This is a genomic window from uncultured Umboniibacter sp., assembly GCF_947497555.1.
Classification (GTDB): Bacteria; Pseudomonadota; Gammaproteobacteria; order Pseudomonadales; family DSM-25080; genus Umboniibacter.
In genome coordinates, this window is sequence record NZ_CANMGY010000002.1 from 173,015 (window position 1) to 288,357 (window position 115,343).

Genomic DNA, 115,343 nt, shown 5'->3' on the forward strand with positions numbered 1-115,343 from the left:
ATTGATACTCGCCTGATGTTAGGATTGCTAGAGGCGGTTCCTGCACATTGCCAACTCCTACTGCTCGGCGATGCTCATCAGCTAGCTTCCGTTGAGGCGGGTTCTGTGCTTTCTGATCTTGAGTTAGCCGCCCAGGAAACTAGCTCATCATTACACCCGGGCTATGCCAAACTCACTCATAGCTACCGATTCCACCAAGATAGCGGAATTGGCGCGCTAGCCGGCGCTGTTAAGCAAGGCGACACCGCGGCGATAAATCCTATTTTCGCCAACTTTAACAATGAATTAAGCTGGTCCGAAGTCCTGGCTGTGGCTGAACTTAGCCAACCCTACCACCACTATCTCAATGCCCTGAAGCAAGGTTCGCCGCCTGAAGAGGTCTACGCCCGTTACAATGATTGGCGCGTGTTATGTGCAACCCGTGAGGGTGAGTTCGGTCTTTCAGGGCTTAATGAGGCTATAGAACAGCACTTAGCGGCAGCCTTCGACCTCAATGTTGACAGTCGTTTCTATAGCGGCCTACCCATCATGATTACTCAAAACGATTACTTACAGGGGTTATTCAACGGTGATATCGGCTTGATCTTAGCAGTTGATGGCGAGCTTCGAGCCTTCTTTGAATCCGAGGATGGCGCTATGAAAAGCTTATTAGCAGCGCGCTTGCCACACGTCGAAAAAGCCTTCGCAATGACCGTACACAAGAGCCAGGGGTCCGAGTTCAGCGATTGCGCGTTGGTACTACCAGAAGCTGGGCGAAGTGAACTGATTACCAGAGAGCTAATCTATACCGCAATTACCCGCGCCAAGAAAACCTTCAAACTGATGGGCAGTGAAGCCACGTTGCAGAGAGGCATTAGCGCCTCAACTCAGCGTTTCTCTGGCTTAGCTTCGAGATTGATTCAGAGGGCAAGCAGTTAGCGGACGCCTCGGTCATTGGCCGACTCGCGTCTACTTACTGTAATAGCGTCTTTAGAGCGAAGAAGAAACGGTAACGATAGCTTTAGTTATCGTTACCGTGTCATCAATTAGCGCGACAGCGCCTGATAGGCTTTCTCAAGCTTTTTCAGCGCCTTCTTTCCAGGCGCACCCAGCACATTAACGGCGTGGCGAACGCGAGCACGGGTCAAATCAGCGCCCAATACCGCCATGGCATCAAACAACGGCGGCGTCGTAGCCTGTCCGCTTAGGGCAATGAATAACGGTTGCATCAAATCACGCAGCTTCAGCTCCATCTGCTCAGCCAAGGTATTCAATTCGTTATACAGCGCGTCCTTGTTCCATTCACGAACCGCATCTAAGCGCCAAGCAACAAACTGCAGGATTTGCTTCACCTGCTCTTCACTTAATTTCTTGAATTCGAACTGTTGCGGCTCAATGGTAGGAAGCCCCATAAAGAACATCTGCGTCAACGGACCAATGTCACTCAACTTCTCAAGACGCGACCCCACCAACGGTAGGATCGCTTTAAGATAATCTTCATTAAGTGCCCAGGTGGCAATGCGTCCCGCCAATTGATCCTCGGACAGATCTTCGCGAATCCAGCGGCCGTTAAGCCAATCAAGTTTCTCGACGTCAAATACCGGACCACCCAGAGACACCTTATTGATATCGAAGTTTTCCTGCATCTGCGCGAGTGAAAACTTCTCTTCTTCATTTGGCATTGACCAACCCATGCGCGCCAAATAGTTCAGCACCGCTTCCGGAAGATAGCCCATGCGCTGATAGAAGTTGATCGAAGTTGGATTCTTACGCTTAGACAGCTTTGATTTATCCGGATTGCGCAGCAACGGCAAATGGCACAGCACCGGCACATCCCAACCAAAGTATTGATAAAGCAGAATGTGCTTAGGCGCGGAGTTAATCCACTCCTCGCCACGCATCACGTGAGTAATCTGCATGAGGTGGTCATCTACGACATTGGCAAGGTGGTAGGTAGGCATACCATCGGCCTTTAACAGAACCTGCATATCCACCTGAGCGTAATCAATGCTGATTTCGCCACGTAGCAGGTCATTAAACACACAGGCGCCTTCAGCTGGAATCTTCATGCGAACGACATAGGGCTCACCCGCAGCGAGCTTCGCCTGCACCTCGTCTTCACTTAGAAGTAAGCCGCGGCCATCATAGCGAGGCGTCTGGCCGTTAGCCATCTGCTCCTTACGCATTTCGTCAAGCTCTTCCGAACTGGCGAAACAGTAGAAGGCGTGGCCTTTATCAATGAGTTCCTGACAGTAACCAGCATAGATATCCATTCGCTCCGATTGACGATACGGGCCATGTGGGCCACCCACGTCGGGACCCTCGTCCCAATCAAGTCCCAACCAACGGAGGGAGTCCAGAATGGCCTGCTCTGATTCCGCAGTTGAACGTGTTTGGTCTGTATCTTCAATGCGCAGCAGAAACTGCCCACCGTGCTGTTTAGCGAATACCATATTAAAAAGTGCGATATAGGCGGTACCAACGTGCGGATCACCCGTTGGGGATGGCGCGATACGAGTGCGAACTGTCATGTAATCTATTCCAATTTTGAGGTGCGATGGCGATAACAATTATCGACCATTGAATTTGCCTGAAGTATACACGACAAACCCACTTTGCTACCAACAATTAGCCCGATAAACACCGCCCCAATGGGCTATCAACCGTTATTCGGAGATTGAGGGTTTAAGTACATTTTCTAACTCTGATTTTTAACTCAACAAGTTATACTAGCTACTAATTAACTGACAAAGCGGCTTCCCAATGCCCCCAAACTACACGCTTTCGACCGCACCGATGATGGAATGGTCAGACCGACACTGCCGTGCTTTTTGGCGAGTGATGACGAAACACAGTTTGATGTATACCGAAATGGTCACCGCTAACGCGGTGATACACGGTAACCGCGACTACCTGATTGGCTACAATGATGTGGAGCACCCTATTGCCCTGCAGCTAGGTGGAAGTGACCCCGAGCAACTCCGTGAAGCCACAAAAATCGCCGCGGATTACGGTTATGACGAAGTGAATCTCAACTGTGGTTGCCCGTCAGACCGAGTGAAGTCAGGTTTCTTTGGCGCCTGTTTAATGGCCGAACCGGAAACTGTTGCGCGTGGTATGGAAGCCATCATTGAGACCGCCCCCATCAAAGCTACGGTTAAGAACCGCATTGGTATTGACGATCAAGAGGACTACCCTAGCCTACTTAACTTCATTGATACCGTATCCGCTAGCGGCGTAAAACACTTTATCGTCCATGCCCGAAAAGCCTGGCTAAATGGACTTTCGCCGAAGGAAAACCGTGAAATCCCGCCGCTGCGCTATGACTTAGTCCACCAGCTAAAATTGGAACGTCCGGAGCTAGAAATATCAATCAATGGCGGTATCAATACTCTAGATGAAGCCGATCATCAGCTTAGCCACGTTGATGGGGTCATGTTGGGCCGAGCCGCCTACCAGAATCCGTGGATTCTCGCGTCGGTGGATCGCCGTTTCTTCGGCGCCGAGACGGATCCTGTAACAACACGGCACGAGGCGCTTCGTGCCTACTTCCCCTATATTGAATCGCAGTTGGCTGCGGGGGCAAAATTACATTATATGACACGCCACTTGATGGGGCTGTTTAATGCTCAACCTGGCGGCAAACAATTCCGCCGCTATGTCTCCGAAAACGCCTATAAAGAGGGTGCTGGATTAGCAGTTCTTGAGCAGGCAATGGCGTTAGTACCAGAGTGAACTAGACTATAACAAATGGTTGTTTACGATCATTTTTATTGTCATGGTACCATCATGACAAAGTGATAAACTCGATGGTACATTCAATAACCGAAATTCCTAAGGAAGCAAAACAATGGCTTCGAAGCTCGATCAACTCAAAGCGCAAACAGTGGTTGTCGCGGACACCGGTGACATTGATGCGATAGCGAAATTCACCCCCGTGGATGCCACGACTAATCCATCTCTGCTACTTAAGGCAGCTCAACTCGAGCGTTACCGTCATTTTTTAGATGAAGCCATCCAGACCACTCGCACTGGTGATGTTGCGTCCGCTGTTGATCAACTTGCCGTTAACATTGGTAAAGAAATCCTGGCCATTATCCCCGGCCGAATCTCCACCGAAGTTGACGCTCGCTTAAGCTACGATCAAGAAGCGTCATATCAAAAGGCACATAGTTTAATTCAGCGTTATGAGTCGGCTGGTGTTGGTCGAGACCGCGTGTTGATTAAACTCGCCTCTACCTGGGAAGGCATCCGCGCCGCAGAGCGCCTGGAGCAGGATGGCATCAATACCAATCTGACCCTACTCTTCAGTTTTGAGCAAGCCGTCGCCTGTGCCGAGGCGGGTGTTTTTCTTATCTCTCCGTTCGTTGGCCGTATCTTAGATTGGTACAAGAAGGCGGAAGGCGTTGAGAACTACCCTGCTGAGAAGGATCCGGGTGTCGTCTCCGTCAAACGAATCTACGACTACTACAAAACTCACGCCTACCCAACTATCGTCATGGGCGCCTCGTTCCGCAATACCGGTGAAATTGAAGAGCTCGCAGGTTGTGATCGACTAACCATCGGTCCGTCACTGTTGGAAGAACTCGATAATGATTTTGGCGAGTTGCCGCAAAAATTATTCGATCAAGGTGGCTCCGCCGATCAGCGCCCAGATCGACTAACGGAGGCGCAATTCCGCTTCGGCTGTGGTCAAGATGCAATGGCTACTGAGAAACTCGCTGAGGGTATCCGTAACTTCGTTGCGGATCAAATCAAGCTGGAAGCACTCCTGCTAAAGGAAGCGAATGTTTAAAGCATTAAAAGCCCTTTTTGAGGCTACAGAAGTCCAACCTACTCCCACGTCTAACGACGTGGAGAGTGCGACTGCGGCGCTAATGATCATGCTAGCGATTGCTGACAGTCACTTCGATGATCGCGAGCGCGCTACGGTTGTTCGATTAGTCAAAGAACGCAGTGGTCTCAACGACGCGGAATTAGATACGCTAATCAGCGAGGCTGAGCAGGCTGCAAAGTCAGCCACGTCCATCTATGAATTCAGCCAGCAACTTAACAAGGCGCTTCGCTACGAGGATAGAGTTAACGTCGTTCGCGGGATGTGGGAAGTTGCCTATGCAGATGGGGTGATAGACAAATACGAAGAGCACCTCATTCGTCGGGTTTGCGATCTAATGTACATTAGTCATCAAGACTTTATCCAAACTCGCAATTTAGTTCGAGACCAATAGTTTCGTCGGTATTAATTCTTCGTCGAGAAAACTTCATATTGAGCGCTCAAACACCGGACTTGTTACCGACACAATGAACCACTAAACAACCGTTATAACTCTGCTTCGAGCTGCTTCACCAAATCAGAGAATTGCGCTTCATTACCCTCACATAGTGTCATCAAGGTTCGATGTGCCTCAAGCACATGATTTTTTGCGGTCTCATCATCACAGCACTCGCTGACACACTCAATCGGCAAAAGGTTCGCGGAATCAGTCGGTTGAGAGGAACTCAGAATCGATATGTTATTAAAACCCATCGAATTAAGTAATCGAGTCATATCGGCATGGGGCGTGTAGATAACAGGCATAACGCCACAGAGCGATTTGGCGCGGATACACAGCTTCGCCATCAGACCTAACGTTGTTGAATCGGCGTTCTCGGCGTCACTAAAGTCAACAGTGAGATGTTTGAAAGGATTAGCGCAAATCGTCTCGACACATTCATCGATCGTTTTACACAACGGGACTCGGACATCGCCGACCAACTTAACCACATACGTGTCATTGGTACTGGCAGAGAGTAACTTGCCTTCATTCATTCTTTATTAGCCTAATTGAAACAACAGAATAGCGATGTCATCCGGTACATCATTTTTCTCATTTAAGCCTAAATTTTCCACAATTTCATCAACTGAATGAGATTTTTCAACAACTTTAAGTAACTGTGATTCATTCTCAATCAATTCACCATTTTTCATCAGCTCGAAAACTCCGTCAGAACACACCACAATCTGATCGTTAGGCTGAAGCATAATACTTGAATTAGGCCACTCATTATCCTCTAGTAGCCCTAAAGGCATGCCACTTCCACGCAAATAAACAGCCCTGCCATCACGATGGAGAATTGGGAGAGGCAGATGCCCCGCTACCGAATAATGAAGTATGCGTTTCCGTCTATCGACAATGCCAAAAAACATGGTGGCATGGCGGTCAAGATTCGCTGAGATTAACTGCCGGTTAATCTCCTCAAGAATGTCGCTAGGAGTATTGAAACGTCGTCGCTGACCTTTATGTGTTCTGTGTGCTTTTAACAGCGTGGTAGACAAGTGCTTCAGAAAAACAGTCACAAACGCCGCGGGTGCCCCGTGACCTGAAACATCAGTTAGGTAGAAAACCGTAAAACGATTTTCAACATCGAAGCAGTCAAGGAAATCACCACTCACATACAAAGACGGACGCCAAAAGTGGCTAATCATACCATCGGCTATTTGCAGCGCTTGCTGCGGGAGCATTGCCCGCTGAATCTGTAGGGCAGCCTTGTGATCCTGTCGGAGCGTTCGTAAACTCTGATTTAGCTCCTCATTTGCACCCTCAAGTTCAGTTCTATAGCGCTGATTTTGTTCTTTGAGATAGCGTTGTTCAATAGCTCGCTCAATGGAGAGCTCGAGAATTTCCATATCAACAATCGGCTTAACAAAGTAATCATGGGCACCAAGTCGGAGAGCTCGGACTGACTCATGCATTTTTCCGGCACCGGAAACGACGATAAACGGAACGTTACGTCCTTGCTCTGCAATAGCTTCAAGAACGGATAATCCGTCGACATAGGGCATCTTTAAATCGCTGATTACAACATCCGGTGATTGTTTCGCGAATAGTCCTAGGCCCATCTCACCATCTTCAGCCGCTACGATATTGTAACCACAATCGGAAAAGTAGAGCGACAAACTATCACGAACGATATCGTCATCTTCAATAATCAATAGCGTGTATCGGTTTGGCTGACTATCCACGTTGGTCATTGCTTTTCCTTCTGACTATGGGCCGGCAGCTGCTTGACTCGGTTTAGTAACTTTGATTGGCCTCGTTGCGTTAAGGCAAGTTAGCATCGCTATTTTCACTATCATCAGTTTCAAGTGCTTTTTCCTCGATACCGTTGCTAGCTTCTGGGGTGGTATCGTTAGTATTCATGCCATTAATATCTTCGCCATAGCTCTCACCATCGTAGCTCTCACCATCGTAGCTCTCACCATCGTAGCTCTCACCACCATAGCTCTCACCGCCAAAGCCATCGGTGGATGAACCAAAGCCACCAAATTCATCAAATTCTTCGTCATCCGGCATCTTGCCGTCGAGCACTAGATACCGCCTACGCTGCAAATAAGCATCGCGAATAAAGGTATAACGATCGCCAGTGATAAATGCTTCAGCCTGAATTAGCTGGCTGCGCACGTTGATGGCCTCAACGCCTATTAAGGTATTACGAGTTGGAACATGATCAACATAACTGGTGTAATCGACAAAGCTATCGACATAACGCGCAGGGGCGTCCCGGAGTGTGCTGGGGCCATAGAAAGGGAGCATCAAATAAGGCCCTTCGGGAACACCGTAGTAACCCAAGGTCTGACCAAAGTCCTCACCCTCTAAACGGCGCATACCTAGCTCACTTGCAACGTCCCAGATGCCCAGCACGCCGATAGTGGTGTTGGTCAAAAACCTACCCGTGTAGACGCCGGCATCTACAATTTTTAACTGCAAAATAGAGTTTGCGGCACTGCCAATATCGTCTAAGTTAGCGAAGACATTATCAACACTACGTTCAATTGGATCAGGAGTGATGTATTTATAACCCGTCACAATAGGTAGGAGAATATAGCGATCGGCGACGTCATTGAATGACAACATCGCTCTATTGAGATCCTCGAAAGGGTCACCATCATAGGGTGCCACTTGAGTTTGCGCGAAACCGATGTCGCTGCCGTAACTCTCATAGGTGACGGAGTTGTTTTCAGTTTCTACCGCCGCAGAATTCTGGGTTTCAGCCGCAATAGCTACCGCTGTTTCACCATCTGAAGGCGACTCTGCTTCTGAGTCTTGTGCGCTAGAAGCAGCGCTGAGGAAGAGTGACGCTAAAGCACTCACGAAAACTAAACGCTTTTCCAAAGATCTTTCCATAATCCGAGATTTTGTTTAGGTTAGCATAAACTCTTATCTGGGCATTAGTATTTGCTAGGTGTATTTACCGAAAAACCCAGCGCGCGGGCTGGGTTTTTCAAACTTATCATAGATTTTAGGCAAAACGTTGGCCCAAAAATCTAGCGCTGATACTTAGAACTTGATTTCAAATCCTAAACCTAGCGTGCTTTCTTCAGCCATCATTCCAGCTAAATCAGTCGCTTCAAGGTCAGAGTAGTAGGCGTAAAGCTTGGCAGCGCTGCTTAGTTTATAGTCTGCGCCAACCACTAACATAGACAATGAGTCAACGGCAGTATCGCCATTAGCGTCAAACCAACCATCAGCTAAGCCCACTGGCTGAGAGCCTTCACCGTATTGTCCCCAAGCCTTAACCTTACCGAATTTGTAGCTAGCTGACACGTTGAACACATCACCTAAATCGGCACCTTCTGCGGATTCAGCAGTCTGCCAAATACCACCGAATTGAAGATCACCCATCGTGTACTGACCGGTACCACGAAGGATATTTGCAAAGCCTGCATCGGACTTGGTTTCCATGTCATAGGCAACTGCTGCCACCAAACCGCTGTCCTTAAAGCTCAACGAAATAGAATTGTGTGCGGTAGCGTTGTCATCATCTTCGCCTTGATCCAAGAACGCTTGAGCGTGAACTTCAAAACCAGCGAATTTAGGAGAGATATAACCGACTACGTCGTCGAAGCGCTCTTCACCCAACATAATCTGTTTGATATCGGCGCCAGCCAAATCGTTCGAGTAGTCAACTTTGCCTGCAGAAGATTTAAGTGCCGAATCACGACGACCCGCATAAGCTGTACCGAAGCCGCCACGGAAACCAGCGAAGGTATTACGCTGCTTGAATACGTCATCGTCGTCATCTACTGATACTTCATATTCTAACTGGTAGATAGCTTCTAGACCCTCACCGAGATCAATGGAGCCTCGGATACCAATTCGAGAAGCATTAGAAACAAGATCCCACGTCGCATCGGAACCTTCATCAACATTAACAACAGCGACATTTGCCTTACCGTACCAGGTAGGACCGGTGGTCTCAGCCATGGCCATCGGTGCGAAAGTAGCTGCTGATATTGCCGCTGCGAGAAGCTTTTTGTTCATAGTTTTACCCTTTAATTAAAGTTTTATTAAGTTTCGATGACGTTATTATTACGTTCATTTATTACAACTATGTTACAAATAATAACTTCAGTGAAAATAATAATACTAAAAAGATTGATATGAACGTTAAGCACTGACGACCCTGAATTGCGTCGAAATTATTGCGGAGGTCGGCGTTTGGCATATTCGGCAGAACAAGGTTCGAAGGTACCGGAAGCGCTGACAAAAGGATTAGACTTGGAAGCGGATAGGTTGTAACGCGGTGGCACCATCAAATGCTTTAACCATCAACAGTCTGTTACCCCAGTCACTAAAGGCCTCGACTGTTTAGGTTTCTACAGCTTTGGGAAGGGATACGACTGCTCCTTCACGCTGTAACTCCGCCAGCAAATCCCGCGCCGGCGCTTCAATGTGATGGCCGTCTACCCTCATTGAGGTAGCAATAGTCAACAGCGCTTCGCCTAGACTCTGCTCCTGTAGCAGCAGAGCCAGCAAGCTGAAACTCGCAGCGTTTAACAGTTTGTAGCGTAATTTATTGTGCGGGTTTCGATAGAGTAAGATATAGGTTGGCTGCTTAGGCGGCTCAATGCCTTCATTCGCCTCGTAAATTGCATAGTCGAAGGATAACAACGCGATAGCGGGTGAGAAGTGAACACCATCCGGACGATTTGTTATTGTCTCCGCTGACGGCCAATTCATGCTCTCTATATCAATAGCAATCCCCGCGCGCTCATATTCAGCAAGCTCATGCTGCCATTTAGGAGCATCCTGCTGAACGAACCAATTGAGGAACTCCCCTGATATTTCCGCAAAGTAAGGGGTGCGAGATATCCCGGACTCTAGAAATGCTCGAACCAGCTTGCGAAACTGTTCATCGCCTACTGCTCGGCGAAGTTTTTTGTAACCACCGCTTAGCAAGCCGAATAAATTGTTAAATACTAGGCGCTGATAGATTGCTAAACGACGCGCTTCAACGTTAAGACTTTCATCATGATGCTTAAACCTCACGCTAGCAGCTAAGGCACTCTGTAATTCACGAAAGTTCGACAAGAGCTCTCTCCTGAACGCGCTTCACGTCACTGACTTCCTGTTTTAACTCAGCGAGTGGCGGAAAGTTGAAATCACGTTCGAGCACCGTAGGAATAGCCCCAAAGCGACGATAACAAGTCTGTGCTAAATCCAGAACTGGCTTAATTAGCGGCGCTCCATGCGTATCGACTTTGAGATCTTCAGCTTCATCAGCATGTCCAGCGATATGCGCATAGGCTATCCGTTCATTGGGTAATTGCGCAATAAAATCGATGGGGTCATAGCAATGATTTACGCTATTCACGTAAACATTATTGATATCTAGCATGAGTCGGCAGTTAGCCTCACGTAATACCGCATTAACAAACTCAATCTCGCTTAGCTCTTGGCTGGGCGCTAGATAATAGGAAATATTCTCAACCGCGATCGGCTGTTCGAGATAATCCTGCACAACACGGATGCGATCTGCAACATGAGTCACAGCCTCTTCGGTAAACGGTATGGGAAGCAAGTCATAGAGTAAACCTCCGTGACCGCAGAAACTAAGGTGTTCAGAATAGCACTTCACATTATGCAAGCGAAGAAACGCTTTCACGTCCGCTAGCAGTTTGAAGTCCAGCGGATCCTGTCCGCCTAGATTTAGTGACAAGCCATGACAAACCATAGGAAAGCGATCACTAAACCACTTCAACCTATCGGCATAACGTCCGCCTAAATTGATCCAGTTTTCTGGAGCAAGTTCGAAAAAATCAATCCCGTCACAACCACCTGGTGCCTGTAACTGACTTATAAGTGAACGGCGCAGGCCTAAACCTACGCCGTTAACCTCAGCAAAGTGTGTCAATGCTTATGCACCACCGCACTTACCTTCGCCACAGCTACCTTCTGAATCATCAGCACCTTCACCGCCGCACTTACCTTCGCCACAGCTACCTTCTGAATCGTCAGCACCTTCGCCGCCACAATTGCCTTCACCACAGCTGCCTTCTGAGTCGTCAGCACCTTCGCCGCCGCACTTACCTTCACCACAGCTGCCCTCGGAATCATCCGCTTCACCACAGTTGCCTTCGCCGCATGAGCCTTCACTATCGTCAGCGCCTTCGCCGCCGCACTTGCCTTCTCCACAGCTTCCTTCTGCGAAGTTAACGAAATAACCATTATCAAGGTTTTCAGCTGAAAACGGCTTGGCTTCAAGGTCCGCGGCTGAAACCGCAGCCAAAGCGGCACTGAGTGCAGCGACTGCGGGTAGAATTTTATTAGACATTTGATGTACTCCCAAAGAAATTTAATGAAGTGACAGGCCTAAGCAAGCAGCTGTTCACAGCGTCTCATTGTTGGCTAGCCTCAATCCATGCCTGCTTAATCCGTTTTTCTGAAACCGACACAATCGTTTTCATTGGTTGAGCAAACAGTTGGACTCGCCACTCTTCAATCATAAAGCGAAAATCTACCAATGCAGCTTCGGATTCCCACATAAGACCCTCTTCCGCTTTCAATTTGTTAATTACGTCCGGTAAATAGGCATCGATCATGCCAATTGCTAACCGATCCTTCTGAACCTTTCCCTGAACCTGTTCAAGCCGCTTGAAACTAGCCTGCAAATAACGTGGATATTGGTCTAACCACTTTCTAGGGGTACGCCAAAGGAAGCCCGGGCCGAAAAGTTCCGCCCACTGATTCTTGACGTCTCCTACGGCGAAGGTAAGTGCCAGGCTATTGGTTTTCCGTAACACCCCTCTTAATTCGGCGTAGTCGGTTAATAGTTTGGTTAAGAAATTGGCCAGTTCGCGACAGTAGAGTAAAAACTCACCTCGATGAGCGTTAACTCGCTGGTTAAAAGCCGCTTGATCGGCAGGCCATTCTTGAAGCTTAAAAACCTCTCGTGCTGCCACCATCAACAGATCTTCGATCAGCTGGTCTCTAGGGCAAATTGCCGCCAATGCGAGTTTAATCCTGTTGTCTCGGAATACTTCCTTACGAATATCTCTTGCCTGAGTCGGAAGCTGCAAGAGGACTAATCGAGCTAAGCCACGGACTCCTCTAAGTTGGGCTTCCTCACGGCGATCGAATAACTGTAGCGAAGTCGATTCGCCGTCGTCTACTAGCGCTGGGTAAGCCGTAATTTTAACGCCTGACTTGGCAATCATCCGCTCGCGCGGCAGATCCCCGAAGTTCCATTCAACGATAGACTCTACCGTATCGATCTCATCATTCTGAGCCGCCGCCAGCGCGGCTTGAATCTTCGCTTTCAGCTGCTGTCGTAGCTGATTGAGGTTTCGCCCCATCGCCAAGCGCTTCTTTCGTTCGTCCACCACCACAATATTCAAACGATAGAAGTCATCTAACGCGCCCTCCTGCCAGTCGCTAGGCTCAAAGCGAACATTACTGACATAGGATAATTCGTCAGACAAAGCCTGAGTCAGTGAACGAGTTCCGTTGCGAAGCCTCGGCATCACCCTATCAACAAAATCGGGGACGGGTACAAATGATTTACGCTTTGCCTTCGGCAGCGCTTTCACTAACGCAATACACTTATCGCGAAGTAAGCCCGGTACCAACCACTCAAGCTCTGCCGCTTGAACCAGTTCAAGGAACTGTAGCGGAATGACCACGCTGACACCGTCGGCTGCGTGTCCGGGTTCAAAACGATAGCGCAATTTAAACTCGGCACCAGCCAAATGAATATGGGTGGGAAACTGAGCTCCGTCAACGGCCACATCGCGCTGCGCGAGATGACTTTGACTCATAAACAGCAGTTTAGGTTGTGCTGCTTCCGAGTCCTTTCGCCACGTTTCGAAGCTAACTAGATCGCAAATTTCCGCGGGTATCCGGTCATTATAAAATTGGAAAATCGCCTCTTCATCAACCAGTAAATCTCTACGACGCGTCTTTTCCTCGGCGGACTCAATCTGTTTACGAAGCGCGCTATTGTGTTGATAGAACTTCGCTTTCGCTCGATACTCGCCATCAACAAGGCAGCCGCGGATAAATAGTTCCCGCGCTACCACAGGGTCTTTATCGCCGTAGCCTACCCGTTTCTGCTCCACTAAGTTCAAGCCATAGAGTGTCACTCGCTCGAACGCCATGACTCTGCCCTGTTTCGCAGAATAATAGGGTTCTGAATAGTGGTACTTAACCAAGTGTCTAGCCACCGCGAGTAACCATTCCGGCTCAATCATTGCCACCTGGTGGGCGAACACCTGCGATGTTTCTAGGAGCTGACCACTGAGAATCCAGTTCGGTTTCTTTTTCCGCATTGACGAGCCTGGGAAAATAACAAAGCGGCGTTGACGGGCGCCTAAATACTCATCCTTACCATCACGCATTGCAACCTGACCGAGCAAACCGGAGGCCAGCGCCACATGAATAGCGTCATAGTTAGCGGCATCATGGTTCTTCTTCCACCCCATTTCCGCGCATACTCGCCAAATTTGGGTATAGAGATCGCGCCATTCGCGCATGCGGATATAGGATAAATACTCCTGTTTACAGCGTTTACGTAGCTGACTTTGACTGAGATCCTCCGCCCACTCTTGATAGCTATCCCAAAGGTTCACATAGGCCATAAAATCCGAATTCTCGTGATTCCACTGAGCGTGTTTTTGATCAGCTTGGGCCTTTTTATCAGCTGGTCGCTCACGGGGATCTTGGGCGGCTATCGCACTCACGATAATTAGCACTTCACGCAGCGCATTCTTTTGCTGGGCGGTGAATAGCATTCGCGCTAAATGTGGATCAATAGGGAGCTTCGAGAGCTTTCTTCCTAAGTCAGTCATTTCTCCTGTCGAAGAGACCGCGGCAATTTCTTCTAGGCGTTTAAAGCCGTCATTAATAAAACGATTATCTGGCGCGTTCACAAAGGGAAACTGCTTAATATCGCCCAGCTTCAGGTTTAACATTTGTAGGATGACGGCCGAGAGATTACTGCGCATAATCTCAGGTTCCGTGAACGCCACCCTACCGGCAAAGTCCTCTTCACTGTAGAGGCGAATGCACAATCCATGGGAAAGTCGTCCGCATCGACCTGCGCGTTGATTAGCGCTAGCCTGAGATACCGCTTCTATGGGAAGGCGCTGAACCTTGGACCGATAACTATAGCGACTCAGGCGTGCAAGCCCCGGATCAATCACATAGCCAATACCCGGAACCGTTAAGGAGGTTTCGGCGACGTTGGTAGCCAGTACGATTCGCCTGCCACGATGCGGCGCGAAAACTTTGTTTTGTTCGGCGCTGGAAAGACGTGCATAGAGTGGCAGCACTTCGGTATGGGCGAACTGCCGAGCCTTAAGTTGCTTGTGGGTTTCACGAATTTCGCGTTCACCCGGCAAGAAAACGAGCACATCACCCTTCGCCGGTGACTCGCCCCGCTTTTCTAGATCAATAATATGTTCTACCGCTTCGCAGATACCATCGTAGAGGCTGAGATCGGCATCGCTCTCATCGCCAATTAGCGGCCGGTATTCGATATCAACTGGAAAGCTTCGACCTGATACCTCAATAACTGGAGCACCATTAAAATGCTCACTGAATCGTTCTACATCAATGGTCGCTGAGGTAATGACCACCTTCAAGTCTGGGCGCTTGGGTAGCAGCTGCTTAAGGTATCCAAGCAAAAAATCGATATTAAGACTCCGCTCGTGAGCCTCATCAATAATGATGACATCATAGCGCGATAACCATCTGTCTCTGGCCATCTCGGCGAGCAATATCCCATCAGTCATCAGCTTAATCGCCGTATTGGCGCCACTCTGATCATTGAAGCGAACTTGATAACCAACGCTCTCGCCCAGCGTTTGGCCTAGCTCCTCAGCAATTCGAGTTGCCACCGAGCTTGCGGCGAGACGACGCGGCTGGGTATGTCCAATAAGTCCACGCGCCCCTAGGCCTAGCGATAAGCAAATTTTAGGTAACTGAGTAGTTTTACCTGAACCCGTTTCACCTGCCACAACCACGACTTGGTTATCGCGAATAAGCTCTGCTATCTGTGCGCGCTTTTCACTAATTGGCAGCGCGTCATCAAAGTGTGGTTTCGGTATTACCGCTAACTTTTGCTCAAGTCGCGCTGGTGCGGAAGCGACTAATTCACTGCGCTCAGCGGATAGACGTTCAGCGGGCTTCTTTTTGCGCTGAAGATTCTTAATTTTATTCGTCAAGGAACGATACTTGACGACGTCTTCGCGTAGCCACTGGGAAAAGTCTTGCATGTAAATACTCTCATTAGATGGCGGTATCATAGCAAAATAATCAGCGTAGGGGGCTTTGGTATCACCGAGTATTGCTTCAAGCCAAAGCGTCATCCATAAAAAAAGGCGCCACTGTGAAGTGACGCCTTTCTCATGGATTAAGTGCTTAGCTAATCCAAATTCTTACTGTATGTGATAGGTCTATTTCTCGCCTACCGCTTCGTCGCGAAGTTCACGACGCAGTACTTTACCTACGTTAGTTTTCGGCAGTTCATCGCGGAATTCAACAAACTTAGGAACTTTGTACGCAGTTAGGTTCTTACGCATGAATTGACGAACATCATCGGATGTCAGCGACGCATCACTCGAGACCACGAAGATCTTAATCACTTCACCGCTAGTTTCGTCGGGAAGACCCACCGCGGCACACTCTACCACTTTGTCATGAGCCATCAATACATCTTCCAACTCATTCGGGAAAACGTTGAAGCCGGAAACAATGATCATGTCCTTCTTACGGTCGACCAGCTTTACGAAGCCATCTTCCTGAATAACAGCCATATCACCGGTACGTAGCCAACCTTCAGCATCCAGCACTTCGGCCGTCGCGTCTTCGCGCTGCCAGTAGCCCTTCATAACCTGAGGACCTTTAATGCATAACTCACCGACTTCACCGATGGGAAGGTTGTTACCCTCTTCATCAATGGTCTTCACTTCAGTATTTGGAACCGGTAAGCCTACCGTCCCAAGCTGTTCAGCTTTTGGCGGGTTAGCACAGGCCACAGGAGAAGTTTCGGTCATGCCGTAACCTTCAGAAACCGTACAACCGGTCATTTTTTCCCAAGCTTCAGCAACCGAACGAGAAAGCGCCATACCACCTGACATCGTCAGTTTGAGCGGCGAGAAATCTAATTTCGCGAAGTCTGGGTTGTTCATTAGGCCAATGAACAGGGTGTTTAAACCAATGAAGGTAGAGAATTTGTGGGATTTAAGCTCTTTCACAAACCCTGGAATGTCACGAGGATTGGCGATAAGGACCGTGTGGCAGCCGCGCTGAAACCCAACCATGCAATGAATGGTAAAGGCGTAAATATGATACAGCGGCAGCGGTGCGATGAGAATCTCTTTACCGGGCACCATCCCAGTGGCTTCCATCTGAGGTGCAGTTTGCATCATGTTAGCCACAATATTGCCATGCGTTAACATCGCACCCTTCGCTACACCGGTGGTCCCACCAGTGTATTGCAGTACGGCAATATCATCGGCCTTGGGTGATTGTTCCTGCATGGGTTTCTGAGCACCTTTCGCCAAAATATCGCGGAATTTAAGCGCGTTCGGCAGCTGGTAAGCAGGAACCATTTTCTTAACATGTTTTACCACGGTATTAACGAGGACACGTTTCACCGGAGACAGCATATCGCCAATTTCAGTCACAATTACCTGTTCGATATTGGTATCAGCAATGACTTCGTCTAACAACGATGCCATGTTGGCTAAAATAACAATCGCCTTGGCATTCGAGTCAGTAAACTGGTGCTTCATCTCTCGGGCCGTATAGAGCGGGTTAGTATTTACTACAACTAAGCCGGCACGAATTGCACCAAACATGGCAATAGGATACTGAAGAATATTAGGCAGCTGAAGCGCGATTCGATCGCCTGGCTGAAGATTGGTGTGGTTTTGAATCCACGAAGCAAATGCCCCGGATAACTGATCCAATTCCCCGAAAGAAACCTCACGCCCCATTGAAGAAAAGGCCGTGTTGCTATTATATTCTGACACAGCCTCTCGATAGACCGAATTGATATTATCGAAAGCTGCTACATCAACCTCGGCCGGTAAGCCGTGATTTAATCGTCCCTGGCGTCCTACATCTGTCATGAAAATTACCTATTTTTAGTTTATTTGTTGCTAAAGCAACGTTTTATCACAGTAACGTCAACAAAGTGTACAGAGTTTAGCACTAACTTCATAGTTCATAACACTGCACGAAATACCTAACTTAAGCACTCACTTTACAAGGTTTTGCATGGCCCTCGCTAAACCGTCAATAGTCAGCGGATACATATCATCTTCCACTAACTCTTTCACCATGGAAATCGACTGCGTGTGCACCCAATATTTCTCCGGTGTGGGATTCAGCCAGACTAATTTAGAGAATGTCGCCTTAACTCGCCGCATCCATGCCTCACCAGATTCCTGATTCCAGTACTCTACGCTCCCACCGGGCGATACAATCTCATACGGCGCCATCGCAGCATCGCCCACGAAAATAACCTTGTAGTCCGAGCCATACTTATTAAGCACCTCAGAAAGCGGCTGACTCTGTTCGGCTCGGCGAAGGTTATTTTTCCAGACATGATCATAGATAAAGTTGTGAAAGTAAAAGTACTCCAAGTGCTTAAACTCAGTTTTGGCCGCGGAGAATAGCTCCTCTACGGTGCGCACATAGGAGTCCATGGAGCCGCCTACGTCTAAAAACAATAGCACTTTCACGGCATTATGCTTTTCGGGCACCATGGTAATGTCTAAGTACCCAGCATTATTAGCCGTTTTGCGAATCGTATCATCGATATCCAGTTGGTCGGCAGCACCGGTGCGGGCGAATTTGCGCAGGCGTTTAAGCGCGACTTTAATATTTCGGGTGCCCAATTGGACATCGTCATCGTAATTCCGATACTGCCGCTGGTCCCACACCTTTACGGCCTTGCGTTGCCCACCTTGGCCGCCAACACGAATCCCCTCAGGGTGGAAGCCACCGTGCCCAAACGGTGAAGTGCCGCCCGTTCCGACCCATTTGTTGCCACCTTCGTGACGTTCCTTCTGTTCTTCGAGCCGCTTCTTGAAGGCTTCGATGAGTTCCTCGAGACCGCCAAGGCTTTCAATGGCGGCCTTCTCTTCTTCGCTAAGACTCTTCATAAATTCTTGGCGAAGCCACTCATCCGGGATTAACGCTTCGATAAAGTCATCAAGTGACTCAAGCTCCTCGAAGTGAACACCAAAAGCACGATCGAACTTGTCGTAGTACTTCTCATCTTTCACCAGACAAAGGCGAGCCAATTGGTAAAACTCTTCGACATTGGCAAAGACGAGGTTTTTGGACATGGCCTCTAACAACACAAGGTGTTCCTTTGGCGTAACCGGAACCCCTACCTTACGGAGTGTGTAGAAAAACTTAAGTAGCATTTACAGGCGCTCACGACGCGCCATAAACGCCAGACGCTCCAATAACTGAACGTCTTGCTCATTTTTCACCAACGCCCCATGCAAGGGAGGAATTGCTGAACTGCCTTGTTTATTAACGAGCGCATCAGCGGAGACGTCGTCGGCCAACAACAATTTCAACCAGTCAATCAATTCGGAGGTTGACGGTTTCTTCTTCAACCCGGGTACGTTGCGAAGATCAAAGAAGGCTTCGAGAGCTTCGTTGACTAGATCCTTCTTGAGTTCAGGAAAGTGGACATCTACGATTTGCTGCATCGTTTCTTGACTTGGAAAGTTAATAAAGTGAAAGAAGCAGCGACGAAGGAATGCATCAGGCAGCTCTTTCTCATTATTAGATGTGATGATTACAATAGGACGTTTCTTAGCTTTAATGGTCTCGCCAGTTTCATAGACAAAGAATTCCATCTTATCAATCTCTACCAAAAGATCATTAGGGAACTCGATATCGGCTTTATCAACCTCGTCAATTAATAACACTACCGTTTCTTCGCTCTCAAAGGCTTCCCAAAGTTTGCCCTTTTTAATGTAGTTCTTGATATCGTGAACTCGGTCATCGCCAAGCTGAGAGTCTCTAAGTCGCGAAACCGCGTCGTACTCATACAGTCCCTGCTGAGCCTTTGTCGTTGACTTAATATGCCACTGAATAAGTCGGAGCCCCAACGATTCAGCCACTTCTTCGGCCAGCATAGTTTTACCGGTACCCGGCTCGCCTTTAATTAACAGCGGACGTTGGAGTGTGACAGCGGCATTAACCGCTAAACTCAGTTCACTCGTTGAAACATATCGATCGGTACCCGTAAATTTCACAAACTTTCTCCTAAACACATCAGGTTTATAAATAACGCATTCGTTAGTTTACGCGCTACGGTTCACTATGCCGTGTCCGCAGGCGACAGCTTTTAGTCCTTTGACGTGATTCGTACCATCGCTATGACATTACGTTGCTGACTCAAGCGCTGATATTGCTGCTGAAACCAGTCTGGACCTTGATGGTTAGCCAGCATAAAACCCCCAGCCCGATAGAACGCTTCTAAGTGGCTAAAGGGAAAACAATAGATCTCGTCGTTACGGTACTGCTCCACGACCGCAGTTAGAAATTTGGTCCCAATACCTGATCCGCGAAAATCAGGATGAACCACCATGGCCCGAAGAAAATGAACACCATCCTTGGGTTCAATACGAACACACGCGATGAGCTGCGCACGCTCATACCAACCCCACACCGTCTCTAGACGCCCAGGCGATCCGCCGTAACGAGTGACTTTATAAAACTGCTTTACCAGCGGAAAACTAACAGGATCTATCTGCTTTAACATGGGGCATGTCCGTTCATACTCGCTACTGCGTGAGCCAAGTATTCATCATAATAACTCTCTCGGTGCTGACTATAGCTATCATCAACACTGGCCAATAGGGCTTCAGCAGTGCTCAATCCACCCATTCGCTGATTTTTTCGAAACGGATATCGGCTTGAGCGACAGGCTATGCTAAGACGCGGTAGTCTCGCCAAGAGCGGCTGATTTGCTAACATTTTAGTCGTCTCCTGCCAGGTCCCATCCAAAAGCCAAAGGCGCCGGATATTGGTGTCTTTAGAGGGGTTCGTATCCGTATCGACCGGCAAAGGGTCGTTGGTCTTTGGGTAAAGCAAAACGTCACCGATCTCGGGAGTGAGTAATTGAGTACGCTGGTAGGTATGAAGCTTTACCTGACTGTCTAACTGAAGAAACAAGACACTGGATGAAGGGCGTTTAAGTTCTAGTGGATGCGCTAGCAGATGGACTTCGAACGGCAGGTGTAGTGATCGTATTGAACGGCAGAAACACGCCACCTCACGGAGATTGCAGCGTCGACACCTTGGCAATCCAGCCCGATCAACTAATACCCCAGCCATATTAACCAAAGTTTAATCATTGAAGCATTGGTCAAATCCAGAAGCCCTGCCCCGATTAAAGGAATCACAATAAAAGCTTGTGGGGCCGGTCCGTAACGTTCGGTCACAGAATGCATATTCGCAACGCCGACAGGGGTAGCACCTAGGCCAATGCCTGCGAAACCAGCACCGCAGACGGCTGCATTATAATTTCTTCCCGCTAGCGGGAAGACAACAAACACGGCAATGCCCACAACGATGAGGATTTGCCCGGTCATCACCATGACGATCTGTCCAATTTGAGCCCAAATTGCTACGAGATCCATGGTCATTAGGCTCATCGCCAAAAATAAATTGAGGCAGACATCTCCAATCACCGCGACAATACCAAAGCATACTTGATAATCTCGACTACGGGCATAGTTACCAACAAAAACACCCACTAACATAGCGGTTACAAAACCAGGAAGTAATAGTCCTCGGGAAGACATTAGCTCGTTCAATACACCACCAAATCCGGTACAGATTGCGAACAAGAGCACCGCATTGATAACACCTGTGGTGGTCATTTCAATCGCTAGTGGGCCTCGTTTTGGTAACTTCTCAATCTTTTCCTTGTTCATCGAACGTTTTCGCGCAAAGCGGATTAGGACCTGCCCTAGTGGGCCGCCTACCAAGCCTCCCGCGATAAGCCCCATGGTTGCGTAGGCAAGCCCTAGATCTGAAGCGCCGGCAAAACCCTGTTGAGTAAAATACTCCCCCCAAGATATAGCAGTCCCATGGCCTCCCGCAAGAGAAATACTGCCCGCCATTAAACCGTAAATTGGCTCGAGATCGAACTGCAGCGTTAACAACACCGCGAATAGATTTTGAAGAAAGAGGAGCAATACCGTGGCTAAGGCTAATTTAAGAAGCAGCGATCCACCCAGGACAATGTCACTAAATTTAGCGCATAGTCCAACACTCGCGAAAAAGACCAACAGTAACGTTGCTCGGAGAGTGAGATCGAACTGAAATTCAACACCCGCAGTCACTGATATGAGAGATAAAACAGCGCTACACAGTAATCCACCAAGTACCGCCGGTGGAATTTGCCAACGAGCCAACGCCTCAATTCGACTAATCGCCTGCTGTCCTACCCACAGCACAGCAATCGACAAAACAATAACTCCACTCGTTGTAAAGTTAATGAGCATTGTTATCAGCTCCCTACATTATCAAGGCGCTTTCTTGTACGGAAGATTGACAGCAGCACACCAATGATCGCCCCTGCTATTGCAGCGCTCACTATGAACCGACCTGCCCTCATGAAGCCACCATCAACACCATTGAGAAGATCAAAAACTGCGGAGAAAATGGCTGGAGCCAACAAATTAGAACCCGCTGACTCGGCTACGGGTACAAATAGTGCCCCTAAGGTTGCCCACCAAATAGTGTAAAAAAGCCACTCAGGAAGACGATTTAGCATGCGAGCCCAAACCACCAAACAAACCGCACCACCAAGGATCCAAGCGCCCCAGGCGAATAAATAACTATCAATCATCTCAATTTACCCATTGAATAATATGTGCCTCGATCTCATCTTCATTAACATCCAGCTCCGAAACACTTCGATTAGCCACCGTCATTCCAGCCGTAAGAATAGAAGTCCGATCTCCAGTTAGCAAATGATGCCACTCGGGGAGTGGCAGTCCCATTGCAACTAATCGATAACTGCAGGTAACTGGAAGCCAATCAAACTGATCTATATCGGCTACGGTAAGTTGGGTGCAATCGGGAACGCGCTGTTTACGTTGATCGTAATCAGAGCACTGACAACTGGATGGGTCAAGTAACTGGCAAGCAATATTGGTATAAACCAATTCATCTGTCTCGTCATCGATAAACTTCTGTAGGCAACACTTACCACAGCCATCGCATAATGACTCCCACTGCTCTTTAGTCATCTCGGAAAGCGGCGTTGTCTCCCAAAAGGCACGATTAAGAGCGCTCATCGCTGCAGCTTTGAGTTCTTAAGTGCGATTTCCGCCATTTCGTCATCGCGCGGCGGTGGTAACTGCAAGAAGAATCCATTGTCACGAATGGCATCGAGTACTTGCTTTGCATCGAAGCGAGCCAGTTTTTTGGTTTCCGTTAATAGAAACGCCATGCTTTCTTTGGCTGGGCCAAACCGATTTAGCAGTGGTTCAGGAACCTTTTTAAGACCCTGAGCCTTCTCCACGATAAGGTACATACCGTCCTCGCTAGCGGACCGATATACCGACACAATACAAGGTTGTTTCATATTTCTGACTCTGCTCTCTTTTCGTGAAAACGCTGTTGGGCACGTTCTAAATAGGGGGTTCTCCACTTCGGGAGGGCTGGTGACTGCTGGAAGCTGTTGGTACGAACGAAGGCTTGGCCTACCTTCTTCGAGGCCAGCATCTCACGAGGTATTTCCAGTTCATTAGCCTCTTTGTCGACCATCTTCATAAACAGTTTATACTGTTTGGTTTGCGACTTCGTGAGCAGGCGCGGCATCAACGCTTCAGTGGGCTCGGAAGCGACGACCTCATTGATGAGCCCAATCCATGTTTCGGCATAGCGCTTTATCTGTCCCGGTGAAAGGTCGACAATATCAGCCATTGCCGCCGCATGCTGCGGCTGTTGAATCGCTAACTGCACCAACGAGGCCTCCGCAAGCACTCGATTACGGGGCATATCTCGGTCCCGCGCTTGCTGCTCACGCCAGTCACTTAGCGCTTTAGCAACATGCTGAGTGAGCGGATCGCGGTCAGCCACTTTCGTGAGACGATCAAAATAGTAACCAAGGTGGTCATTGGCATTCGAGCTCGCAATGGTAAAGTCACCCTCTTCCCAAACCCAATCTACGCGCTCTTCTAGGCGCAGCATCAGCGCTGGAAATGCCTTGGCAAGCCAGACCACATCGTCTTCAGCATAGCGCAGCTGCGAATCTCGCAGCGGCCTCTGTAGCCAATTGCTTCGTGTTTCGCCCTTATCAAGTTTGACATTAAACAGATGCTCAGCCAGTTCGGCAAAACCAATACCCGAGCGCAAACCACATAAAGCCGCCGCCACCTGGGTATCAAAAATACGCTTTGGTATCGCACCACATAGATGCCGCAGGACCTCTAAGTCCTCACTACAGGAATGCATCACAATGGCGGTGGTTTCCATCAACTCGACCAATGGTTTCCAGTCGCTGATTGCTAACGCGTCGATTAGCCAAACATCGTCCACGGTGCCAATTTGAATTAGGCCTGCCTTAGGAAAAAACGTCGTTCGTCGCTCGAACTCGGTATCCAACACTAGCCAATCTTGAGCTCCGAGGCGCTCGCAAAGAACCGCCAGTGTGTCATTCGTTTCGATCCAATTTGATGCCGCCATTAATTCATTACCTTGCGCCCACTAAAGGCGTGTGTGAGTGTGCCACCATCCACAAACTCGAGTTCACCACCAAGCGGGACTCCATGTGCAATGCGACTTGTTACCACCTGGTACTGCTTAGCTTTTTCGGCCACGAAGTGTGCGGTCGCCTCACCTTCTACCGTTGGGTTGGTAGCCAGAATAAGTTCTTTTACCTCACCCTCTGATAGGAGTACTTCTAACTCGTCAATACCAATATCCTGAGGGCCAATGCCATCAATGGGCGAGAGATGGCCCATTAGGACGAAGTATCGCCCAGAATAGCCACCTGACATCTCGATAGCCATCACATCGGTGGGTGACTCTACTACGCACAGAATACTTGGATCTCTGCGCGGGCTTCGGCAAATTCCACACAATGGTTCCTCAGTTAGGTTACGGCAACGTGGACAGCGCCCTACTTTTTCGACCGCAAGTTCAACCGAATTCGCCAACTGCTTGGCGCCCTCTGGGTTGCGTTCTAAAAGGTGTAAAGCCATCCGCTGGGCCGTTTTCGGCCCAACTCCTGGAAGCACTTTGAGACTGTCGATTAACTGAGTAATTAACGGGCTAAAATTCATCGGCGCAAGTTACCTTAAAAGGGCATTTTAAAACCGTCAGGAAGTGGCATACCACCCGTCAACGATTTCATCGCTTCTTGGTTAGCCGCTTCAACTCGTCTCACCGCATCGTTAACTGCCGCGGCGAGTAGATCTTCCAACAGCTCTTTATCTTCGCTGAGTAACGACGGATCAATTTCTACGTCGCTAACATCGTGACGGCCTGTCATCGTTACCTTAACCATCCCTGCGCCGGCCTCGCCTGTGACCTTAGCCTTAGCAGCTTGCTCTTGCATGTCTGCCATTTTCTTTTGCATTTCTTTGGCCTGTTTCATCAGGCCGCTCATATCACCGAAACTCATTTAATACTCCTCTGGCGCAAGTGACACAACAGTGTGTGGCAAAACCTTCGCACCGATCTCTTGATTCAAAAACTGTATGACTGGATCACTATTCAGCTGGGCAATAGCCCGTTCTCTGCGCCGAGTATCAATTTCTAACCGACGCAACGACGCAGTGAGTACTCCTGGGTCACCTTCTGCAATATTAAGTATTACCGCTTCACCGAGAGCCACTGAAAATGCCTCGGTAAGTTGTTCCTGTTGTCGCGCTTTAAGAAGCATCGACTGCGCGCTATCCATAACTAAGTTTAGCTGATTACCCTCAATACTCTGGAGCGACATCTGATGAAGCGCGCTTCCTGCTGGCCCTGTCATTCTTAATCGTAATGCAAACTCGGGAAAACGCTCCTGAGTCAGCGAACTCAAACTATGCAACGGCGAAGACTCATTAGTAGTTAAGACCGATTCGCTTTGGTCATCGACCTGACTAACGGGATGAGTTGACGATGCGGAAGCAACCGGAGCGGTAGACGACACCGAATCATCTTTTCCAGCGTTCATCGACGCTAAATTATCAACTTCGGCTCCGCTATTAAAGGTTGCAACAGTAGGTTCTGGCGGCGTCTCGATATCACCTTCTTCGTTGACGTCAGCCGGTGTTGAATTCGTCAACGCTCTAGACTCGCTAGTGCTTCCTGTTAGCGGTGTTGAAGCTTCGCGAATCCCCTGGGCGGAGTGCATGGCTCGCGAAGGAGAAGAATCGGTATCCCACGGTGGCGGTTCCATCACTGTTGATGGATCGGGCTCGGTCACCGCAGACGGCATCAATTCGCTTGAAGTCACTAATTCTTGAGCCGAGCGTGTCGACTCGCTTTGCGCTGCTTCGGATGAGTCAGTAGCGCCTGTCGTGTTTTCGACCTCAGCTTTCGCCCCAGTCGATGCTACGTCATCCGACTGGGGTAGCGTCTTTTTTGGCGGCGGCGCCGTCTCTGCGTCGGGAGCATGCTCAATATCGATCACCCCCTGCGGTCGGAAGGCCAGCATTCTAAGTAGTACCATTTCGAAGCCGACCATCTCATCCGGAGAGCGCTTCAATTCAGCTAATGATTGCACCCCAATCTGATAAAAAAGCTGGACATTTTCCGCAGTAACTCGCTTCGCGAGCTCGCCCAGTGCCTTAGCGTCCATGGCGACCGGAATTGGATAATCTGGCACTACTTGAAGCATTGCTAGTTTATGAAGCGCAAGGCTTAAATCACTGAGTAGCCGAGAAAAATCAGGAGCCTGCTCTGCTAGCTGCGCAACAAAAGTCATTAGTGCTTTGCGCTCACCATCAATCAGCAATTCCAACAACTGCTGGACCACACCGCGATCGATCGTACCAAGCATCGTATTGACGTCGGCACTTTGCACGCTACCATCACCGAAAGCAATCGCTTGATCAGTGAGTGAGAGTGCATCGCGCATGCTCCCATCTGCCGCTTGAGCAATGGACCAAAGTGCCTCGTCTTCAAAACCTAACGCTTCACTAGCTAGCACCGTTTGCAAATGACTCACGATACGCTCGGGAGTCATATTCTTCAGTGATAACTGCAGACAGCGTGATAACACGGTAATCGGTAACTTTTGGGGATCCGTAGTCGCCAGTAGAAATTTCACATGCGGCGGTGGTTCTTCAAGCGTTTTCAACAGTGCGTTGAAACTGTGATTCGACAGCATGTGTACCTCATCAATTAGGTACACCTTAAAACGGCCTGCTGTGGGCGCATATTGGATATTGTCGAGGAGTTCACGCGTGTCCTCTACCTTTGTTCGACTCGCCGCATCGACTTCAATTAAATCAATGAAACGACCCGCCGCAATATCTAGGCAGGCATTACATTCACCACAGGGTTTAGAACTCACGCCTTGCTCACAGTTAAGGCACTTGGCCAGAATACGAGCAATCGTTGTCTTACCAACACCACGCGTTCCAGTAAACAAATAGGCATGGTGAAGTCGATTGTTGTCGAGCGCATTAATTAACGCCCGCAATACATGCTCCTGCCCCACGGTTTCATGGAAATTAGCTGGGCGGTATTTTCGCGCGAGAACTTGGTATGACATGGGCCTTCCTGAACGAACTGACGAATCAATCCATTATAACCACCAAAAGGGTAGTCTGAATACCGATGAATCCGATTGAGGGAGTTATTTTTTGCCGACAGGCGAAAGAAAATTGGGTGGCCCTATCAGCCGCATCCCGGCACATGAGGTCACTGCTACCGTTGCTCCCTTCCGGGCCTGGCGGGGTTTACAGTTGCTCATTGCGAGAGGACCGATAGGACCATAACAAGGGCGCCATTATACGAGAAATTCCCATTGCTTCAATAGCTTAGAACAATTAATTTAGATTCATGAGTCAGGAGAGCTACTAATGATCAAAAGTCGTCCATTTATAACTCGTTCAGAGGTCCCAACTAACACTCGCTTCATTGATTGCCGCTTTGAGCTGCAGTCAAAGGACGATGCCGCCGGCCACAGTGCCTTTCTAGCTGGCCATATCCCGGGCGCCGTATACGCCCACCTCAACGATGACTTATCGGGCCCAATTATGACCAATCAAGAGGGCCGTCATCCCATGGGACGACATCCGCTACCACCTGTTAGTACTTGGTGGGCAACACTCAGCCACTGGGGCATTAACACGAATGATGTGATTGTGTGCTACGACGACCATAACGCCGCGTTTGCAGCAAGGGCCTGCTGGATGCTTCGACAGTCGGGTTACGAGGCTTACGTATTAAACGGTGGGTTTTCAGCATGGCAAGCGGCGGGCGGGGCAATCGCTACCGAAGCGTTAGAGTATGACACGTCAGATATTCCCCAGCCACAGCCGTTCAAGACCATCAATTTCAAACAGCTAGATACCGCTGGGATGCTTATCGACGCGCGAGCCAATGAGCGTTACCTTGGGAAAATCGAGCCGCTAGACCCTATCGCCGGTCATATTCCCGGTGCCATGAACCAACCCTTCACCGATAATTTTGACAGCGGGTACCTGAAATCCGAGGAGCAACTCAGGTTGATATGGGAACCTCTCGTTAGCAAGAATAAGCAGCGAACTCACTACTGCGGCTCAGGCGTTACCGCCTGCGTAAATTTGCTGGTATTGGCACAACTCGGTTATGACGACGATTCGCTTTATGCTGGAAGTTGGTCCGATTGGTGTAGTCACCAGCCTCTCCATTACGAAGCCTAATCGCTTTACTCGAGGCGCGTGAAACATGATTGAGTACTGCCTGAATGATGGCTGACTGAGAGTTGATTGACGGTTCAGAGATGATTCAGCATGGCTACTTAAACGACTGACGTTATCCTATCAAATATGGCAACGGCGTCATCTCGACGCCGTCTCGCGCTCCAAAGTATTTGCGAGATCGAGCACATACCGAACCCTCTCTGCGACCGACAGTGGGGGAATCCGATGAATGGTATAGCCGTTCTTAAGGTAAACTGCCTGAAGCAGCTCAACCAGCTTAGCCGCCTCTTCGATTGAATCATTGCGACCTGATTCTTGGCGCAAGTCTAAGTCATCAAGATTCAATGGTTCGATGAAAAAAATGTGATCGTAGTGATGAGCCGCTAGCTGGACCTTAAAGCTGTCTGGGGCATGGGTCTTGAACATTTCAAGGTAAGCCAATCCGTCCAAGGTTCCTCGGTCTAAAAAGCTGCGTCGGCTAGGATCCAGTATGGCTTCAAGCTCCGTCTGATGACGATAGATTCGCTGCTGAAAACCCAGTGGATCGCCACGACGCCACTCATCCTGCTCGCTAAGACCCATTTCTTTGACTAACGCCTGAATCACATCAATAGCGGCTTCAGGAACTGTCTGTTCACCTAAGCCACCAAGTGCTTTAATCAACGTTGTTTTGCCGCTACCCGGTGCACCGGTTAAGACAATCTTCATGGCAACACGTTATCCTTAAGTTGTTTCACTAAAAATAATATCTTCGACTGAACATTTAAGCCCCCTCGCGATCGCTCTGCGATTGGCTTCCGAGGCCAAACGACGACCGGTTTCTATCATTTCATAGTAGCTAGGGCTAATACCCGCCTCTCTGGCAAGCACCGAAACACTTAAACCCTTCGACTCACGAATGGCTCGTAAGGTCTCAGCGCTGATCGCTGGCTTCACTGCCTCGCTCTCTGTCGGGTGCTTTTGCTCACTAATCCCAGCAAGCTGCAGCAGTTGTTGATAATCTTCCCAGTTTAACACCGCAAATGCAGGTTGATCTGCGTTTTTAATAACTTGAACTTGATGCTTCATTACTTCATCCAATGACTGAGTAGTGCAATAACCAGTGACAACATAATTAGCGGATATAGAAATGGCCGTATCTTCGCTACAAATTTTTCGCTTGGTGGTTTCGTGCCCTTAGCGATAGTGACAAACAGTGCCAATGATGCGAACAGAACAACCAAAATAATCAATAAATTCATGGGGTACTCTCCTTGGAGATGAGTATACTTACAGAATCAACTATTGATGGATTGATTATGCCTGCAATTATTATCATCGTTTTCTTAGCCGTTACGGGCTACTTGCTTCGTTCTAGTTTCTCTAAGCAACCTATTGAACAACGGACGCGCTGGTTAACCGTCCGAATTCTTTGGGCGTTAGTGGGCCTTTGCGCTATTGCTGCGGCTACCGGTCGCCTTCACGTAATGGGAGCACTTACCTCACCATTAATCCCAATCGTCTGGCAATTATATACACGCTTCAATCCAATTAATAAGTCGACTGAAAATACTACGCGTGGGAGTCAGACTTCATCTTCTAGTATGACCCGCCCCCAAGCACTAAAAATTTTGGGATTAACTGAAGGGGCAACGTCTGAAGAAATTAAGTCCGCTCACCGAGAGTTGATGGCCAAATATCATCCGGACCGCGGTGGTAATGAGTTTTTAGCCGCACAAATCAATGAAGCACGGGATCAACTTTTAGGCTAAATCCATTAACACTACTGGTCCTCTTCGTTGCTAAGCGTTGGGTCCTCAGATTTAGAATAACTCCACCGACGATTACTCCAAAGCCAGGTCTCAGGCTGAGCCATAATTGCCTCGCCACCGCGCTTAGCATACGCTTTTAAAATCTCGTTTTCGTCATTCTTAAAAGGTGGCTCTGCTAAGATCTCGAGGCGAATTTGATAGTGCCCTCGGGACACCCTTCGCGGCCAGCCATAGACCACAACGGCATCATTCTTCATTGCGAACAACTCGGCGCCTAGCGGAAAAGCGGTATCCTGACCTAGCATTTTCGCCCAGACTTTTTTGCGCTTTTTAAGAGGTGCCTGATCCGCAAGGAGGATTAGAAAAAACTGATCTTTGCGATAATGGAAAATCTGTACGGCCTTCTTGTGCGGCACTAGGGTTGAGCCGAAGCGCGCTCGAGTCTCACGAAAGTAGGTATCAAAAGCTTTATTGTGTAATGGTTTGTAAATAATTTCTAACGGTGGGTCTAGCGTTAGTGCGGCCGAATGTAACATCCATTCCCAATTACATTGATGTAGAGCCACCCCTACAATCGATTTACCCTCCGCCCAAAGATCATTGACAACTTCAGGGTTATCCCACTTCACACGGGCTAAAAAATCTTCGGCGCTAAGGTGAGGTGAACGGAGTATTTCCACAAACATATCACCAAGAAATTGATAATACTCTCGAAGAATTACTTCGCGCTCTTGTGCCGTTTTTTCCGGATAAACACGCGCAAGATTCTCTCGAGATACCTTAACGCGATACTTAAAGACTCGGTACAGCAAAAAGCTGAGTAGCGGCGATAACGAACGATAGGAAACAGCTAAGGGAATATAGCTGAGCAACTTTACGATGAATACGCCCATTCGAGCTCCTTAAATTGGACAAACCACACCAGTACCACCTATCCCACAGTAACCCGCTGGGTTTTTATGAAGATATTGCTGGTGATAATCTTCGGCGAAGTAGAACGGCACCTGAACGGCGATTTCGGTAGCAATAGCTCCGAGGCCTTTCTCATTAAGCGCCTGTTGGTATGTTGCTTTGGTACTATTAGCCAGTACCGCGTCAGCATCATCTTCCACATAGATTGCCGAGCGATATTGGGTGCCGACATCGTTACCCTGTCGCATCGCCTGAGTAGGATCATGCTTCTCCCAGAATAACGCCAGAAGTGACTCAAGAGAGGTCTGCTGGGGGTCAAAAATAACCTTCACCAACTCAGTATGACCAGTATGACTTGTACACACTTCATCATAGGTGGGGTTGGGCGTAAAACCACCACCGTAGCCTACTGCTGTACTGATAACTCCGGGCTGCTGCCAAAAAACGCGCTCAGCACCCCAGAAGCAACCCATACCAAGATAAACAACCTTTGCGCCATCGGGGGCTTCCAACATTGAGCTACCCAATACGGCATTGGTTGGATTGATGCTAATCGCTTCGCTTCGACCGCTAAGTGCTTCATCTGCACTAATCATTACTGTAGAACGCATTTTTTGCCTCTAATCAATATCTAGAATATAACCGCGTGATGCCGACTGGCTAACATGCCAAGGATATACCGCAGCATCATACTCAGTTTGGCACCACCTCGCCAGTTCGTAAAATGGCGGACGACCCGGATCCGCAAAAATGACTCGGCTCACCTCGGCCTCTTCACAGCGCAGGAGTATCTCGGATAGCACTTCGGGCATGTGATCCCAAAAGCAAACATCCGCGGCAATCACGAGATCAAAATTCGCCAGCTGCTCTACCGTCAACGCACTAAAATCCATGGTCACCGTATCGAACTGAGTCTCGTTTAAGCTTGCAACAAGCTCACTATAACCCACCACATCCGGATCAAGATCTAGGGCCACTACTTGTGCGCGAAAGGTCTTTGCTAAATAGGCCGACAACACACCCCACCCTGCACCAAGTTCCAGAATACGCAAATCGCTGTGGATTGGATTCGCCTGAAGAAAATCAATGAGGACTTGAGTGGACGTCCACACCTTATTGCCGTGGGCTGAGCGCGCCTTAGTCTTTCGCTTCAGACGTCGAACAGCAGGGTGTGTCGATCGAGGCGCTTTGATATTTGGCGCAGAAGGTATGTTGAAGAAGTGATCTTTCATGGGAAGAGTGTAGCGAAGATATGCAGGGAAAAATAGCGTTGCCACGACGCTAGCGACGTAATCACTTCAATTTTTGGCCGGCGAAAAAAAACGGCGCCCTTTAAAAGGAACGCCGTTAGCTTAATTTGACATCAACGGAAGCATTACAAGCCGCCTGGCCCACAGTCCTCAGCGAAGTAACTCAACATACGCGTGTAGAACCTCTTCTGATGATCAAACGTCAGCGTATCAGAAAAGTGATCGGCGCCGTCTAGCTCCATGTATTCATAGGGAATCGCATGCTCATCCAATGCGGCTAAGTAACGCGTAGCGTGCTCTAAAGGCACTCGCTGATCCACACTGCCATGGACAATAAACAGGGGGATATTAACCTTAGCGGCCACCTCAACAGGTGAGATACTGTCGCGATAAAAACGCTCCTGCTCGATGCGGTCGGAACCCGATATCCTGCTCACATAGTAATTGAGCTGCAGATCGTTATCCGCTACGGCCGCACCAGCAATGGCACACTGATAGATCTGATCTTCGCGAGAAGCTGCGACCAACGCCGCATAGCCACCGTATGACCAGCCAAACATTGCCATGCGATCCGGATCAACCAAGCCCTGTTCCACTAGATACAGCGCGCCGTCATCCTTATCATCCTGCATTTCATAGCCGCCTTGACCACCATTGATGAAAGCAGATTGATAATGCTCCGCACCGTAGTTCATCGAACCGCGGTACTGAGGCTGCAGCACCATGTAGCCGCTATTAGCAAGCAGCTGCGCCCAGCGATCGAATATCACCGTTTCGGCAACAAACGGACCGCCGTGAGGCATCACGACTAATGGGAATGGACCCTCACCGTTGGGTACCGTAATAAAGGCGGGAATAGTCCTACCGTCGCGCGCTTCATATTGGATATAACGAACATCAGCCAAGTTTTCCGCCCTAAGAAGCGGCTGCTCCTCGCCCACAATACTTAACCGACCGTTGCGAATCAGGTAATAGGTACCCGGATCACGCGGCGACTGATTACGCACAACGATGGTTGCACCATCGCGACTGCGAGACTCGATACGAACATAACCTGAGTTAGGGATGACGCTCTTGAGTTGGTTATAGAGCGCTTCCTCTTCACCGTCGAAAAAGGCAAAACCAAACTCATCTTTGTAGTAAGCGATCGCGGAAATCGAGTCTGGATTACTCCAATTATTCGAGTGCCCCCGAACGCCCCAGATATCAATATCATTGCGCGCGTAAATAAGCTCACCAAATTGCTTGGTTTGGGTATTGAACTCCCACAACCCCATTTTATCGCGGCCGTTTTCGGCTAGCACAAACCATAGGTGTGGTGCTGCTTCGTCGAAACCTGTGACGCGGAATGATTCAAAATTATCAATACTTAGGCGATAAACCTCTTCCCAGTCGTCATTAACTCGTGTAAGGAAAATTCTCTCCTCATTCAACCCATCGTAACTTTCTGCACTCCAGGGTTCCCCGTCTCCGGTAAAGCGAAATCTACCCAAACTGTTGTTACCACGAAGTACAAGACGCTTAGTGCCGCGACGCAGGTTATATTCGTAGATAGATTGCGCCCGGAAGGCACCACCGGATCTACTAGCACTATCTTCGGGAAAAAATCCGAATAAAATAGAATCCTCTTTCTGGGGAAGCGAGTTAACAATTTGAGCGCCAGGCTCATCGATCTTCTCTAAACGCTCGGTCTCAATATCAAGCCTGGCGACCGATCTTTCAAACACGCCACGGTTAAAACCGTTAATATCATCGCGAACTTTCTGCCTCAAACCAATGACCATATTGGTGTTAGTAATCCAGAAAAAGTTTTCAATCTCCATTGGGTCTGAATTTACTCGAAACGGCTCGGCATCGAGGTTACTTGTCTCGAACACTTCAATAATGGGATTACCGTCACGAGATGGGGTTCTTAGCAACGCCAAATGCTGTCCGTCTGGGGATAGACTCACGTTACTAACGTTAGAACGAAGTGACCAGTATTCGGGAGGATATACCTCATTAGCAAATACTGAGAGTGAAGCAGCCAGCATTAACCCAGCGGCTGTTATTTTTAGTATCTTCATATAATAGACCTCAAAAAAAAAGCCTCCCTCACGAAATGAGAGAGGCTTTCAATTTAGCTCAGTGATTAGAACTGCGCATCAAGCGAGAGGTAGAAGGTTCGACCCTGTAGATCGTAACCCGCACCAATCGGAGTGTTATTGACAGCAAGTACTTCGTTGCTATCAACTCTTGGAGGCGCGGTATTGAACGCATTGCGCAAACCTAAGGTCACACCAAATGCTTCAGGAGCATACGAGACAGAGAAACTGTGAATCATATACTCGTCAGCAAAGCCGACGTCACGACAATCCGTTCCGCCATTCGCTACACCAAGACAAGAGTCAGAGAAGAACCCAGTGCCGTTGGTATCATAAATATCAGAATATGGATCAATCCCTCTTGCATCCTGCTCAACAGAGCCAATGAATCGAACACCCCAATTGAAGTAGATGTCCTCATAGTTAGCTGAGAACGTCGCGTTAGCTGTCCATTCCGCGTAACCGAATTCACCTTGGTAGGATTCTGAATCAACGTTACCGCTGTCATCTTCAAACTCTAACGTTGATTCTAGTAGGCGGTTCGCATTTAGACGCACACCTAAACGAATAGGTAGGTCCGCTAAACTAACGTCTTGACCGTAAGCAAAATCAAAATCCATTCCTCGAGTTAATTCGAGGTCACGATTAATGAAGCCGGCAGTGACTAGCTCAATAGTATTGTCATCGCCACGCGCAATACTTCCACAGAATGTGCTCGGCTGACCAATATCAGCAAAGTAACAGTCGTTAATGAGATACTGTGCAGATGGTTCAACAATTGAGTTTGTTACTTCGATCTCGTAGTAACTCGCTGAGAAGCTCATATCAAAGTCGTTCCACCATGGCTGGTCAAACGAGAAACCATAGCTAAGTGACGTCGATGTTTCTTCCTCTAGATCTAAGCGGCCGCCCGTTGCGATCTCAACACTATATGAATTGAAGCCATTCAAATCTAAAGCCGCTGGATCAGTTGGGTCGACACCATTTGCTACACAGTTACTCAAAAGCTCAGGTGAACGAGTATCCAATGATGGATCATATGACACTGGAGCCGTTGGGTCGTTAGGATCACTCACTAGCGCATCACCCGGGATACCACACGGATCGGATACGGTATTGAAACCGGTCTGATCTCTTAAGAACAATTCACGCAAGTTTGGTGCACGGTAAGATGTACCGTACGTAGCACGAAGCAATAGCGAATCTACCGGACGATAACCAACTTTTGCACCACCTGTCCAAGCACCACCATAGAACTCGTCTTTGGTGTAGCGAGTCGATAGATCAACATTTAGCTCAGTAGCCAATGGAAGGTTCGCCAAAACAGGTATTGACACTTCACCGAAAAATTCAGTTGTTGTCTTATTACCCGAGGCTCCGCCATCAGAGAAGTAACCGAAGAACAAACCGTTAGCTGCTACTTCATCTGGATTAGACTCAATTTCATCATAGCGGTATTCAGCACCCACTGCCGCACTGACGGTGCCAGCTGGCAAATCAATTACGTCACCCGTTACGAAGGCAGTTAAGATATTTTGTTTGTAAGTTGTGTCGAAATCTCGACTATCAAACAAATAGTTGCGCTCTGCGGCCGTTGCAAAATCACCAATTACATTTTCATAAAGGGAAGGTGCAAACATATTGATTGGCACACAACCGTCAGTGCCGTCCGGAATACCGTCTCCGTTGTTATCCACGCCACAAATAAAGTTGCCTGGATTCGATGGATCTTCAATAGTGGTCGCTAGAGATAGCTCTAAACGATCTCCTCGGATACCATAGCGATGCGACTCACCTTCCGAGACAGACGCCGAAGCAGCAATATCGAATGACCAATCATTGAATGAGCCAAAGTTTATAAATGGCAGGTCACCTTTCACGCCGAATACAGCACGAGTTTGCGCTACCGAAACATCGCTAGTTGTACGATCTCCCTGAACGGAAACGATAGGAATCGTTGACGCAGGTCCCAAATAGCCGAATGCACCTGGAGGCGCACCATAAAGCGGTGTTAATGCATCAAGACAATCTACACCATTAACGCCATTTGGATTACATAAGTTGTAAGGATTATTGGCAGGAACAGTTGGGAACAACTGGAACGCACCAGAATCGGTGTAGGTCTCACGCTTCGAATAAAGCACTTCAAAGAACGGCGTAATATTCATCTCGCCATCGAAGGTGTATTCACCCGATGCCATGAATGAGACTCGCTCAACCTCCGGATAAAGGTGAGCGAAGCCCTCTTTACCGTTAATGGTGTAATCCTTGAAGTTGACGTCGGTTTTACCGTCGCCGTCGCCATCTACACCCGCACCTCGGAATGTTGATTCAGAGAAGTCAGGCCATAGGCCGTTGCTGTATCCTGGGGTGTAGTAGATTGATCCTTGGTAAGGCACACTCACACGACCTGCCAGTGATGCAGTCTTACAGTTATCAACCTCCATACCATAGACTTCACTATAAAATAGGTCATCGGAGTAATAATTACCGTCCAAGCCAATTTCGTAGTTCTTATCACAGGTAGCAGTCCAAGTACGATCGTCTCGCGTAACAGGCTCTGACTGTTGATATTCTACACCCGCGTTGACAAAGCCACGATCGGTTGCGTGACCCCACGCCAAGTTCAACGTATTAGTTTCACCGCCACCTTGGGTTGGTAATTCGGTGTCAAACTGCACTTCAAACCCATCAAAGTCCTTACGCGTAATGATGTTTGCTACACCAGCAACCGCGTCTGAACCGTATACCGACGATGCACCATCAAGCAACAATTCATATCGTTCAACCATTCCAGAAGGAATGAGCCCTAAATCGAAAGAGTTAGGTGCGCCTTCTACACCTGCTGGCGCAAGGCGACGGCCGTTCATTACTGCCAGACTACGAGCGCTACCAAGACCACGTAGATTAAGTGTTGAAGCGCCAGGGCCATTATCTAGTACGAAGCCGCTAAACGTCAGATCGATCTGCGTACCTTGTGATGCAGTACTTGTCTGAAGGATATCCGCTGCAGAGAAGTTACCAAGGCTACGCTCAACATCTGCGTCAATCACTTGGATCGGAGAGATTGAGCTAAACGCGTCGCGACGGAGGCGTGAGCCTGTCACAACAACTTCTTCGGTCTGCTGTTCTTCAACAACTTCTTCGACCTGCTGTTCTTCAACAATTTCAGCCGACTCAACGGTTTCTGAATTTACATCTTCCTGGGCATAAGCAACGTTGGCAAACGTTGCAACAGACGCCATAGACACTGCAACTGCCAGTGGACGCGCCTTAAATAACGAAGAGATTGTCATGTTTCCCCCTAATCCCTAATATAACGATAGCTCGACACCAATCCCTAACAACTATGTTGTTGCATAGAAACCGGTGCGCAAGCAGCTAAGTTTTCGAAACGTTTATTGCTCTAATTATCGCTTCATATGTGAGATATCACTTACGTACATTAACTAACTTTTCAGGTAGTAACAAGTGATACTATTGCAATAATAATAATTGAATTAGGTTATTTATACCTAGGCTTCTTAGCTAGAATGGCCATCCTAAAAACCATCGATTCGGAGACGAAATTGGCGCAAGGACGATTAGAGTTAATCTATCTCGATGACGATCTAGTAGCGTTCAATAAACCATCAGGACTATTGGTTCATCGCTCTCCCATTGACCGTCACGAAACGGAGTTTGCCCTGCAAAAGGCTCGCGACTTAATTGGCCAGTATGTCTTCCCTGTTCATCGTTTAGATAAGCCTACGAGTGGCCTCTTAATCTTTGCACTTTCGCAGACAGCTGCCAAACATTTAGCCGAGCAATTCGCAGCGAACGCCATCGCGAAATCTTACGTTGCTGTGGTTCGCGGTTGGCCGAAGAGTCAATTTATCGATCACCCGCTCAAACTGACCTTAGATGACCGAAAGGGAAAGACTGACCGCGCCATTGATGCCCAGAGTGCGCAAACAGCGGTTCAAGTTACGGCTACAGCAGAACTACCCATAGTGTTTGATCGATACTCGGCTATTCGCCTTGCGCGAGTTGCGCTAAAACCCGAAACCGGCCGACGACATCAGCTAAGACGACATCTCAAGCACATCTCGCACCCTATCATTGGCGATCCTAAGTACGGTAAAGGAGCGCTCAATCGTCTGCTGGCGGATGAGCTTAATATCAACCGACTCATGCTACATTGTGCTAGCATGAGTTTTGGTCATCCAACCACCAATCAGCAGATTACCCTTCGCGCCCAAGAACCGAGTGTTTTTGAACAGCTGGCAACTCAACTTCCTTGGAAAGCAGTGGACTTATGAATCGCACCAACGTCAGCACCTCAGGACACGCCAGGCTACTCGACCTTGCACTTCTACTCTTCATTAGCGTCGCGCTGACAATGACACTATCCATGGTTGATTCCGGCCTCCCCTCCAATCAAGTTGCTACGCCAGTGACTTGCGAAGCCTTCGCGACGGACAACGCGCTATCTCGGAAAATCCAGTTGGTTAACTGGAATATCGCCAAGGCATCGTTAGCCGAGGCGCACAATTCGCTTGAGGAGATAGAATTCAATTTGCTGGCTCTTCAGGAAACCCCTGCTGACGATTCACTGCTCTTTAGCCCTGGTCACACGGGGCTAAATACTACTGGCGTTGCGCTGGGCAGCGAAGTAAGTCCATCAAAGATCTGTCGTTGGCAAAGCCTGGAGCCTATTATGCTGACTCCTAAAGCGGCCATTGCAGTTACCTTTCCGATTACTGGGACCAGTAAAGAGTTACTGGTAATTAACCTTCATGGCGTCAATTTCAGTTGGCTGCTAGGAACCTGGAAAGCACAACTACGCACGGCAGCTTCTTTGGCAAAGAGCCACAACGGCCCAATCGTCTTTGTTGGTGATCTAAATACCTGGCGCTATGAGCGCGCTCGCTTTAGCCAAGAGATCGCTACCGAACTCGGCTTGCAAATCCCTAATTATCACAGTGATCACCGTACGGCTCCCTTTGGCTACCCTCTGGATTGGTTGCTGTCTCGGGGTATTAAGTGGGAGCATGTGGAGGCTCCGCGGAGGGAATTAAGTGACCACAACCCCATCATCGCGACGGGCTACCTACTGATTACTGAGAACGCTGAGAACGCTGAGAACGCTGAGAACGCTGAGTAAGCTACTTTTCAGTTAACATCTCGGCAACGGGACAAATAATACCTGTCGAGCGCTAGCTCATTATACCAATGAGTACTTCCTTAAACACAAAACCGGCCACTCCGAAGCCAAGCACCAAAAAGATGATGGCCCCACCAAACTTACCAGCCTTAGATTCTTTGGTTAGCTTGTACATGATATAACCCATATATAATATCAGCCCAGTGACCAGTATTTTCGTTGCCCAGTCTGCAAATTCGGCTTCGCTCATCGCGCTCTCCGTTAAGTTATGAGCTGCATTATAGGTGACCAGCGACTGGCCGACTACCTCAATCACAAACCTCGATACCCAAGGTGAATAGTTACGTAGTAATTGCTTCTTCAACTAGGCTAGGGAATATTTACAGTTGTTATAACACGCGTAGAGAACTGCTAATATTGCGCAAATTTTCAATATAGACGCCCTCTGAGGCCTAGGTACTAAACATGCTCGAGAAGCTATTTAAGATTACTGAACATCAGTCATCCGTAAAGACAGAGGTCATTGCTGGCTTAACCACCTTCCTAACAATGGCCTATGTGCTGTTCGCCACCCCAGGCATGATGGCCGCAGCAGGCATGCCTGCTGACGCGGTTTTCATTGCTACCGCTCTTGCCGCAGCTTTAGGTTGTTTACTAATGGGTCTTTGGGCTAACTTCCCTGCTGCCTTGGCACCAGGAATGGGTCTCAACGCCTTTTTCGCGTTTGCTGTGGTGGGCGGTATGGGCTACACCTGGCAGGAAGCACTGGGTGCGGTGTTTGTATCCGGTATCATCTTCTTCCTACTTTCGGCCTTTAAGATTCGTGAGTGGATCATTACTTCTATCCCGAAGAACCTTCGCCACGGTATCACCGTTGGTATTGGTTTATTCCTAACCATCATTGCGTTCAAGCAAGCAGAAGTTGTGGTTGCAAGCCCAGCAACGCTGGTTGCACTGGGTGACTTTACTAAGGCTGGTCCAATTCTTGCCTCGGTTGGTTTTCTAGCAATCATTGCTATGGAGTCCCGCAAAGTTACCGGTAGCGTACTTTGGGGTATTCTAGGTGTTGCGATTGTTGCCTACGCACTTGGCCTCACCGGTGGCGCGCCAGTTGACGCTGCAGCTGAGTCACTCACGATGACTGAGTCACTCATGCAAATCGCCGGCGCGATGACCTTCGAGAATATCCTGACGTCGGGCATGCTAGCGGTTATCTTTGCCTTCGTCTTCGTTGACCTCTTCGACACCTCGGGCACACTCATGGCGACCGCCTCGCAAGCTGGTCTTGCCGATGAAAAAGGTAACTTCCCTGGAATGGGCAAAGCGATGATGGCTGACTCAACAGCTACTACCGTTGGCGCAGTGATCGGCGTACCTTCAGTGACCACTTATGTAGAGTCTGCCTCAGGTATTGCCGCTGGTGGTCGTACCGGCCTAACGGCAGTAGTTGCCGGCATCCTGTTCCTATTGGCCTTGCCGCTAGTGGGAATTATCGACTTTGTTCCAGCCTACGCCACGGCACCAGCACTGCTATTTGTTGGTGTATTGATGACTTCGGACATGAAGAACATTGACTGGCATGATCTGACTGAAGCGACACCAGCTTGGATTGCCGCGATCGGCATGCCGCTTTTCTTCTCGATCTCTCACGGAATTGGCATGGGCTTCCTAAGCTACACGCTAATCAAGCTCTTTAGTGGTCGTTACAAAGACCTTAACCCGGCTTTGGTTGTGGTATCAGTGGTTTATGTCTACGTTCTTGCTACTGGCGCTTTCTAAGCGCTCGTAGCTAAGTCCGCACAGCAAACCTAAAGAAGGGGATTACTAGTGATAGTAATCCCCTTCTTTTTACTCCGCTAACGGTGCTTTGAGCGACATCTCTCTACGCGAACTGAGTGACCTTAGATTTTCCCAGAGCAGACTGCTAGTTGACAACTCCGGCGCTACGCAGCTTGGCGATATGGTCATCGGATAAGCCCATTTCCTTGAGCAGGCTCTCACTATCTTCACCCGCGGCAGGCGGCGCTTTGTTGTAGCGGAGCGGCGTGCGCGAAAACTTTACCGGATTGGCCACCGACTTGATTGATACTCCATCCCCTCGCTCCTGTTTCAACACCATCTCGCGATGCTGTAATTGCTCATCCTCAAAGACCTGATCAAGGGTATTAATTGGGCCAACGGGTACCCCAACCGATGACAGCTCGCTCAACCAATTTTCCATCGGACGCGCACTGGTGATTTCAGTAATGAGCGGGACCAGTACCAGGCGATTTTTCACCCTGCTTGGATTAGTTGAAAATCGCTCATCCGTTGCCCACTCCGCCTTACCGAATTGCTGGCATAATTGCTTAAATTGTTTGTCGTTGCCGACGGCCAACATGAAGTAGCCATCGCTGGCGGGAAAGGCTTGATAGGGACAGATATTTGGATGTGCCGTTCCTTCGCGCTGAGGTACAACACCGCCAACAAGGTAGTTTGCCGATTGATTCGCTAACCAGGCAACCTGGGTATCTAACAGCGCCAAATCGATATACTGCCCTTCCCCGGATTTTTCCCGCTCTAACAAGGCCGCCTGAATAGCAGCCACTGCGTACATACCCGTCATCAAGTCGGCCACTGCGACCCCTACCTTTTGCGGCCCCGCATCACTTTCATCATCCCGAGGGCCAGTGATACTCATCAAACCGCCCGAGGCCTGTATCATGGCATCGTAGCCAGCCTGATGTGCCTTGGGGCCCGTTTGACCGAAACCGGTAATGGAGCAGTAGACCAATTTAGCGTTCAAAGGTTTCACGCTTGGATAGTCTAAATTGTATTTCGCTAACCCACCTACTTTGTAGTTTTCAATCACTACATCGGCATCGGTAATGAGCTGCTGAATGAGCTTTTGGCCATCTTCGGTGCGGAAATCTACGCAAATTGAGCGCTTTCCTCTATTCGCGCAGCTGAAATAGGCGGCATCCGTAGAGCCCTCAATCCAAGGTGGCCCCCACTTACGCGTGTCATCGCCTTGAAGGCTCTCAATTTTGATAACGTCTGCGCCGAAATCAGCCAGGACTTGGCCCGCCCAGGGCCCGGCCAAAATTCGACTCAAATCTACAACTTTTAATCCGGTAAGTGGTCCGCTCATGATCAACTATCCATTGGTAGGTCCATTATTATTCCAGGAGTGTATCGCGTTAGCGCAATGGTTTCACTAGTTCCCAATTTAAGCGTAAACTAACGCAAAACTTTAGAAGGTAAGGGCAATGTCAAAAGGTCGTGAAAAACATCAAGCGCGGTTAAATGAGCTCTCTCTATTTGGCAAAGACTTAGCACGTCGCTCCGGGCGAAAGTGTGAGTTATGTGAAGCCTCTGGTGTTGCACTCAAGGCGGTGGAAGTTGAACCAGCCCCTAAGGAACCGGATTTCGATTACTGTGTTTTTATCTGCGACACCTGTGACGATCAATTGCGCAGTCCCAAGCGAAGAGATCATAATCACTGGCGTTGTCTAACTCAGTCCGTCTGGTCAGAGACTCCGGCTATTCAGGCGCTCTCTATTTGGTTGGTAAGGCAAATCCCCGAAGACTGGGCAACTGATACCGTAGAAATGATTTTCGCCGATGATGACGTTATGCAATGGGCGGACACAATTAGTTTCGAAGGCAAATAACGCAAGGTAGCCATTATGATTGAGCATCAATTAGACCTCACCACTCCGGCACTGCTGTTTCCCGCCATTTCGTTACTTTTACTGGCCTATACCAATCGTTTTTTAACCTTGGCTCAACTGCTAAGACAGGTTCGTCGCCAGAGTATCGACTTTTCGCATTTTAGCGGCGCCCAGCAAGTAAAAAATCTGCGTTTTCGGGTACTTCTAATTCGCTGGATGCAATTCCTTGGCGTGGCGGCATTTCTATTATGCACCGCTACCATGCTGGCGCTCTATCTTTCGGCCGCAACGGTCGCAAGCCTACTTTTTCTTGGCAGCCTCATTACCCTGTGTGGATCGCTGATCTTCTCTATGTGGGAAATTCATATCTCTATGGTGGCTATTAATTTGGAGCTAGAGGGATTAGAGCGCGAAAGTACTGAAGGCAGCGAAGGCCAAGGGTAACCAGAGCGCGGTTAATATGGCATTCAAACCCATACCTAGGGCGCTAAACCCCGCTTCAACGGGGTTATGCTCCAGCAGCTTAGCTGTAGCGAAGGCATGGGCAGTGAGACCCTGAGAAAGCCCCCGCACTGCGGTATTCTCAACCCCAAGTCTGGCCAAAACATACGGACCCATAAACGCGCCCATCGCCCCTGTCAGTGAGACCGATAATGCCGAAATTGGTGCCAAGGCCCCCATCATTTCTGCCAAGGTGTAGGCTACGGGGGTGGTCACGGACTTAGGCGCTAAACTCAGCCAAACCGCTTCATCCACGCCTACCCAAGGTAGCGGTCCAATCGCCAGTATTCCCAACAGCACTGAACACACGGCCAGTCCGGCCGCTAATCTTGCAAAACCCGAGGCCAATTCACGGACACTTCGATAGATAGGCAGCGCCAACGCTACAATTGCCAACTCTAAGCAGCGAAGTAGATATTCGCCACCCACCATAAATTGGCCATAGTTTAACGGCGTCAAAATGAGTACGGCAAAGACCATGGCACTCAAAGAAAACACGGGATGGAGAAGCGGCATTGCGCCACTGCGCCGATAGGCCCACAGACTAAAGCGGTAACAGACCAATAGCGTTAGCATTGTTGCCCCAGCTAAGAACCAACTTGCCATCAGTCCGTCTTCCTCATGGCACGTTGCAAGATCAACGCGACCACGATCAAACTTAGCAACCAACTGACAAACAAATAGGTGACCAGAAGCAGCCAGCCCCAAGCATCAAGGATATCAATCTGCGTAACGCCAACAATGGCAGGAACGAAGAATAAACTGAGGTGAGGTAGCACCCGGTCAACGGGTTCACCGAGCCAATCGGGAATCCGGCCAATGGCAGTGAGTGCCACCACCAGCAATATCATGCCAATAATAGCTCCTGGGAAGGGAAGCGAAAAGGATGCTTGAAGTAGTTTGCCTACCGCTAAGAAAGCGCTGAGACAAACTACCATAGCTAGTGCTTTAGCAAGCCACTTTAGTGATTGCATGAATCCTCGAGTGATTTAACTTTCCGACGATATGCGTGAAGCAGCGGTTCAGTATAACCACTTGGCTGCTCAGCCCCGAGGAAAATTAAATCACGAGCGGCGGCGAAAGCCAAACTCTCTGAAGGATTCGTTGCCATAGGCTGGTACGCTGGATCCTGTGCATTCTGCTGATCAACAATCGCCGCCATCTTGAGCATCGACGCATTAACTTGCTCTGCGGTGATTAACTCCTGAGTCAACCAGTTGCAAATGTGTTGACTGGAGATACGCAGTGTTGCCCTATCTTCCATTAGTCCAACGTTGTTAATATCGGGTACTTTCGAACAGCCGACACCCATATCTACCCAACGCACAACGTAACCAAGGATCCCCTGAACGTTATTATCGAGTTCATGTAATCGGGTCTTTTCATCCAATACCGAGGGATTAGCCTGAAGTGGAATCTGAAGAATATCATCTACCGATGCAGGCGTCCGAGTTTGTAGTTCGTCTTGGATTGAGGAAACACTAACTTGGTGATAATGCAAAGCATGTAAAGTCGCTGCAGTAGGCGATGGTACCCACGCGGTATTCGCGCCCGCCTTCGGATGACCAATCTTCTGCTTAAGCATTTCTGCCATTTGATCAGGGATTGGCCACATTCCTTTACCTATCTGAGCACGACCTTGAAGGCCACACTGCAGACCGATATCGACATTAGAGTTCTCATAGGCACCCAGCCAAACCGCCTGCTTGATTTCGGCCTTAGGAAGGAAAGCACCCGCTAACATTGAGGTGTGAATTTCATCGCCCGTACGATCAAGGAAGCCAGTATTAATAAAGGCTACTCGACTCGATGCTGCAGCAATACAATTCTTCAAATTGATAGAAGTACGGCGCTCCTCATCCATGATGCCCATCTTAATCGTACCAGAAGGCAGTTGGTATAGGCGCTCGATAGCCGCGAACAGTGCGTCAGCAAAAGCGACTTCAGCAGAGCCATGCATTTTAGGCTTAACAATGTAGATACTCCCGCAACGACTATTACCCTCCTCACCGCGACGCAGATCATAAAGCGAGATGAGGCTGGTCACCACGCCATCGATAATACCCTCGGGCACTTCGCGACCTTGAGCATCGAGTATTGCATCATTAGTCATGAGATGACCTACGTTACGGACGAACAGTAAGCTGCGGCCTTTAATGACGATGGTCTCACCACCTCTGCCAATATAGCGACGGTCTTCGTTCAGCTTGCGTTGAATGGTCTTACCATTTTTCTCAATGTTTTCAACCAAGTTACCCTGCATTAACCCCAACCAGTTTCGATAGCAAAGCACTTTGTCCTCGGCATCGACTGCCGCCACGGAATCTTCGCAATCCATAATGGTAGATAATGCCGACTCCAACAGAATATCGCTCATGTTAGCCGAATCGGCCTGGCCCACATTCGTACTGGCATCAAACTGCAACTCAACACTTAGGCGGTTATGCTCCAGCAAAATACGCTCTGGCTGCTGAGGCTCGCCACTAAAACCCTTCCACGCACTGCTATCGCGCAACCTCACTGAATCACCACTGGCAAGTACGACAACTAACTCACCCGATTCCACTCGGTAGCTCACGGCATCCTGGTGAGAGCCACTTTGTAACTGAAAATTATCGTCTAACCACTTCTTCGCCCAGCTAATCACTTGTTCGCCTCGGACAGTGTCGTAACCCTTACCTGCGGGCTCACTGATTATCGCGTCGGTACCGTAGAGGGCATCGTAGAGGCTACCCCAGCGTGCGTTGGCCGCATTAAGCGCGTAGCGAGCATTCATAATAGGGACGACCAACTGAGGACCAGCTTGCTGAGCAAGTTCGGCATCAACCTTATCTGTGGTAATCTGAAAGTCATCCACCACAGGCTCAAGATAACCTATTTCCTGTAGGAAGGACTTGTAACGGTTAAACTCTGGATTGTTGTGGTGACGGTGATATTCGCTGATTCGCGCCTGAAGATCATCACGCTTAATTAATAGCTCGCGATTTTGTGGGACGAATCCTTCGATAATCTGTTCAAAGCCCGCCCAGAACGCTGCGGGCTCAATCGCTAAACCAGGCAGCACATCTCGATTGATAAAATCGGCAAGAACGTCTGCTACTTGAAGGGTCCCGATGGATTGATACTGTGTCATAAAAGCTACCTCGTTTATTGCGCCACCCTTAATGAATCAAACTCATAGTGGCAAGTCGATGGATTCATCATAACGGGACTCACGCAAACGGCTAGTTACAATCGGGTATTACTCAGATAACTTCTATGAATAGTGTTTAGCTCAGCGCAATACCATAGATGTAATCATCCATTACAAAGCCGTTACCGATATCATTGCATACCGACTCTAGCTGGGAAAACCCGTTGCGCTCATAGGCTTTTATAGCTTTAACATTGGCCTTATTGACCGCCAACTTCAGCTGCGAGGCGCCGGCCTCCGTAGCCTCTCGTTTGATCCAGCTCAACATCTGCGAGCCTATCCCTGCGCCAATCTCGTTAGGCAGCAAATAGAGCTTATGGAGGTAGGCCGTTTGTGAATCAATGAGTTCCCAGCCAGCAAATCCCACTAATTCCTCATCCTTATAAGCCCCCGCAAACTGAACTCCACGCTCCATATCACTGCGGAGCTGATCATGGCTATACATCCAGCCAAGCATGAAGTCGATCTGCTCGTGCGAAATAATCCCTGGGTAATGTGCTCGCCACGCGAGCTCAGCAATTCTTTGTACCGTAGAAATATCCTCGGCCTTAAGTTGACGAATGAGTTGATGTTGGGGGGCGGACTTGGTTTGAGTGTTAGGCATAGGGGATGGGAACCGATAGGGTTTCTTTGACTTCTTCCATTACAACATAGGAGGTGGACTCTTGCACATCCGGTAGGGTTAGCAAAGTTTCCCCAAGAAAGTGTCGATACGCGGGCATATCGGCGACTCGAGCTTTGATCAAATAATCAAAATTACCCGAGACGAGGTAACACTCCTGGACTTCTTCTAATTTGATGGCCGCTTCACGAAATTCCGAAAAAATACCCTGCGCCTTTCGCGCCAAACGAATTTGCACAAAGACCACCAAACCGGCAGATAAATAGGACGGGTCTATGACCGCGGTATAACCCTTAATAACACCCTGTTTCTCTAGGCGCTTCACTCGTTCCATACAGGGAGTTGTGGAAAGCCCAACCTGACGAGACAGTTCGGCGTAACTCATCCGTCCATTTTTCTGCAACAGGCGTAAAATATTTTTATCAATTTTACTTAGATTTTTCATGTCACCTTTCATACAAAAACCCAACTTTAAGTTGATTTCACTAATTTAAAACCAATTTATCAATACAATCACCTTAAATTAAACGTTAATCAGGAAAAAAATCAAGTAGTGAGCTCTATAATGAATCAAGTTTCTAATATCTAGTCCTAAACACGATTTAGCTTTTTAAGAGGATTTTTGCCATGTTGATCGGTGTACCTAAAGAAATCAAAAACCACGAATATCGTATTGGTTTAACACCTGCTGGTGTTAAAGAACTTATCGCCAATGGCCATCAAGTTATGGTTGAATTCAATGGTGGTGACGCAATCGGCTTCAGCAACGACCAGTATGTGGCTGCCGGTGCAGAGATTGTTGAAAAGGCTAGCGATATTTTCGCTCGTGCCGACATGATCATCAAAGTAAAAGAACCTCAGCCAGTTGAGTGCGAAATGCTTCGCCCTGGTCAGTTACTTTTCACCTACCTCCACCTTGCTCCAGATCCAAAGCAAACTGAGCTGTTGATCAAGTCTGGCTGTACAGCAATTGCCTACGAGACTGTCACCGATAACGCCGGTACGCTTCCACTCCTAGCCCCAATGTCTGAAGTTGCTGGCCGTATGTCTATCCAAGCCGGCGCGCATCATCTTGAAAAAGCTCAAGGCGGTTGTGGTGTACTTCTTGGCGGCGTTCCTGGTGTTGCACCAGCTAAAGTATTGATTATCGGTGGCGGTGTAGTAGGCACGCAGGCCGCTCGCATGGCTGTTGGCATGGGTGCTGACGTAACGATTCTTGATCGCTCGCTAACTCGCCTAAAGCAGTTAGACACAGAGTTTGATGGGCGTCTTCGTACTATCTATTCTACTGCTGATGCGATTGAAGAGTACTCGTCAGAGGCGGATCTCGTCATTGGCGCGGTATTGATCCCGGGTGCAGCGGCACCGAAGCTCATTACCAAAGCGCATCTAAAAGCGATGAAGAAAGGCGCTGTAGTAGTTGATGTTGCGATTGACCAAGGTGGTTGTTTCGAAACTTCACGTGCAACGACTCACCAAGAGCCAACTTACGTGGTTGAAGATGTTGTTCACTACTGTGTTGCTAACATGCCAGGCGGTGTTGCGCGTACGTCTACCATGGCGCTAACTAACGCAACGCTTCCGTTCGCAGTAGCGTTGGCAAACAAAGGCGCCGCGAAAGCCATTGCAGACGACAAGCACCTTGCAAATGGCCTTAACGTCCACGCTGGCAAGGTAACTTGTGAAGCCGTTTCGGTTGCGCTGGGTTACGACTACGTTGCGCCAAGCATCGCACTTGCTTAATCTAGTTTAAGATTCCGCAAACCAAAAAAAGCCGAGCTAAACAGCTCGGCTTTTTTTTGGTTGAGGTGAATTACTCCGGAATCGGGAAACCTCGATCGCGCATCAACGGCTCAATACCCGCATCACTACCACGGAATAGGCGATATGCCTCAGCTGGATCCATCGAATTACGCGGCGCAAACAAATAGTCCACTAAACGTTTTGCGACGTCTTCATCGTAGAAGCCACCAGGCGCTTCAGCAAAGGCTTCTGAAGCATCAGAGGTGAGCACATCGGCCCACATATAACCATAGTAACCCGCCGAATAGCCCTCACCTGAAAAGATGTGGCCAAAGTGCGGAGTACGATGACGCATAACTAACTCACTCGGCATATTCAGGTCCGCAAGCGTCTCACGCTCAAATGCATCAGGATCAATCCCCGTTGGATCAACGGTATGAAACTTCAGATCTACCAGCGCACTTGCTAAATATTCGGTCGTGGAGAAACCCTGATTAAACGTCGAAGCAGCTTGAATCTTCTCAAACAACTCCGCTGGCATAGGTTCGCCAGTTTCCGCATGAACCAGATAGTTGTTAATGACTTCTGGGGTACTTAACCAACGCTCTAACAACTGACTCTGGAACTCGGTGTAATCTCGAACACCGCCGTTAAGAGATGGGTATTCAACGTTTGAAGATAGCGAGTGCAAGGCATGTCCAAATTCATGGAAGAAAGTAGTCGCATCATCCCACGAGACTAATACCGGCTCGCCAGGCGAGGCCTTTACGAAGTTTGAGTTGTTAGAACTCAAAACGTTGGTCGGCCCTTGGAAGGTGGTGTGTGAGCGATAAGACGTTGCCCAGGCCCCCGAGCGCTTACCTTGACGCGCAAACGGATCTAAGTACCAAAGGCCAATATTCTCTCCCGTCGTCTTGTCAGTGACTTCCCAGACATTCACATCGGGATGAAAAACAGGAACACTGCCTTCGGCAACTGGCGTGAATTCAAAGTTAAACAACTCTCCCGCCACATAGAACATAGCTTGAGTCAGCTTATCCAATTGTAGGTATTGCTTAACCTCGTCCGAATCGAGGTCATATTTGGCCTTACGTACCTTCTCGGCGTAGTAACGATAATCCCAGGGAGCGATAGTGATATCAGCGCCTTCCGCATCGGCAATAGCTTGCATATCAGCAACCTCTTCTGCCACACGACCAATCGCGGCTGGCCAAACTGCTTCCATCAACGCCATTGCGTTTTCCGGATTCTTAGCCATGCGATCTTCAAGGCGCCACGAGGCATAGTTTGGGTAGCCTAATAAGTTGACGCGTTCATGACGCAACTGCAGGATTTCCGCAATAATCGCGTTATTATCGAACTCACCACCGTTGTCACCACGGCTGTAGTAGTTATTCCACACCTGTTCGCGCAACTCACGATTATCTGAATAAGTAAGGAACGGCGACATCGACGATCGCGTGTTAGTAATCGCATACTTTCCTGCCTGACCTCGAGCTTCAGCTGCCGACGCCGAGGCACTCACGAATGAACCTGGCAAACCACCTAACTGATCTTCATCCAAATAGACAACATAGCCCTCTTCATCGGCAAGCACGTTATTACCGAACTTTGTGTGTAGCTCCGCCAAGCGCTGCTGAATCTCTGCATAGCGTTGCTTCGCCTCACCATCTAAGGTTGCGCCGTTACGCGCAAAGCCGTTATAGGTTAGCGTGACTAAACGCTGCTGATCTGGGCGAAGCGAATTCATCTCCTCACCTTCATAAACCGCTTTTACACGGGCGAAAAGCGCTTCATTCTGGTTAATTTGTGAAAAGAAGGCACTCATTTTAGGTGCCATTTCCTGCTGAACCGCACGGAATTCCGGCGAAGACATATTTGAAGACCAAATACCATAGTAGGTAAAGACTCGGCCGAGATCATCACCCGTGGCCTCAAGCGCAACGATCGTATTTTCAAAGGTTGGCGCCGCTTCTTGATTAGCGATACGTTCCACCTCGATGAGATTTACACGCATACCCTCTTCCAAGGCTGGCTTTAAATACTCCAATGACATTTCATCAAATGCTGGAACGCCGCCGTAGGGACCTTCCCACTGAGCAATTAGCGGGTTGTTCATTTCCGCAACGGCTGCAGTCGGCTCATCCATAGAAGAATCATTGGATGGGGAACAAGCGATCAATGAACCCATTGCAACGGCAAGGGCTAAGGGTTTTAAAGTATGTTTAATCATAATACTCGCATCTTTTTAACAAAGCGGGTGATACCCACGGTGTTTACAGGTTAGCAGAAATCTTGTTCCCTAGAAGCTCGTGTAGCGATTTTTCACTGTTATAGGCAACACGGTCGGAAACAAGAAAGTGACAGATGTAATCTTCTGTTATCGCTAAAACGTGGTAATTTGGCAATCGTGGAATCTACGAAGTGATAAATGGCGCACCTAGTTGCGACCAACAAACAGACAATTGGCTCGTCGCGCCGCTGATACGCCCAGGCCTTAGTGGTATAAACGAGTCCACGCGCTGTTAGGACTAGCTAGTTTTTTCTAGCCAACATTGACGGCATTGATAATTTCTAGCCCAGACTGCCTATCAATCACTAAGTTAGAGAAATCAAAGAGATCGGTATCCGCCAATTGGGTGGGCTTAACATTTCGAATAGCACCAAAGATATTCTGAATTCGTCCAGGGTGCTTCACATTCCACTCGGCAAGCATTGCTTTGATGTTTTGACGCTGCAAGTTTTCCTGGGATCCACAGAGGTTGCACGGAATGATTGGAAATTCCTTCGCCTCAGCTAACGCAATCAAATCTTCCTCTGGGCAGTAGGCGAGTGGTCGAATCACCACATTACGCTTGTCATCGGACAACAATTTCGGTGGCATCGCTTTGAGCGTTCCGCCGTAAAACATATTGAGGAATAAGGTCTCAATAATATCGTCTCGGTGATGTCCCAGCGCTATTTTGTTCGCACCAATTTCTTCGGCAAAGCCATACAGTGAACCTCTGCGAAGGCGTGAACATAACCCGCAAGTAGTCTTGCCCTCGGGCACCACTGACTTAACGATTGAATAAGTATCTTTTTCGAGTATATGGTACTCAACACCCACGGTATCAAGATAAGCTGGAAGTATATGTTCGGGGAAACCTGGTTGTTTCTGATCCAGATTCACTGCTACCAGCTCAAACTTCACCGGCGCGGTCTTTTGAAGACCCAGGAGAACATCTAGCATTGCATAGGAGTCTTTGCCACCAGAAAGACAGACCATTATTTTATCGCCCTCTTCAATCATGTTGAAGTCAGCGATAGCCTGCCCCACATTGCGACGAATGCGTTTCTGCAGTTTGTCTAGCTCATGTTTAGTGCGTCGTGGATCGGCGATAGTCATTGAAAGTCCCAGCAAATTAATCAAAAAAACGGGCGCATTATACTGCGAAAACTACCGCTTCCCTAGCGGTAGTTTTTCTTACCAATACTGGCAACTATAACTACTAACAACGCTCCGCCATTGACAGAGATCAGCCTAACAAACCCTAATTAACTTCGCGCAATATGTCGTTAGGCGCAACTTGAACTACCTGCTTTGAGGTTAATAGCCCAAACAACGCCACGACTATTGCTGAGCCTATGGGAAGAATAATCCACATTGGCCAATGCCAGGCCATTGGCAAGTCAAACTGTTGAGTTTGAATCACTGCCGCTGCACCTTCGGCCATTCCGGCGCCTAGAATACCCGCGGCGAAACCTAGAAAGCCAAACTCAATGAGAAGTGCGCCTAGCAGGCGTTTCTTAGAGGCACCCAAAGCGCGAAGCACCGCACTCTCACGAAGACGCCAATCTTGGCTTGAGCGGACGGTAGCAAGCAGTACCAAGATAGCTGATACTGCTACCAAACTTAATACCAGCTCCACCGCCCTACTCACTTGATTGATCACCTGACGGACCTGCTCAATGATATAACCCACGTCAATAACCGTTACCGTAGCAAACTCACGAAGAAATGCGGGAATGAAATCGGTCCTGTCCTCTGGAACATAGGCACTAGTCATCCAACTCGCCCCGAAATCCTCTAATGCCGGTGGTGATAACAACATGAAGAAAGCGGGTCGTAAATCATCCCAATCTAACGTTCGAATGTTGGCCACCATGACTTTTACTTGAGTACCGCCAATATCAAAGGTAATGGTGTCCGCTAGCTTCAGGTTCATCCGTGTGGCGACAGACTCTTCAACCGAGACAAGTAACTGATCTGTATCAGGTTCCCACCAGGAACCAACTACCAACTCATTATCTCTTGGAAGCTCGGACGCATAGCTCAAATTGAGTTCGCGCGAAATATGTCGATAGCCATTCTGCTCGGCACGAACTTTCGCATCTTCACCATTAATCAGTGCGATGCGCCCGCGAACCATGGCATAAAGCCCTGAATCATCAATATTTTCGTAGTCAAATGTGTGATTCATATTATCGACTTGATACGGCGCGACATTCGTAAAGAAATGATTGGGCGCATCCTCTGGAATGGATGCCTGCCAGTCGCCAATGAGTGAGCTTCTTACTAATACCGCTGAGGCTAATAGCGAAAGCGTTAGCGCGAAAGCAACAATTTGCCCTACCGTCAGCCAACGATGTCGAGCGAGTGAACTCATTGCCAATCGCCAAGGCGACGACGCTTGAACCAACCTGCGTCTACCACTAAATAGAAGGATGGCTAACAGCCAGGCAACGCCACCTCCCAGTAGTAGAGCTCCTAACAATCCTACGATGACCCAAGGGGTTTCTGTATACAATACTAACAACAAGCTAAACGCAGCGATGCCAATTACCGAGGCACTTAAGAGTGATCCTGTGCCACCCAGTTCCCGGCGAATAACCCGTAAGGGAGGTACCGCTCGCAGCTGATAAATTGGCGGTCCCAAAAACGCAACCATACTAATGAGCGAAGTCAAAACACCAAGCCAAGCGCCAAGCAAGGTTGGCGCAGGTAACTCTGTCTCTAGCCAGGTACTGATTAACGCACTGATACCAGCTTGTACTATTAATGCTATAAGTAGTCCAACCGCCGTTGAAAGAAACCACAGTGCAGCAAGCTTTTCCACCAGTAAGCGAGTGATACGCTTCGGTGTCGCTCCCAGCGTTTTCTTGACCGCCACAGCATCGAGTAGGTAACGGCTATAACGCCTGCCCGCTAACGCCAAGGCAACGCCCGCCATCGCCACACCTAAAGCACCGCAGAGTAGCAAGAATTGTTTCGCACGCGCTAAAGTTCGAGCTAATTGCGGCTGACCTTGCTCAAGCGTGCGAATAGACACATCATCCTCGTTAACTTCTGACTCAAGCCAGGTTGCGAAGTCTGAGATGGCGTCTTCATCACCCGCGTACTGCTGCGCGTAGCTCAATCGGCTGCCTGGCCTTAACGCCATGGTTGAATACACGTCAACCATTGAGATCATCACCCGTGGCCCAAGTGAAAACAAACTGAAGCCACCGTCCGGCTCACGTTCAATAATTCCGACAACCTTCACCACTAGCTCGCCAACGTAAATTGAATCACCCACAGTAAGCTGAGCGCGGTCCAAATAGGTCTGATCCACTAAAGCAGTGCCGGAAGCAAGTAAGCCGTAGTTGGTTGATGGCGGTTCAAAACCAGCTTTATACACCAACTCGCCTCGCAGCGGGTAGTCACTTGATACCGCTTTGATCGACACCAAAATACCATTCGTGTCATCGCTAACTGGGTAAGCCATGGTGGGAAATTGAACAGTTTGCGAGGTTTTCAATCCACTACTTTGCGCGACAGTAATCAAATTATCGGGAAGTGACTTACGCGAGTTCACGGCAAGGTCACCGGCTAAATACGTGGCTGCCTGAGCATCAAGCGCTCGCTCGAGGCGTTCGGCAAACAAACCAATACCTGCCACAATAGCCACTGACATCGCTAATGCGACAGCCAAAATACTCAAATCTCCCGAACGACCACCGCGCCACTCGCGGCGCAACCATTGCCAACCGTTCACGCAGCTGCCTCCGCGACAATTTGACCTGCCTCAATTCGAATTTGACGTCCACAGCGATCTGCCAGTTCGTGATCATGAGTCACTAAGACTAATGTTGTTCCTACTTCTCGGTTCAAATCAAAGAGCAAATCGGCAACTTGCTCGCCGGTAGCCGCATCAAGCGAGCCCGTGGGCTCGTCAGCAAACAATACGGCTGGCTGAGCAGCGAAAGCTCGAGCTACGGCAACGCGCTGCTGCTCGCCACCTGAGAGCTTACTTGGGTAATGGTCTATGCGGTGCCCCAGACCCACTTTTTCCAGCCACTGCTTAGCCTGACGTTCAGCATCCGCGCCCCCAGCCAGTTCGAGTGGCAGCATAACATTTTCCAACGCCGTCAAACTTTGAAGTAGTTGAAAGCTCTGAAAGACAAACCCCACATGCTTGGCTCGCAACAGGGCAAGCGCCTCTTCATCAAGGCTTTCTAATCGCTGCCCCGCAAAATTGATGGAACCTGATGATGCATGGTCAAGGCCAGCCATTAGACCCAATAAGGTAGACTTGCCGGAGCCCGAACGACCGACAATGGCAATGGTCTCACCCTTTTCAATAGCGAAGGAAAGATCGTCAAGTAACACCAGTTCGCCGTCCGCCGCAGGGACCACCTTGGAAACATTTTCAAGTTGTAGAATCATGGATTCACCTTGTTATGCGGCGATATTAACTCACCGAAATTAAGCCGTAGTATAAATTTAACATTCATTCTACGGTGCTTTACGGGGAATGCGTCTTAGGATAAACCACATGGTAAGCCGGCTCGGCTTTGATTAGCATAATGATATTCTTATGAGGAGCGTAAAATGCGCCAATTCTTCAGCTTAATCGTCCTGTTATCCGCGCTACTAGCACCGACTAGTCACGCGGATCGCTGGATAGTGCTAGGTGATAGCATCAGTGCCGGCTATGGTTTCGATCTTGACCAGGGTTGGGTCAACTTATTTAGGGAGCGATTATCCGACAATGGTGATCATGAAGTAATCAACGCCAGTATCAGCGGCGAAACCACTGGCGGAGCGCTAGCACGATTACCAAACTTACTTGCACAGAAACCAGCTGACTGGATGATTGTGGAGCTTGGTGGCAACGACGGCCTCCGTGGCTACCCCATCAATAGCATTCGGGAAAATCTGGATCAAATTGTTACGCTCGCTCAAGCGAATGGCACCCAAGTTATTCTTGTCAGTATGCAAATTCCACCCAACTACGGTCCTCGCTACACCCGCCAGTTTCGCGCAGTCTATGATGAGTTAACCGAGAAATATGAACTCATTCAGGTAGAAATCTTTTTGGAAACGGTCGCTACCGACCCAGAACTGATGCAGAACGATGGGATCCATCCTAAGGCCGAAGCACAGGGTGAATTACTTAATAACGTTTGGCCTGCCATCGAAACTGCGATGTTGTTATCCGAAGAAAACATAAAAGACTAAAGATTAACGATCGGTAGCTTGGTCACTAAATCCTACAAAACTCGCACGTTAGAGGCCTGGGCCCTAATCTCCCTGACTCCCTGACTCCCTGACTCCCTGACTCCCTGACTCCCTGACTCCCTGACTCCCTGACTCCCTGGCTCCCTGACTCCCTGACTCCCTAGCTCCCTGGCTCCCCGAGGAAATTAGTTATTATGAGGCGCCGAGTTTGCTGAATGAGTCCTTCACTAAGCGCTCATTCAGCGGTTCTTGAGCTTGCCAAACGCCGAACGAAGCGCCGTGGCATTACGATCTCGGATATATCGGCGACCGTTAACCATCAGCGGAATCTCAGTGGCCCAAACTACTAACAGCAGTGCCATTGGCCAAATCACCTGATCAAGATATGCGAAAGGTAAATACAGGAATAGAGCAAGTAAGAGCGAGCCTCGTATTAAATTATTTGCATAGAAATGGTGCCATCCCAAGAAGAACAAAAGCTGCCGCTTACTAAATTCCTGCGGATCTCGCACTACCTCTGAAGCAGCAGTCTCAACGAAACTGCGCTGTGCCTCGGTCAGCTCAGCCAACTTTCGTTCAAGTTTTTGTTCTTCATCAAACAAAAGTTCTTCGCTCAACACGGCCCCATCTCCTTAAAGCTGAATCACATATTCTTTGGCTGTAGTTTCTACCACTTCCCAGGTACCTGTAAAGCCTGGACGAATAACAAAACTATCGCCTGCCCGAAGAGTTTGGATGTCACCATCGTCACTTGTCAGGATAGAAACACCTTTGAGAATATGACAAAACTCCCACTCATCGTAGCTGACGGTCCACTTCCCAGGCGTAGACTCCCACACGCCGGCAAAGCGGGTACCATCAACGTCTTCGTAGTTCCAAGTGCGGAATTCAGGATCACCCGCTAACAACTTTTCCGCTGCGGGGCGCTCAATTTCAACCGCTACGGTTGATGGATCAAATCGTAAAAACTTCATCAATATTATCCTATTGTTACTTTGGGTTCTGCAGGCTTTTCAATCTGCATTTTTTCCGTTGGCGGCATTGCCAAAGCCTCGCCTGTTGCGACCCGCTTACCGTGCTGATTAAGTACTTTGCAATTGATGGTGACTTGCTTACGACGATCGTTCTTCTCGGCAACTTCCAACTCAATAGTTAGCGTATCGCCAATAAGCACGGGGGCGCGAAACTTTAAATTTTGCCCCAGGTAAACGGAGCCCGGGCCGGGGAGATTTAGCGCTAATGCTGCGGAGACCAACGCGCCTGTCAGCATACCATGAGCAATACGCTCGCCGAACTGGGTGGTGGCAGCATAATCGGCATCAAGGTGAACCGGGTTGGTGTCTCCCGATACTGCCGCAAACAGGAGAATGTCCTGTTCTGAGACCGTTCGGACATAACTTGCCGACTGGCCAATCTCAAGTTCATCGTAAGTGTAGTTAACTAAAGTCGTCATTAAATTATCCTCGAGTACAGTGTCGAAGATTGTAGCGACTGATCAGTCACCTTTCTAGCTCTGCACTCGAAAACACGTACTTCGTTACTCATATAGCGCCAAACTAGACAAATAAAGCATTAACCGTGGGAATAACTACTGCGCTCCGATGACCTGTCGCGTCTTCGCTTCCAAGCGAGTTAATCCCCATTTTTTGCCCTCTTGGATTGCCTCATCTTCGCTTGCACCGGCTTGAGCTGCGGTAATCGCTACCAGCGCTCCTACCCGATTACCACTAGCGCAATGAACCACAACGCCCTCATGACCATACTCCGCCAACAACTCAGCGAGCTGCGCTGCATTTTCCACACTAACGTCATTGGCACTGGCAACGGGGATTGAGTGATAGTTCATCCCCGCTCCTTCCACCACTGACTGCTCGGCAAAGGGTTGCTCTTCGATTGGGCGAAGGTTAATAACGTGCTTTACACCGTGGCGAGAGAGATACTCAAGTTCACTTGCGGTTGGCTGCCCCCCAGCAAAGATTCCATCCTCAACTTGACTAAGGCTGCCAACCTGCAGAATCGAGCCCAACTCGGGCTCGTCGACCATGGGAGCGGCCTTTGGACTCGTGGCAGATTGATTAGTACAACTCTGCAACACGATGATGATAGTCAGAAGTATTAAGCTAGTTATGCGCACAAATCGTCCTCTACTTGGGGGCTATAGGATCAACGCGCAGCTGTCCCACTTCAAGAACGGGTGACGCATCAATTCGCTCGGCGTCCATCATCGAAGCAATTCGCTGCATGGTAGCGACCATTTGCGACTGCTCCCACTGTTCCATGGACTCAAAACGGTTAATGAAATGTTCCTGCAACAGGGTAGGCGCATCTTCAATCGTAGCGCTTCCCGTTTCCGTTAAGAACAGCCCTACTCGACGTCGATCGTTCTCTGACCGCTGGCGGACAACAAGCGCCCGAACTTCAAGTCGGTCTAAAATACTGGTAACCGTTGCCGAACTTAGGGTGATCCGATTGGCGATATCCTTCACCATCGTACCTTCGTGTTGACGAATATCCTGAAGAACAAGTAACTGAGAACTCGTTAGACCCGTCTCTTTATTCAATTTTTTGGAATACAAATCGATGGCCCGAATTACCTGTCGAATGGACACTAATAGCTCTTCGTATCGCTGCATACTCTCAACTCGCTAGTCATTATCATTAATTGCTGACACGGTAACAAATATCGCCATGATCGCCAACATCCTTTTGGTTTACGACGCAAGTAAAACCCGTCGCGCTCCCTCTACCACCGTCTTTCGCAAACCCTAAGTTATGGGTTGAAGTTTAGAACAATTAATTAGAGCTAAACTAAATATCTTTTAATAATCTAAAAGAATAAGAGTAAGTAAATCGCCGTGAAACCTTATAAACTCGCACATAAATTGACAATTGAACTAAAAGAGACCTATAATTAGTTCGAACACTAATGATTAGTACTCTAATCAAGGCTCAGTCATTGGCCTATCTGACATAGTTAAAGGAGGAACCCAAGTGAATACCACTAACATTTCCAATATGGCAGCCCAAATTGCTGGGAAAACCTACATCGCTATTGCGCTTTTTTCTTACATCATCCCCTGGACCATCCTCTGCTCGTTAAAACTTCTCCAGCGTACTAAGGCCAAATTTTTCAGCCTAGGTCGCAAGCTCAAGCACCAGAACTAATTTCTTCCGCCATTGCGACAGCCTTACGCATCCAAATCGGATCTACTTGCACAAACAAACGTGTCGCTAGTATTCCACTGTGCCAGTCGAACCTACAAATAGTTCAAGCATTTTCACCCGAAGGTGAATATTGATCAGCCAACTATCTAACTCAATTCATCTATACTTTTCACACCTAAAACGATAATCACAAATAAAGGTGTGTCACTGCATGAATATTCAAAGCGGTCTCTTGCTCGCCTCAGCATTCGTAGCATCCTGCTCCTTGGCAAGTCCGCAGGCGGAACCCTCGTTACCAGCCTGGCAAGATCCAACCGTATTTCGGATCAACAAGCTGCCCTCAAGAAGTTTTTTCTACAGCTACCGTAATGCTGAAGAGTTAAACATCACTTCACCCTTTAACAGTAGCAACCACCTACTCTTAAATGGCGAATGGCAGTTTAATTGGGTAGAACAACCTAACGACAGGACCAGCGGGTTCGAACGTAGCGACTTTGACGACTCTGGGTGGGACACCATTCCCGTTCCCGCCAACTGGGAAATCAATGGCTATGGCATCCCCTACTATCACAGCCATAACTGTTTCGCTCCTAACATCACCCCGCCCGAATTGCCGCAGACCTACAATCCCGTGGGGCAATATCGCAAGCAATTTATGCTGCCAGACGATTGGCAGAACGAACGAGTGGTCGCCCATTTCGGCGCGGTTAAGTCGGCGTTCTATGTTTACGTTAATGGTGAACGCGTCGGTTATTCCGAGGATTCAAAGACCCAGGCCGAATTTGATATCAGCGAATATCTGCAAGCTGGCGAGAACACGCTCGCTCTAGAAGTCTATCGCTACTCGGACGGCTCCTACTTCGAGTGTCAGGATATGTGGCGACTCAGTGGCATTGAACGAGACGTCTATCTATTCGCCACGCCAAAAGTCCATATCGCCGACTATCACAGTGAATCAACCCTAAGCGCCGACTATCAGGATGGCGTCCTCGACCTCTCGGCGCGAATCGTCAATAGCAGTAGCGAAACGGAACGTAATCTATCGCTCAAGGTATCACTATCCGATGAGGGCAAAACCCTCGTTGAGGAAACTTTAGAGATCGGATCATTGGCGAGTAACTCCGAGGAGCTAGCTAGCTGGCAAGTAAACTTGCCAAACATAGAAGCTTGGAGTGCAGAGAGCCCTAAGCTCTATCAGCTGGATCTAACGCTGGTCGAAAATGACCAAGCCATTGAATTCATCAGCAACCGAGTAGGCTTTCGCACCAGCGAGCTTCGTGACGGTCAATTTCTCATTAACGGACAGCCGGTTCTCTTCAAGGGCGTAAACCGTCACGAACATGATCCCGTTACCGGTCACGTTGTTTCGCGAGAATCCATGGAGCTAGATGCTCGCCTGATGAAGGAAAACAACATCAATGCAGTGCGCTTAGCACACTACCCGAATGACCCCTATTGGTACCAACTTGCCGATGAAGTTGGCCTCTACCTTGTCGACGAGGCGAATATCGAGTCACATGGCTTAGGTGCGGCGAATCAGGGCTCTGGTTACAACCCCACCAACCACATTGTCAATCAACCAGACTGGCACGATGCCTATATCGATCGCATCGAGAATATGTATCAACGCAGTAAAAATAATCCCTCGGTAGTGATTCGTTCGCTGGGCAATGAAACCGGTGATGGCCCGAATACCGAAGCCAGTTATGACTGGTTAAAGGCTGCGTCTGACGAGCCGGTAATCTCAGAGCAAGCTCAGTTGCGTCGCCATACCGATGCCTACGGCCAAATGTACGCGTCAATTGACCAAATCACTCATTATGCGGAGACGGAGATTGATTCACGCCCCGCCATTCTGATTGAGTATGAACATGCGATGGGCAACTCACTCGGGAATTTCAAAGAATACTGGGACACCTTTAAGCAATATGATTCGCTGCAGGGAGGCTTTATTTGGGATTGGGTTGATCAAACCTTTCTCCGCCATACCTCTCAGGGCGAACCTTTCTGGGCCTATGGCGGTGATTTAGAACCACCAGCGGTGATTCACTCCGATAGCTTTTGCGCGAACGGTTTAGTGTATGCAGATAGAAGTGCCTACCCCTACTTACATGAAGTAAAGCGAGTTCAGCAAGATATTGCCATCCACTTCAATGCGGACACGCAAGCGCTGACGGTTCATAACGAGTTCTTCTTCATTGATCTAAGCGGCTATGAATTAAGCTGGGAACTTATCGCGGATGGCCAAACGGTTGCGCAAAGCAGCCAACGTATTCCGCTCACTGCTCCCGCTCAGAGTGCTCAGATCATTGACCTTAGCAGCCTAAACTTGAGCGAGTTCGAGGGTGAATTATTCCTAAACACGGCTGTTCGCCTTGCTGGCAATCAGGGATTGCTAAATGCCGGTCATATCGCAGCGGAATCTCAGCACGCCCTAGACTCTGTGTTCACGCCTGCTCTGGCTTCTGAGGAAGTACGCTTGCGGCTGAGAGAAAACGACGAGCGTTACCGTTTGAGTAGTAGTGTTGCTGACATCGAATTCAACAAAGCGAGTGGTCTCCTCAGTAAGGTAAGCTATCACGGCGAGGACATTCTTGCCGAAAGCACACGACCTGAGTTCTGGCGTGCCCCGATTGATAATGACTTCGATATTGCCAAATTCCAGTCCAGCCTTTCCACCTGGCAGTGGGTTGGCCGGTCAATGACGCTCGACTCTTTAGTGTTGGAGCGAATTGACTCGAAACGCGTGAAGGTCTCAACCGTTCATAATTTGCCAAGCGTCCAAAGCCAATACCTAAGCGAATACATCGTTCACGGTAATGGTCGAATTGACTTCGACCTATGGTTCTACGCGGCGCCGCATCAAAAGCAGGCTGAACTGCCTCGCTTTGGCACTCTCTTTCAACTCAGCCCTGCGCTGAGCCAAGTTGAATGGTATGGACGCGGACCCCATGAAAATTATAGTGATCGTAACGCCTCTGCCGATGTCGGTCGCTATCAGTCCACCGTTGCGGAGCTCTATACTGCTTACGTGAGACCACAGGAAAATGGTTACCGAACGGATGTGAGAGAGCTTCACTTTATTGACAACGCGCAGCGTGGTGTTAGTTTTGTAGGAGCGCCATTGTTGAGCTTCGGTGCTCAGTACTACTCAACTGACGACTATGATGCGAGCAAGGATCAAGTCGCTCGCCGCAATCTTCACCCACATGATCTCGTGGCGCGAGATAGAATCTTTTTAAATATTGATTTGCGTCAGCGCGGTGTCGGCGGAACGGACTCTTGGGGCTCACCGCCACTGTTTCGCTATACACTGCCTTGGTTGGATTATCGCTATCAATTCTCGATGCAACCATTAACGACTGCAGACTAGTTGAGGCTGACAATTGATGAACGATGACAACGCTATATTCAGCGTAAGCGATCACTCACATCGGCGCAGAAACCCGCTGACCGGAGACTATGTACTGGTGTCTCCGCACCGTGCTAAGCGACCGTGGCAAGGTGCCGAGGATTCGCCCGAAGCAAGCTCTGGGGAGCGGTATCAGCCGGACTGTTTCCTCTGTCCCGGTAACAAGCGCATTAGTGGTGACCAAAATCCTCACTATGAAAGCTGTTTCGTATTCACCAATGATTTTGCCGCTCTGCAGCCAACGGTTCCCGCACAGAGTAATACCGACCCGCTCTTCCAATATGAAAGTGCTACGGGAGTTAGCAGGGTAATATGCTATTCGCCCGATCATAGCCGAACCATAGCCGAACTTAGCCCTGCAGAAATTGAGCAGATCATTGCAACGTGGCAAGCGCAGTCAGCCGAGTTGGGTGAACACTATCCTTGGGTACAGGTTTTTGAGAACAAAGGCGCCATAATGGGCTGCTCTCAACCTCATCCCCACGGTCAGATTTGGGCGAACAGTTTTTGGCCAAATGAAATTCGTAAAAAGGACGTGAACCAACGAAACTATTTAGCGCAGCAGCAGACAAATTTGTTACTTGATTACGCAAGTTCGGAACTGGCGTGTGGAGATAGAGTAGTTGTTGACAGTCAGCATTGGCTAACGGTGGTGCCGTTCTGGGCTGCCTGGCCCTTCGAAACACTTCTCATCCCTAAGTCACAGCACGTTAGCGACTTTAGCGCACTGAGTACTGAACTCCGCGCTGACTTAGCCAAGCACCTCAAAGCGCTCACTACGCGCTATGACAACCTGTTTGAGTGCAGCTTCCCGTATTCCATGGGCTGGCATCACGCGCCCTTCGACTTGGCTGATAAGTCGCACTGGCAGCTCCATGCAAGCTTCTACCCACCGCTATTACGCTCGGCTAGCGTTAAAAAGTTTATGGTCGGCTATGAAATGTTAGCGGAATCCCAGCGTGACCTGACTCCCGAACAAGCCGCAGAGCGACTTCGTGGTGTCAGCCGTCAACATTATAAAGATCGAGGCTAAGCGCATGTCCCAAATTAATCAGCTTAAACTGGCCTTTACTGCCAAGTTCGACGTCGAAGCCACCGATATTTATCAGGCCCCCGGACGCGTCAACTTAATTGGCGAACACACCGATTACAATGACGGGTTTGTCCTTCCCGCTGCAATCAATTATCAGACTGTAGTGGCCTGTCGACACAACGACAGTAATCGAATTGAAGTACTAGCTTGCGACTTTGACAATGAAACCCACGTTATTGACTTGAATAACCCCATCACTCACCAAAGTTCCCCCGAGTGGGCCAATTATGTTCGGGGAGTAATCGTTGAATTTCAGCGCCTTGGGGTACAGCTAGGTGGTCTCTCCATGGCTATTACCGGTAATGTTCCCCAAGGTGCCGGCTTGAGCTCCAGTGCTGCGCTAGAGGTCGCCATCGGCACCGCCCTCAACGATCTATTTGGTGCCAACCTAAGTCCCAGTGAGATCGCCCTGTTATCGCAGCGCGCTGAAAACGACTTTGTGGGCTGTAATTGCGGCATCATGGATCAGTTGATTTCCGCTACGGGTGTTGCAGCCGGCGCCCAACTCATTGACTGCCGCGATCTCTCTACCCAAGCCGTTGAGGTGCCTAGTGAGTTACAGATTGTGGTGATCAACTCCAACGTAAAGCGAGGCTTAGTAGATAGCGAATACAATCTCCGGCGCGAGCAATGTGAAGCGGTCGCAAAACACTTCGACGTTAAAGCGCTCAGAGATGTCACCTCAGCAGAACTAAACGCCCGCCGCACTGAGTTAGATCCAGAGCTCTTTCGCCGCGCACGACATGTGATCACCGAGAATGAACGCACCCTCATTGCTGCTGAAGCCCTGAATAGCGGCGATATGGCTACGGTTAGCCGCCTAATGGCGGCCTCCCATGACTCGATGCGTGATGACTTTAATATCACGGTAGAGCCCATAGATTGGCTTGTGGAAAACATTCACGAACAACTAGGGCTTAAGGGTGGCGTGAGAATGACCGGAGGGGGATTTGGGGGCTGCGTGGTGGCATTTGTACCACAGAGTATAGTACCCGTGGTTATTCAGCTAGTTGAACAACGCTATCAGGCCGCCACGGGACTGGTTGCCGACATTTATCTGTGTAACAGTTCTCAGGGAGCGGGACGTATTGATTGAAGCAACGAGAGATCGAATGGAAGCTACTATCACCCCAACCGGATTAATGATTTGTGATCAGTCTATTGATCGCATCGAGTTAAGCAATCGGCTAGGCAGTAAGCTAACGCTGCTGAGTTATGGCGCTAGTATCGCCCGCTTGCAAATTGCCCTGAACTCAGGAGAGCTGCGCGACACCGTATTGTTCTGTGATTCCGCTCGCGAGCACCTTACTCAAGAGATTTACCTTGGCTCCACCATCGGCCGCTATGCCAACCGGATTGCCGATGGCAAATTCGAGTGTAATTCAACGGCCTATCAAGTAAGTCAAAACGAAGGTTCGAATAGCTTACACGGTGGCACACTCGGCTTTGATAAGCGCGTTTGGCAAATTAAGTCCGTCAACCGCTCCTCGGTGACCTTCCGCCTGCAATCCAATGACGGTGATCAAGGCTTTCCAGGTCGAGTCATCGTCTATGCCCAATTTAGCCTATCCGATGATAACGTCGTTTCCATTGATTATCGCGCTACTGCCAACGCTGATACGCCGTTGAATATCACCGCACACCCCTATTTTAACCTTGCTCGGCAGCACCCAACAATTAGCACTCATCAACTCGAAATTTTTGCCGACCACTATATTCCCGTGAATTCTAGCGGAATACCCCTGGAGCAACCCGCTTCAGTTGACGGTAATAGTTTCGACTTTCGCGAACCTCGATGCATTGGTGACGTGTTGCTTCAGGATTCTCATCAGGAAATCACCGCCGGCTACGATCATTCGTTCATTGTTCAGGAAGATATGACACCAACTCCGATCCCTATGGCACGACTTAGCTCGCCGCGAGGTGACCTCTCACTCACCGTGCATTCAAATATGCCCGCGGTACAGTGCTACGCCGGCGGAGGCTTAGCTGGAACCTTACTCGGTCGTAACCAGAGACTGGAGAACTATGCGGCAGTGGCATTGGAACCTCAGTTTGCACCAAACTCACCGAACCAACCAAACTGGCCAACCTGTATATTTGGTCCTCAGCGCAGCTACCACCACCAAATACGCTACGAGTTCAGCGAAGCCTGATGTCATCGAATGAGGCAGCAGGCTAAGCCCACCGACTGTTCGCCTCGATAACTAGTTGGCTAAGGAGTAATCGAACGCGTAGTTGTGGACGGCTTCCGCAATGTCGATAGTCATTTCTCCGGTAATCCCCACCAATTCTCCAGTGCCTGAATCCGGAACCACACTAATTCGTAGCGTGGATTCACCACGATTCATCAGCCCCTTGTGCAACAGGACGAAGGTGCCGAATTTATCTTCCACCGATCCTTCAAACAGCTCCATGGCGACATAGCCCGCGGAGCCCTCAACAGTGCTTCTAGAACTCAGCATCTGCCCTTTACCAATACCAGCCAAGTCACCTTTGTAGTGCTTATTGATCAGCATGCGCCCCATTGCTGGTTCATCACCCTCACAGGGAGTGAGTGCCACATCGAAACTACCGGTTGCTAAATTACTCATGAAGGTCCTTCCTTTTGACTGACAATTACTCCTTTAAATATCGCAGTCATCACCAAATTACGCAATAGAGGTTGAACTGAAAGTTATGCCTTATTACTGTAGGACGGGTATTCACAGTAATTTGAGAAATCTCTATGTACGATAATAATGACTTGCGCGATGTGAAGCAGCTGGGAATGTTTGCCTCAATCGCTAGCTTAAGCTACATCTTTTGGATTGTAGGCGGTATGGAGCTTATCGAGCGCGTGGCCTATTACGGCGTAAAAGCCAGCGCGGGACTCTACACTCAAGCCCCGGTATCTGAAGGCGGCCTGGGTATCACTCTGACTCAGTACGGGATTATCGGCAGTATCTGGGCTATCACCCAAACTTTCGTGCCCGTTTTCTCCGGTGGTACCGCCGATCGCATGGGCTATAAGGAAACCATCGCGCTCTCTACGGTTATTAAGATTCTTGGCTATCTTGCCATGGCTATGTTCCCAACCTTCTGGGGATTCCTTGTTGGCGCCGTGTTACTAGCAACCGGTACGGGTATCTTCAAACCCGGTATTCAGGGCACGCTGGTAATGGGGACCAAGCGCGAAAACAGCTCAATGGCTTGGGCACTGTTCTACCAAATCGTTAATATTGGTGGTTTCCTCGGTCCATTGGTGGCAGTTTACATGCGCCAAATGTCCTGGGACTATGTGTTTTACGCGTGCGCCGCCATCATTTCACTCAACTTCTTACTGCTCTTGATGTACAAGGAGCCCGGTAAAGAGGAGCGTCTAGCTCGGCAGGCAAAAGTGAAAAGTGGCGAAATCCAACAGGAGGCCCTGTGGAAAGATGCCTGGCAGGAGCTTAAAAAGCCGCTAGTCGTCAACTACATGCTGGTGTTCGCTGCGTTCTGGTTTTTGTTTTTTTCACTCTTCGATGTTCTACCAATTCACATTAGTGAGTGGGTTGATACCTCGATTATCGTCAGCGACCTTTTTGGCGAAGGCGGAACCGATAACAGCTTTGCGATCTTCTTCCTTGGCATGAACGAGGAAGGCACGCGAATCATGCCTGAGGGTATGCTAAACCTCAACGCCGGCATGATCATGATCTTTTGCTTCCTAGTTGGCGCGATGGCAGCGAAAGTTCGGGTCACCACCGCCATGCTTGCAGGTTGTATTCTCAGTGTGCTCGCTATCGCCATGGTCGGGGCGTTCAACACCGCTTGGTTAGTCTTCATCGCCATTGCTACCTTCTCGTTGGGTGAAATGATGATCAGTCCCAAAAAGAACGAGTTCATGGGGAATATCGCACCGGAAGGCAAAAAAGCCATGTACCTTGGTTTCGTAATGTTACCGCAAGGTATTGGCTGGGGGCTTGAGGGCTACTTCGGACCTAAACTCTACGAATGGTACGCCTCAAAGGAAGTTTTCTCACGGGAATTCCTCGTGGAACAGGGAATGACCGCCAATGACGTGGCTGCAATCCCTCATGGTGAAGCCTTTAGCCGAGCCGTTGAATTTAGTGGCCAAAGTGCCGATTCCCTTACCCAGTATTTCTATCAGCTGCACAACGTAGGAATGGCTTGGTATATTATTTCCGCCATCGGAATGATCTCGGCCGTAGGTATCTACATCTATGGCAAATGGCTGCTTCGCCTTAAAGAGCAAAACGCCATTTAGTCCGGTTCAATAGCTCTGCTAGTTGTCAGTTTGAAGCTAGCCGAGCTATCTTAACACTCCTTGCGAGATACGCTTCACTGCCACCTCAGCGCTGCTCAATCTGCTTCAACAGCGAAGCAAATCCCTTTGCGCCTTGCGACTCGAACAATGGTTCAAATAGTAGTTTCCCAAAAATTAAAATATCGATGTACCCTCTGGAGACCCAATCGACTTGTGTTTTATCGCCATCGGCACGAAGCGTTATCGATCCTTCTTGGTGCTTAAACGGAAGCGGCGTAGATTTCTCAATGAGGTAATCGATACGATTGGGCCGATCGAAGTGAGTGATGCGTTCGGTGAGTTTAACCGAGCCTAAATCGATTAACCGCAGTGCGCCCTCACCGTTGATTTCAGTATGGCCCTGCTCAAGTAATCGAGATTTTTTAATACCACGAAACGACTGATAGTTAGCGTGATCTGCCAGCAGGTCAAACACTTCGGTTATGGGCTTATTGAGCGTTTTTGTTACGTGGATGCCAAACATTAGACCACCTTTTTCTGTTTGATTAGCGTTTCAGAACGTTAGCATCAGGCGAAGCACCTGCACTAGCAAATTAACTTGGCGGATAAGGACCTGCTCAACTCAGAAGTTTCACCGTGCATTATGTGGCCCTTTCAGGTATGAATCTTCGGCCGCAACTGATCGCCCATTAATAACCCTCTACGCCGCTTTTCGACCAATTCCCTAAAGCGCTTTAGCGCTCGTTTTGTAGGTAAAACCGAAACCACCATGACCGAGAACGGCGGTAATGTCGAGTACGACAAGGCGCGTGCCGATGGTTAAAAAACCAGCGGTATCTTAGTTACTCATATCGTCCTTCAATAATTCCGTCTAATCAAGTTTAACTTGATTTTAAACGACCCAACGCTGGACTTATATTAATCCGCTAAATTGTAACGGCGATCTAACTATTTTAAAGGCTCGTTTTTCGCTTAACTCGCTTAACTAAAGGCTTGTTTTTCGCCCAATTAGCCCTCGATTCGTCTAGCAAGAATATAAGGCTCAATTCAACCTTATCTATAATCAACTCGCTTGAAATGGCTGACTACTCTCATCAATGCCAGCAGTAGAGATATAAATAAACCTAAAGAACGTAGATAAGACTTACCTGAACGACAAATAAACATCAAAAAAAAAGCCGCTGCGGGCAACCACAGCGGCTTTCTTTGGCCCGAACTACAGGGCTTTAGTAGAGCGGATTACAGTCCAGCTAGTAGCGCGTTAAGCGTTGCCGATGGACGCATTGCTTCGCTAGCCTGCGCTGGATCTGGACGGAAGTAACCGCCGATATCCATGGCCACACCCTGAGCGGAGTTAAGCTCTTCAACGATGTTCGCCTCAGCCTTAACAAGCTCTTCTGCAAGCGGAGCAAAACGAGCCTGAAGCCCTGCATCCTTAGTTTGAGCCGCAAGTTCCTGCGCCCAATACATTGCTAGATAGAAGTGTGAACCACGGTTGTCTAGCTCGTTTACCTTACGTGAAGGAGACTTATTCTCCTCCAAGAACGTTGCCGTAGCCGCGTCGAGTGTCTCACCCAAGATAACTGCTGTCGCGTTATCGAAGGTTGAACCTAGGTGCTCAAGTGAAACCGCTAGAGCCAGGAACTCACCAAGTGAATCCCAACGCAGGTGGTTTTCTTTTTCGAACTGTTGAACGTGCTTTGGTGCAGAGCCACCAGCACCTGTCTCAAACAAGCCACCGCCGTTCATTAACGGAACAATAGATAGCATCTTGGCTGAAGTGCCCAATTCCAAAATTGGGAACAGGTCAGTCAAGTAATCACGCAATACGTTACCTGTAACAGAAATCGTATTCTCACCGGCTTTCAAACGCTTCAACGTGTAGTTAGTGGCTTCAACGGGTGCCATGACCTTGATTTCTAGACCGTCAGTGTTGTGATCAGCAAGGTATTGCTCAACCTTCTTGATCAACTGAGCGTCATGTGCGCGGTTAGCGTCTAGCCAGAAGATTGCCGGCCAGCCCGTAGCACGAGCACGATTTACCGCTAGCTTGACCCAGTCTTGAACCGGTGCATCTTTAACCTGACACATACGGAAGATATCACCAGCCTCTACGGTTTGCTCAAGCAGCACTGCACCTTCAGTATCAATCGCTTTGATTACACCGTTTGTCGGAGCAACGAAGGTCTTGTCATGTGAGCCGTATTCTTCGGCTTTCTGAGCCATCAAACCAACGTTTGGTACTGTGCCCATAGTTGTTGGGTCGAAGGCGCCATGCTCACGGCAGAAGTTGATCGTTGCATCGTAAACACCGGCATAACAGCGATCTGGAATGACTGCTTTGGTATCCTGAAGCTTGCCTTCAGCGTTCCACATCTGACCAGAAGAACGAATCATTGCCGGCATAGATGCGTCGATGATGACGTCCGAAGGAACATGCAAGTTGGTGATGCCATTGTCAGAGTCAACCATTGCCATATCTGGAGCAGTTTCGTATACCGCCGCAATGTCTGCTTTGATCTGAGCTTGTACATCTTCATCAAGTGATGTGATTTTGTTGTAAACGTCGCCAATACCGTTGGTTACATCAACACCAATTTCAGCAAAGACCTCTGCGTATTTTGCAAAGACATCTGCATAGAAAACCTCTACACAGTGACCGAAGATGATTGGGTCAGAAACTTTCATCATGGTCGCCTTCATGTGCAGCGAGAACAGAACGCCCTTCGCCTTGGCATCAGCTACCTGCTCAGCAAGGAACTTGCGAAGCTCAGCGACATTAAGCGATGAGCTATCAAGAATCTCGCCAGCCTGAAGCGGAGCAAATTCACGTAACTCAGTTTCTGCGCCATCGGCTGCTACGTGAACAATCTTAAACTCGGTTGCATCAGCAAGGGTCGTAGACGTCTCTGTCTCGTAGAAATCACCCGCTGACATTGAAGCGACATGCGAAGCAGAATCCTTTGACCAAGCGCCCATTGAATGCGGGTGCTTCTTAGCAAACGCTTTAACCGCGTTAGGTGCACGACGATCAGAGTTACCTTCACGTAGTACAGGGTTTACTGCTGAACCCGCTACCTTCAAGTAGCGCGCCTTGATAACTTCTTCTTCCGGCGTCTCTGGATCCGCTGGGAATTCAGGAAGATTGTAACCTTTGCTTTGAAGCTCACGGATGGTGGCAACTAGCTGAGGAATTGAAGCCGAGATATTTGGCAGCTTGACGATGTTCGCGTCAGGTTGCTTGGCTAATTCGCCTAGCTCAGTCAAGGCATCATCGATACGCTGATCTTCACTGAGGTAGTCAGGGAAATTTGCTAATACACGACCTGATAATGAAATATCACGCGTTTCAACTTCAACACCTGCGGCCTTTGAGAACGCCTGCACGATGGGTAGAAGTGAGTAGGTAGCTAACGCTGGGGCTTCGTCAGTCAGGGTATAGATAATTTTCGAAGTGGTCATAATAATCCCTAGTTGTGTGGTTCTAGCGGCTTTCTGGGAACTATTTTGTAGTTCATTGAATTGCCAGCCATTTTATTGCGGCGAATAATAGCAAATTTGACCTTCATTTACCTAATGAACGGGTAGTAAAACTACATTTTTTTAAGAAATAGTGGTTATAAACTCTGCGGCGTAAAAAAGACCGTTCACTAATCAATCTTAAAAAGCCCGTAAGATCAGTGTGTTAAGACTAGCAGCACGCAAGAATACCTGCTGTTATAGTGGAAATTACCGTTGTCGGCTTACTACAAAAAAGGATATTCCTAGGCTACACAAATTTGTAATGGCTTCGCCCAGTGAAGGAACTAGTATGAATCTCAATCAAGTTACTCTCGGCACCCGAGACCTAGCGAGCGCTAAACGTTTCTACCAAACCCTCGGTTTAACACTGATTGTAGATACCGCTCACTATTTGCGGTTCGTAGCGCCTACTGGCGATGCCACCCTCTCAATTAGTTTAGACGCTAACTTTGTTGCCAATGGTAATACCATTTATTTTGAAACCGAAGAATTAGTGAACGACGTAGATCGCCTGCAGCAAGCAGGCTTGGTGTTCGAACAGTTACCGAAGGATGAACCCTACCTCTGGACTGAAGCGATTCTCTTAGACCCAGCGGGTAATCGTATTAAGCTCTACTACGCTGGCGATAATCGCCTCAACCCGCCGTGGCGAGTCAATAATGGCAACTAGGAGTAGGCGCGATGAGCCAAAGTTCAGTTCAACGGTTAAGGGCTATGCGCTCAGATCAAGAACCTGAGCGCTAAGTATGAGAAATGTTGGCGCAGCAAATCCCTCTGCGGCCTAATGATTAATGATTGATCGTCTTAACGTAGCGCACAACCGGCTCTGAATCCCCTGTCACGGGGCTGAGAAAACGTGTTTCGTTGCTAAAGGTCATCCCTAGCTTCTTCATCACACCAATTGACGCAGAGTTTTCTTTATCAGCAATGGCCATAAACTGCTTTAGTTCCGGGTTTAGCGGTGCTATTTCGGCAGCCAACGATGCTGCAGCCTCGGTTGCATAGCCTTTGCCCCACGTTGATTTGAAGAAACGCCAACCCAACTCAAGGCTGGTGTCGTCTCGCTGATCATCAAAAAAGCCTTCTGGGCGAACTAATACCCAGCCGAGATAGCTATCATCGTCTTTTAGACTAACGCGCCAAATCCCCCAACCTCTCATTGGTAGGGTATAAGCCATCATGCGCGGAATGAATAACGTCTCAATACGATCCATGGAACTTGTCTCACCTTTGGTAATGAATCGCATCACTTCTGGATCTTGATCCAGCGCCCACAGTTCCTCACGATCGTCCGCGGTGAATAACCGATAGCTTAAGCGTTTGCTTGTGAGTTCCATTAAGCCTATTCTCCTTTGCCTAAATTCAGATAGTTCACTAAACCCGTGAGTGATCATCCACCCTGTTATGACGGAGTTCATTGTGGCCCTAAAGCCTACCATATATAAGTTTAAGATTGCCCTGTCTAACCTAGACGAGAATTTTTTCGATCAGCTTGAACTTACCGTAGCGCAACATCCTTCCGAGACGCCGCAAAGAATGCTATGTCGAGTTCTTAGCTACGCCTTGTTTGCACATCGAAAAGTGAGTTTCACAAAGGGACTCAGTGATGTAGACGTTCCAGATCTTTGGTCAGTCAGCAACGATGATCGTCTGTTGCTTTGGATTGAAGTGGGCGAGCCCAGCCTCGATCGATTAAAACGTGCCCACAGAAAAGCGGAGGAAGCCGTGGTAGTGTGCTTTAAGGACCGCTCTAAGGGTTGGTGGGAAAGCCTAGAAGCCAAGACAACGGGGCTTAGCCTCACGGTACTTCAATTTAATGAATCAGCACTAGAATCCCTCTCAGGAGTGCTTGAGCGAACGACCGAGCTAAGCATCACGATCACTGAAAATACCTTCTATATTGCCACCAACGTCGAGCCGATCGAGTTTGAAATCCAGTCACTGAATTAATCCTCACAGACTCAGACCGAGGCGCATTACCATTAGCGCGTGCGCCTTCGGAGTCACTGAAACTAAGCTGCCCTGTTCGCTCTTTTGTTCCCAATAAATGAGCCACAAGATGTGGCTCATCATTACTACAGGAAACGTTTAATCCAAACGAGGCGCCGCGATGTGCTGCGCAATGAAATCCGCATGACTAGGCATCTGATCAACGGTTTGTAGCAGGATTCGGCGAATATCTGCGCTATAGCCCTGCACTTGCTCTCGAGTAAGACTTTTGGCGATAGGATGGCAATCGTCAGGTACAATATTTTGACCTAATAGAACCTGAACCCAACTCATCTGAGTAAATAGCTCATCGTCGTTGCGGAAAAAACGGCCATGACTTTGCCAGAGATCAAACTTGTGCTGCAAAGTATCTGGAATTGACATATTTCTGCAGTAATTCCAAAACTCGGAGTCGTCTCGCGTGGTCGCCTTGTAATGCAGTACGAGAAAGTCCCGAATGGTGTCATATTCGAAATGAGTTCGCTGGTTGTACTCAGCAATGTCCGCAGCTGAAAAACTCCGTGTTGGGAACAAATCAATCAGCCGACTCAAAGCCGATTGAACTAGATGGATACTAGTAGACTCCAACGGCTCCATAAACCCGCTTGCCAAACCCAGGGCGATACAGTTCTTCACCCAGAAGTTTTCCCGCTTACCGGTAGTAAAGCGCAATTGTTTAGGGTCCATCAACGGCTCAGCATCGAGGTTGCTCAACAGGATGTCGGTGGCTTCCGCATCGGTGATAAAATCACTCGAATACACATGACCATTACCCACTCTGTGCTGCAGCGGGATTCGCCACTGCCAGCCCGCCTTCCTCGCCGTAGCTTTGGTGTAAGGCACCAAAGGCTGAGTACCTTTGGTTGGGACGGCTTGAGCGCTATTACAGGGCAACCAATGACTCCAGTCCACATAGGGGGTCTCTAGCGCATCACCTAGCAGCAGGCTTCTGAAGCCAGAGCAGTCAATGAATAAATCACCCTCAACTACCCGCCCATCTTCAAGCTGAACCCCAGTAATGAAACCTGAGTCTGCGTCCTTCAGGACGTGTTTGATATGCCCCTCGGTGCGTTTCACACCGAGTGGTTCTGAGTAGTTGCGTAAATATTTTGCGACCAGTGTGGCATCAAAGTGAAAGGCATAGCCCAAACCCAGCAGCCCGGTATTACCAATCTTTTCAACGGGTGCAAACTTATTGGCGCGCGCCGCAATATCGTTAAATGACGCGCCCCAAAAATTCTCAGTCAAGCCCAATTCCCTGCCGCGCAGCCACACCTGGTGATAATCCAGTACACCGAGACGACGACCGACGTCACCAAAGGTATGGATATAGGAATCACCGATTTTTCCCCAATCGTTGAATTCAATACCTAGCTTATAGGTTCCCTGAACCGCCTTCAAAAAATCCTGCTCAGATATCTGTAACGCATCCGTTAGATGGCGAATCTGCGGAATGGTTGCCTCACCAACACCAACCGTGCCAATCTGATCGGACTCCACCAGCTCTACGTTAACGAGTTTCCCCATCAACTTACCAAGCAGCGCGGCGGCCATCCACCCTGCGGTACCACCGCCAACAACAACAACTTTTTTAATTGAATTATCTACCACGAGCCGTCCTTATTATTCGACTTATGAACGAAAAAGACCCTCAACGACGCAAGTCCTTGAGGGTCTAGCTTACGTTTTCTTAAACCCGATTAGAAGGTGTAAGACGCGCCTAGCATATACGACGAACCATAGGTCTGGTACTCGGTAGCGTAACCGGTGTTGACGTCAACGGTACGGAACGGCTCGTTAGTCAAGTTCAAACCTTGAAGCATGACGGTCAGACCTTCGAGTGAACCGCTGTCAAACGAGTAGCCGATTTGCGCATCGACAATCGTTTCCTCTGCGATATCCGAACCTGTGCGTGCACCACCGAAGCCTGAGACCTCACCAACGTAATCCGAGCGGTAACGCTGGTTGATACGTGCAGAGAAACCATGATCTTCGTAGTAAGCGGTTAGGTTATAAACATCTTCAGACAAACCTGGAAGACGAGAGTTTGAGCCTGGACCGTTTGGTTCAATTTCACTCTCGTTATTCGAGTAAGTAGCGAAGATTCCGAAGCCGCTAAGTGACTCTGCAAAGAGTCCGAAGTTAATCGATGCGGTTAGCTCGTAACCTTCAATTGTTCCACCTTCGCCATTGACAGGTTGGTTACTTACACCGGTGTAAATTTGCGGTGCCGGACCCTGTGGAGGTATACCTGTAAAGTCAAAAAGTACGTTCTGATTGAAGATATAGCTCTCTAGATCTTTATAGAACACCGCGCCCGACACATAGCTTAAGCCATCTTCGAAGTAGTATTCGTAGGAAAGATCGATGGCATCGGCAACCCAAGGAGTGAGTTCAATGTTACCACCGCCACGGCTCCATGGAGAAAGCTGCTGATAAGCACTAATTTCAGATGTACCCGATGCAATCAATGCATCAATGTCAGCCTGAGTAGTGTTAGCATTGTTGGCGTTATAACCATAGGTACCGGACGCACGCATTTCATCCATACGCGGACGAGCGAGTGTTCTCGCCAAACCTAGACGAACGATTTGATCGTCGGTTACCGCCAAGCTTAGATTCAAGCTCGGAAGAAGCTCGGAATCGCTTGCCTCGCCTTCATAGTACTCAGACTGAATACTCGAACCTGCGCCGGTCGCATTCTGACCGCGTGAATCCTGGTCCCAGAATTGATACTGGACACCGAAGTTACCCGTTAATGGCATATCACCAATTTCAGCATCAACATCAAACTTCACGTACACCGTATTCACGGCCTCGTTCACTTCCCATGCTTTTGCAAGAATATCGTTATAGAGATATGCGCCTTGCTGAATAACGCCACTGGCGAGAAGTGCTGAGGGATCGTAAGCTAGCATAGAGGTATTTGAGCCACGTAGGCCAAAGCCCAGTGAGGTCTCGCCTACAATACCGGCCGGAATCTCAACTTTATCTAGTAGCTCGCCATCAGGACCGGTCACGTTACTCGTGATAACGCCTTCATTCGAAACCCGAGTCTTTTCTCGGCTTGTGTAGTTGTAACCCATTTCAACGCCGGTCACGACACCGAAATCTAGGTCACCCGTAACCGCCGCTCGGAAAGCATTAATGTCATCGGAAACGTCAAAAACTTTATTGTAACCGAACTGACCTGCTGGCTGATAAGGTTCCAGCGCGCTTGGATCACCCCAACCCGCGGGGCTGGTGACATAGATAGGATTAGCTGAATTGTAATCAACATTAGTGTAATCCAACGCTGTTTCGAACTGAGTGCCATCTGGAGTTGACCAGAAGTGGATAGTATCTAGCGCACCTTGACCATTTGGTCCTGTGCCAGCGTTGGTTTCTAGTTCAGAGATATCGCTACGATCAATACTTGAGTGAGAAACGTCTGCTTCCATACTCCACTGATCATTAAGTTGGAATTCAAAATTGAAACCAACCGACAATGATTCCGCGTCACGCTTGAACTGATTATTCTCTAAAATGTTTTTGACGCCGTCGTAGATACCTTCGGTTACGACACCATCTTGGGTGTCAATAACGGTCATGGTTGCACCACAAGCCAAACAAAGCGCCATACCATGCTTAATTTGATCTTCAGTGAATTCAGAGTAGAACACGTCCATTGATGCGCTCATACGGTCTGACGGTGCAAATTCAACCGTGGTAACAAAGCTATCTCGCTCTAACATTCCTGCGCGAGCGTACAAGCGGCCACCGCCAATTGCGTTATTGCCGTTGCCGTCACCATTGTAGTAACCCCAAGAATTGAAATGCTGACCTTGGTTAGGTGATTTGGTGTGTGAGTAGCCCAACATCAAGCCAATCGTTTCATCGGCAAACTGATCGATGTAGGTTGCACTGAAACGGTTACCCGTATTATCACGGTTCGAAACTAAATCATAATCAAGCGCTTCGTACTTAGCGTTGATAGTAATATTACGTTCACCGTACTCAAGTGGACGAACAGTATGCAGATCAACGGTACCAGAAAGACCTTGACCTATTAGCGCGGCATCTGGCGTTTTGTAAACCACTGCTCCATGCAATAGTTCCGATGGGTATTGGTCAAACTCAACGCCGCGGTTATCACCAACAGAAACCTGCTCACGACCGTTGAGAAGCCCGGTTGAGAAGTCCGGCGACATACCACGTACGGCGACAACTTGACCACGTCCGTTCAAACGTTGAACCGTAAGACCCGGCAAACGACCTAAGCTTTCGGCGATAGAAACGTCTGGGAGTTTACCGATGTCTTCAGCAGAAATAGCTTCAACAATGGACGAGCTGTCGCGCTTAGTCGCGACGGAATCTTCAAGGCTCGCTCGGAAGCCTGTAATAACGACTTCTTCTACTACAGCTTCTTCCTGAGTCTGAGCTTGAGTTTGAGTTTGATCTTGATCTTGCGCGTGCAAAGCACCCGCACTGACACCCCCCAGTATCATTGAAATACTGGCTGCTAGGCGTGAACGACGGAACGTATTCACTGCTGGCATGTTAACTTCCCCTTGTGTAAATAAGTCTGAGACGTATTTAAAGTTATTATTATTTCAGCATTGTTGGCGCTCACATCTTGGTCGACAACCTGCTTCGTTACCGCTAACAAGCTAGCTCGCGGCACCCGCTTTTGCGAGTTACAGCATTCTTATACAGTCGACGCAAGTTCGCCTCCCCCATTGGGGGGGGGAGGTATATAGCGGACAGCCCTTATAGCGACTAGAACTAACAGGATAACTCAAGGAAATAGGTGTTTACAGGTCTTAGTCCTGACTTAATACCTGCTCTAGAGCGGTTTCCGATGGCGCAAAGTAATAACTGCCCGATACGGCATCGGAGAAGGCTAAGATATGATCGCTCACACCATCCTCGGTTAAACCGTACATGGAGTCCAACTGTAGCTGATGACGTCGTTGATCACAGCTAAAACTAAGGAAGTAGAGACCATGTTTACTTGGCGTGCCGTAGGGACTGGATCTGCGCCAGACTTTTGTTGGCACCCCATTTAAATCCACATCGGTTCGTGCAACATGAGAATTATTTGGCATCTTATCACCACTTAACTCTTCATTCGTTGCTTTATCACGACCAATCACTGCACTCTGTTCGCTGTCATCCAGCGCCAAGAACTTTGCCAGTTTGTGAACCCATTGCTGAGTTAGGACGACACTGCCACCCTCACCAGGCTGCCCGTCAGGGACCAATGCTGCCTGCTTAATCGCGCTACCTTTAGGGTTAGCACTGCCGTCCTCAAAGGTCATCAAGTCTTTGGACTCTCGGTAATCAAAGCCATTGATCTCTCTTTCGATGGACATCGACCTTCCAAGGGCCTGAGCAAGACGAAAGCTGACTTCGAAGATATCCGAGTCTTCGCCCTGAAGCCAAATGAACAAATCATTCTGAGTAGTCGGAGCGGTTGCTCCTGAAGGACTTTCTAGCATTTGAAAATCACGAAAATGATCCGGTGTCTCAACCTCTAAGAGGTGAGCTAACTTTCGACCAAAAGCGACCACAACCTCTACACTACTCTGCTGTCGTAACGCTATGATCGCCTTTTTCACGTCTGCCAAGCTGACAGACTTTTTCAGACTGAATTCAAGAAATAGACGATGATTATGGCCATCGCTAAAAATGCTTTGCTGAGGTTTCAACGGTTATCTCCTTGGCGAATTGCATTGATAATCATAGCTAAACGATGAGCTTAGTGACAACGAAGCTTCCGAAAATTAGTATGCTAGCGCCTGCAGGAGCTAAGTTAGCGGCCCGCCAAACGAGCTCGGCGCTGACGCCAATCGGGCATCATGCTTTCCACTAACCGCCAATAGGCGGGGCTATGGTTCATCTCCTTGAGATGGCAGAGTTCATGCACGATAACATAATCAATTTGCTCAATCGCTTGGTGAACCAACATAGTGCTAAAGCGGATTCTACCATCGGCAGAGCAACTCCCCCACCGGCTGCGCATTTTACGCAAGGTCCAGGTTGGTTGCGGGACATCCCAGGTTTCAATTATCGGCAGCCATACATCCCAGCGTTGGGCAATCATCGAGCTTAGTTCGCTCCGCAGAAAACGCGCGAGATGCGCCTCGTCTGGAGAGGTAATGACTCCCGAACTATAGTGCGTAGGCCCTCGGCCAACACGCAGCGCAACGGTTTCCGAAAAAAAACGGATCTGATCGTCGGCGTGATGCCTAGCGACTGTTGCACTCTTTTGCTTTGCCCACGTTGAATGTTCAGTCAAAAATGCTTCAGCTTGCTGGCTCGTGACCCCAACGGGAGTGCGAATCTCTACGTCGCCACTGGGCATAATCACTAAGGCCAATTTTGTCCGTCTAGGATGGGTCTTGTGTTGCCAAATTACACCGTTATCAAGCACTCCCGAAGAGGGGTAAGTCACCCCACCAATAGCCTTATTACGCGTTCCAAAACCAAAAAGCCCCACGTTGTTTAACTTTCTTGATTGGAGAATGGATGTGCTTCCGGGACCACACTAATTGGATCCTGATGCACTAGTACTTCTGCATTGGCAAATAAGCCCATGACGCTCGCCTCCACCTGCTCGGCTATTTGATGGGCTTCAATAAGCGGCATCTGATCGGGTAATTCAAGATGCATTTGCACAAAGACCACCCCTCCCGAATCACGTGTTCTCAGATCATGCAAACCAATAACTTTCGGAACCGAGCGAACCTGTTGCACAATTCGTTCGCGGGTCTCATCGTCAAGTTCCTTATCTAAAAGCAGATCAATCGCTTCACTCGCGATTTCCCACGCCGAATAAGCAATATAGAAACCAATGAGAACACCCAGCCACGCATCCACGCCTTCAAAGCCATAAGCCGCTAAAACGAGCGCTACGATCACCGCAATATTGGCGAGAATATCGGATAAATAATGCAATGAGTCAGCAGAAACCACGGTCGAAGCGGTGCGCCTCACGACATAACGTTGAAACAGCACCAACGAAATAGTAAGTATTAACGACAGCGCCATCACCACAATGGCGATGCTGGCGAAATTGAGCTCAGTCGGATTGCTAATTCTATCGATGGCATAAAACAACAAAAACACCGACGACAAGGCAATGAGAATAGACTGTAGCAAGGAGGCTAAGGCTTCAGCCTTACCATGGCCAAAACGATGGTCGTCATCGGCTGGCTTGAGGGCATAGCGGATAGCCAACAAGTTGATGAGCGACGCTCCCGCATCCATTACTGAATCGATAAGAGAGGCCATCAGACTCACGGAATCGCTGTACCACCATGCACCTAACTTCGCCGCAACCAACGTAATCGCGACACTAATTGACGCGATAGATACCCAACGCAGTAGTTTCTCTCTTCGCTCCGCAGTGATCAGATGTTCGCCCATGTTTACCTCGCTAACTAACTAGCGCACATCATACGTAAGTTTCCTGTAGAAAGGGATACTTCTCGTTTAAATTTTGGGTATAGTTCCGATACTAAAATTTAAAATCATGAGGTGATAACGTGCGCTCACTCGTCATAGCTCTGTCGTTAAGCTTGCTACTAGTTGGCTGTAACCAGGAAGATAACACTTGGCAACCCGCCAACGGATTTATTGGCTTAACTACCGATACCTCCAGCAACCAGTTGCACTTGGATGTGCCAAAGGACTTAGGTGAACTACTTTATTACCCAAGTTTAGCCCGCGGTATAGGCTCTAATGATATCGGGCTGGATCGAGGACTCCTTGGCGACACCAAAATAGTCAGCTTCGTTGCGGCGGGTGAACGTCTCCTGTTGGTAGAGCATAATATGCGCTACCGAAGCACCTCTGCTAACCCCGCGGAAACTCAAGCAGTGGAGGAAGCCTTTCCCGATCATGTAATCTGGTCATTCCCCATTATCAACGCTAACGATACCCACTGGCGCGTGGATGCCACCGATTTTGCCTTCTCTGATTCAATGGCCGTTAGCGACTGGCTAGCCAGTATGGATCAAGGGTCATATACCGCTAATCAAGCGCGCTCAATGATTCATTGGGATCGAAGTAAGGCCTTTCCTGAAAACCTCGAAATCGAAGCGGTAGTGAGCTTCACCGGCACGGGTGCTGGATCCTACCTTGACGATGTAGTAAGTAACACAGATGGCTTTACCGTCTATTTACATCATTCATTTCTAAAGTTGCCTGAGGATGGGTTCGACGTGCGCCCTTATCATCCTAATAGCGGCTACTTCTCAGTAGCATGGCAAGATTACACCGTTGGTTTGCACGAGGATCTAACCGTCCGAGTGATACCGCGTCATCGTCTAGAAAAGATGAACCCCGATGCGGCAAGCTCGCCGGCAGTTGAACCCATTATCTACTACCTTGATCCAGGGGTGCCTGAACCCGTTAAGACCGCGCTATTTGACGGTGGCATGTGGTGGAACCAAGCCTTTGAGGCCATTGGCTATGAGGATGCGTTCCAGATTCGCGAACTACCCGAGGGGGCTGATCCCATGGATGCCCGCTATAACGTGATCAACTGGGTTCACCGAGCCACGCGCGGTTGGTCCTATGGCGCGTCAGTGATCGATCCACGAACTGGGGAAATCATAAAAGGTCACGTGACACTAGGCTCGCTTCGCGTTCGTCAGGATATTCTTATTGCCGACGCGCTACTCGATCAAACCAATTCAGCCGAAGCCGAAGCAATGGCCCTCGCCCGTATCCGCCAACTATCCGCACACGAAATTGGCCATACCCTAGGAATTGCCCATAACTTTGCGGCCAGCGAACGCAATCGTGCTTCGGTTATGGACTATCCGCATCCGCTCATCGACATCGCCAGCGGCGCAATTAGTCTTGCAGAGGCCTACGATAACGCTATTGGCGAATGGGACACCTTAGTTGTGGACTACGGCTACGGCGACGATTTCGAGGCCGCTAAGAATGCACTGCTTCGTTCGGATATTGGCTATGTCAGTGACTACGAGGCACGCCCCCTCGGTGGCGGCTCTGCCAGTGGTCATCTCTGGGATAATGGCGCCGATCCGGTTAACGAGCTTGATCGACTGGTAGCGATCCGTGAGCTTGCTCTGTCACGTCTCAGCTTGAATGCCATCGACAACTCAGATCCAATTGGCCAGCTTGATAAGGTGGTCGTGCCGGTTTACAACCTTACCCGTTTCCAAGTTGAGGCCGTAGCAAAGCAAATTGGAGGCTATCACCTCTTGGCAAACTTGGCGGCTGATCCCGCCGCATTTATCTGGGTAGATAAAGCAAAGCAAATCGCCGCTGCGGATAGCCTTCTACGTACTCTGGAAGCGGATTTTCTGCTATTACCGGACTCCCTCGCACAGCAGCTGGCTCCGATGCCCATTGGTTTTAGCCGAGATAGGGAATCATCGCCATCACAGTTGGGGCGCCTCATTGATCAACGCGCAATGGCCGAGGCATACACTCGCCATGTTCTGGCAGCAATGCTTGCTCCGCAGCGCTTGAATCGCCTATCACAGGCGATGTCACCGCTTAGCGTCGACGAGTACCTTACTCTGATCTTCGAACGCGTTGCGGCGATGCCAAACCAGTCGCCATTTAACGAACGTAGCCAATATCTATTGGCACGCTCATTCGGTGACGTGCTGGCAAATCCAGCGACACGAGAAGAAGTGAAAGCAACACTTCAATGGCAGCTAAAGGGTTGGATTGAAGAACTTGATACAACCACCGCTAGCGGCTTCCGTTTGCATCAGTTGCTCACTGAAGCTATGGGCAAGATAGCACCCAGTGAGGCACAGGTACTTCCACCGGGTTCTCCAATCTAGCAGCGTGTAAATAGCGAGTCTCGCCGTTCATAAAGTTGAACAGCGAGGCTCAAGTAGCAACCATTCAGTCCCGCCTCGACGCAATATTCAGCAGCAATCAATCGGCTAATAATGGTACACTTCAGACATTACTGGAGGCTTACATGCACACCCAAGAAGAACAACTCAAATTCGACGCTGGCCACATTTGGCATCCCTACTCATCCGCGACCAATCCGTCTCCCACATTCCTGGTCGAGCGCTGTGAGGGTGTCACCATTGAACTCGCCGATGGCCGTCAACTCATCGACGGCATGAGTTCTTGGTGGTGTACTGTTCACGGCTACAACCATCCCCGCCTCAACCAAGCGATGACCGAGCAAATTGCTAAGATGTCGCATGTGATGTTCGGCGGCTTTACTCACAACCCCGCTGTGGAACTATCGCGTCGTTTAGTTGATTTAACCCCGCAGGGGCTCGAGCGTGTTTTCTTGGCTGACTCAGGGTCGGTATCCGTGGAAGTTGCCATCAAGATGGCCATTCAATATCAAGCGTCTCGAGGGAAGCCTCAGAAGCACCGTATTATGACAGTGCGCAACGGCTATCACGGCGATACCTTCGGCGCCATGGCTACCTGTGACCCGGTAACCGGCATGCATCACTTGTTTCAGCAGAGCATGCCTCAGCAACTTTTCGCCGACGCACCGCCCCTTGGCTTCGAGCGAGCGTTTCAACCTAGTGATTTAGACTCTGTGAGAGATTTACTTGCTCATCATGCAGGGGACACGGCGGCCTTTATTATCGAGCCCATTACTCAGGGTGCCGGTGGCATGCGATTCTATTCGCCCGATTACCTCGCCGCGCTCGCCGAACTCTGTAAAGCCAACGATGTGCTGTTAATCGCTGACGAAATCGCCACAGGATTTGGTCGTACGGGTAAGTTATTTGCCGTGGAACACGCTGGCATCTGTCCGGATATTCTCTGCTTGGGTAAAGCGCTCACCGGAGGTACTATGACGCTAGCCGCAACGCTCTGTACTGCAGAGGTTGCTAATGGAATTTCACACGGAGAGGCTGGCGTATTCATGCACGGCCCAACCTTCATGGGCAACCCGCTCGCTTGTCGAGTTGCCTGTGAAAGCATCGATCTGCTCATTGAGAATGATTGGTCGAACCAGGTGAGTGAGATTGAGAAAACCCTGATTGAAGAACTCTCACCACTTAGTGACAATGATTCGGTGGCAACGATTCGCGTTCTAGGCGCGATGGGTGTGATCGAAATGAAACACCCTGTAGATCTCAACGAGATTCAGCCACTGCTAGTTGAACAGGGGGTTTGGCTTCGCCCATTTGGCAAGCTGATTTATATGATGCCTCCATTTGTCATTACGAAGACAGAGTTGCAGCAGCTGTGTCGTGCTACTGCAACGGTCATTGAACAACTCCAACAACAATAATAAGTAGGTAAATTATGGAAACGTACACACTCTTTAAACACAGCCATCTTCTGTTCGCTGTGATTTCTATTTCACTCTTTATTTTCCGCGCGGCACTTAAATTTCGCGGTTCGAGTATGCTAGAAAAAAAGGTGCTTAAAATAAGCCCTCACGTTAATGACACCCTTCTTCTGGCATCGGGCATCACCCTTGCGGTGTTGGCTGGCTTTTCGCCGATGGCACAACCGTGGTTAGCTACCAAGATTGTTCTGCTTATTGTTTATATCGGCTTAGGAACCATCGTGATCAAACGAGAAATGTCGAACTCTGCTCGCGCAGCGGTATTTGTTGCGGCACTAGTTTGTTTTGCAGCCATAGGCAGTTCAGCGGTATCTAAGGCAGGACCATTCGGCCTGTACTAGTTGTAACGCTTACGCGGACTCGTGATAGCGTTGCGAGTCCAACTCATTTAGGGCAAGCAAGTAGACGCTATTGCATCAGCGGGAGCTTACTCACCTTTGGCGGCTAGTTTCGCACTGAGACTACGGACCAAAAAACCGTAAATTGGAATATACACCACTAACGTAAAGGCAATTTTTGTCAGATAGTCGATGATGCCGATTTCAACCCAGTGCTCGCCCATCGTAGGGTCTGACGACGCATAAAATGCAACCGTGAAAAACACCGTGGTATCCACTGCGTTGCCCAATAAACTTGAGCCGGTTGGTGCCACCCACCAAGACCCCTTCCGTCGTAACTTTTCAAAGACCTTAATATCTAAAAGCTGCCCCAGCACATAGGCAATAAGACTTGCGAGCGCAATACGGGCGACAAATGAATCAAAACTCAACAGTGCATCCCAATTTTGAAATTCACCGTGCTCGAATACCATCCCAAAGACGTAACTCAACAGCAGTGCCGGAAGCATAGACATCAATACCACCCACTTAGCAAGATTCCAGCCTTGTAAACGGACGGTTAGATCAGAAAGTAAATACAGAATGGGAAAGCTAAAGGCCGCCCAGGTGGTGTAGTGGCCACCGAACTCAATGGGAATCTGAATGAGGTAATTAGATGCTGCGATCACCGCAATATGTGCGGTGACTGCGAAGGTCCAGAAACGAACGTTAAAGGGTTGTTGGTAATTCTTCATGATAACTCTGCTCAAGGTAGTCCATTGAGCTTAGCCGATAAATGACCAAGTTGAAGCGAAACCCTACTCAGTTAATCCTGTCGCTGTACCACTGTTGGACGCTTCGATTGCAGCCCGAATTGACTGACCATCCTGTTCGCCAACCAACGTAGCGATGAGCTCACCGCTTGGATTGAAAACGAAAGTAGTTGGCAATATCTCAGGGCGCACGATTTCGAGTTGCTGGAGCGGGTCGCCAGCTGTCACAGGGAACTCTATCCCCATTCGTTCGATATAGTCTAAAGTTGTCGCACGATCATCGCGATCCCAGTTAACGCCAACTACCGAAATATCTGCACTATGTTGATCAAATTCATTGAGCTCGGGTATTTCTCTACGACAAGGTGCACACCAAATAGCCCAATAATTTAGTACCGTATATTGCCCTTCGTCACTGCTCATCGCATGCGAACCCGAAGGTAATAGTTGCAACGAGACGGACTTCTCTCCACACGCTGTGAGTGACATCAGTGCAATAATGATAAATAGTAAACGCATTAACTAACCTTTTTCTAACCACACACTTAATGGCTGTTGCAATAATTCATCTGTATTCGTCTGGAGGCCTTTTAAAGAGGCTCTAACTGATGCAGGGAGCCGATCTTTCGTGCGTCGTAACGTATCAGCCATCAGCACATTAGGTTCAAGTATACGAAGGAAGTCACCAATACTATACCGTGTTAAATCCCTACCTATGGCGAGTTCATCCTCGTCATTTACCAGCAAAATTCGTTCAGCAACTAAACGATGCCTTAATGCTAACCAGTCTGCATGAGATTCTAGCGGTAGCGACTTGATCTTACCGCCAATCCACTTACGCTCGGAGAGACGTTGTCCCTTTTCATGGTTCGCCCAAAGCCAGCGTAAGACCGCGGTGGCAACCATCAACCTACTACTTGAAGCCCTGTTGGTAGTGAAGTAGCGCGGTAAACATCGCGTCAAATTCGCGCCAAATAATACAATAATCCACGAAACATAAATCCAGAGTAGAAAAATCGGTACTGCCGCAAACGTGCCATAGATTGCCGAATAATTAGGATTAAGTGCCCCCAGTGATAAAAAATGCTGCACCAACAAAAATAACGAGGCTGTGACCATTCCGCCGATCACTGCATCGCGGGCCGACACATAACAGTTAGGAACATACGCCAGTAACATCGAAAACAGCAGACAATTGAACACCCATGGCAGCGGTGCTAATAACCAATTCAGTCGCTCGAAGTCAAACCAACTAATATATTCAGATTGTGCCAAGGCCGCCGACGCAGCAGCTGCGGCGCCAAGAAGAATTGGTCCCAAGCTGATTAACGTCCAGTAGAGCATAAGCTTGGGGCGTAATTTGCGCCGCTGTTTAATTCCCCAAATCCGATTAAAGGCACCCTCGATGGTATTCAGCAATAGCACCACCGTAACGATTAGCAGGAGTACACTAAATCCCGTGAGCTTCTTCGCCTCGTTGGTAAAACCCACTAATGCTGACTGCACCGTCTCGGAGCTCGCTGGCACTAAATGACTCAACAGAAACCCCTGGGCCTGCTGCAAAGCTGGTTCAAACGCCGGTACGATGGCAATGATCGTTACCATCACCGTAAGTGCTGGGACAATGGCGAACAGCGACGTATAAGTTAATGCTGCGGCGGCATGCGCACAGCCATCATCAACAAATCTTCTCAGTACAAACCGACAAAAACGGATGAATTCAAGCATCCGCTCGCGTGTTGTGGTTATAATTGTGTCAGCAACTTCTTCCATTAACAGTTCACACTAGGTTATTAAGTCATTATGACAACCATATACCACAATCCACGATGCTCAAAGTCGCGGCAGACATTGGAACTACTTACTAATCAAGGAATAGACGTAAATATTATTCGCTATCTTGATACCCCATTGTCGTTTCAGCAGTTATCTGTATTACTTGACCAGCTGGGATACTCTGCCCATCAACTGATTCGTCAGGGCGAAGCGAAATACAAGTTTTTAGGCCTATCGGCGGAGACAGCCGAGCGTGAGTTAATCACTGCAATGGTGGAGAATCCAATTTTAATTGAGCGGCCGATTGTCGTTCACAATGGTCTAGCAAAAATAGGCCGTCCGCCTGAACAGGTACTGGGGCTATTCAAGTGAATCGCCCATTTGTACTCGTGCTCTATTACTCGGTAGGTGGGTCCGTAAAGGCCTTAGCTGAGCATATAGCCCTCGGTATTGAGGCGAGTGGCATCGACACTCGTGTTCGTACTGTGCCGAGTGTGAGTACCACCATTGAGGCGGTTAGCTCGATGATACCCGACGACGGCGATCTCTACTGTAGCGATGAGGATCTTCGCGCATGCAGTGGCTTGGCACTGGGGAGCCCAACCCGCTTCGGCAATATGGCGGCAGCTTTGAAGTATTTTCTTGATGGTAGCTCCGATCTCTGGCTGAGTGGCGATCTCATCGATAAACCCTTTGGCGTCTTCACAAGCTCTGCTAGCCTCCACGGTGGCCAAGAAACTACCCTCATGACGATGGCTATCCCCCTCCTTCACCATGGAATGGTTTGGGCGGGTGTTCCATACAGCGTCACGGAATTAAGTCAGACTCAAACTGGGGGAACGCCCTATGGGCCCTCTCACGTAACAGGCACTTCAGGTAATACGGACTTAAGTTCCGATGAGATATCAATCGCTCGCGCTTACGGAAAGCGCCTCGGCGAGCTCGCTCAACGAATGGAGACAGGTTCATGATGAACTATTTTACCCACCCTCGTGTCATCGCAAGCTTTTATCTTTTGCTGATCGTGACGCAAATCGCGGATACTTTTAGCTCTGAGCTCACTGCAAGTACTCAGTGGATAGTAGCTATCGTTAGAGTAGCTCCGCTGCTACTATTATTTCGCGCCCTAACGAATGAGACGCCAAGACTGCTCATTTGGCTCTGCTTTTTGTTGCTTGGGTATTTTGTCGGAGCAACACTTGGCAGCTTCTCGCCCTCGTCAACCTATTGGGATTTTGCGGCGTTAGGTAGCTGTGTCATACTTTTCAATAGTGCGATGTTCAGAGCCAGAAAGCTGGCCATAGCGGCTCAAACGAACTCACCTCATTTAAAGGACTAGGAATTTCATCTAATGAAACAATTTCTGCTTGCGCTAGGAAAGGCGCTTAACATTTCCCGAATCATTCTACTGAACGTACTGTTCTTTGGTGTTTTGACGTTAATTATTGTGGCATCCAGTCAGCAAGATGAACTTGAGACCATTGATGACGAAGGTGTCTTGAGGCTGTCATTGAACGGCCTTATCGTGGAGCAAGAAATTGTTTCCGATGAGATTCTCGCTCAACTGCAAAACGATGGTCCGCAACAGATTTTACTATTCGACGTGATTGATACTATTGATCGCGCCGCTAGTGATGATCGGGTAAAGGGGCTCATTCTCCTGCCATCCGGTATGAGTGCGAGCTTCACATCACTCGATGAAATTGGTCAAGCTCTAAGTCGATTTAAGGAAACTGGCAAGCCAATTATCTCTACATCGCAATCCTATAGCCAGTCAGCCTATTACCTTGCTTCCTTCGCCGATGAGATCTACATCGGTGATATGGGTGGCGTTGATTTGATGGGGCTAGCCAGTTATCGACCGTACTTTGGCGAGTTTCTTGAGCGCTACGGTATCGATGTACATGTGTTTAAAGTCGGGACGTACAAATCAGCGGTAGAGCCGTTTATGGGTGGCGCAATGTCTGCCCCTGCTCGCGAAAACGCCGAGCAGTGGATGGGCGACCTGTGGGGTAGCTTCACGAAGGTTGTGGAGACTAACCGCCATCTCGAACCAGGATTCATTAATACATGGTTAGACCACTACCCAGAAACGCTATCAGCCCATGACGGTCATTTTGCCTCCATGGCGCTGGAACTTGGTTTAGTTGACGGAATTAAAACTCGCACCGAACGCCTTGCGCGCCTTGCTGAATTCGCCGATGAAGAGGGTGATGACCCGGGTGTTTCGTGGAGAAATTATCGTACTCAGCTGCAAATGGAGAATCTTTTCGATGCTTCAGATTCAGAGCAGAAGATAGCGGTGATTGTGGCTTCGGGTGAAATCGTTGACGGTAGCCAACCACCAGGCATGATTGGTGGAGACTCTACGGCCGAATTAATTCGTCGCGCTCGCGAGGACAATGAAGTCGATGCGCTAGTGCTTCGTGTTAATAGTCCCGGTGGTTCTGCAAATGCTTCCGAAGTTATCCGCGAACAGATTGTCGCCACCCGCGAGGCTGGCATTCCAGTAGTTATTTCAATGGGTGGACTGGCAGCGTCTGGCGGCTACTGGATTTCAACCAGTGCGGACTATATCTTTGCCAATCCGCAGACAATTACTGGCTCAATCGGCGTGTTTGGCATTGTGCCGACCTTCGACCGTTTAGCGGGTGAATACTCCATTTACTCAGACGGGGTCGCCACTACACCAATGGCCGGCGGATTCGACCCATTAAATGGAATAAGCGAGCCTATGGCACGTACGATCCAATTAAGTATCGAAAACATTTATAAACAGTTTTTAGAAATCGTTGCGGACGGCAGAAATAGCACCCCAGAGAAGATCAACGAAATTGCTCAGGGTAGAGTTTGGAGCGGAAAACGAGCGCTTGAACTGGGCCTTGTAGATGAATTCGGGACCTTAGATGACGCGGTAAATCACGCCGCAGCGCTAGCTGAAATAGAGGACTATAGGACAATTAATATCACTCAACCACTGACGCCTGCTCAGCAGTTCTTCCGTGATATGAAACAAAATTCTTCAGTAGAAACTCCCGCGATGACAACGACTGAACGACTGCTCGGTGCATTCCAACAGCAGCTCATTCAACTCAATCAATTAAATGATCCGCGCCACGTCTATCTAAGCTGTGGTGGTTGTCCAGAGCAACCTTAGTAGATAGCTTCGATTAGCATACGCGCCATTGGAATCCAATGGCGCTTTTTTATGTCTGTAAAATGAGTCCTAATCGTTTAGATAGTATCGAACACATAAACTGCGGCTCAGTTAACTTAGCTAATAATGGTCTCGACGAGACTTACCCAGCCTCATCACTCTCAAGTTCAACTCGCGAGATAACTGTGAACCCACTCCCAGCTAAGCACTTAATTGGTCATCTGCTGGAAACCTCTTCAATGAATCAATATCAACAGCGTCATTCTGTGCCCAGCGCACACAATTTCTTCCTGACGACTTTGCGTCATAGAGCGCTCTATCTGCACTATTGACTATTTCGTCGGCGCTTATTCCGGCTGACAGATCCAGGCTATCAACGAACATTAACCCAACACTTGTGGTAATACGTTGCGTACCGATGCCTACGTCAGACTGAGAAATAATCAGTCTTAGTCGTTCAGCCGTTTCAACTGCACCTTCAAAATTGGTTCGTGGCATAAGAATAAAGAACTCTTCCCCACCAAAACGCGCGACGAGCTCTCGGCGATGAACAGCGAGTTTGGCGATTCGCGATAATTCCTTGAGTACCCGATCACCGGAATCATGTCCTAAGTTGTCGTTAATGGCCTTAAAATTATCGATATCCAGTAGCAACACCGCTAAACCAGCACTTGGGTCATCAAAAGCCGACTCGCCACTTTCGATTGAACGAATGGCTTTGCCGAGCTCACTGTAGGCGCGTCGTCGATTCGCAATACCTGTCAGCGTATCGGTTTGAGATAGCTCTCTAAAACGATTGCGCGAGTAAATTAGGTAACTTAGTAAGAGGACCATAATACCTACAAGCACGAAAACTACGTTTCGCTGCCAGCGCATTTTACTGGTCTCGGCAAGGACTGCGGTATTGTTCAACTGTTCAATTTCAAGCTGCTGACGCGCGATCTCGGCCTGATATTGGACACCTGCATCGGCAACTTCATCGCCGGAATAAGCTCTGACATCATCGGCTAACTTAAACATCGCGCTAGCGTAATAATTTTCTAGTGCAACGGTATAGGCCAGCACATCCTCATACTCTCCGCTGAACATGTGATTAAGTATTGCTGCACTTGAGTCGTACTCTAAGAAATCTGGATGCTCTTCGATAAAAAGAACGAACTCTTCTTTCACAGAGTTAACGCCATCAACTAAGGCCCTACTTAGCAACCATTGCAGCTCGGTATCATTCGCATAATACGTCTCCGAAGTTGATTCTCTAAGCTGCAGAGCTTGAAAGTATGCTGCCGCCGCTTGCTCCGGATCATTGTTTAGGTAGGGGCTAAAGTATAGGCCTTCTAAATACCAACAGAAAAAATCAAAATCAGCATATCGGCTTTCACCACCCACTTCCCAAAGTTGATCCAAATATTCACGAAATTCAGGCGTATCTCGGGCGAAGAAAGACTCAACTGTGAGATTAAACAGCATATCAAATTCATGCTGGAGTAATAATTCCGATCTCGCCAACTGCAAACCCTGAGTAAAAATGGCTTGCGCGGTTTCGTGATCGTAAAGACGCTGATTAATTTCACCCAATGAAACGAGTAGATCAATAACGATAGCCGTATCAATATCTGCCTGAGAGGCGACCTCCATCGATTCGGCCAGAATTGACACGGCTTCCCTCTCGCTTCCTACACCTCTGACGAGACAGCTAACCTGGCGGCCTGCTGCGCGGACATAGAGCGACGGGTAAATGGCATTTTCGGCAACGGTATACGCCATATCAAAATCGCGACAAGCCTCATCCGACAATTGGTTATGCAGCTGATTGACAGTACCCCGCTGAAGGTAAAACTCGATTACTGTAGGAACTCCAGCCGTTTCAATTAAGGGCGACTGATTGAGTATCGACAGGGTCTCAAGATACTTCGCGTCACTAACCAGATAGTAGGACTGGAGTAAGGTAAGCTGAAGCTTTTCTCTCTCGGAAAATTTTGATGGTGATGAAATTTGACTAAGAATATACGTCTGAGCCTGATCCTTTGGCAGAATAGCTGCCGCTTCCGATATTCGGACCACCGATCCCTCGAACCAAGGGGGCGCATCAAAACTTCGTTGTATGTTGTTGCTATGCGCTGAAGCTATAAATACTACTGATAGCAAACACACCGCAAAGAGTTTCCATTCTCTAAGCATGTTGTTGTCCACAATTAGTCTAATCTTTATTATCGTATAGCCTATAAAACCATACTAAAGTCCCTACTAACAAGGGAAATGCTACCATTATTCGTAGTTTCGGTGGCTAAAATTACAACCTTGGATAAATTAATTTTGTTAGACTAGGCATATCTAATCTGCTTGCTCTAGGAGAGTACGAAATGAAACTTGTTACAGCCATCATCAAACCGCACAAACTCGATAGCGTTCGCGAGGCGCTATCGGATCGAGGTATTACAGGTTTAACAGCAACGGAAGTAAAGGGATTTGGCCGTCAAAAAGGTCACACCGAACTGTATCGCGGTGCTGAGTATGTCATTGATTTTCTGCCAAAAATAAAACTAGAAGTCGCCATCGCTTCTCAAATGGTTGAGACCGTCGTTGAGACAATTATTGAAGTAGCGAGTAGCGGAAAAATCGGTGATGGCAAGATCTTCGTCTCATCACTTGAAGAGGTAATCCGTATTCGAACGGGGGAAACAGGCGAAGACGCGATTTAATCGTAGCGTTCTTTCTGCGGCTTTGAAACATAGGCCATACTCCTGTGAGAGATTATCGTATTTAAGAGAAGGCAGATGACCACAGACTACTGGAAAGCATTTGAACCCGTTTTTATTCGCTTTATTAGCGACATTAAAAGTGCCGATCCGGCGCATGACTTCGCCCATATTGAAAGAGTGGTCAGCTTAGCAAAGAAGCTATCGGTTGCCGAATCCGCCGATTTAAATGTCGTTGTCCCCGCCGCATGGTTCCATGACAGCGTGGCCGTTGCCAAAAATAGTCCAGACAGACCAATCGCCTCAAAGCTCGCAGCAGATCGAGCACGTACTGCGCTCCAAAAAATGAACTATGACAGCAACCTCCTCCCAGCAATTGAACACGCGATTATCGCGCACAGTTACAGTGCCAATGTGCGCCCGCGCACGCTTGAGGCGAGAATTGTTCAAGACGCAGATCGAATGGATGCATTGGGCGCGGTCGGAGTCGCTCGTTGCATGCTGGTAGGTGGTGCAATCGGTAGAACACTATATGAACCCACCGACCCTTTATGCGAACAACGACCGCCAGAAGACTTGAAATACACTATTGATCACTTTTTCACCAAACTACTTCATATCGGCGAGACCATGAACACTGAATCGGCAAAGCGAGAGGCTAAACGAAGAACTGACTACATGCGTAATTTTTTGTCGCAACTAAAACGCGACATCCAAGCAGAAGATTTAGACATACAACTTCGTGCTCCCGTAGCAGGTTAGCGAGTTAATAACTGCCGATAACGGTGAGTTGCAAGTTTCTCGACCCACCATGATCTCGGTGTTCGCCGAGATAAATCCCCTGCCAAATGCCTAGCGCCAATTCTCCATTGCTTACAGGAATGCTCAAAGCGTGGCCGAGCAAGCTAGCTTTTATGTGAGCAGGCATATCATCAGGCCCCTCGTCCTGATGCTCGAAATATGAACAGCCATCTGGAATAAGTCGGTTGAAGAAACGTTCAAAGTCTCTTCGCACCGAGCTATCCGCATTTTCATTAATGGTAAGCGATGCGGAGGTATGCTGAACGAAAATCTGTACGATACCCGCCTTCATCTGAGCTATCTCGGGTAGAGCTTCGATAACTTGAGGGGTGATTAAATGAAACCCTCGTGGCAGCGGTTTCAATTGTAGCGCTCGATGGAAGGTATTCATAAGTTGACTCTAGGTGGTTAAGCTAATTGATACTGTTCAAACTCGATCAGTGCGGCCTTTATTTCCTCACCCCATCGGTATCCCGTTAGCGCACCACTCTTGCCCACGACTCGATGACATGGCAGTACCAATGCATAGCAATTTTGCGACATGACTCGAGCGACTGCACGCGCTGCCTTAGGGTTTCCTGCAAGCTCAGCTAAGTGAGTGTAGGAGATCGTCCTACCTGGATTAATTGTTCCAAGTGCCTGCCATACGGACGTGGCGAATTCAGTTAACGGACCCTGCAAGGTCAGACATTGTTGTTTACCGCGCCAAAGCTCTTCGATCGATCGAGCGATACGCCGCTGTTGCGGTGTCAGACTTGAAGCAGGAGCGGTGATGGCACTGAGTTCGATGCTAATCACCACCTCTCCCGAATGGCTAACGTGCACCATCGCCATGGGCAATCGAAAACTAAAGTGAGTGAACTGCCCACGCTTTGCCAGACGTTCTTCAAACTTAATCTGACCGCCATTTGGCAACATGATTGATTGCACTGATTCATTTCCTCTGCAACATTTTTAGGATAATCGCGGCTATCTCTTACAGTAAAATAGTTTATCCGTTATCATCAGCGCAAGCGTTATTCACGAATGAGGTAGAGTTTTGGGTAAATGGATTGGTGCCGTAATCGGTTTAATAGGTGGTCCTGCGGGTGCGGTCATTGGCTTCTTTATTGGGGCCTTCTTCGATGCTATGTTCAAAGATAGTCCGTCGATGGCGAATCGCCAACAGCAGGGTGCGATGCAGCAAGTGTTCTTTCAAACACTCTATCAGTGCTTAGGGCATCTTGCCAAAGCCGACGGTCAAATCACTGAAGCTGAGATTAAGACCACTGAAGCACTGATGACTCGAATGGGACTCAGTGCGGAAAAACGCCGCGAGGCTATTGCACTATTTAAGTCTGGAGCCAGCGATAGCTTTAACTTAGATTCCACGCTAACTGCCTTTCGGATGGGACCGGGTCAAAGTCGGCAGATGCGTCAATTTTTAATCGTATCACTCATCAGTTTGGGCATGGCCGACGGCCATATGGACGAGATTGAAAATCGGGTTGTACAGCGAATTGCTCAAGGCATTGGCATGTCTCAGATGCAGCTTCAGCAGCTTATTATGATGCTCGAGGCTCAGCACAATTTCTTTCGCGGACGTCAACAGGGTGGATCCTACCAACGATCAAGCCAAACCTATACCGCTCAGCAGGATGTGGATACGGCATACCGTGCATTAGGTGTAGAGTCTTCAGCCTCAGATGCCGAGATTAAAAAGGTTTATCGGAACCTGATGAAGGAATATCACCCTGATAAGCTGATGGCTAAGGGGCTTCCTGAGAACATGGTGAAAGTTGCCACAGAGAAAGCTCAGGAGATTCAAGCCGCCTACGACCTCATCAAGAAGCACCGTAAACGCTAAAGGCTGTTCAGTGCTCAATAACCCAGGCCGGAACGTAAGCCTCATTGAACGGTTCTGAACTATCGGCTATGTAGCGCAACTAAAAAGGTCGCTAATACTCAGTAATAGCGACCTTTGAATACACGCAATGGCAAGTCTTCGTGTTGCAGTTCGGCCGCTACCACTTACTTTTTGATAACGTGCGCAACCGATAAGCCTGCAACCATCGCTATCACGAAACTAATCACTTCCGCATTCATCGTCCAGAGTGACGCTACGGCTGGCCCTGGGCAGAGACCGTAGATACCCCAACCAATGCCAAATAACACTGCACCAATCACCAGCGGACGATCAACGTGGGTTAACGACGGCCACTGTAAGGTATCGCCAAACCAACTACGCTGAACTTTTTTCGAGATAAAGAACAACGGCATGGTTACCGCAAGTGCGCCACCCATAACGAACATCAGCGACGGATCCCACTGTCCGAATAGATCGAGAAAACCTACGACTTTCGCAGGATTCGTCATGCCTGATAGCGATAGACCGCCCCCAAATAATAAACCCGACAGGGCCACAACAAGTAATCTCATATTAAGCTCCTATCGCGCGAACAAAAAATACGGTGGCGATACCCGACGCCATAAAAACACACGTAGCAATAATTGACCGCGCTGAAAAACGACCTATTCCACAAATTCCGTGGCCACTAGTGCAACCACTGCCGATTCCTGTTCCAAAACCGACGAGCAGTCCGGCAGCGATAGGCCAAATCCACCCCGCTTTAATGGGCGTAAAGCTATCAACACCCAACAGCTTCGACGCAATCAACGCCCCAATAATAACGGCGACAATGAAAACAACTCGCCATTGTCGCTCCGCTGCTTGCTGCCAAAGAACTCCCGAGGTGATTGAACTCATCCCCATTATTCGTCCCAAGCCATACCACATCAACATGGCCGCAACGCCGATTATGATTCCGCCCAATAGCGGAGTTAAATAGATCATAAATATCCCCAAAAAATACTGTTCAAAGCGTCAAAGGTAGTCCACTACCACTATCATAACGTAAGCTTAAGCAAAACAACTGCAGGATTTTATCACGATGCACTATCTGATTACAGGCGGCACTGGGTTCGTCGGCACAGCACTCATCGCGGCATTGCCAGACAGCAGTGCTATTTCCGTTCTCACGCGAAAGAAATCGCAGCAGAGTACTAGCCCAAACATCACTTATATCAACAACCTAGAAGAACTAGCGTCCGCGCCAGACGCGGTAATCAATCTCGCTGGCGAGCCTATTTTCGGCCTATGGAGCGAGCGTAAAAAGCAGAGCATCATCAGTTCTCGAGTAGAGGCTACCGAGGATCTTGTGAGCTATTTGAACCAGTTTGCTCCTCAAGCCACGTTAGTGAGTGCCAGTGCAGTTGGCTATTACTCGCATAGCTCTCTTAAGCATCCCACCGACCTCGACAGCCCAGCAGCATCGAACTTTGCCGGAACATTGTGTTGCCGCTGGGAACAAGCCGCTAGAAAATTTAACGGGACGGCTCATATCGCTCGACTTGGCGTCATTCTAGGAGATGGGGGGTATTTGAAGCAGCTGATATTACCCACGAAGATGGGTCTAGCAATGCATTTAGGCAGCGGCGATCAGGGAGTTCCCTGGGTGCACATCGAAGACGTTGTCAGAGGAATTATCACGCTTTCTCAAAAGTCTACGGAATCAACTGAGTTGGTTCTAGTCGCGCCTGCTCAGAACAGCCACGCTGATATTAACAATGCGCTCGCTGCGCGACTAAATCGAAAAGTGCGCCTTAAAGTACCCCACTTCTTAGTTAGGTTCATGGGAGGAAGTATGGCAAACGAACTCATTTTGAATGGACACTATTTTCAACCCGCCCAACTAACTAATCAATTATCGAACTTTGAACAGGTAAACCTAGCAGCCGCGATCGCAACTATTATTGAGGACTAGCAATCTAAAAATGTTGTACTAGCGTTAAACTTGTCTTAGGTTAACAAAATGGCACTGGGAAGACGGCTTCAATGAGACGAAATTTTGTAAATACCGACGTAGCAATATAACAAGTTGAGAGAAATCATGATTAAATCCAAAATATCAGTATTTGTACTTTCTACACTATTGTTTCATCCAACGTACTTACTCGCACAACAGAATATTGATCGAGAGCACGGTTTTTCTGGCGATGCATTTTTCGGCGTTGGCGTTGTCGATAGCAATGGCTTCCTAAGTACTGTAAACGAAGATCCTATTGAAGATCTTCAGGGCGACAGCCCCAGCGGCTCAGAGACCATCCCTTTTGTCATCGGTCGGATAACTTACACGTTTGAAGATACTGATCAGGAAGCATTTTTAGGTATTAGCCGTCAAAAAGCGGTACGAGGAAGCTTCGCGCCTGAAATAGGGTACCGCTACCATACCGGAAAGCACAAGTTCCTGGAGATTGCCGTGCTGCCTGGCGTTCAGCCATCAAAAGTCTGGGAGGATCCCTACCTCACCGGTGAAAGACGCCGTGAGACAGACGCTAATTTAACCGCCGTCAGAGCTCGTGCTCAACATATCCTGGGACCAATTTCTCTTGAAGCCGCCTACGGAACCTCTGAAATTGACCAAGAGAGGAGCGGCTTCTTTGAGGACCTGCTGCCAGACGAGCGCGCCTCGCTCGACAGAAATTCTACCATTAGATACGTTGGAGTAGACTTAACGATTCCGCTCGGAGAAGGCTTTATTCTTATCCCTTCCCTATTCAACTTCCGAACTGATGCTGACGGCGATGCAATGAGCTTTGATACCTACGGCGGAGAATTGGGGGTTGTTTACCGGTCAGGACGTCATACCCTCGTTGGGAACTTTGGTTATGAGCAGCTTGATTATGATACGGAGAATCCTCTTTTTGCTAGCCCGAGAGAAGATAACATTAGCAACATCTTCGCAATCTATTCGTTTGCGGAACCATTTGGCTTCGAAGATACTAGCCTGACTTTTATCCTATCGAATAACTCCCGCGTTAGTGATATCAGCTTTTACGAAGAGGAGAGTCTCGTCGTCGGCGGCGGCATTCGCTTCATTTTCTAATTCCAAGCGAAATCAAAGCTCTACGGGACTCAAATCACCTACCCGTGGAGCCCAGAGTTTCGTATAATGGTGTCAATTGATACCTTAAATTTTTTGGAATATAGAATTATGACCAGTGTAAAAACGCTCTTGGGCGGGTCCGTAGCCGTTGGTTCAACAGTAGAAGTGAAAGGTTGGGTCCGTACTAGACGTGACTCAAAGGCAGGAATTTCTTTTGTAGCCGTTCACGATGGTAGTTGCTTTGATCCAATCCAAGCCGTGGTGCCCAATACACTAAGTAACTACGAAACAGACGTACTGCGAGCTACGACGGGAGCTTCTGTCGTGATTCGCGGGGAACTCGTTGAGTCACAGGGTCAAGGTCAAAGCGTTGAGATTCAAGCCACTGAGGTAGAGCTCATTGGCGAAGTCATCGATTCAGAAACCTACCCGATCGCTAAGAAACGACACAGTTTTGAATACTTGCGCTCTGTCGCTCACCTTCGTCCACGCACCAACTCAATCGGAGCGGTGACCCGTGTTCGCACCGTGTTACAAAACTCCATCCATAACTTCTTTGTCAACGACGGCTTTCAGTGGATTAACACGCCCATCATCACCGCCAGCGACTGTGAAGGTGCCGGAGAGCTATTCCGTGTGAGTACCCTGGACATGGCCAACCTTCCCCGCACTGGCAAGGGCGGAGTGGACTTTGCAGAGGACTTCTTCGGTAAAGAATCATTCCTAACCGTTTCGGGTCAGCTCAACGCCGAAGCCTATGCCCTAGCGATGAGTAAAGTGTACACCTTTGGCCCTACCTTCCGGGCCGAAAACTCTCACACTACCCGTCACCTTGCAGAATTCTGGATGGTCGAGCCCGAGATTGCCTTTGCCGATCTCAATGACGATGCCAACCTCGCTGAAGGCATGCTGCGCTATGCCGTGAAGGAGGTTCTGAACAAGTGTGAAGATGACCTTGGTTTCTTCAACAAAATGATCGACAAAACATTGATCGAGCGTTTAACCAATGTGTCTGAAACACCCTTTGCTCGAATTCCCTACACCGATGCTATCGACATCCTGCTGAAGTCCGGTAAAAAGTTTGAATATCCCGTGCAATGGGGTATCGATCTTCAGTCCGAACACGAACGTTGGTTGTGTGAGGAGTATGTAAAGGGTCCGGTAGTCATCACCGACTACCCGAAGGATATCAAGGCTTTCTACATGCGTCTTAATGACGACGGCAAAACCGTTGCGGCGATGGACGTATTAGCACCCGGTATCGGCGAAATTATTGGCGGCGCACAGCGCGAGGAACGCCTTGATGTATTGGATGCCCGTATGGCAGAAAGCGGACTCACTGGCCAACTTGAGTGGTATCGCGATCTCCGTAAGTACGGTACGGTACCTCACGCAGGCTTTGGCTTAGGTTTCGACCGTTTTCTTAACTATGTAACGGGCATGGAAAATATACGCGATGTAATCCCATTCCCGCGTGTACCGAATCAAGCGGATTTCTAGTTCGCTGCGACAACCAAAAAGGCTACCTTATCGGTAGCCTTTTTTTTCGCTGATCTCACATCGCTTGAAAATGGGGTTAGCTCAGCGGGTTAACCAACTATGGCGCATCACAAATCGCATCTTCGCGCAATAACACCATGCTATGCGGCGGCAGCGAGATATCAACATCGCCCCACCAGCCCAGAGTGATTATACTGCCGTGTCCAGCGAGTAGATCGCAGTATTCAGATTCACTAAGATTCGGATCCCAGTTAACCTCCTTTAGCTCACTCGACACATTCATTAATACTCGGCCAGGCCCATAGCTGAAAGCGACTACTTGATCATCAAGATACTCGATATCCGCCACCTGAACTAATCCCGCTTCACGGCGAAGCTGAACGAATTGACTGACGATAGGATCTCGATGCCAGCAGGTCCAATCTTGGTCACAGGACATTGCTTGCTGACTAGGCAATTGATCTCGATCTCCAAACGTGTAGCCTGATAGAACTTTCGGGTAGCCATAATTCATAGTGAGTAATAGCGCTTCACCCAAGTGCTTCTGAGCAATTGATAATTCCTGAGTGTGACGCTCAGTGTCGTGATTATCCACGAAGGTCACTGCCATATCAGCCACTAACTCGGTCTCGCCATGCCAATAGCGCTCAAGTTTCGACAAATCGCCATTCATTGCGGAGTAAATCGCTCCCCGGGCTGCAAAGTCAGTGACCGGTGCAATTGAAGCGTAGGTAGTGGGTTGTAACGCCGTTTCAGCGGCTGGGTCACCAATGACCTCCAGAAAGACCTGAGGCCCTCCTGCCAGCTCTAGAATAGCGGCTACATCCGCAGTAGACATATGCTTCGCGGCATCTATCCGCATTCCATCAAAGCCAAGTTCAGTGAGCTTTCGTAAGTAGCCCGCCAGCAGTTCACGTACGTATGGGTTAGCGGTGTCGAGGTCTGGCAATGCACCAAGGCGGCAGTTTTGAACTTCCGTCGCAATGCTATAATCCTCAATGGTACAGATAGGCTGATGGTAGTGACTCTCGTCTAGCCCTGGGTGTTGCATGATTTGCCACTGTGTTCCGGCTGTCCCCTGCCCTTGCTCACCGTAATCCGCGGTATGGTTGATTACCGCGTCCGCATAGACCTTTATTCCCGCTTCGTGACAGGTTTCAATCATGGACCTGAGCTCGTCCTCACTCCCGCTGAATGAATCAAACTTTGAGAAATCTACCGGTTGGTATCGTGCCCACCAACTTGGATAGTCAATGTGTTCAATCGCAGGCGATACTTGGATAGCGTCATACCCCAACTCAGGAAGGTGATCACGACATTCCGTCGCGATATCATTCCAGCGCCACTCAAAGAGATGAACGAAGGTGTTGGGGTTATAGTTGGTTGGTAGCTCGTCGACCTCTGAATTCGAAACGCCCGGCGCCATGCCGGCAGCGATCAAACTCATGAACAGTAGCGATGACTTCATGAACAAATCCTTGATAAAAAAAGGGATGGCAACTTAGCGAAACCATCCCAAAAGCGCTAATGGGAACGTTACGCTAATTTTAGAACAACTGCACCACTCGGGGGGAGTACTACGGCGCTTGGAGATATCTCATGTGCATAGTTCGGGGGAGTCAAATCCTCTGCCCCAGCCGTAAACAGCGGGTAATTTAACTGAGATGCTCCCAAATTAAGAATAACGATATAGCGATGACCATCTTCATCGCGGTAGAAAGCAAGTAAATCACCGGTATCTTCAATTAACTCCATATCGGCCAGTTTCAACCATTGCTGCTGATTCTTCCAGTCTACGACCGAGCGGAATCGATGCAACAGGCTCGAACTGTCGATTTCCATTAAATCAACTGAACGTGAGACGTGTTCCGACACAACCGGCAACCAGGGTTTTGCCGTTGAAAAGCCCGCATGAGGGAGCGACGAGTCCCACGGCATTGGTGTACGACACCCATCACGACCTTTGAACTCAGGCCAGAGGTTAATACCATAGGGATCCTGCAAGTCCTCAAAGGCGATCTCGGCTTCGCTCAAGCCCAGCTCTTCACCCTGATAGATACAGCTATTCCCACGAAGAGTAAACTGCATCAGCCAGAATAATGCCGCTCGATCCTCTTTGGCTGCCTGGCTAAGTGCTTCCGAGTTCCAGCGAGTGATCACTCTGGGAACATCATGATTCCCAATGCTCCAACAGGCCCAACCTTTAGTAATTAGATCATTAGACTCTCTGATGATTCGACGGAAGAACGCGGCGTCACACTCTTCTGCAAGCAACTCAAATGAGTAGGCACAGTGCAAACGATTATCGGTGGTGTACTGAGTCATGACATCAATCATGTTGTCATCACCAATCTCACCGACTGCCATAGTACCTGGATACTCATCCAATACCGCACGAACACGCTGAAGGAAGGCCGCAGTCTCCGGTTGGGTCTTGTCATTAACATGCCATTGATAGTCATACTGGTTAGGCGGAATTTGCTCACCGTATTCTGCCAGCGTGGCATGTTTGGGCGGATTATCCTCCAAACTTTGGTTATGACAGCAAAAATTAATCGCGTCTAAACGGAAGCCGTCCACACCGCGATCTAACCAAAAGCGTAAATCGGCGAGCAGCTGCTCCTGAACTTCGGGGTTATGAACGTTCAGGTCCGGCTGTTCGGTCAGGAAATTATGGAGGTAATACTGATTTCGGCGTGTATCCCATTTCCAGGAAGAGCCTCCGAATACCGACACCCAGTTGTTAGGTGGATTACCATCCGGTTTGGTATCGGCCCAAACATACCAATCTGCCTTCGGGTTATCACGATTCTGACGGCTCTCTTCAAACCAAGCATGTTGATCCGATGTATGGCTGTAAATTTGATCGATAACGACCTTCAGTCCTTTCGCATGAGCTTCGGCAATCAGTTCATCAAAGTCTGCTAGCGAACCAAACATGGGGTCAACGTCTCGGTAGTCAGCAACATCGTAGCCAAAATCAACCATAGGAGACTTATAAAAGGGCGATAGCCAAACCGCATCAACGCCCAACGAGTCGATATAATCGAGTTTTGCAGTGACACCTTTGAGATCACCTATACCGTCTCCGTTGGTGTCATTAAAGCTGCGAGGATAGACCTGATAGATGATGCCATTACGCCACCATTCGGGTGATTGCAGAGCCATACTTGAACCTTTATTAGTTTTCTTCTGAGTGTCACCATAGTAACAACCCAAGTTTCTATGACCTCCCCCGCAAGGGGGGGGGATAGCCACAGAGAGTATGGTTTAACTAATCAGGTCTTTCGAACAGATAATTAAGCCTGTTGAACCGCCAAAAGCAGTCTTTCAGCCAACTGCTTCGCAGCTGCCCGGTCTTCCACTCCCAGTTTTTGATAGAGACTGCGAATATGTGTTTTGATCGTACTCGGTGCCACCGAGAAGTGTTCAGCTATTTTCGCATTAGAGAAGTCCAAGTGAATAAGGTTAAAAACTTGCCATTCTCGGGGCGTCAGAGGTGATTGCCTGAGAATTTCTGGCAGCTGATCACTTTGCAAAATCTCTTCAATCACACTCGCATCGAGATCGATTCGAATTCGACCATCAAACTCGCGATGACGCTGAGTAATCCCAATGAGCTGCTCTGCAAGATCCGCTTCGCTCGCGGAGAGCTCAGTATCCTTAATGAGCCCCTTGAGCATTAGAATAAGCGGTTTACCACAGCGCAAGAAGCTAGCCCGTAAACCGGTGCCTAAAGCCATCCCTAACGCTCCATGTAATGCTTGGATAGATGCCTCTCTACTGCCCTGCTGCCATTCAAAGTAAGCTTCTATAATCAGGTTTTTATTAAGCTCAGTTACCAACTTAAATTGCTTGGCGAAGCGATTTAGACGTTTGATTAAACGCCCCGCATCAGCAAATCGCTGCAGCGCGATCATCGCCCGAACGACATTTCGACCATGGCGTTGTTCGAAGTGGTTAGAGGGTGCCTCGTTAACACTCAAAGCCGAATCCAACCATTCTTCAATTGCTGCTGTATCACCGAGAGCTTCCCAAATAGAGAGGCGTGCATAGTCTGCGTTAACGATCCAATCAAGGTGGTAGCGCTCTCGGCTCAAGAGATCACCAAGTTTATCCAGCCAAGCTAAACAACTATCCTTATCGGCTTCGGCAAGCGCGATATTCGCCAACAGCGAATACTCCTGGAGTAATCGGCTTTCTCCAAGATGCTTATTGGCTGCCAACCCGAGGTTAATCCGTTCCTTTGCTCGTTCTAGGTTAAGTGACTCCCAGTCCTGCTGCGCGCCCAAACGAAAGATGAACTCCCCAACCGGTAGCATGTGTAGATGATGCTCTGCGATCAGTTCTCGGGCTTTATTTTGACACTGGACCGATAAGGTGGGTTTACCCTGAGCAAAGGCAATCTCCGCTTGCTGACTAAGCGCCCAGACTGCATCCGGGAAATCCTTTTGTAGTCGCGATCGACGTTCGAGCTCACTCATCCGGGTAAATGCTTCGTTCAAACGCCCAAGACAAAATGCCGACTCACCCATCACTAACGAGGCAACCGTATGATCAATTTCCGATTCATCAAGTAACTGCAGTGCTTCGTCGGCATATTCTCTCGCTTCTACAAAGTTACCTCGAGCAATCGACATTTGTGCCCTCAGAGTAGCGAAGGCACCCTCAACCGCCTGCCATTCTTCAGGCAGATTTAAGCGAATATAGCGCTCACCCAGCGTTAGCAGGTGCTCAACTTTATCGTATTCATATTGAGCCTGAGCGAGTTTGGCGCCGAGGACGGTCAAGCTTGGCGAGGCCACAACACGTGCTTCACCAATAAATTCAAATGATCGTGCTAAAGTCCGATAGTGCCCCTTTAACAGTAATGTTGAGGCATAGCGTTCCATAATTTCCATGACCGAATCTACTGACTTCAGGGCCACAGCGTGGGTGAGTGACTCCAGCGGATCCTCAAGAGCCAACCAAGCTTTGAGTGCCGCTTCATGAACCGCTATTCGGTCACTTGAGTTCAGCGAACGTTCGAGAAATTTAGCGAATACGGGATGAAAACGAAACCACGTTCTCGTGCGGTCAATCGGGGTAAGAAATAAACCACGGTGATAGGCGGACGCTAATATATCACGCGCTCTAGGGCTGCCGCTTACTCGCTCAGCCATATCACCATCTATCCGCCGAAGCAGACTAACCCGAGCTAATACCTGTCGGGTTTCATCATCAAGTTTATCGAGTACCTCTTCCGCCAAGTAATCCAACAAATGGCTATGACCACGTTCAAAATCCGCCAAAAAGTCATCAACGTCTGACTCACTATCCACAGACAGTGCGAATAATTGAACTAGCGGCGCCCACCCTTCACTGAGTTCTTGCAATTGCAGTAGCGCTGACTCAGGAAGACGAAAACCTAAACGCTTGAATAGCAGATCCGCGGTCTCATCGGCGGTGAGCGCAAGCGCATTATCATTGATCTCAAGTAGGCGATTAGAAACTCGGTAGCTTGCTAACCCTAAGGACGGCAAACTGCGACTCGTAAAACCGAAACCAATTCCAGCTGGCGCGTGTTTAAGTAGATATTTAACCGCAGCCTCTACTTCCGTGTTATCAATAACATGAAAGTCGTCAAAAACGATTCTTAGTGGTGTATTTAGGCTGCGCAACTCCTCGAGCATTTCGGCAATAACCACGCGCAAATCTACTGCAGACTTAGCTTCCACAATCGCTCGACTACGAGGAATACCTTTGCCGGTTGCTCGATGAACTGACTCGACTAGATAGGCGAGGAAATGACGGCCTTCATTATCGTTTTCATCCAACGAATACCAGGCTACTAGCGAGTCGGTTTCCTCAATAAAAGATGCCATTAACGTCGTCTTACCAAAACCTGCAGGCGCCACAATCGAGATCACCTGATCATTGGTAGATTGCAATAATACGGAGGTGAGTCGCCCGCGATCCAGCATTAGATCGGAGACATCCGGCAAGCTTATTTTTGAGGTCAACAGCATGGGTAAATCCTAGGTGTAACAATTATTTATTATTTTAGTTATGGATGCGCCCCCATTGGGAGGAGGCAACAAATAGATTTAGCTCATATTATCATATTCATCACGACAACCTATCTTGATCTGCCTGCGCAATATAAACAAGCCATGGCGATTTTGGAAGTCGACTAAAGTGAATTATTGAGCATCGTTACCACTAAGGAACATTTCATGTTAACTCGCCTCGCCAACTTCAGTATTGCCGCGATAGCCTTTTTCGCCGCGGCTATCTGTCATGCAGATAAGCTCCTTAGTTATGAATTTTCGACATCCAGTTTATCCCTCTCTACTACAGAGGGGTACTACCATCTCGAACTGCTTCACGAAGACGCCATCCGTGTAGATTTCATGGCAACATTAGAGAATAGAGCTCCGTCCAGAGCTATTTCACCCAATCTCAGTCCCACTCAGGCTGGCTTTAATGAAGCGGGCCAACAGCTAGTCTTCGGTTCGAATACATTACAAGCCGTAATTCACTCAGACCCGCTTTCCATCAAGTTCCTTCGTGATGGTGAGCTGGTGTTGACCGAAACACTTAATATCCAATCCGATTCTGGCGCCAGTAGCGCAGTCTTTTCTATTACTGATAATGAGATACTCATGGGCGGCGGTTCAAGGGTATTGGGAGTCGATCGTCGCGGCCATAAATTACCTCTCTACAATCGCGCTCATTACGGTTTCGAAACGCACAGCGAACAAATGTACTATTCCTTGCCCTTAATTCTCTCTGATAAACACTATGCGATTCTTTGGGATAATCCTTCCTCCGGATGGTTGGACCTAGACAGTAGTGCTAATAACCAGCTCCAGTTCGCGAGCGATTTTGGCCCAGCCTCCTTTGTCATCATTGCCGGAGACTCACTGCAATCACTTGTTAGAAACTATGTTAAGACCACGGGGTATCAACCGCTTCCACCTCGCTGGTCCCTGGGGTTGTATGCATCGCGCTTCGGTTACCACTCAGAACAGGAGGCACGTGAGGTAGTGGCCGCCTTCAAGGAACAAGACTTTCCACTGGACGCGATTGTGCTCGACCTCTATTGGTTCGGCAAAGAGATGAAAGGCACGATGGGAAACCTGGAGTGGGATGCGGACAACTGGCCGACTCCCGGAAAAATGATCAGCGACTTTCAGGATAGTGGCGTAAACACTGTGCTCATCACCGAACCCTTTATTCTGACTAGCTCGTCTAAATGGGACAGCGCTGTTGAAGCCGAAGCGTTGGCCGTCAATCACGAAGGACATCCCAAAACCTTCGACTTTTACTTTGGCAACACCGGCTTGGTAGACGTCTTTTCCGACGCGGGTCAAAACTGGTTTGCGCAGAATTACCGTCGGCTGGCGAGCTATGGTGTCGCTGGATGGTGGGGGGACTTAGGTGAACCTGAGGTTCACCCCGAGGATAGCTTCCATCAGGTGAGCGATCAGTTACTTCCCGCTAATTCTCTACACAATGCCTACGGGCACCAGTGGGCAAACCTATTAGACGAAACACTCCGTAGCGAACAGCCCAATCAACGACCCTTTATTATGATGCGAGCGGGCTACGCGGGCTCTCAGCGATTCGGTTTAATTCCCTGGACTGGCGACGTCAATCGTTCATGGGGTGGACTACAATCTCAGGTTGAGCTCTCCCTGCAGGCCGGACTTCAGGGTCTGGCCTATATGCACTCAGATATTGGCGGTTTTGCCGGTGGCGAGGTATTTGACCCGGAACTTTACGTACGCTGGTTCCAGTATGGTGTGTTTCAACCTGTACTCCGTCCTCACGCCCAAGAGAACATAGCCTCGGAACCCGTATTTCATGACGCCGATACCCAGTCACTTACCCGTCCCTACGCAAAGCTGCGATATCGTTTACTGCCCTATCTCTATAGTCTATCGTACCTCAATAGTACGCTGGGAGATCCAATGATGCGGCCGATGAGCTACCTCACTAACAATCAGAATGATCTATTGAACACTTCTCAGTACCTCTACGGTGATGCTTTCTTAGTCCACCCCATTGTTGAAGACGGGAAGCGGCATGCCGAGATCAATCTCCCTAGTGGCTACTATTGGTATGATTTTTGGTCCAACGACGTTTATACCGGTGGCCAAACTATTCGCTACGAAGCTCCCATCAGCCGACTACCCCTGCTAGTTCGGGGCGGCTCTTTCGTGACCATGACCCGAGAGGAGCTCGCCAACACCGCTGCCTACCAGGGGGACGAATTGGATATCCACTTCTATTTTGATGCCAATGTTTCGCTAAGCAGCGGGCAGATTTTTGAAGACGATGGGCAGGATCCGAATTCAATTACCAATAATAGCTTCGAGCTCATTAACTTAACCGTGGAACATGATGGTTCGGTACTTCGAGGAGCAATCATCAGCCAAGGTGATGGATATCAGGGGATGCCCGATCAGCGTGACCTTCGAATAATCATTCACGGCCTAAGCGAAGCGCCAACTGAGCTGTTAGTTAACGGCTCTTCCCAGTCAATCGAGTTCGATGGTGAGTCCCAAACGCTGTCATTTTCTCTACAACATACATTACGCACCGAAACTCAATGGAAGCTGAAACTATGAGCCTTAAGCCCTCTCGCCGAACGCTACAAGCTATTCTCGCCACCCTCATGATCATTGGCTGTAGTGCAGAACAACCCAGCCAAGATCAAGCGCAAGAAACCACCGATGATCAGACTTCTTCAGAGCAAACTAAAGTGGTGATCTACCAGGTTTTCACGCGTCTTTTTGGCAACACAGAGACGGCTAATATCCCCTGGGGAACGATTGAACAAAATGGCGTGGGCAAGTTTAGCGACTTCACTCCCGAGGCACTCCAGGGTATTCGCGAACTCGGAACTACCCATATTTGGTATACTGGCGTGCCTCACCATGCAGTTATTCGCGATTATAGCGCCATCGGAATTAGCCTTGATGACCCCGATGTGGTTAAGGGGCGAGCGGGTTCACCGTACGCCGTTAAAGACTACTACAACGTCAATCCTGATCTCGCTGACGACCCTCTCGAGCGCCTTGAAGAATTCGATGCGCTCATTGCACGTACCCACAATGCTGGCATGAAGGTCATTATTGATATTGTCCCCAATCATGTCGCTCGCCGCTATGAATCAATTTCCGCCCCAGCTGGAATAGAGAGCTTTGGCGCTAACGACGACACGTCAGTAGAATATGCGCGAGACAACAACTTCTACTACATTCTGGGTGAAGAGTTCTCAGTCCCAGAACCTATCAACGGCATACTCCCGCTAAATGGCGAGGCTCATTCATACTCCGATGGGCTCTTCAGTGAGTCCCCCGCTAAGTGGACCGGTAATGGCTCTCGACTGGCGCAACCCCACGCTAATGACTGGTATGAGACAGTCAAAATTAATTATGGAGTTAGGCCCGATGGGAGTTATGACTTCCCCACCCTTCCTCCGGAACTCCATGGCGCTAATTTTCGCGAACATCTCAATTTTTGGGATAGCGTAGACGTTCCTGATTCGTGGCAGAAGTTTCGCGATATTACCCAATTTTGGTTAGCGCGCGGCGTTGATGGCTTCCGCTACGACATGGCAGAAATGGTTCCGGTGGAATTCTGGAGTTACCTCAACAGCCATATCAAAGCAACTCATGCAGATGCCTTTTTACTAGCCGAAGTTTATAACCCTGATCTGTATCGCAGCTACCTACATCTAGGACTCATGGATACGCTCTACGACAAGGTCGGTTTTTACGACACCCTAAAGCCGTTGATGCAGGGTGGCGGCTCTGTGACGAAGCTCTTTGCTATTCACGAAACCGTTGCTGATATCAGTCCACGGATGCTACATTTTCTTGAGAATCACGATGAGCAAAGGATTGCTAGCGATGAATTCGCAGGCAGTGCACTACCAGGTAGACCTGGAATGTTAGTGTCGGCAACCATTTCAAGCTCTCCCACACTACTTTATTTCGGGCAAGATGTTGGCGAAGATGGCATGCTTGATGCCGGCTTTGGTAGGCGAACGCGCACGACGATCTTTGACTATTGGGGTGTACCCGCCCATCAACGATGGATGAATAACGGAGCTTTCGATGGCGGTAAATTGAGCGAAGATGAGGAAGCGCTGCGTGAGTTCTATACCAACCTAATGGGTTTCACGGCCAATAGCTCTGCCGTCATGGGTGATATGATTGAACTTCATTCCCATAATTTAGAGGCCAACACTGGCTACAGTGATCAAGATATGGCCTTTCTGAGGATTCGGGATGGCGAATGGTTTTTAACGGTCGCAAGTTTTCGCAATAGTCCTGCTTCCTATACCCTCATAATTCCTAATGACATCAAAGCGCGACTTAGCATGAGCGAACAGACCCGATTAATTGACAGACTTAGTAACCAGCCGATTGAATTTACCCTCGACAATGACGGGGCTAAAATTCATATTAATGTCGAGGCATTCAACGGATTAATAGTCAGTTCGCAATAGGTTTACACACGCTTAACTGAGCTTATTCGAATCAATCTGGTACGAATTTTTGCCCCGCAGTAGCGTGAATTTAATTGAACTTTTGATGAACGCCAGGACACATTCCGAACGTAAAAAAAGCGAAGTAGTTACTTCGCTTTTTTTATGACTGATGAACGCCTTTGACTATTTTTTAAAATGTTGTTGCCGAGCAAAATACAAGGCGCCAACTTCCGGTTCTTCAAGAGTAGGTTGCACCACCGCTTGAACACGTTCATCCATAAATGGCAGTACAATGGGTGCCAATCCACCAACCATTGAGAAGCGCTGTGGAGATTGATCAAGTAGTCGCATCGCAAGTCTTGATAGATAACCCGCACCTTCGTGAATGACTTCTAGTGCAACTTTGTCACCCTCTTCGGCAGCTTGGAACACAACACTTGCCAATTGTGCGAAGTTGCGTGCAGGCTTATTAGCCATTACTTCCATAATATCTAAGTGATGACTAATCGATAATTTCTCGAGCAGTATGTCTAGCATCTTGGTGCTTGGCGACAACTGATCGGCCGAACTTAAAGCCAACCGAACCGCTTGTAAACCAAACCAAGCCCCACTGCCCATATCACCCTGAAGAAAACCATGGCCACCCAGGATAAAATGGTCGTTGTCTTTAACACTAATACCGATGGACCCAGTACCAACAATCATCACCGCGCCGTCACTCCCTTTATGCGCGCCGATACAGGCACTATGAAGGTCTGTCGTTAAATAAAACTCTGCAAAGGGATGAGACCACGCCAGCATCTTATCTCGTCCAGCGCTGAAGTTGACACCAGCTAAACCAGCACCCGCAATGAGGTTGGGCATCAAACTGCGATCAAGCTTGGCATCGTCAAGAGCCAGCTCAACTGACTCCACAATTGAGCTAATCGCTGTTTCGTAATCATTCATAGGGTTAGCAGGACCCGATACCCCAGTCCCTAAAATATGATCATTTTCGTCAACGATAATGGAACGACATTTACTGCCGCCACCGTCGATGCCTACAAAAAGGGGCTGTGTTGAATTTATCGACATTTACTACTCCGGTATCTTGCTTAGGTCAAAAGCTCAAAGGGCTTACCTAGCCTAGCTTCTTTTTATATTGTGGTAGAAGTTTAACGCTAAACTGACAGCGCTGTCATTTACTTTTTTACAATTGCTTGAAATTACTCTACATTGGCTAAATATATTGATTTACTAAAAAATTTTGGGGATGTTTTGAGAGCTACTATTGATGACGTGGCAGCGCTAGCGGGTGTTTCGATTAAGACGGTTTCACGGGTAATGAACAACGAGTCTTCCGTGAGAGCAACGACCAAAGCGCGTGTCTTAGAGGCAGTCAACGAACTGAAGTATCGCCCAAGTACGGCGGCGCGGAGCTTTGCCTCAAAGCATTCTTTCACTATCGCCTGTCTTTATCAGAATCCGAATGCCTACTATGTTACCGACCTCCAGACTGGTTTATTAAACGTACTACGAAAGAATAACTATGAACTCGTCATCCATCCCACTTCATTCGAAGATAATTGGCAGGAACTAATCAGTTCATTAAAGAATCAAGCTCGCGTAGCTGGGGTCGTACTGACTTCTCCCTTTTCTGAAAATCCAGAATTCTTAGCTGCATTAGAAGCCGCACAAATTGATTACGTAAAGATTATCTCAGCGCCTCCACCCAGCGAAGAGACCACGGATTCGACATCGGTTTTCGTTAATGACTTCGATGGTGCTCGCCAGGTAACAAGACACCTTATTGAGCTGGGACATCGTCAGATTGCATTTATCAAAGGCTCTATGGATCATTATTCAACCCAGCAACGTTATTCCGGCTATTTATCAGCGTTGCGCGAGGCATCGATTCCTGAGCCAAAGTCCCTGATCGTCTCGACTGAATACACCTTTGATTCGGGTCAAAAGACAGCGCTTGAATTGCTTTCCCGAACGCATAAACCTAGCGCCATTTTGGCGGGTAACGATGAAATGGCTGCTGGGGTGCTCTCCGCAGCCCGAAAATTGGCGCTGAATTGCCCAGAGGATTTAGCGATAGCCGGATTTGAAAATAGCCCCTTTTCGAAACAAAGCTGGCCGCGTTTAACAACCGTGCATCAAAACAATATCTATATTGCAGAGTTAGCAGCGCAACGGCTTTTGGATATTGTCTCGCAATCTAAAAAAGAGCTACCGAGCCTTTGCTATAATCCCCGAATCATCAAACGAGAGTCAACCTTGGGAGAGGACTAACTCATCACGCCAATCAAAAAAGCCTCGAAAACTAGGTTTCCGAGGCTTTCATTACAGCGCTTAGTTTAAGCTAGCTAATCTAATACTTAGTCCCAGTTAAGAATTACCTTGCCACACTGACCACTCTCCATCATCTCAAACCCCTTTTGGAAGTCATCTACGTGGTAGTGGTGGGTAATAATCGGCTCAAGATTAAGGCCACTTTGGAGCATACTTGCCATTTTATACCAAGTCTCGAACATCTCTCTGCCGTAAATACCCTTGATGAACAGACCCTTGAAGATAACTTCGTTCCAGTCAATTGCTAGTTCAGAGCTTGGGATTCCCAATAGCGCAACCCTTCCGCCGTGATTCATCTTTGCCAGCATATCTCGGAACGCGTGACCGTTCCCTGACATTTCCAAGCCCACGTCAAAGCCTTCATCCATGCCAAGGTCTTGCATTACATCAGTTAATGACTGGGTATTAACGTTCACAACACGTGAAGCTCCCATTTTTTGCGCTAGTTCTAGACGATAGGGATTGATATCGGTGACAACTACATGACGGGCGCCAACATGACGAGCAATGGCTACGGCCATAATGCCAATTGGGCCGGCACCGGTAATCAATACATCTTCACCAACTAGGTCGAAACTCAAAGCAGTATGCGCTGCATTTCCATAGGGGTCGAAAATTGCCGCCAAATCGTCGGAAATATTATCCGGAATCTTAAATGCGTTCACCGCAGGAATGGCCAAGTACTCAGCAAATGCACCGGGTATATTTACGCCCACCCCTTCAGTGTTACGACAGAGATGGCGCTTACCAGCTCGGCAGTTACGGCAGTGCCCACAGGTAATATGCCCTTCGCCCGAAACCCTGTCTCCAAGCGCAAAGCCTGAAACTTGAGATCCTAGCTCAACGACCTCACCAATAAACTCATGCCCCACATTCATACCAACGGGAATAGTTTTCTGCGACCACTCATCCCACTTAAAAATGTGCAGATCGGTCCCACAGATTGCCGTCTTGCGAATCTTAATGAGCACATCATTAGGACCGCAGCTTGGCTTCTCAATCTGCTGCATCCATAGACCGCGTTCGGCTTTTTCCTTGACCAATGCTTTCATTGTTGTCATTAGATAATCTCCATCTCGCGGCCAACCTCAATAAATGCATCGATTGCCTTGTCGAGCTGCGCTCTTGTGTGAATCGCAGACATTTGCGTTCGAATTCTCGCCTCCCCCTTCGGTACAACTGGGAATGAAAAGCCAATCACGTAGATACCGCGCTTTAGCAGTTCCGCTGACATATCCGCCGCTTTCTTTGCATCGCCAATCATCACTGGAACAATGGGGTGATCGGCACCCGCTAGCGTGAAACCAGCGGCCGTCATTCGGTTACGAAAATGAGCTGCGTTAGCCTCTAGTTGAACACGG

General features: G+C 48.8%; 106 protein-coding genes and 1 other RNA gene (2 of these 107 running past the window's edge). 37 read left to right on the plus strand and 70 right to left on the minus strand.

The window, feature by feature from the left end:
• Window positions 1–918 carry the 3' portion of an exodeoxyribonuclease V subunit alpha gene (recD, locus tag Q0698_RS03610; RefSeq protein ID WP_298633820.1) on the plus strand. Its footprint begins 795 nt before the window's first position, so 918 of the gene's 1,713 nt are visible here — the last part of the coding sequence; the start codon falls outside the window, past its left edge; it ends in the stop codon at window positions 916–918.
• A 107-nt stretch (window positions 919–1,025) separates the two neighbouring features.
• Here the strand turns inward: recD and gltX are convergent, their stop codons facing one another.
• On the minus strand, window positions 1,026–2,510 hold the full coding sequence (gene gltX, locus Q0698_RS03615) for a glutamate--tRNA ligase (RefSeq protein ID WP_298633821.1): 1,485 nt from the start codon (window positions 2,508–2,510) through the stop codon (window positions 1,026–1,028).
• 232 nt (window positions 2,511–2,742) lie between these two features.
• Here gltX and dusA point away from each other — a divergent pair, with 232 nt between their 5' ends.
• The 3 genes from dusA to Q0698_RS03630 all read left to right on the plus strand — a co-directional run bounded on the left by dusA (window position 2,743) and on the right by Q0698_RS03630 (window position 5,207).
• Entirely contained in the window at window positions 2,743–3,714 is a 972-nt protein-coding gene (dusA, locus tag Q0698_RS03620) for a tRNA dihydrouridine(20/20a) synthase DusA (RefSeq protein ID WP_298633823.1), read from the plus strand.
• 115 nt (window positions 3,715–3,829) lie between these two features.
• A complete protein-coding gene (gene tal / locus Q0698_RS03625; RefSeq protein ID WP_298633825.1) occupies window positions 3,830–4,774 on the plus strand; it encodes a transaldolase in 945 nt (314 codons plus the stop codon).
• Window positions 4,767–5,207 carry a TerB family tellurite resistance protein gene (locus tag Q0698_RS03630; RefSeq protein ID WP_298633827.1) on the plus strand — a complete coding sequence of 147 codons (441 nt, stop codon included), beginning with the start codon at window positions 4,767–4,769 and terminating at the stop codon, window positions 5,205–5,207. Before tal ends, Q0698_RS03630 begins: the two co-directional genes overlap by 8 nt.
• Window positions 5,208–5,299: 92 nt before the next feature.
• On the opposite strand, the gene Q0698_RS03635 is transcribed toward Q0698_RS03630, so the two are convergent.
• The 22 genes from Q0698_RS03635 to ffs form a co-directional block, all read right to left on the minus strand.
• A complete protein-coding gene (locus tag Q0698_RS03635; RefSeq protein WP_298633829.1) occupies window positions 5,300–5,788 on the minus strand; it encodes an STAS domain-containing protein in 489 nt (162 codons plus the stop codon).
• 6 nt (window positions 5,789–5,794) lie between these two features.
• Window positions 5,795–6,991, minus strand: a complete 1,197-nt coding sequence (locus Q0698_RS03640; protein ID WP_298633831.1) for a fused response regulator/phosphatase — start codon at window positions 6,989–6,991, stop codon at window positions 5,795–5,797.
• 70 nt (window positions 6,992–7,061) lie between these two features.
• Complete coding sequence (locus Q0698_RS03645; RefSeq protein WP_298633832.1) at window positions 7,062–8,132, minus strand: VacJ family lipoprotein; 1,071 nt, start codon at window positions 8,130–8,132, stop codon at window positions 7,062–7,064.
• A 165-nt stretch (window positions 8,133–8,297) separates the two neighbouring features.
• Window positions 8,298–9,281 carry a porin gene (locus Q0698_RS03650; protein ID WP_298633833.1) on the minus strand — a complete coding sequence of 328 codons (984 nt, stop codon included), beginning with the start codon at window positions 9,279–9,281 and terminating at the stop codon, window positions 8,298–8,300.
• 327 nt (window positions 9,282–9,608) lie between these two features.
• Window positions 9,609–10,331, minus strand: coding sequence for a putative DNA-binding domain-containing protein (locus tag Q0698_RS03655; protein WP_298633834.1), 723 nt, complete (start codon window positions 10,329–10,331; stop codon window positions 9,609–9,611).
• Window positions 10,315–11,154 (minus strand): DUF692 domain-containing protein, encoded by an 840-nt coding sequence (locus Q0698_RS03660; protein ID WP_298633835.1) that lies wholly within the window; start codon window positions 11,152–11,154, stop codon window positions 10,315–10,317. The genes Q0698_RS03655 and Q0698_RS03660 overlap by 17 nt, the downstream gene beginning before the upstream one ends.
• A 3-nt stretch (window positions 11,155–11,157) precedes the next feature.
• Entirely contained in the window at window positions 11,158–11,574 is a 417-nt protein-coding gene (locus Q0698_RS03665) for a hypothetical protein (protein ID WP_298633836.1), read from the minus strand.
• A 64-nt stretch (window positions 11,575–11,638) separates the two neighbouring features.
• On the minus strand, window positions 11,639–15,514 hold the full coding sequence (hrpA, locus tag Q0698_RS03670) for an ATP-dependent RNA helicase HrpA (RefSeq protein ID WP_298633837.1): 3,876 nt from the start codon (window positions 15,512–15,514) through the stop codon (window positions 11,639–11,641).
• Window positions 15,515–15,694: 180 nt separating this feature from the next.
• Window positions 15,695–17,374 (minus strand): AMP-binding protein, encoded by a 1,680-nt coding sequence (locus Q0698_RS03675; RefSeq protein ID WP_298633839.1) that lies wholly within the window; start codon window positions 17,372–17,374, stop codon window positions 15,695–15,697.
• A 129-nt stretch (window positions 17,375–17,503) separates the two neighbouring features.
• Window positions 17,504–18,679: a VWA domain-containing protein gene (locus Q0698_RS03680; RefSeq protein WP_298633841.1), complete on the minus strand. Its 1,176-nt coding sequence runs from the start codon at window positions 18,677–18,679 to the stop codon at window positions 17,504–17,506.
• The gene (locus Q0698_RS03685) at window positions 18,680–19,525 is read right to left on the minus strand and encodes a MoxR family ATPase (protein WP_298633842.1); all 846 of its coding nucleotides are present in this window, start codon (window positions 19,523–19,525) and stop codon (window positions 18,680–18,682) included.
• A 92-nt stretch (window positions 19,526–19,617) separates the two neighbouring features.
• On the minus strand, window positions 19,618–20,034 hold the full coding sequence (locus Q0698_RS03690) for a GNAT family N-acetyltransferase (protein ID WP_298633844.1): 417 nt from the start codon (window positions 20,032–20,034) through the stop codon (window positions 19,618–19,620).
• Window positions 20,028–20,609: a DTW domain-containing protein gene (locus Q0698_RS03695; protein ID WP_298633846.1), complete on the minus strand. Its 582-nt coding sequence runs from the start codon at window positions 20,607–20,609 to the stop codon at window positions 20,028–20,030. The genes Q0698_RS03690 and Q0698_RS03695 overlap by 7 nt, the downstream gene beginning before the upstream one ends.
• Window positions 20,594–21,784, minus strand: a complete 1,191-nt coding sequence (gltS, locus tag Q0698_RS03700) for a sodium/glutamate symporter (RefSeq protein WP_298633848.1) — start codon at window positions 21,782–21,784, stop codon at window positions 20,594–20,596. Before gltS ends, Q0698_RS03695 begins: the two co-directional genes overlap by 16 nt.
• Before the next feature lie 5 nt (window positions 21,785–21,789).
• Window positions 21,790–22,131 (minus strand): hypothetical protein, encoded by a 342-nt coding sequence (locus Q0698_RS03705; protein WP_298633850.1) that lies wholly within the window; start codon window positions 22,129–22,131, stop codon window positions 21,790–21,792.
• Window position 22,132: 1 nt separating this feature from the next.
• Window positions 22,133–22,582, minus strand: a complete 450-nt coding sequence (locus Q0698_RS03710) for a YcgN family cysteine cluster protein (protein WP_298633851.1) — start codon at window positions 22,580–22,582, stop codon at window positions 22,133–22,135.
• A complete protein-coding gene (locus tag Q0698_RS03715; protein WP_298633852.1) occupies window positions 22,579–22,872 on the minus strand; it encodes a YcgL domain-containing protein in 294 nt (97 codons plus the stop codon). The genes Q0698_RS03710 and Q0698_RS03715 overlap by 4 nt, the downstream gene beginning before the upstream one ends.
• A complete protein-coding gene (gene rnd / locus Q0698_RS03720) occupies window positions 22,869–23,975 on the minus strand; it encodes a ribonuclease D (protein WP_298633853.1) in 1,107 nt (368 codons plus the stop codon). The genes Q0698_RS03715 and rnd overlap by 4 nt, the downstream gene beginning before the upstream one ends.
• The gene (gene recR / locus Q0698_RS03725) at window positions 23,975–24,574 is read right to left on the minus strand and encodes a recombination mediator RecR (protein ID WP_298633855.1); all 600 of its coding nucleotides are present in this window, start codon (window positions 24,572–24,574) and stop codon (window positions 23,975–23,977) included. The genes rnd and recR overlap by 1 nt, the downstream gene beginning before the upstream one ends.
• Window positions 24,575–24,588: 14 nt before the next feature.
• The gene (locus tag Q0698_RS03730; protein WP_298633857.1) at window positions 24,589–24,915 is read right to left on the minus strand and encodes a YbaB/EbfC family nucleoid-associated protein; all 327 of its coding nucleotides are present in this window, start codon (window positions 24,913–24,915) and stop codon (window positions 24,589–24,591) included.
• Complete coding sequence (gene dnaX, locus Q0698_RS03735) at window positions 24,916–27,000, minus strand: DNA polymerase III subunit gamma/tau (protein ID WP_298633859.1); 2,085 nt, start codon at window positions 26,998–27,000, stop codon at window positions 24,916–24,918.
• Window positions 27,001–27,120: 120 nt separating this feature from the next.
• An RNA gene (gene ffs / locus Q0698_RS03740) (signal recognition particle sRNA small type) lies at window positions 27,121–27,217 on the minus strand.
• A 93-nt stretch (window positions 27,218–27,310) separates the two neighbouring features.
• Here ffs and Q0698_RS03745 point away from each other — a divergent pair.
• The gene (locus Q0698_RS03745; RefSeq protein WP_298633861.1) at window positions 27,311–28,135 is read left to right on the plus strand and encodes a sulfurtransferase; all 825 of its coding nucleotides are present in this window, start codon (window positions 27,311–27,313) and stop codon (window positions 28,133–28,135) included.
• Between the two features lie 138 nt (window positions 28,136–28,273).
• On the opposite strand, the gene Q0698_RS03750 is transcribed toward Q0698_RS03745, so the two are convergent.
• The 3 genes from Q0698_RS03750 to Q0698_RS03760 are packed head-to-tail and all read right to left on the minus strand — an operon-like array spanning window position 28,274 to window position 29,376.
• Window positions 28,274–28,843: an ATP-binding protein gene (locus Q0698_RS03750; protein WP_298633862.1), complete on the minus strand. Its 570-nt coding sequence runs from the start codon at window positions 28,841–28,843 to the stop codon at window positions 28,274–28,276.
• 15 nt (window positions 28,844–28,858) lie between these two features.
• Window positions 28,859–29,203 (minus strand): helix-turn-helix transcriptional regulator, encoded by a 345-nt coding sequence (locus tag Q0698_RS03755; protein WP_298633864.1) that lies wholly within the window; start codon window positions 29,201–29,203, stop codon window positions 28,859–28,861.
• Window positions 29,203–29,376, minus strand: a complete 174-nt coding sequence (locus tag Q0698_RS03760; protein WP_298633866.1) for a hypothetical protein — start codon at window positions 29,374–29,376, stop codon at window positions 29,203–29,205. Before Q0698_RS03760 ends, Q0698_RS03755 begins: the two co-directional genes overlap by 1 nt.
• A 57-nt stretch (window positions 29,377–29,433) precedes the next feature.
• Between Q0698_RS03760 and Q0698_RS03765 the strand changes: the two genes are divergently transcribed.
• A complete protein-coding gene (locus Q0698_RS03765) occupies window positions 29,434–29,886 on the plus strand; it encodes a DnaJ domain-containing protein (protein WP_298633879.1) in 453 nt (150 codons plus the stop codon).
• Between the two features lie 11 nt (window positions 29,887–29,897).
• Here the strand turns inward: Q0698_RS03765 and Q0698_RS03770 are convergent, their stop codons facing one another.
• The 5 genes from Q0698_RS03770 to Q0698_RS03790 form a co-directional block, all read right to left on the minus strand.
• Window positions 29,898–30,779, minus strand: a complete 882-nt coding sequence (locus Q0698_RS03770; RefSeq protein ID WP_298633881.1) for a lysophospholipid acyltransferase family protein — start codon at window positions 30,777–30,779, stop codon at window positions 29,898–29,900.
• A gap of 9 nt (window positions 30,780–30,788) precedes the next feature.
• Window positions 30,789–31,409, minus strand: coding sequence for a peptide-methionine (S)-S-oxide reductase MsrA (msrA, locus tag Q0698_RS03775; protein WP_298633883.1), 621 nt, complete (start codon window positions 31,407–31,409; stop codon window positions 30,789–30,791).
• Window positions 31,410–31,418: 9 nt separating this feature from the next.
• Window positions 31,419–32,075: a class I SAM-dependent methyltransferase gene (locus tag Q0698_RS03780; protein WP_298633885.1), complete on the minus strand. Its 657-nt coding sequence runs from the start codon at window positions 32,073–32,075 to the stop codon at window positions 31,419–31,421.
• 98 nt (window positions 32,076–32,173) lie between these two features.
• Window positions 32,174–34,114 (minus strand): prolyl oligopeptidase family serine peptidase, encoded by a 1,941-nt coding sequence (locus Q0698_RS03785; RefSeq protein ID WP_298633887.1) that lies wholly within the window; start codon window positions 34,112–34,114, stop codon window positions 32,174–32,176.
• A 65-nt stretch (window positions 34,115–34,179) separates the two neighbouring features.
• The gene (locus Q0698_RS03790; RefSeq protein WP_298633889.1) at window positions 34,180–37,428 is read right to left on the minus strand and encodes a TonB-dependent receptor; all 3,249 of its coding nucleotides are present in this window, start codon (window positions 37,426–37,428) and stop codon (window positions 34,180–34,182) included.
• A 237-nt stretch (window positions 37,429–37,665) separates the two neighbouring features.
• Here Q0698_RS03790 and Q0698_RS03795 point away from each other — a divergent pair, with 237 nt between their 5' ends.
• Together Q0698_RS03795 and Q0698_RS03800 are read left to right on the plus strand one after the other, a co-directional pair.
• Window positions 37,666–38,433, plus strand: coding sequence for a pseudouridine synthase (locus tag Q0698_RS03795; RefSeq protein ID WP_298633891.1), 768 nt, complete (start codon window positions 37,666–37,668; stop codon window positions 38,431–38,433).
• The gene (locus tag Q0698_RS03800; protein WP_298633893.1) at window positions 38,430–39,278 is read left to right on the plus strand and encodes an endonuclease/exonuclease/phosphatase family protein; all 849 of its coding nucleotides are present in this window, start codon (window positions 38,430–38,432) and stop codon (window positions 39,276–39,278) included. The genes Q0698_RS03795 and Q0698_RS03800 overlap by 4 nt, the downstream gene beginning before the upstream one ends.
• Window positions 39,279–39,330: 52 nt before the next feature.
• Here Q0698_RS03800 and Q0698_RS03805 read toward each other — a convergent pair whose 3' ends face one another.
• Window positions 39,331–39,594, minus strand: a complete 264-nt coding sequence (locus Q0698_RS03805; protein WP_298633895.1) for a DUF2788 domain-containing protein — start codon at window positions 39,592–39,594, stop codon at window positions 39,331–39,333.
• Window positions 39,595–39,743: 149 nt separating this feature from the next.
• Here Q0698_RS03805 and Q0698_RS03810 point away from each other — a divergent pair, with 149 nt between their 5' ends.
• Window positions 39,744–41,057, plus strand: coding sequence for an NCS2 family permease (locus Q0698_RS03810; protein ID WP_298633897.1), 1,314 nt, complete (start codon window positions 39,744–39,746; stop codon window positions 41,055–41,057).
• Between the two features lie 145 nt (window positions 41,058–41,202).
• On the opposite strand, the gene Q0698_RS03815 is transcribed toward Q0698_RS03810, so the two are convergent.
• Entirely contained in the window at window positions 41,203–42,408 is a 1,206-nt protein-coding gene (locus tag Q0698_RS03815; RefSeq protein WP_298633899.1) for a CaiB/BaiF CoA-transferase family protein, read from the minus strand.
• 118 nt (window positions 42,409–42,526) lie between these two features.
• On the opposite strand from Q0698_RS03815, the gene Q0698_RS03820 reads away from it, so the two are divergent.
• Complete coding sequence (locus Q0698_RS03820; protein ID WP_298633900.1) at window positions 42,527–42,931, plus strand: hypothetical protein; 405 nt, start codon at window positions 42,527–42,529, stop codon at window positions 42,929–42,931.
• Between the two features lie 15 nt (window positions 42,932–42,946).
• Window positions 42,947–43,375, plus strand: a complete 429-nt coding sequence (locus Q0698_RS03825; protein ID WP_298633901.1) for a DUF2721 domain-containing protein — start codon at window positions 42,947–42,949, stop codon at window positions 43,373–43,375.
• Here the strand turns inward: Q0698_RS03825 and Q0698_RS03830 are convergent.
• The 5 genes from Q0698_RS03830 to Q0698_RS03850 all read right to left on the minus strand — a co-directional run bounded on the left by Q0698_RS03830 (window position 43,334) and on the right by Q0698_RS03850 (window position 47,692).
• The gene (locus Q0698_RS03830) at window positions 43,334–44,038 is read right to left on the minus strand and encodes an LrgB family protein (RefSeq protein WP_298633903.1); all 705 of its coding nucleotides are present in this window, start codon (window positions 44,036–44,038) and stop codon (window positions 43,334–43,336) included. The genes Q0698_RS03825 and Q0698_RS03830 overlap by 42 nt on opposite strands.
• Window positions 44,038–44,406 carry a CidA/LrgA family protein gene (locus Q0698_RS03835; protein ID WP_298633905.1) on the minus strand — a complete coding sequence of 123 codons (369 nt, stop codon included), beginning with the start codon at window positions 44,404–44,406 and terminating at the stop codon, window positions 44,038–44,040. The genes Q0698_RS03830 and Q0698_RS03835 overlap by 1 nt, the downstream gene beginning before the upstream one ends.
• Window positions 44,394–46,565, minus strand: coding sequence for a malate synthase G (locus Q0698_RS03840; RefSeq protein ID WP_298633907.1), 2,172 nt, complete (start codon window positions 46,563–46,565; stop codon window positions 44,394–44,396). Before Q0698_RS03840 ends, Q0698_RS03835 begins: the two co-directional genes overlap by 13 nt.
• Window positions 46,566–46,701: 136 nt before the next feature.
• Window positions 46,702–47,229, minus strand: coding sequence for a GNAT family N-acetyltransferase (locus tag Q0698_RS03845; RefSeq protein ID WP_298633909.1), 528 nt, complete (start codon window positions 47,227–47,229; stop codon window positions 46,702–46,704).
• Window positions 47,222–47,692 (minus strand): Lrp/AsnC ligand binding domain-containing protein, encoded by a 471-nt coding sequence (locus Q0698_RS03850; RefSeq protein WP_298633911.1) that lies wholly within the window; start codon window positions 47,690–47,692, stop codon window positions 47,222–47,224. Before Q0698_RS03850 ends, Q0698_RS03845 begins: the two co-directional genes overlap by 8 nt.
• Window positions 47,693–47,874: 182 nt before the next feature.
• Between Q0698_RS03850 and ald the strand changes: the two genes are divergently transcribed.
• Window positions 47,875–48,990, plus strand: a complete 1,116-nt coding sequence (gene ald, locus Q0698_RS03855) for an alanine dehydrogenase (RefSeq protein ID WP_298633913.1) — start codon at window positions 47,875–47,877, stop codon at window positions 48,988–48,990.
• 70 nt (window positions 48,991–49,060) lie between these two features.
• On the opposite strand, the gene Q0698_RS03860 is transcribed toward ald, so the two are convergent.
• The 4 genes from Q0698_RS03860 to Q0698_RS03875 form a co-directional block, all read right to left on the minus strand.
• Complete coding sequence (locus Q0698_RS03860; protein ID WP_298633915.1) at window positions 49,061–51,223, minus strand: M3 family metallopeptidase; 2,163 nt, start codon at window positions 51,221–51,223, stop codon at window positions 49,061–49,063.
• A 312-nt stretch (window positions 51,224–51,535) separates the two neighbouring features.
• Window positions 51,536–52,378 (minus strand): tRNA 2-thiocytidine(32) synthetase TtcA, encoded by an 843-nt coding sequence (ttcA, locus tag Q0698_RS03865; RefSeq protein ID WP_298633917.1) that lies wholly within the window; start codon window positions 52,376–52,378, stop codon window positions 51,536–51,538.
• 145 nt (window positions 52,379–52,523) lie between these two features.
• A complete protein-coding gene (locus Q0698_RS03870) occupies window positions 52,524–55,007 on the minus strand; it encodes an FtsX-like permease family protein (RefSeq protein ID WP_298633919.1) in 2,484 nt (827 codons plus the stop codon).
• Complete coding sequence (locus Q0698_RS03875; protein WP_298633921.1) at window positions 55,004–55,678, minus strand: ATP-binding cassette domain-containing protein; 675 nt, start codon at window positions 55,676–55,678, stop codon at window positions 55,004–55,006. The genes Q0698_RS03870 and Q0698_RS03875 overlap by 4 nt, the downstream gene beginning before the upstream one ends.
• Window positions 55,679–55,843: 165 nt before the next feature.
• Between Q0698_RS03875 and Q0698_RS03880 the strand changes: the two genes are divergently transcribed.
• Complete coding sequence (locus tag Q0698_RS03880) at window positions 55,844–56,473, plus strand: arylesterase (RefSeq protein WP_298633923.1); 630 nt, start codon at window positions 55,844–55,846, stop codon at window positions 56,471–56,473.
• A gap of 239 nt (window positions 56,474–56,712) precedes the next feature.
• Here the strand turns inward: Q0698_RS03880 and Q0698_RS03885 are convergent, their stop codons facing one another.
• From Q0698_RS03885 to Q0698_RS03905, 5 genes are all read right to left on the minus strand, one after another.
• Window positions 56,713–57,093, minus strand: a complete 381-nt coding sequence (locus tag Q0698_RS03885; protein ID WP_298633925.1) for a hypothetical protein — start codon at window positions 57,091–57,093, stop codon at window positions 56,713–56,715.
• A 12-nt stretch (window positions 57,094–57,105) separates the two neighbouring features.
• Window positions 57,106–57,447, minus strand: a complete 342-nt coding sequence (locus Q0698_RS03890) for a cupin domain-containing protein (RefSeq protein ID WP_298633927.1) — start codon at window positions 57,445–57,447, stop codon at window positions 57,106–57,108.
• A 5-nt stretch (window positions 57,448–57,452) separates the two neighbouring features.
• Complete coding sequence (locus Q0698_RS03895; protein ID WP_298633929.1) at window positions 57,453–57,926, minus strand: MaoC family dehydratase; 474 nt, start codon at window positions 57,924–57,926, stop codon at window positions 57,453–57,455.
• Between the two features lie 135 nt (window positions 57,927–58,061).
• Window positions 58,062–58,607, minus strand: coding sequence for a sulfur transferase domain-containing protein (locus Q0698_RS03900; RefSeq protein WP_298633931.1), 546 nt, complete (start codon window positions 58,605–58,607; stop codon window positions 58,062–58,064).
• 10 nt (window positions 58,608–58,617) lie between these two features.
• Window positions 58,618–59,106, minus strand: a complete 489-nt coding sequence (locus Q0698_RS03905) for a MarR family transcriptional regulator (protein WP_298633933.1) — start codon at window positions 59,104–59,106, stop codon at window positions 58,618–58,620.
• A 358-nt stretch (window positions 59,107–59,464) separates the two neighbouring features.
• Here Q0698_RS03905 and Q0698_RS03910 point away from each other — a divergent pair, with 358 nt between their 5' ends.
• The 5 genes from Q0698_RS03910 to Q0698_RS03930 all read left to right on the plus strand — a co-directional run bounded on the left by Q0698_RS03910 (window position 59,465) and on the right by Q0698_RS03930 (window position 66,299).
• On the plus strand, window positions 59,465–59,638 hold the full coding sequence (locus tag Q0698_RS03910) for a hypothetical protein (RefSeq protein ID WP_298633935.1): 174 nt from the start codon (window positions 59,465–59,467) through the stop codon (window positions 59,636–59,638).
• A 211-nt stretch (window positions 59,639–59,849) separates the two neighbouring features.
• The gene (locus Q0698_RS03915) at window positions 59,850–63,011 is read left to right on the plus strand and encodes a glycoside hydrolase family 2 TIM barrel-domain containing protein (RefSeq protein WP_298633937.1); all 3,162 of its coding nucleotides are present in this window, start codon (window positions 59,850–59,852) and stop codon (window positions 63,009–63,011) included.
• A gap of 16 nt (window positions 63,012–63,027) precedes the next feature.
• Window positions 63,028–64,083: a UDP-glucose--hexose-1-phosphate uridylyltransferase gene (locus Q0698_RS03920; protein ID WP_298633939.1), complete on the plus strand. Its 1,056-nt coding sequence runs from the start codon at window positions 63,028–63,030 to the stop codon at window positions 64,081–64,083.
• A 4-nt stretch (window positions 64,084–64,087) separates the two neighbouring features.
• Entirely contained in the window at window positions 64,088–65,239 is a 1,152-nt protein-coding gene (gene galK / locus Q0698_RS03925; RefSeq protein ID WP_298633940.1) for a galactokinase, read from the plus strand.
• A complete protein-coding gene (locus tag Q0698_RS03930) occupies window positions 65,232–66,299 on the plus strand; it encodes an aldose epimerase family protein (protein WP_298633942.1) in 1,068 nt (355 codons plus the stop codon). Before galK ends, Q0698_RS03930 begins: the two co-directional genes overlap by 8 nt.
• 51 nt (window positions 66,300–66,350) lie before the next feature.
• Here the strand turns inward: Q0698_RS03930 and Q0698_RS03935 are convergent, their stop codons facing one another.
• The gene (locus tag Q0698_RS03935) at window positions 66,351–66,737 is read right to left on the minus strand and encodes a DUF3224 domain-containing protein (RefSeq protein WP_298633944.1); all 387 of its coding nucleotides are present in this window, start codon (window positions 66,735–66,737) and stop codon (window positions 66,351–66,353) included.
• A 134-nt stretch (window positions 66,738–66,871) separates the two neighbouring features.
• Between Q0698_RS03935 and Q0698_RS03940 the strand changes: the two genes are divergently transcribed.
• Window positions 66,872–68,395: an MFS transporter gene (locus tag Q0698_RS03940; protein WP_298633946.1), complete on the plus strand. Its 1,524-nt coding sequence runs from the start codon at window positions 66,872–66,874 to the stop codon at window positions 68,393–68,395.
• Between the two features lie 85 nt (window positions 68,396–68,480).
• On the opposite strand, the gene Q0698_RS03945 is transcribed toward Q0698_RS03940, so the two are convergent.
• Both Q0698_RS03945 and Q0698_RS03950 read right to left on the minus strand, forming a co-directional pair.
• A complete protein-coding gene (locus tag Q0698_RS03945; RefSeq protein WP_298633948.1) occupies window positions 68,481–68,918 on the minus strand; it encodes an SRPBCC family protein in 438 nt (145 codons plus the stop codon).
• A gap of 716 nt (window positions 68,919–69,634) precedes the next feature.
• A complete protein-coding gene (locus Q0698_RS03950; RefSeq protein ID WP_298633950.1) occupies window positions 69,635–71,857 on the minus strand; it encodes an NADP-dependent isocitrate dehydrogenase in 2,223 nt (740 codons plus the stop codon).
• Between the two features lie 349 nt (window positions 71,858–72,206).
• Between Q0698_RS03950 and Q0698_RS03955 the strand changes: the two genes are divergently transcribed.
• Window positions 72,207–72,587 carry a VOC family protein gene (locus tag Q0698_RS03955; RefSeq protein ID WP_298633951.1) on the plus strand — a complete coding sequence of 127 codons (381 nt, stop codon included), beginning with the start codon at window positions 72,207–72,209 and terminating at the stop codon, window positions 72,585–72,587.
• A gap of 118 nt (window positions 72,588–72,705) precedes the next feature.
• On the opposite strand, the gene Q0698_RS03960 is transcribed toward Q0698_RS03955, so the two are convergent.
• Window positions 72,706–73,254, minus strand: a complete 549-nt coding sequence (locus tag Q0698_RS03960) for a GNAT family N-acetyltransferase (RefSeq protein WP_298633953.1) — start codon at window positions 73,252–73,254, stop codon at window positions 72,706–72,708.
• An 82-nt stretch (window positions 73,255–73,336) separates the two neighbouring features.
• Between Q0698_RS03960 and Q0698_RS03965 the strand changes: the two genes are divergently transcribed.
• Window positions 73,337–73,867: a YaeQ family protein gene (locus Q0698_RS03965; protein ID WP_298633955.1), complete on the plus strand. Its 531-nt coding sequence runs from the start codon at window positions 73,337–73,339 to the stop codon at window positions 73,865–73,867.
• 138 nt (window positions 73,868–74,005) lie between these two features.
• On the opposite strand, the gene Q0698_RS03970 is transcribed toward Q0698_RS03965, so the two are convergent.
• The 5 genes from Q0698_RS03970 to Q0698_RS03990 all read right to left on the minus strand — a co-directional run bounded on the left by Q0698_RS03970 (window position 74,006) and on the right by Q0698_RS03990 (window position 81,316).
• Window positions 74,006–75,517 (minus strand): tryptophan halogenase family protein, encoded by a 1,512-nt coding sequence (locus Q0698_RS03970; RefSeq protein WP_298633957.1) that lies wholly within the window; start codon window positions 75,515–75,517, stop codon window positions 74,006–74,008.
• 89 nt (window positions 75,518–75,606) lie between these two features.
• On the minus strand, window positions 75,607–78,444 hold the full coding sequence (locus Q0698_RS03975) for a TonB-dependent receptor (protein WP_298633959.1): 2,838 nt from the start codon (window positions 78,442–78,444) through the stop codon (window positions 75,607–75,609).
• Between the two features lie 264 nt (window positions 78,445–78,708).
• Complete coding sequence (locus Q0698_RS03980; protein ID WP_298633960.1) at window positions 78,709–79,596, minus strand: Dyp-type peroxidase; 888 nt, start codon at window positions 79,594–79,596, stop codon at window positions 78,709–78,711.
• A gap of 104 nt (window positions 79,597–79,700) precedes the next feature.
• The gene (locus Q0698_RS03985) at window positions 79,701–80,387 is read right to left on the minus strand and encodes a SprT family zinc-dependent metalloprotease (RefSeq protein WP_298633962.1); all 687 of its coding nucleotides are present in this window, start codon (window positions 80,385–80,387) and stop codon (window positions 79,701–79,703) included.
• A gap of 5 nt (window positions 80,388–80,392) precedes the next feature.
• Window positions 80,393–81,316: a cation diffusion facilitator family transporter gene (locus Q0698_RS03990; RefSeq protein ID WP_298633965.1), complete on the minus strand. Its 924-nt coding sequence runs from the start codon at window positions 81,314–81,316 to the stop codon at window positions 80,393–80,395.
• A gap of 119 nt (window positions 81,317–81,435) precedes the next feature.
• On the opposite strand from Q0698_RS03990, the gene Q0698_RS03995 reads away from it, so the two are divergent.
• From Q0698_RS03995 to Q0698_RS04005, 3 genes are all read left to right on the plus strand, one after another.
• Window positions 81,436–83,718: a zinc-dependent metalloprotease gene (locus tag Q0698_RS03995; RefSeq protein ID WP_298633967.1), complete on the plus strand. Its 2,283-nt coding sequence runs from the start codon at window positions 81,436–81,438 to the stop codon at window positions 83,716–83,718.
• A gap of 143 nt (window positions 83,719–83,861) precedes the next feature.
• Window positions 83,862–85,154: an adenosylmethionine--8-amino-7-oxononanoate transaminase gene (bioA, locus tag Q0698_RS04000; RefSeq protein WP_298633969.1), complete on the plus strand. Its 1,293-nt coding sequence runs from the start codon at window positions 83,862–83,864 to the stop codon at window positions 85,152–85,154.
• Window positions 85,155–85,168: 14 nt separating this feature from the next.
• Window positions 85,169–85,555 (plus strand): SirB2 family protein, encoded by a 387-nt coding sequence (locus Q0698_RS04005; RefSeq protein ID WP_298633971.1) that lies wholly within the window; start codon window positions 85,169–85,171, stop codon window positions 85,553–85,555.
• An 86-nt stretch (window positions 85,556–85,641) separates the two neighbouring features.
• On the opposite strand, the gene Q0698_RS04010 is transcribed toward Q0698_RS04005, so the two are convergent.
• The 3 genes from Q0698_RS04010 to Q0698_RS04020 form a co-directional block, all read right to left on the minus strand.
• Window positions 85,642–86,286: a 7-cyano-7-deazaguanine/7-aminomethyl-7-deazaguanine transporter gene (locus tag Q0698_RS04010; RefSeq protein ID WP_298633973.1), complete on the minus strand. Its 645-nt coding sequence runs from the start codon at window positions 86,284–86,286 to the stop codon at window positions 85,642–85,644.
• Between the two features lie 63 nt (window positions 86,287–86,349).
• Complete coding sequence (locus Q0698_RS04015) at window positions 86,350–86,823, minus strand: TlpA disulfide reductase family protein (RefSeq protein ID WP_298633975.1); 474 nt, start codon at window positions 86,821–86,823, stop codon at window positions 86,350–86,352.
• 3 nt (window positions 86,824–86,826) lie between these two features.
• Window positions 86,827–88,077, minus strand: a complete 1,251-nt coding sequence (locus tag Q0698_RS04020) for a YihY family inner membrane protein (protein ID WP_298633977.1) — start codon at window positions 88,075–88,077, stop codon at window positions 86,827–86,829.
• Between the two features lie 30 nt (window positions 88,078–88,107).
• On the opposite strand from Q0698_RS04020, the gene arsC reads away from it, so the two are divergent.
• Genes arsC through sppA form a run of 4 tightly spaced genes read left to right on the plus strand, consistent with a single transcriptional unit; the run spans window position 88,108 to window position 91,237 of the window.
• Window positions 88,108–88,452, plus strand: coding sequence for an arsenate reductase (glutaredoxin) (gene arsC / locus Q0698_RS04025; RefSeq protein WP_298633979.1), 345 nt, complete (start codon window positions 88,108–88,110; stop codon window positions 88,450–88,452).
• Window positions 88,449–89,051 carry an NAD(P)H:quinone oxidoreductase gene (gene wrbA / locus Q0698_RS04030; protein WP_298633981.1) on the plus strand — a complete coding sequence of 201 codons (603 nt, stop codon included), beginning with the start codon at window positions 88,449–88,451 and terminating at the stop codon, window positions 89,049–89,051. Before arsC ends, wrbA begins: the two co-directional genes overlap by 4 nt.
• Entirely contained in the window at window positions 89,048–89,419 is a 372-nt protein-coding gene (locus tag Q0698_RS04035) for a DUF2069 domain-containing protein (RefSeq protein ID WP_298633983.1), read from the plus strand. Before wrbA ends, Q0698_RS04035 begins: the two co-directional genes overlap by 4 nt.
• 12 nt (window positions 89,420–89,431) lie before the next feature.
• Window positions 89,432–91,237 carry a signal peptide peptidase SppA gene (sppA, locus tag Q0698_RS04040; RefSeq protein ID WP_298633984.1) on the plus strand — a complete coding sequence of 602 codons (1,806 nt, stop codon included), beginning with the start codon at window positions 89,432–89,434 and terminating at the stop codon, window positions 91,235–91,237.
• A 201-nt stretch (window positions 91,238–91,438) separates the two neighbouring features.
• On the opposite strand, the gene Q0698_RS04045 is transcribed toward sppA, so the two are convergent.
• Window positions 91,439–93,415, minus strand: a complete 1,977-nt coding sequence (locus Q0698_RS04045; protein WP_298633986.1) for a GGDEF domain-containing protein — start codon at window positions 93,413–93,415, stop codon at window positions 91,439–91,441.
• A gap of 182 nt (window positions 93,416–93,597) precedes the next feature.
• Between Q0698_RS04045 and Q0698_RS04050 the strand changes: the two genes are divergently transcribed.
• Both Q0698_RS04050 and Q0698_RS04055 read left to right on the plus strand, forming a co-directional pair.
• The gene (locus Q0698_RS04050) at window positions 93,598–93,936 is read left to right on the plus strand and encodes a P-II family nitrogen regulator (RefSeq protein WP_298633988.1); all 339 of its coding nucleotides are present in this window, start codon (window positions 93,598–93,600) and stop codon (window positions 93,934–93,936) included.
• A gap of 75 nt (window positions 93,937–94,011) precedes the next feature.
• Entirely contained in the window at window positions 94,012–94,695 is a 684-nt protein-coding gene (locus tag Q0698_RS04055; RefSeq protein ID WP_298633990.1) for an HD domain-containing protein, read from the plus strand.
• 4 nt (window positions 94,696–94,699) lie between these two features.
• Here the strand turns inward: Q0698_RS04055 and Q0698_RS04060 are convergent, their stop codons facing one another.
• Together Q0698_RS04060 and Q0698_RS04065 are read right to left on the minus strand one after the other, a co-directional pair.
• Window positions 94,700–95,125, minus strand: coding sequence for a secondary thiamine-phosphate synthase enzyme YjbQ (locus Q0698_RS04060; RefSeq protein WP_298633991.1), 426 nt, complete (start codon window positions 95,123–95,125; stop codon window positions 94,700–94,702).
• A 17-nt stretch (window positions 95,126–95,142) separates the two neighbouring features.
• Window positions 95,143–95,664: an MGMT family protein gene (locus Q0698_RS04065; RefSeq protein ID WP_298633993.1), complete on the minus strand. Its 522-nt coding sequence runs from the start codon at window positions 95,662–95,664 to the stop codon at window positions 95,143–95,145.
• A gap of 109 nt (window positions 95,665–95,773) precedes the next feature.
• On the opposite strand from Q0698_RS04065, the gene djlA reads away from it, so the two are divergent.
• Entirely contained in the window at window positions 95,774–96,580 is an 807-nt protein-coding gene (gene djlA, locus Q0698_RS04070) for a co-chaperone DjlA (protein ID WP_298633995.1), read from the plus strand.
• A gap of 164 nt (window positions 96,581–96,744) precedes the next feature.
• Here djlA and Q0698_RS04075 read toward each other — a convergent pair whose 3' ends face one another.
• Both Q0698_RS04075 and Q0698_RS04080 read right to left on the minus strand, forming a co-directional pair.
• Entirely contained in the window at window positions 96,745–97,152 is a 408-nt protein-coding gene (locus Q0698_RS04075) for a DUF6691 family protein (RefSeq protein WP_298633997.1), read from the minus strand.
• A 1-nt stretch (window position 97,153) separates the two neighbouring features.
• Entirely contained in the window at window positions 97,154–97,567 is a 414-nt protein-coding gene (locus Q0698_RS04080) for a YeeE/YedE thiosulfate transporter family protein (protein ID WP_298633999.1), read from the minus strand.
• Window positions 97,568–97,664: 97 nt separating this feature from the next.
• Here Q0698_RS04080 and Q0698_RS04085 point away from each other — a divergent pair, with 97 nt between their 5' ends.
• The 3 genes from Q0698_RS04085 (at window position 97,665) to asnS (ending at window position 101,159) form a co-directional block, all read left to right on the plus strand.
• Window positions 97,665–98,537, plus strand: coding sequence for a TIGR01777 family oxidoreductase (locus Q0698_RS04085; RefSeq protein ID WP_298634001.1), 873 nt, complete (start codon window positions 97,665–97,667; stop codon window positions 98,535–98,537).
• A gap of 126 nt (window positions 98,538–98,663) precedes the next feature.
• Entirely contained in the window at window positions 98,664–99,659 is a 996-nt protein-coding gene (locus tag Q0698_RS04090; RefSeq protein WP_298634003.1) for a DUF2860 family protein, read from the plus strand.
• Window positions 99,660–99,767: 108 nt separating this feature from the next.
• Window positions 99,768–101,159: an asparagine--tRNA ligase gene (gene asnS / locus Q0698_RS04095; protein ID WP_298634005.1), complete on the plus strand. Its 1,392-nt coding sequence runs from the start codon at window positions 99,768–99,770 to the stop codon at window positions 101,157–101,159.
• Between the two features lie 97 nt (window positions 101,160–101,256).
• On the opposite strand, the gene Q0698_RS04100 is transcribed toward asnS, so the two are convergent.
• The 3 genes from Q0698_RS04100 to malT form a co-directional block, all read right to left on the minus strand.
• The gene (locus Q0698_RS04100; protein ID WP_298634007.1) at window positions 101,257–102,627 is read right to left on the minus strand and encodes an alpha-amylase family glycosyl hydrolase; all 1,371 of its coding nucleotides are present in this window, start codon (window positions 102,625–102,627) and stop codon (window positions 101,257–101,259) included.
• Window positions 102,628–102,695: 68 nt separating this feature from the next.
• Entirely contained in the window at window positions 102,696–104,327 is a 1,632-nt protein-coding gene (locus Q0698_RS04105; RefSeq protein WP_298634009.1) for an alpha-amylase family glycosyl hydrolase, read from the minus strand.
• Window positions 104,328–104,458: 131 nt separating this feature from the next.
• Window positions 104,459–107,167, minus strand: a complete 2,709-nt coding sequence (gene malT, locus Q0698_RS04110) for an HTH-type transcriptional regulator MalT (protein ID WP_298634011.1) — start codon at window positions 107,165–107,167, stop codon at window positions 104,459–104,461.
• A 207-nt stretch (window positions 107,168–107,374) separates the two neighbouring features.
• On the opposite strand from malT, the gene Q0698_RS04115 reads away from it, so the two are divergent.
• Together Q0698_RS04115 and Q0698_RS04120 are read left to right on the plus strand one after the other, a co-directional pair.
• Window positions 107,375–109,774, plus strand: coding sequence for a TIM-barrel domain-containing protein (locus Q0698_RS04115; protein WP_298634013.1), 2,400 nt, complete (start codon window positions 107,375–107,377; stop codon window positions 109,772–109,774).
• The gene (locus tag Q0698_RS04120) at window positions 109,771–111,663 is read left to right on the plus strand and encodes an alpha-amylase family protein (RefSeq protein ID WP_298634015.1); all 1,893 of its coding nucleotides are present in this window, start codon (window positions 109,771–109,773) and stop codon (window positions 111,661–111,663) included. Before Q0698_RS04115 ends, Q0698_RS04120 begins: the two co-directional genes overlap by 4 nt.
• Window positions 111,664–111,828: 165 nt before the next feature.
• Here the strand turns inward: Q0698_RS04120 and nagK are convergent, their stop codons facing one another.
• Window positions 111,829–112,719 (minus strand): N-acetylglucosamine kinase, encoded by an 891-nt coding sequence (nagK, locus tag Q0698_RS04125; RefSeq protein ID WP_298634017.1) that lies wholly within the window; start codon window positions 112,717–112,719, stop codon window positions 111,829–111,831.
• A gap of 183 nt (window positions 112,720–112,902) precedes the next feature.
• On the opposite strand from nagK, the gene Q0698_RS04130 reads away from it, so the two are divergent.
• A complete protein-coding gene (locus Q0698_RS04130; RefSeq protein WP_298634019.1) occupies window positions 112,903–113,922 on the plus strand; it encodes a LacI family DNA-binding transcriptional regulator in 1,020 nt (339 codons plus the stop codon).
• Between the two features lie 86 nt (window positions 113,923–114,008).
• On the opposite strand, the gene tdh is transcribed toward Q0698_RS04130, so the two are convergent.
• Both tdh and Q0698_RS04140 read right to left on the minus strand, forming a co-directional pair.
• Window positions 114,009–115,034, minus strand: coding sequence for an L-threonine 3-dehydrogenase (tdh, locus tag Q0698_RS04135; RefSeq protein WP_298634254.1), 1,026 nt, complete (start codon window positions 115,032–115,034; stop codon window positions 114,009–114,011).
• 8 nt (window positions 115,035–115,042) lie between these two features.
• Window positions 115,043–115,343, minus strand: the 3' end of a protein-coding gene (locus tag Q0698_RS04140; protein ID WP_298634021.1) for a glycine C-acetyltransferase. Its footprint extends 893 nt past the window's final position; 301 of the gene's 1,194 nt are visible here — the last part of the coding sequence; the start codon falls outside the window, past its right edge — the gene reads right to left on this strand; its stop codon occupies window positions 115,043–115,045.

What these genes read in the sequence shown, in the direction of transcription:
- gltX (WP_298633821.1), bottom strand. Translation starts at nt 2,510, where the DNA reads ATGACAGTTCGCACTCGTATCGCGCCATCCCCAACGGGTGATCCGCAC.
- dusA (WP_298633823.1), top strand. Translation starts at nt 2,743, where the DNA reads ATGCCCCCAAACTACACGCTTTCGACCGCACCGATGATGGAATGGTCA.
- tal (WP_298633825.1), top strand. Translation starts at nt 3,830, where the DNA reads ATGGCTTCGAAGCTCGATCAACTCAAAGCGCAAACAGTGGTTGTCGCG.
- Q0698_RS03630 (WP_298633827.1), top strand. Translation starts at nt 4,767, where the DNA reads ATGTTTAAAGCATTAAAAGCCCTTTTTGAGGCTACAGAAGTCCAACCT.
- Q0698_RS03635 (WP_298633829.1), bottom strand. Translation starts at nt 5,788, where the DNA reads ATGAATGAAGGCAAGTTACTCTCTGCCAGTACCAATGACACGTATGTG.
- Q0698_RS03640 (WP_298633831.1), bottom strand. Translation starts at nt 6,991, where the DNA reads ATGACCAACGTGGATAGTCAGCCAAACCGATACACGCTATTGATTATT.
- Q0698_RS03650 (WP_298633833.1), bottom strand. Translation starts at nt 9,281, where the DNA reads ATGAACAAAAAGCTTCTCGCAGCGGCAATATCAGCAGCTACTTTCGCA.
- Q0698_RS03665 (WP_298633836.1), bottom strand. Translation starts at nt 11,574, where the DNA reads ATGTCTAATAAAATTCTACCCGCAGTCGCTGCACTCAGTGCCGCTTTG.
- hrpA (WP_298633837.1), bottom strand. Translation starts at nt 15,514, where the DNA reads ATGCAAGACTTTTCCCAGTGGCTACGCGAAGACGTCGTCAAGTATCGT.
- Q0698_RS03675 (WP_298633839.1), bottom strand. Translation starts at nt 17,374, where the DNA reads ATGACAGATGTAGGACGCCAGGGACGATTAAATCACGGCTTACCGGCC.
- Q0698_RS03680 (WP_298633841.1), bottom strand. Translation starts at nt 18,679, where the DNA reads ATGCTACTTAAGTTTTTCTACACACTCCGTAAGGTAGGGGTTCCGGTT.
- Q0698_RS03690 (WP_298633844.1), bottom strand. Translation starts at nt 20,034, where the DNA reads ATGTTAAAGCAGATAGATCCTGTTAGTTTTCCGCTGGTAAAGCAGTTT.
- Q0698_RS03695 (WP_298633846.1), bottom strand. Translation starts at nt 20,609, where the DNA reads ATGGCTGGGGTATTAGTTGATCGGGCTGGATTGCCAAGGTGTCGACGC.
- gltS (WP_298633848.1), bottom strand. Translation starts at nt 21,784, where the DNA reads ATGCTCATTAACTTTACAACGAGTGGAGTTATTGTTTTGTCGATTGCT.
- Q0698_RS03705 (WP_298633850.1), bottom strand. Translation starts at nt 22,131, where the DNA reads ATGATTGATAGTTATTTATTCGCCTGGGGCGCTTGGATCCTTGGTGGT.
- Q0698_RS03710 (WP_298633851.1), bottom strand. Translation starts at nt 22,582, where the DNA reads ATGAGCGCTCTTAATCGTGCCTTTTGGGAGACAACGCCGCTTTCCGAG.
- Q0698_RS03715 (WP_298633852.1), bottom strand. Translation starts at nt 22,872, where the DNA reads ATGAAACAACCTTGTATTGTGTCGGTATATCGGTCCGCTAGCGAGGAC.
- rnd (WP_298633853.1), bottom strand. Translation starts at nt 23,975, where the DNA reads ATGGCGGCATCAAATTGGATCGAAACGAATGACACACTGGCGGTTCTT.
- recR (WP_298633855.1), bottom strand. Translation starts at nt 24,574, where the DNA reads ATGAATTTTAGCCCGTTAATTACTCAGTTAATCGACAGTCTCAAAGTG.
- Q0698_RS03730 (WP_298633857.1), bottom strand. Translation starts at nt 24,915, where the DNA reads ATGAGTTTCGGTGATATGAGCGGCCTGATGAAACAGGCCAAAGAAATG.
- dnaX (WP_298633859.1), bottom strand. Translation starts at nt 27,000, where the DNA reads ATGTCATACCAAGTTCTCGCGCGAAAATACCGCCCAGCTAATTTCCAT.
- Q0698_RS03745 (WP_298633861.1), top strand. Translation starts at nt 27,311, where the DNA reads ATGATCAAAAGTCGTCCATTTATAACTCGTTCAGAGGTCCCAACTAAC.
- Q0698_RS03750 (WP_298633862.1), bottom strand. Translation starts at nt 28,843, where the DNA reads ATGAAGATTGTCTTAACCGGTGCACCGGGTAGCGGCAAAACAACGTTG.
- Q0698_RS03755 (WP_298633864.1), bottom strand. Translation starts at nt 29,203, where the DNA reads ATGAAGCATCAAGTTCAAGTTATTAAAAACGCAGATCAACCTGCATTT.
- Q0698_RS03760 (WP_298633866.1), bottom strand. Translation starts at nt 29,376, where the DNA reads ATGAATTTATTGATTATTTTGGTTGTTCTGTTCGCATCATTGGCACTG.
- Q0698_RS03765 (WP_298633879.1), top strand. Translation starts at nt 29,434, where the DNA reads ATGCCTGCAATTATTATCATCGTTTTCTTAGCCGTTACGGGCTACTTG.
- Q0698_RS03770 (WP_298633881.1), bottom strand. Translation starts at nt 30,779, where the DNA reads ATGGGCGTATTCATCGTAAAGTTGCTCAGCTATATTCCCTTAGCTGTT.
- msrA (WP_298633883.1), bottom strand. Translation starts at nt 31,409, where the DNA reads ATGCGTTCTACAGTAATGATTAGTGCAGATGAAGCACTTAGCGGTCGA.
- Q0698_RS03785 (WP_298633887.1), bottom strand. Translation starts at nt 34,114, where the DNA reads ATGAAGATACTAAAAATAACAGCCGCTGGGTTAATGCTGGCTGCTTCA.
- Q0698_RS03790 (WP_298633889.1), bottom strand. Translation starts at nt 37,428, where the DNA reads ATGACAATCTCTTCGTTATTTAAGGCGCGTCCACTGGCAGTTGCAGTG.
- Q0698_RS03795 (WP_298633891.1), top strand. Translation starts at nt 37,666, where the DNA reads ATGGCCATCCTAAAAACCATCGATTCGGAGACGAAATTGGCGCAAGGA.
- Q0698_RS03800 (WP_298633893.1), top strand. Translation starts at nt 38,430, where the DNA reads ATGAATCGCACCAACGTCAGCACCTCAGGACACGCCAGGCTACTCGAC.
- Q0698_RS03810 (WP_298633897.1), top strand. Translation starts at nt 39,744, where the DNA reads ATGCTCGAGAAGCTATTTAAGATTACTGAACATCAGTCATCCGTAAAG.
- Q0698_RS03815 (WP_298633899.1), bottom strand. Translation starts at nt 42,408, where the DNA reads ATGAGCGGACCACTTACCGGATTAAAAGTTGTAGATTTGAGTCGAATT.
- Q0698_RS03820 (WP_298633900.1), top strand. Translation starts at nt 42,527, where the DNA reads ATGTCAAAAGGTCGTGAAAAACATCAAGCGCGGTTAAATGAGCTCTCT.
- Q0698_RS03825 (WP_298633901.1), top strand. Translation starts at nt 42,947, where the DNA reads ATGATTGAGCATCAATTAGACCTCACCACTCCGGCACTGCTGTTTCCC.
- Q0698_RS03830 (WP_298633903.1), bottom strand. Translation starts at nt 44,038, where the DNA reads ATGGCAAGTTGGTTCTTAGCTGGGGCAACAATGCTAACGCTATTGGTC.
- Q0698_RS03835 (WP_298633905.1), bottom strand. Translation starts at nt 44,406, where the DNA reads ATGCAATCACTAAAGTGGCTTGCTAAAGCACTAGCTATGGTAGTTTGT.
- Q0698_RS03840 (WP_298633907.1), bottom strand. Translation starts at nt 46,565, where the DNA reads ATGACACAGTATCAATCCATCGGGACCCTTCAAGTAGCAGACGTTCTT.
- Q0698_RS03845 (WP_298633909.1), bottom strand. Translation starts at nt 47,229, where the DNA reads ATGCCTAACACTCAAACCAAGTCCGCCCCCCAACATCAACTCATTCGT.
- Q0698_RS03850 (WP_298633911.1), bottom strand. Translation starts at nt 47,692, where the DNA reads ATGAAAAATCTAAGTAAAATTGATAAAAATATTTTACGCCTGTTGCAG.
- ald (WP_298633913.1), top strand. Translation starts at nt 47,875, where the DNA reads ATGTTGATCGGTGTACCTAAAGAAATCAAAAACCACGAATATCGTATT.
- Q0698_RS03860 (WP_298633915.1), bottom strand. Translation starts at nt 51,223, where the DNA reads ATGATTAAACATACTTTAAAACCCTTAGCCCTTGCCGTTGCAATGGGT.
- ttcA (WP_298633917.1), bottom strand. Translation starts at nt 52,378, where the DNA reads ATGACTATCGCCGATCCACGACGCACTAAACATGAGCTAGACAAACTG.
- Q0698_RS03875 (WP_298633921.1), bottom strand. Translation starts at nt 55,678, where the DNA reads ATGATTCTACAACTTGAAAATGTTTCCAAGGTGGTCCCTGCGGCGGAC.
- Q0698_RS03880 (WP_298633923.1), top strand. Translation starts at nt 55,844, where the DNA reads ATGCGCCAATTCTTCAGCTTAATCGTCCTGTTATCCGCGCTACTAGCA.
- Q0698_RS03890 (WP_298633927.1), bottom strand. Translation starts at nt 57,447, where the DNA reads ATGAAGTTTTTACGATTTGATCCATCAACCGTAGCGGTTGAAATTGAG.
- Q0698_RS03895 (WP_298633929.1), bottom strand. Translation starts at nt 57,926, where the DNA reads ATGACGACTTTAGTTAACTACACTTACGATGAACTTGAGATTGGCCAG.
- Q0698_RS03905 (WP_298633933.1), bottom strand. Translation starts at nt 59,106, where the DNA reads ATGCAGCGATACGAAGAGCTATTAGTGTCCATTCGACAGGTAATTCGG.
- Q0698_RS03915 (WP_298633937.1), top strand. Translation starts at nt 59,850, where the DNA reads ATGAATATTCAAAGCGGTCTCTTGCTCGCCTCAGCATTCGTAGCATCC.
- Q0698_RS03920 (WP_298633939.1), top strand. Translation starts at nt 63,028, where the DNA reads ATGAACGATGACAACGCTATATTCAGCGTAAGCGATCACTCACATCGG.
- galK (WP_298633940.1), top strand. Translation starts at nt 64,088, where the DNA reads ATGTCCCAAATTAATCAGCTTAAACTGGCCTTTACTGCCAAGTTCGAC.
- Q0698_RS03935 (WP_298633944.1), bottom strand. Translation starts at nt 66,737, where the DNA reads ATGAGTAATTTAGCAACCGGTAGTTTCGATGTGGCACTCACTCCCTGT.
- Q0698_RS03940 (WP_298633946.1), top strand. Translation starts at nt 66,872, where the DNA reads ATGTACGATAATAATGACTTGCGCGATGTGAAGCAGCTGGGAATGTTT.
- Q0698_RS03945 (WP_298633948.1), bottom strand. Translation starts at nt 68,918, where the DNA reads ATGTTTGGCATCCACGTAACAAAAACGCTCAATAAGCCCATAACCGAA.
- Q0698_RS03950 (WP_298633950.1), bottom strand. Translation starts at nt 71,857, where the DNA reads ATGACCACTTCGAAAATTATCTATACCCTGACTGACGAAGCCCCAGCG.
- Q0698_RS03955 (WP_298633951.1), top strand. Translation starts at nt 72,207, where the DNA reads ATGAATCTCAATCAAGTTACTCTCGGCACCCGAGACCTAGCGAGCGCT.
- Q0698_RS03960 (WP_298633953.1), bottom strand. Translation starts at nt 73,254, where the DNA reads ATGGAACTCACAAGCAAACGCTTAAGCTATCGGTTATTCACCGCGGAC.
- Q0698_RS03975 (WP_298633959.1), bottom strand. Translation starts at nt 78,444, where the DNA reads ATGCCAGCAGTGAATACGTTCCGTCGTTCACGCCTAGCAGCCAGTATT.
- Q0698_RS03990 (WP_298633965.1), bottom strand. Translation starts at nt 81,316, where the DNA reads ATGGGCGAACATCTGATCACTGCGGAGCGAAGAGAGAAACTACTGCGT.
- bioA (WP_298633969.1), top strand. Translation starts at nt 83,862, where the DNA reads ATGCACACCCAAGAAGAACAACTCAAATTCGACGCTGGCCACATTTGG.
- Q0698_RS04005 (WP_298633971.1), top strand. Translation starts at nt 85,169, where the DNA reads ATGGAAACGTACACACTCTTTAAACACAGCCATCTTCTGTTCGCTGTG.
- Q0698_RS04010 (WP_298633973.1), bottom strand. Translation starts at nt 86,286, where the DNA reads ATGAAGAATTACCAACAACCCTTTAACGTTCGTTTCTGGACCTTCGCA.
- Q0698_RS04015 (WP_298633975.1), bottom strand. Translation starts at nt 86,823, where the DNA reads ATGCGTTTACTATTTATCATTATTGCACTGATGTCACTCACAGCGTGT.
- Q0698_RS04020 (WP_298633977.1), bottom strand. Translation starts at nt 88,077, where the DNA reads ATGGAAGAAGTTGCTGACACAATTATAACCACAACACGCGAGCGGATG.
- arsC (WP_298633979.1), top strand. Translation starts at nt 88,108, where the DNA reads ATGACAACCATATACCACAATCCACGATGCTCAAAGTCGCGGCAGACA.
- Q0698_RS04035 (WP_298633983.1), top strand. Translation starts at nt 89,048, where the DNA reads ATGATGAACTATTTTACCCACCCTCGTGTCATCGCAAGCTTTTATCTT.
- sppA (WP_298633984.1), top strand. Translation starts at nt 89,432, where the DNA reads ATGAAACAATTTCTGCTTGCGCTAGGAAAGGCGCTTAACATTTCCCGA.
- Q0698_RS04045 (WP_298633986.1), bottom strand. Translation starts at nt 93,415, where the DNA reads ATGCTTAGAGAATGGAAACTCTTTGCGGTGTGTTTGCTATCAGTAGTA.
- Q0698_RS04050 (WP_298633988.1), top strand. Translation starts at nt 93,598, where the DNA reads ATGAAACTTGTTACAGCCATCATCAAACCGCACAAACTCGATAGCGTT.
- Q0698_RS04055 (WP_298633990.1), top strand. Translation starts at nt 94,012, where the DNA reads ATGACCACAGACTACTGGAAAGCATTTGAACCCGTTTTTATTCGCTTT.
- Q0698_RS04060 (WP_298633991.1), bottom strand. Translation starts at nt 95,125, where the DNA reads ATGAATACCTTCCATCGAGCGCTACAATTGAAACCGCTGCCACGAGGG.
- Q0698_RS04075 (WP_298633997.1), bottom strand. Translation starts at nt 97,152, where the DNA reads ATGAGATTACTTGTTGTGGCCCTGTCGGGTTTATTATTTGGGGGCGGT.
- Q0698_RS04080 (WP_298633999.1), bottom strand. Translation starts at nt 97,567, where the DNA reads ATGATCTATTTAACTCCGCTATTGGGCGGAATCATAATCGGCGTTGCG.
- Q0698_RS04085 (WP_298634001.1), top strand. Translation starts at nt 97,665, where the DNA reads ATGCACTATCTGATTACAGGCGGCACTGGGTTCGTCGGCACAGCACTC.
- Q0698_RS04090 (WP_298634003.1), top strand. Translation starts at nt 98,664, where the DNA reads ATGATTAAATCCAAAATATCAGTATTTGTACTTTCTACACTATTGTTT.
- asnS (WP_298634005.1), top strand. Translation starts at nt 99,768, where the DNA reads ATGACCAGTGTAAAAACGCTCTTGGGCGGGTCCGTAGCCGTTGGTTCA.
- Q0698_RS04100 (WP_298634007.1), bottom strand. Translation starts at nt 102,627, where the DNA reads ATGAAGTCATCGCTACTGTTCATGAGTTTGATCGCTGCCGGCATGGCG.
- Q0698_RS04105 (WP_298634009.1), bottom strand. Translation starts at nt 104,327, where the DNA reads ATGGCTCTGCAATCACCCGAATGGTGGCGTAATGGCATCATCTATCAG.
- malT (WP_298634011.1), bottom strand. Translation starts at nt 107,167, where the DNA reads ATGCTGTTGACCTCAAAAATAAGCTTGCCGGATGTCTCCGATCTAATG.
- Q0698_RS04115 (WP_298634013.1), top strand. Translation starts at nt 107,375, where the DNA reads ATGTTAACTCGCCTCGCCAACTTCAGTATTGCCGCGATAGCCTTTTTC.
- Q0698_RS04120 (WP_298634015.1), top strand. Translation starts at nt 109,771, where the DNA reads ATGAGCCTTAAGCCCTCTCGCCGAACGCTACAAGCTATTCTCGCCACC.
- nagK (WP_298634017.1), bottom strand. Translation starts at nt 112,719, where the DNA reads ATGTCGATAAATTCAACACAGCCCCTTTTTGTAGGCATCGACGGTGGC.
- tdh (WP_298634254.1), bottom strand. Translation starts at nt 115,034, where the DNA reads ATGAAAGCATTGGTCAAGGAAAAAGCCGAACGCGGTCTATGGATGCAG.